The organism is Aeromicrobium sp. WCS2018Hpa-31, assembly GCF_031843905.1.
Lineage (GTDB): Bacteria > Actinomycetota > Actinomycetes > Propionibacteriales > Nocardioidaceae > Aeromicrobium.
In genome coordinates this window covers 1-111,143 of record NZ_JAVTJF010000012.1, presented here as the reverse complement: position 1 = coordinate 111,143, position 111,143 = coordinate 1, and the positions used below count along the sequence as shown (strand labels likewise).

108 protein-coding genes, 1 tRNA gene and 1 pseudogene (1 of these 110 running past the window's edge) are annotated in these 111,143 nt (G+C 72.8%); 43 read left to right on the top strand and 67 right to left on the bottom strand.

The features are described 5' to 3' along the window. Positions 1-1,634 carry the end of a cobaltochelatase subunit CobN gene (cobN, locus tag RQG84_RS15935; protein WP_311210814.1) on the top strand. The gene continues 1,954 nt to the left of window position 1, outside the view, so the window shows 1,634 of its 3,588 coding nt (coding positions 1,955-3,588); the start codon falls outside the window, past its left edge; its stop codon occupies positions 1,632-1,634. Next, positions 1,631-2,362 carry a precorrin-6A synthase (deacetylating) gene (cobF, locus tag RQG84_RS15930; protein WP_311210813.1) on the top strand — a complete coding sequence of 244 codons (732 nt, stop codon included), beginning with the start codon at positions 1,631-1,633 and terminating at the stop codon, positions 2,360-2,362. The genes cobN and cobF overlap by 4 nt, the downstream gene beginning before the upstream one ends. 4 nt (positions 2,363-2,366) lie before the next feature. Here the strand turns inward: cobF and RQG84_RS15925 are convergent, their stop codons facing one another. Next, on the bottom strand, positions 2,367-3,566 hold the full coding sequence (locus RQG84_RS15925) for a DUF222 domain-containing protein (RefSeq protein ID WP_311210812.1): 1,200 nt from the start codon (positions 3,564-3,566) through the stop codon (positions 2,367-2,369). Between the two features lie 41 nt (positions 3,567-3,607). After that, positions 3,608-4,045: an Rrf2 family transcriptional regulator gene (locus RQG84_RS15920; protein WP_311210811.1), complete on the bottom strand. Its 438-nt coding sequence runs from the start codon at positions 4,043-4,045 to the stop codon at positions 3,608-3,610. A gap of 81 nt (positions 4,046-4,126) precedes the next feature. On the opposite strand from RQG84_RS15920, the gene RQG84_RS15915 reads away from it, so the two are divergent. After that, positions 4,127-4,966 carry an NAD(P)H-binding protein gene (locus tag RQG84_RS15915; protein ID WP_311210810.1) on the top strand — a complete coding sequence of 280 codons (840 nt, stop codon included), beginning with the start codon at positions 4,127-4,129 and terminating at the stop codon, positions 4,964-4,966. 61 nt (positions 4,967-5,027) lie between these two features. Here the strand turns inward: RQG84_RS15915 and RQG84_RS15910 are convergent, their stop codons facing one another. Next, positions 5,028-5,609, bottom strand: coding sequence for a M23 family metallopeptidase (locus RQG84_RS15910; protein WP_056551850.1), 582 nt, complete (start codon positions 5,607-5,609; stop codon positions 5,028-5,030). A 133-nt stretch (positions 5,610-5,742) separates the two neighbouring features. Further along, the gene (locus RQG84_RS15905; RefSeq protein WP_311210809.1) at positions 5,743-8,760 is read right to left on the bottom strand and encodes a BTAD domain-containing putative transcriptional regulator; all 3,018 of its coding nucleotides are present in this window, start codon (positions 8,758-8,760) and stop codon (positions 5,743-5,745) included. A 126-nt stretch (positions 8,761-8,886) separates the two neighbouring features. Here RQG84_RS15905 and RQG84_RS15900 point away from each other — a divergent pair, with 126 nt between their 5' ends. Next, positions 8,887-9,465 (top strand): TetR/AcrR family transcriptional regulator, encoded by a 579-nt coding sequence (locus tag RQG84_RS15900; RefSeq protein WP_311210808.1) that lies wholly within the window; start codon positions 8,887-8,889, stop codon positions 9,463-9,465. Positions 9,466-9,556: 91 nt separating this feature from the next. Here RQG84_RS15900 and RQG84_RS15895 read toward each other — a convergent pair whose 3' ends face one another. Next, positions 9,557-10,192, bottom strand: a complete 636-nt coding sequence (locus tag RQG84_RS15895) for a hypothetical protein (RefSeq protein WP_156367904.1) — start codon at positions 10,190-10,192, stop codon at positions 9,557-9,559. Positions 10,193-10,268: 76 nt separating this feature from the next. Here RQG84_RS15895 and RQG84_RS15890 point away from each other — a divergent pair, with 76 nt between their 5' ends. Further along, the gene (locus tag RQG84_RS15890) at positions 10,269-10,943 is read left to right on the top strand and encodes a TetR/AcrR family transcriptional regulator (RefSeq protein WP_311210807.1); all 675 of its coding nucleotides are present in this window, start codon (positions 10,269-10,271) and stop codon (positions 10,941-10,943) included. On the opposite strand, the gene RQG84_RS15885 is transcribed toward RQG84_RS15890, so the two are convergent. The 3 genes from RQG84_RS15885 to RQG84_RS15875 are packed head-to-tail and all read right to left on the bottom strand — an operon-like array spanning position 10,915 to position 13,613. Further along, positions 10,915-11,685, bottom strand: a complete 771-nt coding sequence (locus RQG84_RS15885) for an enoyl-CoA hydratase-related protein (protein WP_311210806.1) — start codon at positions 11,683-11,685, stop codon at positions 10,915-10,917. The two genes, RQG84_RS15890 and RQG84_RS15885, sit on opposite strands and share 29 nt — an antisense overlap. Before the next feature lie 8 nt (positions 11,686-11,693). Beyond that, positions 11,694-12,455, bottom strand: coding sequence for an SDR family NAD(P)-dependent oxidoreductase (locus tag RQG84_RS15880; protein ID WP_311210805.1), 762 nt, complete (start codon positions 12,453-12,455; stop codon positions 11,694-11,696). 18 nt (positions 12,456-12,473) lie between these two features. Further along, a complete protein-coding gene (locus tag RQG84_RS15875; protein WP_311210804.1) occupies positions 12,474-13,613 on the bottom strand; it encodes an acyl-CoA dehydrogenase family protein in 1,140 nt (379 codons plus the stop codon). Between the two features lie 126 nt (positions 13,614-13,739). Between RQG84_RS15875 and RQG84_RS15870 the strand changes: the two genes are divergently transcribed. From RQG84_RS15870 to RQG84_RS15855, 4 genes are read left to right on the top strand one after another with little or no spacing between them, the layout of a single operon-like run. Next, on the top strand, positions 13,740-14,726 hold the full coding sequence (locus tag RQG84_RS15870) for a sensor domain-containing diguanylate cyclase (RefSeq protein ID WP_311210803.1): 987 nt from the start codon (positions 13,740-13,742) through the stop codon (positions 14,724-14,726). Positions 14,727-14,735: 9 nt separating this feature from the next. Continuing rightward, complete coding sequence (locus tag RQG84_RS15865) at positions 14,736-15,446, top strand: lysoplasmalogenase family protein (protein WP_311210802.1); 711 nt, start codon at positions 14,736-14,738, stop codon at positions 15,444-15,446. 1 nt (position 15,447) lies between these two features. Next, on the top strand, positions 15,448-16,248 hold the full coding sequence (locus RQG84_RS15860; RefSeq protein WP_311210801.1) for a lysophospholipid acyltransferase family protein: 801 nt from the start codon (positions 15,448-15,450) through the stop codon (positions 16,246-16,248). A gap of 32 nt (positions 16,249-16,280) precedes the next feature. After that, positions 16,281-17,132, top strand: coding sequence for an alpha/beta hydrolase (locus RQG84_RS15855; RefSeq protein ID WP_311210800.1), 852 nt, complete (start codon positions 16,281-16,283; stop codon positions 17,130-17,132). 7 nt (positions 17,133-17,139) lie between these two features. Here RQG84_RS15855 and RQG84_RS15850 read toward each other — a convergent pair whose 3' ends face one another. Then, positions 17,140-17,955 (bottom strand): exonuclease domain-containing protein, encoded by an 816-nt coding sequence (locus tag RQG84_RS15850; RefSeq protein ID WP_311210799.1) that lies wholly within the window; start codon positions 17,953-17,955, stop codon positions 17,140-17,142. Between the two features lie 581 nt (positions 17,956-18,536). On the opposite strand from RQG84_RS15850, the gene RQG84_RS15845 reads away from it, so the two are divergent. Beyond that, a complete protein-coding gene (locus RQG84_RS15845; RefSeq protein WP_311210798.1) occupies positions 18,537-19,415 on the top strand; it encodes an SDR family oxidoreductase in 879 nt (292 codons plus the stop codon). A 6-nt stretch (positions 19,416-19,421) separates the two neighbouring features. Here the strand turns inward: RQG84_RS15845 and RQG84_RS15840 are convergent, their stop codons facing one another. From RQG84_RS15840 to dacB, 6 genes are all read right to left on the bottom strand, one after another. Then, complete coding sequence (locus RQG84_RS15840) at positions 19,422-20,330, bottom strand: sucrase ferredoxin (RefSeq protein ID WP_311210797.1); 909 nt, start codon at positions 20,328-20,330, stop codon at positions 19,422-19,424. Positions 20,331-20,357: 27 nt separating this feature from the next. Then, complete coding sequence (locus tag RQG84_RS15835; protein ID WP_311210796.1) at positions 20,358-21,581, bottom strand: JmjC domain-containing protein; 1,224 nt, start codon at positions 21,579-21,581, stop codon at positions 20,358-20,360. Between the two features lie 3 nt (positions 21,582-21,584). Then, on the bottom strand, positions 21,585-21,815 hold the full coding sequence (locus RQG84_RS15830) for a hypothetical protein (protein WP_311210795.1): 231 nt from the start codon (positions 21,813-21,815) through the stop codon (positions 21,585-21,587). A 79-nt stretch (positions 21,816-21,894) separates the two neighbouring features. After that, a complete protein-coding gene (locus RQG84_RS15825) occupies positions 21,895-22,557 on the bottom strand; it encodes a hypothetical protein (protein ID WP_311210794.1) in 663 nt (220 codons plus the stop codon). Positions 22,558-22,618: 61 nt separating this feature from the next. Next, a complete protein-coding gene (locus RQG84_RS15820) occupies positions 22,619-23,758 on the bottom strand; it encodes a peptidoglycan-binding domain-containing protein (RefSeq protein ID WP_311210793.1) in 1,140 nt (379 codons plus the stop codon). A gap of 118 nt (positions 23,759-23,876) precedes the next feature. Then, entirely contained in the window at positions 23,877-25,310 is a 1,434-nt protein-coding gene (gene dacB, locus RQG84_RS15815; RefSeq protein WP_311210792.1) for a D-alanyl-D-alanine carboxypeptidase/D-alanyl-D-alanine-endopeptidase, read from the bottom strand. Between the two features lie 99 nt (positions 25,311-25,409). On the opposite strand from dacB, the gene RQG84_RS15810 reads away from it, so the two are divergent. Next, positions 25,410-25,901 (top strand): inorganic diphosphatase, encoded by a 492-nt coding sequence (locus tag RQG84_RS15810; protein ID WP_257729647.1) that lies wholly within the window; start codon positions 25,410-25,412, stop codon positions 25,899-25,901. A gap of 525 nt (positions 25,902-26,426) precedes the next feature. On the opposite strand, the gene RQG84_RS15805 is transcribed toward RQG84_RS15810, so the two are convergent. Then, complete coding sequence (locus tag RQG84_RS15805; protein WP_055961153.1) at positions 26,427-27,041, bottom strand: TetR/AcrR family transcriptional regulator; 615 nt, start codon at positions 27,039-27,041, stop codon at positions 26,427-26,429. A 67-nt stretch (positions 27,042-27,108) separates the two neighbouring features. Here RQG84_RS15805 and RQG84_RS15800 point away from each other — a divergent pair, with 67 nt between their 5' ends. The 5 genes from RQG84_RS15800 (at position 27,109) to RQG84_RS15780 (ending at position 32,917) form a co-directional block, all read left to right on the top strand. Beyond that, on the top strand, positions 27,109-28,575 hold the full coding sequence (locus RQG84_RS15800) for an NAD(P)/FAD-dependent oxidoreductase (protein ID WP_311210791.1): 1,467 nt from the start codon (positions 27,109-27,111) through the stop codon (positions 28,573-28,575). Between the two features lies 1 nt (position 28,576). Continuing rightward, positions 28,577-29,929: a cytochrome P450 gene (locus RQG84_RS15795; protein ID WP_311210790.1), complete on the top strand. Its 1,353-nt coding sequence runs from the start codon at positions 28,577-28,579 to the stop codon at positions 29,927-29,929. Positions 29,930-30,030: 101 nt separating this feature from the next. Next, positions 30,031-31,290, top strand: coding sequence for an NADH:flavin oxidoreductase/NADH oxidase family protein (locus RQG84_RS15790; RefSeq protein ID WP_311210789.1), 1,260 nt, complete (start codon positions 30,031-30,033; stop codon positions 31,288-31,290). Positions 31,291-31,370: 80 nt separating this feature from the next. After that, positions 31,371-32,330: an NADPH:quinone oxidoreductase family protein gene (locus tag RQG84_RS15785; RefSeq protein ID WP_055961164.1), complete on the top strand. Its 960-nt coding sequence runs from the start codon at positions 31,371-31,373 to the stop codon at positions 32,328-32,330. Further along, positions 32,327-32,917 carry a hypothetical protein gene (locus RQG84_RS15780; protein ID WP_311210788.1) on the top strand — a complete coding sequence of 197 codons (591 nt, stop codon included), beginning with the start codon at positions 32,327-32,329 and terminating at the stop codon, positions 32,915-32,917. The genes RQG84_RS15785 and RQG84_RS15780 overlap by 4 nt, the downstream gene beginning before the upstream one ends. Here the strand turns inward: RQG84_RS15780 and RQG84_RS15775 are convergent. The 6 genes from RQG84_RS15775 to RQG84_RS15750 form a co-directional block, all read right to left on the bottom strand. Beyond that, positions 32,914-33,447, bottom strand: a complete 534-nt coding sequence (locus tag RQG84_RS15775; protein ID WP_311210787.1) for a GNAT family N-acetyltransferase — start codon at positions 33,445-33,447, stop codon at positions 32,914-32,916. The two genes, RQG84_RS15780 and RQG84_RS15775, sit on opposite strands and share 4 nt — an antisense overlap. A gap of 1 nt (position 33,448) precedes the next feature. Next, entirely contained in the window at positions 33,449-35,248 is a 1,800-nt protein-coding gene (locus tag RQG84_RS15770) for a penicillin acylase family protein (protein WP_311210786.1), read from the bottom strand. 94 nt (positions 35,249-35,342) lie between these two features. Continuing rightward, on the bottom strand, positions 35,343-37,196 hold the full coding sequence (locus RQG84_RS15765) for an IucA/IucC family protein (protein WP_311210785.1): 1,854 nt from the start codon (positions 37,194-37,196) through the stop codon (positions 35,343-35,345). Continuing rightward, complete coding sequence (locus RQG84_RS15760) at positions 37,193-37,774, bottom strand: GNAT family N-acetyltransferase (RefSeq protein ID WP_311210784.1); 582 nt, start codon at positions 37,772-37,774, stop codon at positions 37,193-37,195. The genes RQG84_RS15765 and RQG84_RS15760 overlap by 4 nt, the downstream gene beginning before the upstream one ends. Positions 37,775-37,785: 11 nt before the next feature. Continuing rightward, positions 37,786-39,150, bottom strand: coding sequence for a SidA/IucD/PvdA family monooxygenase (locus tag RQG84_RS15755; protein ID WP_311210783.1), 1,365 nt, complete (start codon positions 39,148-39,150; stop codon positions 37,786-37,788). Continuing rightward, the gene (locus RQG84_RS15750) at positions 39,147-40,628 is read right to left on the bottom strand and encodes an aspartate aminotransferase family protein (RefSeq protein ID WP_311210782.1); all 1,482 of its coding nucleotides are present in this window, start codon (positions 40,626-40,628) and stop codon (positions 39,147-39,149) included. Before RQG84_RS15750 ends, RQG84_RS15755 begins: the two co-directional genes overlap by 4 nt. Before the next feature lie 105 nt (positions 40,629-40,733). Between RQG84_RS15750 and RQG84_RS15745 the strand changes: the two genes are divergently transcribed. Then, positions 40,734-41,570: an SCO6745 family protein gene (locus RQG84_RS15745; RefSeq protein ID WP_311210781.1), complete on the top strand. Its 837-nt coding sequence runs from the start codon at positions 40,734-40,736 to the stop codon at positions 41,568-41,570. Positions 41,571-41,600: 30 nt separating this feature from the next. Here the strand turns inward: RQG84_RS15745 and RQG84_RS15740 are convergent, their stop codons facing one another. The 4 genes from RQG84_RS15740 to RQG84_RS15725 all read right to left on the bottom strand — a co-directional run bounded on the left by RQG84_RS15740 (position 41,601) and on the right by RQG84_RS15725 (position 45,530). Further along, complete coding sequence (locus tag RQG84_RS15740) at positions 41,601-43,103, bottom strand: MFS transporter (RefSeq protein WP_311210780.1); 1,503 nt, start codon at positions 43,101-43,103, stop codon at positions 41,601-41,603. Beyond that, on the bottom strand, positions 43,100-44,452 hold the full coding sequence (locus RQG84_RS15735; RefSeq protein WP_311210779.1) for a M20/M25/M40 family metallo-hydrolase: 1,353 nt from the start codon (positions 44,450-44,452) through the stop codon (positions 43,100-43,102). Before RQG84_RS15735 ends, RQG84_RS15740 begins: the two co-directional genes overlap by 4 nt. A 52-nt stretch (positions 44,453-44,504) precedes the next feature. Further along, a complete protein-coding gene (gene cobU / locus RQG84_RS15730) occupies positions 44,505-45,056 on the bottom strand; it encodes a bifunctional adenosylcobinamide kinase/adenosylcobinamide-phosphate guanylyltransferase (RefSeq protein WP_311210778.1) in 552 nt (183 codons plus the stop codon). Between the two features lie 96 nt (positions 45,057-45,152). Beyond that, positions 45,153-45,530, bottom strand: a complete 378-nt coding sequence (locus tag RQG84_RS15725; RefSeq protein ID WP_311210777.1) for a hypothetical protein — start codon at positions 45,528-45,530, stop codon at positions 45,153-45,155. Between the two features lie 337 nt (positions 45,531-45,867). Between RQG84_RS15725 and RQG84_RS15720 the strand changes: the two genes are divergently transcribed. The 4 genes from RQG84_RS15720 to RQG84_RS15705 all read left to right on the top strand — a co-directional run bounded on the left by RQG84_RS15720 (position 45,868) and on the right by RQG84_RS15705 (position 50,203). After that, complete coding sequence (locus tag RQG84_RS15720) at positions 45,868-48,060, top strand: carbon starvation CstA family protein (protein ID WP_311210776.1); 2,193 nt, start codon at positions 45,868-45,870, stop codon at positions 48,058-48,060. Further along, positions 48,057-48,242, top strand: a complete 186-nt coding sequence (locus RQG84_RS15715; RefSeq protein WP_311210775.1) for a CstA-like transporter-associated (seleno)protein — start codon at positions 48,057-48,059, stop codon at positions 48,240-48,242. The genes RQG84_RS15720 and RQG84_RS15715 overlap by 4 nt, the downstream gene beginning before the upstream one ends. Positions 48,243-48,318: 76 nt before the next feature. Further along, positions 48,319-49,707, top strand: coding sequence for an APC family permease (locus RQG84_RS15710; protein ID WP_311210774.1), 1,389 nt, complete (start codon positions 48,319-48,321; stop codon positions 49,705-49,707). A gap of 31 nt (positions 49,708-49,738) precedes the next feature. Then, on the top strand, positions 49,739-50,203 hold the full coding sequence (locus RQG84_RS15705; protein ID WP_055961205.1) for a universal stress protein: 465 nt from the start codon (positions 49,739-49,741) through the stop codon (positions 50,201-50,203). A gap of 4 nt (positions 50,204-50,207) precedes the next feature. Here RQG84_RS15705 and RQG84_RS15700 read toward each other — a convergent pair whose 3' ends face one another. The 3 genes from RQG84_RS15700 to RQG84_RS15690 all read right to left on the bottom strand — a co-directional run bounded on the left by RQG84_RS15700 (position 50,208) and on the right by RQG84_RS15690 (position 53,455). Beyond that, on the bottom strand, positions 50,208-50,765 hold the full coding sequence (locus RQG84_RS15700) for an antibiotic biosynthesis monooxygenase (RefSeq protein WP_056579233.1): 558 nt from the start codon (positions 50,763-50,765) through the stop codon (positions 50,208-50,210). A gap of 10 nt (positions 50,766-50,775) precedes the next feature. After that, a complete protein-coding gene (locus tag RQG84_RS15695; RefSeq protein WP_311210773.1) occupies positions 50,776-51,513 on the bottom strand; it encodes a phosphatase PAP2 family protein in 738 nt (245 codons plus the stop codon). 157 nt (positions 51,514-51,670) lie between these two features. Further along, positions 51,671-53,455, bottom strand: coding sequence for a helicase HerA-like domain-containing protein (locus RQG84_RS15690; RefSeq protein ID WP_311210772.1), 1,785 nt, complete (start codon positions 53,453-53,455; stop codon positions 51,671-51,673). Between the two features lie 49 nt (positions 53,456-53,504). Here RQG84_RS15690 and RQG84_RS15685 point away from each other — a divergent pair, with 49 nt between their 5' ends. Both RQG84_RS15685 and RQG84_RS15680 read left to right on the top strand, forming a co-directional pair. After that, positions 53,505-53,807 carry a type II toxin-antitoxin system VapB family antitoxin gene (locus tag RQG84_RS15685; RefSeq protein ID WP_055961218.1) on the top strand — a complete coding sequence of 101 codons (303 nt, stop codon included), beginning with the start codon at positions 53,505-53,507 and terminating at the stop codon, positions 53,805-53,807. Further along, positions 53,804-54,328 (top strand): LytR C-terminal domain-containing protein, encoded by a 525-nt coding sequence (locus RQG84_RS15680; protein ID WP_311210771.1) that lies wholly within the window; start codon positions 53,804-53,806, stop codon positions 54,326-54,328. Before RQG84_RS15685 ends, RQG84_RS15680 begins: the two co-directional genes overlap by 4 nt. A gap of 43 nt (positions 54,329-54,371) precedes the next feature. On the opposite strand, the gene RQG84_RS15675 is transcribed toward RQG84_RS15680, so the two are convergent. After that, entirely contained in the window at positions 54,372-55,862 is a 1,491-nt protein-coding gene (locus tag RQG84_RS15675) for a potassium/proton antiporter (RefSeq protein ID WP_311210770.1), read from the bottom strand. Between the two features lie 94 nt (positions 55,863-55,956). On the opposite strand from RQG84_RS15675, the gene RQG84_RS15670 reads away from it, so the two are divergent. Beyond that, entirely contained in the window at positions 55,957-56,820 is an 864-nt protein-coding gene (locus RQG84_RS15670; RefSeq protein ID WP_311210769.1) for a prolyl oligopeptidase family serine peptidase, read from the top strand. Here RQG84_RS15670 and RQG84_RS15665 read toward each other — a convergent pair. From RQG84_RS15665 to RQG84_RS15650, 4 genes are all read right to left on the bottom strand, one after another. Further along, positions 56,762-57,358, bottom strand: coding sequence for a hypothetical protein (locus tag RQG84_RS15665; protein ID WP_311210768.1), 597 nt, complete (start codon positions 57,356-57,358; stop codon positions 56,762-56,764). The two genes, RQG84_RS15670 and RQG84_RS15665, sit on opposite strands and share 59 nt — an antisense overlap. Positions 57,359-57,641: 283 nt before the next feature. Then, positions 57,642-58,019: a hypothetical protein gene (locus RQG84_RS15660; RefSeq protein ID WP_311210767.1), complete on the bottom strand. Its 378-nt coding sequence runs from the start codon at positions 58,017-58,019 to the stop codon at positions 57,642-57,644. Next, complete coding sequence (gene aroQ / locus RQG84_RS15655; RefSeq protein WP_082480578.1) at positions 58,016-58,471, bottom strand: type II 3-dehydroquinate dehydratase; 456 nt, start codon at positions 58,469-58,471, stop codon at positions 58,016-58,018. Before aroQ ends, RQG84_RS15660 begins: the two co-directional genes overlap by 4 nt. A 28-nt stretch (positions 58,472-58,499) precedes the next feature. Then, complete coding sequence (locus RQG84_RS15650) at positions 58,500-59,807, bottom strand: glycoside hydrolase family 16 protein (RefSeq protein ID WP_311210766.1); 1,308 nt, start codon at positions 59,805-59,807, stop codon at positions 58,500-58,502. Positions 59,808-60,001: 194 nt separating this feature from the next. Here RQG84_RS15650 and RQG84_RS15645 point away from each other — a divergent pair, with 194 nt between their 5' ends. After that, positions 60,002-60,388 (top strand): universal stress protein, encoded by a 387-nt coding sequence (locus RQG84_RS15645; RefSeq protein ID WP_311210765.1) that lies wholly within the window; start codon positions 60,002-60,004, stop codon positions 60,386-60,388. Next, on the top strand, positions 60,355-61,749 hold the full coding sequence (locus tag RQG84_RS15640) for an FAD-linked oxidase C-terminal domain-containing protein (RefSeq protein ID WP_311210764.1): 1,395 nt from the start codon (positions 60,355-60,357) through the stop codon (positions 61,747-61,749). Before RQG84_RS15645 ends, RQG84_RS15640 begins: the two co-directional genes overlap by 34 nt. Positions 61,750-61,785: 36 nt before the next feature. Here the strand turns inward: RQG84_RS15640 and RQG84_RS15635 are convergent, their stop codons facing one another. Then, the gene (locus RQG84_RS15635; RefSeq protein ID WP_311210763.1) at positions 61,786-63,477 is read right to left on the bottom strand and encodes an acyl-CoA dehydrogenase family protein; all 1,692 of its coding nucleotides are present in this window, start codon (positions 63,475-63,477) and stop codon (positions 61,786-61,788) included. 75 nt (positions 63,478-63,552) lie between these two features. On the opposite strand from RQG84_RS15635, the gene RQG84_RS15630 reads away from it, so the two are divergent. Next, positions 63,553-64,317, top strand: a complete 765-nt coding sequence (locus RQG84_RS15630; protein WP_311210762.1) for a PaaX domain-containing protein, C- domain protein — start codon at positions 63,553-63,555, stop codon at positions 64,315-64,317. Here the strand turns inward: RQG84_RS15630 and RQG84_RS15625 are convergent. Continuing rightward, positions 64,281-65,447 (bottom strand): DUF4185 domain-containing protein, encoded by a 1,167-nt coding sequence (locus RQG84_RS15625; RefSeq protein ID WP_311210761.1) that lies wholly within the window; start codon positions 65,445-65,447, stop codon positions 64,281-64,283. The genes RQG84_RS15630 and RQG84_RS15625 overlap by 37 nt on opposite strands. Positions 65,448-65,480: 33 nt before the next feature. On the opposite strand from RQG84_RS15625, the gene RQG84_RS15620 reads away from it, so the two are divergent. Next, positions 65,481-66,473 carry a hypothetical protein gene (locus RQG84_RS15620; RefSeq protein ID WP_311210760.1) on the top strand — a complete coding sequence of 331 codons (993 nt, stop codon included), beginning with the start codon at positions 65,481-65,483 and terminating at the stop codon, positions 66,471-66,473. Between the two features lie 8 nt (positions 66,474-66,481). Here the strand turns inward: RQG84_RS15620 and RQG84_RS15615 are convergent, their stop codons facing one another. The 7 genes from RQG84_RS15615 to RQG84_RS15585 form a co-directional block, all read right to left on the bottom strand. Then, complete coding sequence (locus RQG84_RS15615) at positions 66,482-67,555, bottom strand: hypothetical protein (RefSeq protein WP_311210759.1); 1,074 nt, start codon at positions 67,553-67,555, stop codon at positions 66,482-66,484. Between the two features lie 47 nt (positions 67,556-67,602). Next, on the bottom strand, positions 67,603-68,391 hold the full coding sequence (gene yidC / locus RQG84_RS15610) for a membrane protein insertase YidC (protein WP_311210758.1): 789 nt from the start codon (positions 68,389-68,391) through the stop codon (positions 67,603-67,605). Between the two features lie 51 nt (positions 68,392-68,442). Next, positions 68,443-68,718 carry a hypothetical protein gene (locus RQG84_RS15605; RefSeq protein ID WP_055961264.1) on the bottom strand — a complete coding sequence of 92 codons (276 nt, stop codon included), beginning with the start codon at positions 68,716-68,718 and terminating at the stop codon, positions 68,443-68,445. Positions 68,719-68,826: 108 nt separating this feature from the next. Next, positions 68,827-71,118: a catalase gene (locus RQG84_RS15600; RefSeq protein ID WP_311210757.1), complete on the bottom strand. Its 2,292-nt coding sequence runs from the start codon at positions 71,116-71,118 to the stop codon at positions 68,827-68,829. A gap of 261 nt (positions 71,119-71,379) precedes the next feature. Then, positions 71,380-71,466, bottom strand: a tRNA-Ser gene (locus RQG84_RS15595). A 43-nt stretch (positions 71,467-71,509) separates the two neighbouring features. Next, positions 71,510-72,496, bottom strand: a complete 987-nt coding sequence (locus RQG84_RS15590; protein ID WP_311210756.1) for a permease prefix domain 1-containing protein — start codon at positions 72,494-72,496, stop codon at positions 71,510-71,512. Then, a complete protein-coding gene (locus RQG84_RS15585) occupies positions 72,493-72,834 on the bottom strand; it encodes a helix-turn-helix transcriptional regulator (protein ID WP_311210755.1) in 342 nt (113 codons plus the stop codon). Before RQG84_RS15585 ends, RQG84_RS15590 begins: the two co-directional genes overlap by 4 nt. Before the next feature lie 94 nt (positions 72,835-72,928). Here RQG84_RS15585 and RQG84_RS15580 point away from each other — a divergent pair, with 94 nt between their 5' ends. After that, the gene (locus RQG84_RS15580) at positions 72,929-73,558 is read left to right on the top strand and encodes a nucleoside/nucleotide kinase family protein (protein WP_311210754.1); all 630 of its coding nucleotides are present in this window, start codon (positions 72,929-72,931) and stop codon (positions 73,556-73,558) included. A 4-nt stretch (positions 73,559-73,562) separates the two neighbouring features. Here RQG84_RS15580 and RQG84_RS15575 read toward each other — a convergent pair whose 3' ends face one another. Beyond that, entirely contained in the window at positions 73,563-74,408 is an 846-nt protein-coding gene (locus tag RQG84_RS15575) for a hypothetical protein (RefSeq protein WP_311210753.1), read from the bottom strand. Between the two features lie 16 nt (positions 74,409-74,424). After that, a complete protein-coding gene (locus tag RQG84_RS15570) occupies positions 74,425-75,576 on the bottom strand; it encodes an aminotransferase class I/II-fold pyridoxal phosphate-dependent enzyme (protein ID WP_311210752.1) in 1,152 nt (383 codons plus the stop codon). 182 nt (positions 75,577-75,758) lie between these two features. On the opposite strand from RQG84_RS15570, the gene RQG84_RS15565 reads away from it, so the two are divergent. Both RQG84_RS15565 and RQG84_RS15560 read left to right on the top strand, forming a co-directional pair. Beyond that, positions 75,759-76,841 (top strand): dipeptidase, encoded by a 1,083-nt coding sequence (locus RQG84_RS15565; protein ID WP_311210751.1) that lies wholly within the window; start codon positions 75,759-75,761, stop codon positions 76,839-76,841. Between the two features lie 31 nt (positions 76,842-76,872). Further along, on the top strand, positions 76,873-78,549 hold the full coding sequence (locus tag RQG84_RS15560; RefSeq protein ID WP_311210750.1) for an AMP-binding protein: 1,677 nt from the start codon (positions 76,873-76,875) through the stop codon (positions 78,547-78,549). A gap of 4 nt (positions 78,550-78,553) precedes the next feature. Here the strand turns inward: RQG84_RS15560 and RQG84_RS15555 are convergent, their stop codons facing one another. From RQG84_RS15555 to RQG84_RS15525, 7 genes are all read right to left on the bottom strand, one after another. Beyond that, positions 78,554-79,636 (bottom strand): hypothetical protein, encoded by a 1,083-nt coding sequence (locus RQG84_RS15555; protein ID WP_311210749.1) that lies wholly within the window; start codon positions 79,634-79,636, stop codon positions 78,554-78,556. Between the two features lie 76 nt (positions 79,637-79,712). After that, positions 79,713-80,681 (bottom strand): ABC transporter substrate-binding protein, encoded by a 969-nt coding sequence (locus RQG84_RS15550; RefSeq protein ID WP_311210748.1) that lies wholly within the window; start codon positions 80,679-80,681, stop codon positions 79,713-79,715. A gap of 90 nt (positions 80,682-80,771) precedes the next feature. Beyond that, positions 80,772-81,635: an amidohydrolase family protein gene (locus tag RQG84_RS15545; protein WP_311210840.1), complete on the bottom strand. Its 864-nt coding sequence runs from the start codon at positions 81,633-81,635 to the stop codon at positions 80,772-80,774. 38 nt (positions 81,636-81,673) lie between these two features. Then, the gene (locus RQG84_RS15540) at positions 81,674-82,606 is read right to left on the bottom strand and encodes a 3-hydroxyacyl-CoA dehydrogenase NAD-binding domain-containing protein (RefSeq protein ID WP_311210747.1); all 933 of its coding nucleotides are present in this window, start codon (positions 82,604-82,606) and stop codon (positions 81,674-81,676) included. After that, on the bottom strand, positions 82,603-84,579 hold the full coding sequence (locus RQG84_RS15535; protein ID WP_311210746.1) for an acetoacetate--CoA ligase: 1,977 nt from the start codon (positions 84,577-84,579) through the stop codon (positions 82,603-82,605). The genes RQG84_RS15540 and RQG84_RS15535 overlap by 4 nt, the downstream gene beginning before the upstream one ends. Further along, positions 84,576-85,376, bottom strand: coding sequence for a crotonase/enoyl-CoA hydratase family protein (locus tag RQG84_RS15530; protein WP_311210745.1), 801 nt, complete (start codon positions 85,374-85,376; stop codon positions 84,576-84,578). Before RQG84_RS15530 ends, RQG84_RS15535 begins: the two co-directional genes overlap by 4 nt. Next, a complete protein-coding gene (locus RQG84_RS15525; RefSeq protein WP_311210744.1) occupies positions 85,373-86,944 on the bottom strand; it encodes a long-chain fatty acid--CoA ligase in 1,572 nt (523 codons plus the stop codon). The genes RQG84_RS15530 and RQG84_RS15525 overlap by 4 nt, the downstream gene beginning before the upstream one ends. Before the next feature lie 71 nt (positions 86,945-87,015). Here RQG84_RS15525 and RQG84_RS15520 point away from each other — a divergent pair, with 71 nt between their 5' ends. Then, entirely contained in the window at positions 87,016-87,465 is a 450-nt protein-coding gene (locus tag RQG84_RS15520) for a MarR family winged helix-turn-helix transcriptional regulator (protein WP_311210743.1), read from the top strand. A 34-nt stretch (positions 87,466-87,499) separates the two neighbouring features. On the opposite strand, the gene RQG84_RS15515 is transcribed toward RQG84_RS15520, so the two are convergent. From RQG84_RS15515 to RQG84_RS15485, 7 genes are all read right to left on the bottom strand, one after another. Next, positions 87,500-88,465, bottom strand: a complete 966-nt coding sequence (locus tag RQG84_RS15515; protein ID WP_311210742.1) for an ABC transporter substrate-binding protein — start codon at positions 88,463-88,465, stop codon at positions 87,500-87,502. 52 nt (positions 88,466-88,517) lie between these two features. Then, the gene (locus RQG84_RS15510) at positions 88,518-89,315 is read right to left on the bottom strand and encodes an ABC transporter ATP-binding protein (protein ID WP_311210741.1); all 798 of its coding nucleotides are present in this window, start codon (positions 89,313-89,315) and stop codon (positions 88,518-88,520) included. Between the two features lie 40 nt (positions 89,316-89,355). Then, complete coding sequence (locus RQG84_RS15505; protein ID WP_311210740.1) at positions 89,356-90,132, bottom strand: ABC transporter permease; 777 nt, start codon at positions 90,130-90,132, stop codon at positions 89,356-89,358. Next, positions 90,129-90,950, bottom strand: a complete 822-nt coding sequence (locus RQG84_RS15500; protein WP_311210739.1) for an ABC transporter permease — start codon at positions 90,948-90,950, stop codon at positions 90,129-90,131. The genes RQG84_RS15505 and RQG84_RS15500 overlap by 4 nt, the downstream gene beginning before the upstream one ends. A 158-nt stretch (positions 90,951-91,108) precedes the next feature. Then, positions 91,109-91,351, bottom strand: coding sequence for an IclR family transcriptional regulator C-terminal domain-containing protein (locus RQG84_RS15495; protein ID WP_311210738.1), 243 nt, complete (start codon positions 91,349-91,351; stop codon positions 91,109-91,111). Between the two features lie 141 nt (positions 91,352-91,492). Continuing rightward, positions 91,493-91,927 carry a peptidase inhibitor family I36 protein gene (locus tag RQG84_RS15490; RefSeq protein ID WP_311210737.1) on the bottom strand — a complete coding sequence of 145 codons (435 nt, stop codon included), beginning with the start codon at positions 91,925-91,927 and terminating at the stop codon, positions 91,493-91,495. 310 nt (positions 91,928-92,237) lie between these two features. Continuing rightward, positions 92,238-93,428, bottom strand: a complete 1,191-nt coding sequence (locus RQG84_RS15485) for a 4-hydroxybenzoate 3-monooxygenase (protein ID WP_311210736.1) — start codon at positions 93,426-93,428, stop codon at positions 92,238-92,240. A gap of 135 nt (positions 93,429-93,563) precedes the next feature. Between RQG84_RS15485 and RQG84_RS15480 the strand changes: the two genes are divergently transcribed. Further along, positions 93,564-95,024, top strand: coding sequence for an aldehyde dehydrogenase family protein (locus RQG84_RS15480; RefSeq protein ID WP_311210735.1), 1,461 nt, complete (start codon positions 93,564-93,566; stop codon positions 95,022-95,024). Between the two features lie 97 nt (positions 95,025-95,121). Here RQG84_RS15480 and RQG84_RS15475 read toward each other — a convergent pair whose 3' ends face one another. After that, on the bottom strand, positions 95,122-95,868 hold the full coding sequence (locus tag RQG84_RS15475; RefSeq protein ID WP_311210734.1) for an IclR family transcriptional regulator: 747 nt from the start codon (positions 95,866-95,868) through the stop codon (positions 95,122-95,124). Between the two features lie 88 nt (positions 95,869-95,956). Here RQG84_RS15475 and pcaH point away from each other — a divergent pair, with 88 nt between their 5' ends. The 9 genes from pcaH (at position 95,957) to RQG84_RS15430 (ending at position 103,193) form a co-directional block, all read left to right on the top strand. Further along, entirely contained in the window at positions 95,957-96,763 is an 807-nt protein-coding gene (gene pcaH / locus RQG84_RS15470; protein ID WP_311210733.1) for a protocatechuate 3,4-dioxygenase subunit beta, read from the top strand. Further along, positions 96,760-97,317 (top strand): protocatechuate 3,4-dioxygenase subunit alpha, encoded by a 558-nt coding sequence (gene pcaG, locus RQG84_RS15465; RefSeq protein ID WP_311210732.1) that lies wholly within the window; start codon positions 96,760-96,762, stop codon positions 97,315-97,317. Before pcaH ends, pcaG begins: the two co-directional genes overlap by 4 nt. A 38-nt stretch (positions 97,318-97,355) precedes the next feature. After that, positions 97,356-98,567, top strand: a complete 1,212-nt coding sequence (locus RQG84_RS15460; RefSeq protein WP_311210731.1) for a lyase family protein — start codon at positions 97,356-97,358, stop codon at positions 98,565-98,567. Beyond that, positions 98,564-99,346, top strand: a complete 783-nt coding sequence (locus tag RQG84_RS15455) for an alpha/beta fold hydrolase (protein ID WP_311210730.1) — start codon at positions 98,564-98,566, stop codon at positions 99,344-99,346. The genes RQG84_RS15460 and RQG84_RS15455 overlap by 4 nt, the downstream gene beginning before the upstream one ends. After that, positions 99,343-99,762: a 4-carboxymuconolactone decarboxylase gene (gene pcaC, locus RQG84_RS15450; RefSeq protein WP_311210729.1), complete on the top strand. Its 420-nt coding sequence runs from the start codon at positions 99,343-99,345 to the stop codon at positions 99,760-99,762. Before RQG84_RS15455 ends, pcaC begins: the two co-directional genes overlap by 4 nt. 28 nt (positions 99,763-99,790) lie before the next feature. Then, a complete protein-coding gene (locus tag RQG84_RS15445) occupies positions 99,791-100,582 on the top strand; it encodes an IclR family transcriptional regulator C-terminal domain-containing protein (protein WP_311210728.1) in 792 nt (263 codons plus the stop codon). Between the two features lie 96 nt (positions 100,583-100,678). Beyond that, entirely contained in the window at positions 100,679-101,866 is a 1,188-nt protein-coding gene (locus RQG84_RS15440) for a thiolase family protein (RefSeq protein WP_311210727.1), read from the top strand. After that, positions 101,863-102,561, top strand: coding sequence for a 3-oxoacid CoA-transferase subunit A (locus RQG84_RS15435; RefSeq protein WP_311210726.1), 699 nt, complete (start codon positions 101,863-101,865; stop codon positions 102,559-102,561). The genes RQG84_RS15440 and RQG84_RS15435 overlap by 4 nt, the downstream gene beginning before the upstream one ends. Continuing rightward, positions 102,558-103,193, top strand: a complete 636-nt coding sequence (locus RQG84_RS15430; protein ID WP_311210725.1) for a 3-oxoacid CoA-transferase subunit B — start codon at positions 102,558-102,560, stop codon at positions 103,191-103,193. Before RQG84_RS15435 ends, RQG84_RS15430 begins: the two co-directional genes overlap by 4 nt. Positions 103,194-103,280: 87 nt before the next feature. Here the strand turns inward: RQG84_RS15430 and RQG84_RS15425 are convergent, their stop codons facing one another. The 3 genes from RQG84_RS15425 to RQG84_RS15415 all read right to left on the bottom strand — a co-directional run bounded on the left by RQG84_RS15425 (position 103,281) and on the right by RQG84_RS15415 (position 106,240). After that, positions 103,281-104,270 carry a PDR/VanB family oxidoreductase gene (locus tag RQG84_RS15425; RefSeq protein WP_311210724.1) on the bottom strand — a complete coding sequence of 330 codons (990 nt, stop codon included), beginning with the start codon at positions 104,268-104,270 and terminating at the stop codon, positions 103,281-103,283. A 10-nt stretch (positions 104,271-104,280) separates the two neighbouring features. Next, positions 104,281-105,423 (bottom strand): aromatic ring-hydroxylating dioxygenase subunit alpha, encoded by a 1,143-nt coding sequence (locus tag RQG84_RS15420; RefSeq protein WP_311210723.1) that lies wholly within the window; start codon positions 105,421-105,423, stop codon positions 104,281-104,283. 64 nt (positions 105,424-105,487) lie between these two features. Beyond that, positions 105,488-106,240: an IclR family transcriptional regulator gene (locus tag RQG84_RS15415; protein WP_311210722.1), complete on the bottom strand. Its 753-nt coding sequence runs from the start codon at positions 106,238-106,240 to the stop codon at positions 105,488-105,490. A 114-nt stretch (positions 106,241-106,354) separates the two neighbouring features. On the opposite strand from RQG84_RS15415, the gene RQG84_RS15410 reads away from it, so the two are divergent. Then, positions 106,355-107,575: an alpha/beta hydrolase gene (locus RQG84_RS15410; RefSeq protein ID WP_311210721.1), complete on the top strand. Its 1,221-nt coding sequence runs from the start codon at positions 106,355-106,357 to the stop codon at positions 107,573-107,575. Between the two features lie 696 nt (positions 107,576-108,271). On the opposite strand, the gene RQG84_RS15405 is transcribed toward RQG84_RS15410, so the two are convergent. The 4 genes and pseudogenes from RQG84_RS15405 to RQG84_RS15390 all read right to left on the bottom strand — a co-directional run. Next, complete coding sequence (locus tag RQG84_RS15405; protein WP_055961366.1) at positions 108,272-108,574, bottom strand: DUF2277 domain-containing protein; 303 nt, start codon at positions 108,572-108,574, stop codon at positions 108,272-108,274. A 40-nt stretch (positions 108,575-108,614) separates the two neighbouring features. Beyond that, entirely contained in the window at positions 108,615-109,223 is a 609-nt protein-coding gene (locus tag RQG84_RS15400) for a CE1759 family FMN reductase (protein WP_311210720.1), read from the bottom strand. Next, entirely contained in the window at positions 109,220-110,332 is a 1,113-nt protein-coding gene (locus RQG84_RS15395) for an LLM class flavin-dependent oxidoreductase (RefSeq protein WP_311210839.1), read from the bottom strand. The genes RQG84_RS15400 and RQG84_RS15395 overlap by 4 nt, the downstream gene beginning before the upstream one ends. A gap of 346 nt (positions 110,333-110,678) precedes the next feature. Continuing rightward, positions 110,679-111,143, bottom strand: a pseudogene (locus RQG84_RS15390) (hypothetical protein); the annotation flags it as partial.

Sequence of the window (111,143 nt, the reverse complement as noted above, 5' to 3'; positions counted from 1 at the left end):
GCGAGATCAAGGACGCCCAGATCCGCGACGGCCTGCACGTCCTCGGCCAGGCTCCGGCGGGCGAGGCGCGCGTGAACCTCGTGCTCTCGATCCTGCGCGCGAGCCAGATCTGGGGCGGCGAGACCGGAGCCGTCCCCGGCCTGCGGTCTGCCCTCGGGCTCAAGGAGGGTGAGGACGCCCTGCGCGCCATCGACGAGATCGAGCAGCAGGCGCACGCCCTGGTGCAGGGCATGGAGGAGGCCGGCTGGGACCCCTCCGCCGTCGACGGCCTGCACGACGACCCCGTCGTCCGCGACGTCCTGCACTTCGCCGCCACGCAGGTGGTCCCGCGCCTCGCGCAGACCACCGACGAGCTCGACCACGTGCTGCACGCGCTCGAGGGCGGCTTCATCCCCGCCGGTCCGTCCGGCTCCCCGCTGCGCGGACTCGTCAACGTGCTGCCCACGGGCCGCAACTTCTACACCGTCGACCCCAAGGCCGTCCCGTCGCGACTGGCGTGGGAGACCGGCCGGTCGATGGCCGAGTCGCTCGTGGAGCGGCACCTCGCCGACACCGACGAGTACCCGCGCTCCGTGGGCCTGTCGGTCTGGGGCACGTCGGCCATGCGCACGTCGGGCGACGACATCGCCGAGGTGCTGGCCCTCATCGGCGTCGAGCCCGAGTGGGACCCGGCCTCGCGCCGCGTCAACGGCCTGCGGGTCGTCCCGCTGGAGGAGCTCGGTCGTCCGCGCATCGACGTCACGGTCCGCATCTCCGGCTTCTTCCGCGACGCGTTCCCGCACGTCATCGGCATCCTCGACGACGCCATCCGCCAGGTGGCCGAGCTCGACGAGCCGCTCGAGCAGAACTTCGTGCGTGCCCACGCCCAGGCCGACCTCGCCGAGCACGGCGACGAGCGCCGGGCCACGACGCGCATCTACGGCTCGAAGCCGGGCTCGTACGGTGCCGGGATCCTGCAGGTCATCGAGGCCGGCAACTGGAAGACCGACGACGACCTCGCCGAGGTCTACACGGCGTGGGGCGGCTTCGCCTACGGTCGCGACCTCGACGGCGCCCCGGCGTCGGAGGACATGCGTGCCAACTACCGCCGCATCGCGGTGGCGGCGAAGAACATCGACACCCGCGAGCACGACATCGCCGACTCCGACGACTACTTCCAGTACCACGGCGGCATGATCGCGACGGTCCGCGCGCTGACCGGCGCCGAGCCGAAGGCCTACGTCGGTGACTCGACGTCGCCCGACGCGGTGCGCACGCGCACGCTGCAGGAGGAGACCAACCGGGTGTTCCGTGCCCGCGTGGTGAACCCGCGCTGGATCGGCGCGATGCAGCGCCACGGCTACAAGGGCGCGTTCGAGCTGGCCGCCACGGTGGACTACCTGTTCGGCTTCGACGCCACCGCCGGCGTGGTGCACGACTGGATGTACGAGTCGCTCGCCAAGGAGTACGTCCTCGACGAGACCAACCAGGAGTTCATGCGGAAGTCGAACCCGTGGGCACTGCGCGGCATCGTCGAGCGACTGGGCGAGGCGGCCGAGCGCGGCCTCTGGGCCGAGCCCGACCCGGAGGTCGTCGCCGCGATGCAGCAGGTCTACCTCGACCTCGAGGGAGACCTCGAGGACCGCCACGCGTGAGGCGCCTCAGGTTGGTCGGGATCGGTCTCGGCCACCCCGACCACCTGACCGTCGAGGCGGTCGCGGCGCTGCGGTCGGCGTCGGTCGCGCTGGTGACGGTGAAGCGGGCCGGTGACCCGCTCGCCGCCGCGCGCCGGGAGCTGCTGGCCCACCACGCCCCCGACCTCCGCGTGGTCGAGGTCGTCGATCCACCGCGGGACAGGACAGCCCTCGATTACGAGTCCGCGGTCGGCGACTGGCACGAGGCACGGGCCGAGGCCTGGGAGTCGGCTCTGCTGGCCCATCCCGGCGACGCCGTCCTGCTCGTGTGGGGCGACCCCGCCTTCTACGACTCGACGATCCGCGTGGTCGAACGCGTGCTGGCGCGCGGGAACCTGACGTTCGACTGGGACGTGCTGCCCGGCATCTCCGCGCTGCAGCTGCTCGCCGCCCGGCACCGGATCGTGCTGCACGAGGTCGGGCAGCCGATCCACGTGACCACCGAGCGCCGACTCCGCGAGGCCCTCGAGCAGGGGCAGGACAACGTCGTCGTCTTCCTGACGTCGGGCACGGACCTGACCGGGCTCGATGACTGGACGGTCTGGTGGGGCGCCAACCTCGGATCGCCGTCCGAACGCCTCGTTGACGGCGCCGTCAGGGACGTCGCGGCCGAGATCACCGCGAAGCGTGCCGCAGCGAAGGCCGAGGCCGGCTGGGTGATGGACCTCTTCCTGCTCCGCCGCCTCTGATCCATCAGAGCTGGGCGACGGCTCGCGCGAGGGCGCGTTCGACACCGGCGGTGTCTCCGTGGGGGAGGCCGTGGGTGGCGGGTTCGGCGTCGATGGTGCGGCCGGAGGGCAGGATCCAGCGCAGGGTGCGGTGACCCTTCAAGCGGTGGTGTCGGCGGTGCAGTGCCCAGGTGTTCTCGCCGGTGGTGGGTCCGCGTGGGTGTGGGACGCGGTGGTCGATGTCGCAGTCGCGGGCGGGTCTCATGCAGCCGGGGGTCTGGCAGACGGCGTCGCGGAACGCGATCGCGGCCGCGAGGGTGTCGGGGGCGAAGCGTCCGACGTACTCGTGGGCGAGCGTGTCCTTGGTGATCGGGTCGACCAGGAGCCGGTGCCAGAAGGTGTGGTCGACGTCGAGGTGGTCGAGGATCCACTCGGCCGGGACGGTCCAGGTGCCGTCGTCGGCGACGGCGGGCCCTGGTTCGGCGCCGGCGAGAACGGGCCCGTCGATGACGACGCCGATGTCGGTGCGGGTGCGTGCGGGGGTGGGGTCGTCGGTGGCCAGGAGCAGGTCGACGAAGGTGTCGGCGCGGAACTGACCGCGGGTCCGGTCGTCGCCCTCGGGCCGGGCGGTGCGCCGCAGGCGTGCGTCGATCGCGGCGGCCTGGTGGGACGGCACGAAGGCGTTGACCCAGGCCATGCCGTCGTCGACGTGGGTGATGGTGACGTCACGCTGACGCCGGGCGGCCTCGGCCCGGGCGGCGGCCTGCTCGGCCTCCACACGTGCGACGAACCGCTTCAACCACGCGCGCAGCTCAGCCACGGTATGGGTGCTGGCGTACCGGCCGACGGTGTCGTCGAGGCGCTCGAGCGACTCGGGCAGCTCCAGCACCGCCACGGTGCCGGCGATCTCACGGGCGCGGGCCCAGTCGATGCGACCGGTCATGAACGCGTTCCACGTCTGCGGGACCCCTGACCGGAGCCGGTCGGCCGCGGCGAGGCGGGCGCTGACCTGCGCCTCGGACAGGCCCACGGCCTGCCCGATCTCGAGCGGGATCGCGGACCGCTCCACCAGACGCGTCATCGGGGACTCGATGGCTGCGGTGCGGGTCAGCTCGGCCTCGCGGAACCGCAGCATCGCGGCCAGCTCCGCGGCCTCGGCCCGGCCCCGCTCGCGCGCGAGGACACCCAGTGCCTCGAGCGCTCCCGCGTTGCCGTTCCCGTCCATGTATCGAACATAGACTCGACCTCGGACACTCCTTCGGAGGCTTACCCCTCGACCGGGACGAGGTCGGCGACGGTCGTCTGCGCCAGCGTGGCCTCGGTGGCCCGCGCCACGGCCGCGTCGACGTCGTGCAGGCCGTCCTGGATGCTGCGTCCGACGGGGCACTTCGGGCTCGGCAGGTGGATCGCCAGCACCGGCTCGTCCCCGCGGACGAGGCGCCACACGGTGTCGAGCGTGATCCGCTCGGGCTCCACGAGCAGGCGCCAGCCGCCGCGGGCGCCGGGCGTGGACGCCAGGATGCCGGCCTCCCTCAGGGGGGCGAGCACGCGTCGCACGTGCACGGGCGTCACCTGCGTGCTGGCCGCGAGCTCCGTCGCACCCACGGTGCGGGGATGCGGCGACGACGGCCCCGCCCCGCTTCCGGCGAGGTAGGTGAGGACGTGCACGGCCACGGCGAACTGGGTGCTCTGCGGGCTGGCCATGCCCCCATGATGCCATACCGCCACCAGTGTGGTTATAGTTTATCCTAACAGCAACCAGACTGATGATAGTAAGGAACGATCATGACCACCTACGGCATCACCGGCGCGACCGGACAGCTCGGCTCGCTCGCTGCGGAGCTCCTCCTCCAGCAGGTCGACCCCGCCGACGTCGTCCTCCTCAGCCGCTCCCCCGAGAAGATCGCCGCCGCCGGCGCCGCCACCCGCGCGGCCGACTTCGACAGCCCCGAGGGCCTCGTGGAGGCGTTCACCGGCATCGACGAGCTCCTCCTCGTCTCCACCGACGTCGTCGGCTCCCGACTCGAGGGTCAGCGCGCCGCCGTGGAGGCCGCCGCGAAGGCCGGCGTCCGCCGCGTGCTCTACACGTCCGTGCCCGACCCGAGCGAGGACAACCCCGCGCTCGTGACGCCCGACCACCTCGGCACCGAGCAGGCCCTGCGTGACAGCGGCCTGCGCTGGACCTTCCTGCGCAACAACCTCTACGCCGACATGCAGTCCGACGTGGTGGCGCAGGCCGCGGCGTCGGGCACCTACGTGACCAACACCGGCACGGCCGGGGCGGCCTACGTGACCCGCGCCGACTGCGCGGCCGCGGCGGTGGGCGCCCTCCTGAGCACCGACGTCGACGACACCGCGCTCGACGTCACGGGACCCACGTCGGTGACGGCCGACGACATCGCCGCCCTCGCCGCCGAGCGCCGGGGTGAGCCCGTGGAGGTCGTGCACGTCGACGACGCCGCCTACGTCGCAGGACTGGAGCAGGCCGGACTGCCCACCTTCGTGGCCGAGCTCCTCGCCTCGTTCGGCACCGCCATCCGCGAGGGTCGCCTCGCCGAGGTCACCTCCGCGGTGGAGGACCTCACCGGCCGGCCCGCGACGCCGCTGGCGACCGCGCTGGCCTGAGCGCCCGCACGACGACGTCGGGGCCCGCTGCGGTGCGGGCCCCGACGTCGTGCCACCCCGATCAGCAGGGGCGGGTGAAGCTCGGCCCGGGCGTGGCCGGGTACGTGGCGGCGCGACCACCCATGACCGCCGGCTGCACCGCACCGTTGAGCTTCTGCTCGTAGTGCAGGTGGGACGTGAAGTCCCCGCCGGAGCTGCCCACCTTGCCCACCAGCGTGGTCGCCGTGACGCGCTGACCTTCCGAGACGTTGATGCTGCCCTCCTGCAGGTGCGCGTACAGCGTCGACCAGCCGCCGCCGTGGGAGATCTCGACGTAGTGGCCGTAGCTGGTCGTCAGCCGACGCACCTTCGTCACGGTGCCGGCCGCGCTCGCGACCGCGGGCAGTCCGAGGTCGTCGTTGCCGCCACCACGGTTGAAGTCGATCGCGTACCTCGACGGGCTGTGGCCGTCGCGGGTGTCGGCTCGCCAGGTCTGGCCGCAGCGGAACGGCACCTTGAACGCCGGACGGGCCTGGGCCGACGCCTCGGCCTCCGTCGAGACCGTGGAGGCGGTGGCCGTTCCGGTGGCCAGTGATCCGGCGAGCAGGGCGGCCGAGGCCATCGAGCCGGCCGCAGCGGCCACGAGGGTGCGTCGTGTGTTCATGGGTCCTCCGATGTCGGGGCGCAGCCTCTGCCGCGCCTGCCCCACCAGGCTGTCGAACGGCGCTGCGATCCTGCTCCGCGTCGTTCGCAGCGTCCTCGCAGCGGCGTACGCGACGATCGAGGACGTGGTCGACCTAGGAGGAGCCGGACGGGACCGCACGAGGGGTCGGTCCCGTGGGATCCACCCGTGAACGGTGCAGTCGCGCCGCCGCGCGCGCCTCACGCTCGCGCCGCGACGCCTCCCCGGCGTCGTCGGGTCTGCCCATCAGCTCCAGCAGCACGGCGAGGTCGCGCAGCGACGCAGCGGCGCTGAGCGTGCGTCCGAGGGCGGTGAGCTCCTCGACGCTGGCCACCAGCTCGGACTCGGCCTCCTCGAGCCGGCCGAGCAGGCGCAGCGCGCCGGCGAGCGAGCGGCGCGACCGGGCCGCCAGGAAGGCGTCGCGGGCACGTCGGGCCCAGGCCCGCGCCTCCTGCGCCCGCTCGAACGCCTCCGTCGCCTGGCCGTGGGCGACAGCGACCTCGGCGCGGGCGTCGACGACGTAGCCGTGGACGTGGTCGTCGACCCCGCCGTCGAAGAGCTCCAGCGCCTCGACGATCAGCGCCTCGGCGGCGTCGATCGAGCCGCGCCGCCGGCAGGTGCGCGACAGCTCGAGGGTGGCCTGGCGGAACGCGCCGCGCGCCGCGGTGGGGGCCAGGAGCTCGCGGGCGCGGGTGAAGGCACGCGCTGCGGCGTCGAGCTCGTCGTAGTCGTGGTGGACGGTGCCACGCATGATCTCGACCCAGCCCGCGAGCACCGCGTCGTCGAGGTGGTCCAGCGACTCGTCGGCCCCGGCGAGGTCGGCCTCCGCAAGGTCACGCCGACCCACGGAGAGCGCCGACGACGCCGCCACGACGGCTGCGGCGGTCGCGGGTGCGTGCGCCCCCTGCTCGACGAGCCGCCGACGCGCGGCGTCGGCGAGCGCCCGGGCCGGCTCCGAGGAGGAGGCCCGGGACTGCAGGTGCCACGCGCGGCACAGGTCGAGGTGGGCCGCTCCGAGTCGACGGTCGTCGTCCGTGGCGTCGAGGTGCTTCTCGACCACGTCGAGGGCGTCGAGCCAGTCGCCCTCGGACGGCGACACGTGGTGCGCCGGGGCCGTGATCGCCAGCAGCCTCCACGCGAGGTCGGTCCGCACCGGCGCGAGCGTCCTGGCGAGGGTCCGCGCCGTGGCGTTCTCCGTCGCGAAGAACGCCACGGCCGACTCGCGCTCCTGGAGGGCCGGCGTGCCCCGGCGCGGACCGTCGCCCACGGCCCGACCCGGTGCCGGTGGGACGGGGACGAGCTGGGTCGGATGGTCCCGGTACGGCACCACCGCACGCGCCAGCAGCTGCTCGGCGACGAGTGCCACGTCAGCCACGTCGACATCGTCGTCGTGCGAGCCCACGAGGAACCGGGCCACGACGTCGTGAAGTCGGAACTGGGGGGTCTGGCCGCTGCGGCGCACCGGCTCCACGAGGTGAGCCGCGCAGAGCGCGTCGATCGCGTGCTCCCCTGCCGCGTCGTCGCCGAGCAGCGCGCCAGGGACCCAGGCGCTGAAGGTCGCCACCGGCAGTCGCGCGACCCGTCGGGCCACCTCCTGCACGCTCTCGGGCACGCGCTCCCACACGTCGGAGAGGCTCGTCGCCAGTGCGGCGGCCACGTCGTCGGTGCCCGGTCCCCCGGACGACAGCCGTTCGGCCAGGCGCGAGAGCGCCACGTCCGGACGCTGCCGCGCGCGCCCGGCGGCGAGGCGCAGCGCGAGCGGCATGCCGCCCAGCGTGGAGACGAGCCGGTCGGCGCCGTCGTGGTCCGCACGGACCCGGTCGTCCCCCAGCACCCCGGCCAGGAGCGCCCGGCCGGAGGCGTCGGACAGCGGCCCCACCTGCACGTGGAGGTCCGGCTGCAACCAGGCGAGGTCGTAGCGCGAGCACACGATCGCCATCGACCCCGGCGACGCCGGAAGCAGGAGCGACAGCTCGCTCGACGTCGATCCGGCGTGTGCGTCGACGCCGTCGAGCACCACGAGGACGCGTCGCTCGTCGAGCAGCGACCGGTAGAGGGCGGCACGTTCGGCGGTGCCGCCCGGGACGGCGTCGGGGTGCACCCCGAGCAGGCGCAGGAAGGTGGCAAGGACCGCACCGACCTCGAGCACGGGTGCGCTGCCTGCCTCGAGGTGCAGGGAGCCGTCCGGGAAGTCGTCGCGCAGGCGCTGGCCGACCTCCACCGCCAGCGCGCTCTTGCCCATGCCGGCCAGACCGGTGAGGTGGACGACGAGGGGCACGTCGTCCACCTGGGCGACGGCCCCGACGATGCGGTCGATCTCCTCGTCGCGACCGACGAAGCCGGGCGCCCGCCGCGGCAGGGTGCGCGGAACGTGGGCGACCCGACCGACCTGCGCGGGCACCTGGGGCCCGCGCAGCACCTCGGCGTGCGCCTCCCTGAGGCGCGCCGAGGGCTCGACCCCGAGCTCGCTGTCGAGCCGGTCGTAGGCCTCGCGGTAGACCCCGAGAGCACGCTCCTGCTGCCCCATCGACGCCAGGACGAGCACGTACTGGGCGAGCAACGCCTCGTGGAACGGGTGCCGGGCCGTCAGCGTGGCGAGGTCGGCGACCACCTGGTCCGCGCGGCCCAGCGCGAGCGCGGCGGCGGCGTGCTCCTCCCACAGGGCGAGCCGCTCGGCGTCGAGCCGGGACCGCTCGATCTCGACGGCGGCCGTGGACGGCACGTCCTGCAACGACTCGTCACCCAGGAGCGTCGACGCCTCGCGGAAGGATCGCAGGCAGGTCGGGTCCGCGGCCGCCGCCAGCTCACGGGCGCGGTCCCGCAGCACCGCCAGCCGCTCGACGTCGACCTGCACGTCGGGGACGAGGCGGTACCCGCCCTGCGTGGTCTCGATGACCGGGGCCGGGCACTTGCGTCGGATCCCGGAGATCAACGCCTGCACGCGGTTCGTCGCCGACGCCGGCGGGTCCTCCCCGTACAGCCACGTCAGCAGGGAGGCGGCGGTGGCCGACCTCGTCAGGGCGATGCGTGCCAGGACCGCTCGCTCGAGACCGGACAGCCGGACGGGTTCGTCGCCGACGTGCAGGGCGACGGTCGCGAGCACGGCCACCTCGACCCGACGCCCCCGTGTCACGCTGCCGACAGTAGTGCCTGTCCCGGGACCCGGCAGACCTCGCCCAGGCCCTCGTCCAGTCGGTGGACACGGCACGTCCCAGTACCGACACAGCCCCTGTGGTACTGCTCCGGGTATCCTGGTGCGATGGTCCGTCCGACGAGCGTCGCCGCCCGCGACGACGCACGCCGCGGCGCCCTCCTCGACGAGCTCATCCCGCTGTTCCACGCCGAGGGCTTCCTGGCCTTCAGCCTCGAGGACCTCGCCCGCCGTCTCGGCTGCTCCAAGTCCACGCTCTACGTGGTCGCCGCGAGCAAGGAGCAGATCATCCAGGCGACCGTGCGCGAGTCGTTCCGCCGCTCCACCGAGGCGGTCGAGTGTCGCGTGGCCGCCGAGCCCGACACCGGCCGGCGCATCAGCGTCTACCTCGACGCGATCGCCGAGGAGCTCGCCCCGGCCGGTCCCACCTACTTCGCCGACCTCGACGCCTACGAGCCCGCCCGCGACGTCTATCGCACCAACGTGCGCCTGGCGGCACAGCGGGTCAAGGAGCTCGTCGAGGCCTCGGGCCGGCAGCGCCTCGACCCACGCTTCGTGGGAGCGGTCGCCGGGCTCGTCCTGGAGGCGATCCACCGCGGCGCCGTGGAGGCCGACACGGGCCTCGACGACGCGGCCGCGTTCCACCAGCTGGCGGTGCTGGTCGACTACGCCACCCGCTCCGACTGACCGCCCGTCCCCGCGTCTCGGACACTTCCGGGGCACTTCGACGCCCCGAACCGCCCCGGACGTGTCCGAAACGGGGAGACGAGCCGGGGCGTCAGCGGACGCCGGTGAGGTCCGGGAGCAGGACGGGGCCGGTCTTGCGGTCGAGGTTGGCCGCGTGCTGCTCGATGCGGCCGATGGAGGCGACGAGCTGGTCGACGACGTCCACGAGCGACGCGATGGCCGTCGCCGCCGTGGTGAGCTGCTCGAGCTGGCCCGGGAGCGGCTCGGCCGACGCCGCTAGGGAGTCGAGCGGCTCACCGAGCGCCTCGAGCTTGCCCAGCTGCGTCTCCAGGCCGTCGAGCCGCTCCTGCAGCGCACGGATGTCGGTGCCGACGGCGGCGAGCGGCTCGGCCGCGGCGACGACGCCGTCGGCGGCGGACCCCAGCGAGCGCGCGACACCCAGCAGCTCGGTGAGCTGCTCCCCGACCTCCGGCAGCACCGCCACGGCCTCGAGCACCGGGGGCACCACCTTCTCGACGTTGCCGTCGATGCGCTCCACCTGGTCGAGGGTCGTCGGCGACCGCTCGGCCGACTCGGTGATCTGGGGCAGCGCCGCGCCGGCAGCCGCGAGCCGCGGGAGGTAGGGCAGCAGGACGACCAGGCCGATCGCGATCATCGTCAGCACCGCGATGATCTGCACGGCGATGACGCGGGCGGCCCAGGTGGGCATGGCGGCGAGAGGGGACACGACGACCTCCGGGAGAGTGACTGCTACAGAACGTAACAGTTACACGTCGTCACAGCATCGCGAATAGGGTGTGTCCATGACCACGCCACCCGTCCCGCCCGACGGCCGCGCGAGCCGCTGGGTCGGGCACCGGGAGCGCCGACGCGAGGAGATCACGCAGACGGCGATCGAGGTGCTCGACCGCGAGGGCCCCGACGCCCCGGTGGAGTCCATCGCCCGCGCCTGCGGCGTGACGCGGCAGGTGCTCTACCGCCAGTTCGAGAACCGGCACGACCTCGACGTCGCGATCGCCGACCGCGTGGTGTCGATGCTGCTCGAGCACGTGATCGCCCGCATGACCGCGGACCACGGCATCGAGGCCGGCCTGCGGGGGACGCTCGACGCCTACCTCGACTTCGTCCTCGAGCACCGCCCGCTCTACGACTTCGTCCGCGCGCTCCCGTCGGCTCCCGGGTCCGGCAGCCCGGTCGACCGCATCACCGACGTGGTCGTCACCGTCGTGGCGTCCATCGCCGGGGAGCTTCTCGGTCCCGACGCCCCCGACCGGCTGCCCCTGCGCGACGTCTACGCCACCGGCCTCGTGGGACTCGCCGACGCGGTCGTGTCTCGCTGGCTCGCCGACCCGGGCACGCGCACCCGCGAGGACCTGGTCGACGCCCTCGTCGACGTGCTCCAGCTGTGCATCGAGCCCGTCCTCGGCGGAGCCGCCGCCGGCGGGGTCGTCAGCGGCGGGGCGTCAGGAACCGCGTGATGAGCGCGGCGCTCTCGGGCTCGGCCACCGAGGCCGCGATGGTGCGCGCCTCGACGTCGAGCCGGTCCGACAGCCCGGTGTCGTAGGAGCTGCGCAGCAGACGTCGCGCCCGGCCGAACGCCGCGGCCGGACCGTCGGCCAGACGTCGAGCGAGCGCGTGTGCCTCGTCGGCCACCGCCTCGTCCTCCACGACGCGCGCGACGATGCCCCACTCCTGGGCCTCGTCGGCCGAGAGCCGACGCGGCGTGAGGGTGAGCTCGAGCGCACGCTGGAGCCCGACCACCCGGGGCAGCAGCCACGACTGCCCACCGTCGGGCGTCAGGCCGACCGACGTGTAGGCGGTGACGAAGGACGCCGACCGACCGGCCACGACCAGGTCGCCGCCGAGCACGAGCGACAGGCCCGCGCCCGCCGCAGCGCCGTGCACCCCGACGACCACCGGCTTGTCGAGGCCGTCGAGCAGACGCACCCCCACGTGCAGCGCATCGGCCAGCTCCTGCAGGTACGCCGACCGGTCGGGCGCCGCGTCCATGGCGCCGAGGTCGCCCCCGGCGCAGAACATGCGGCCCCGACCGGTGAGCAGCACGACACGCACGGTGTCGTCGTCGCTCACCTGCTGCAGAGCGCTCGTGAACGCCTCGGTCCACGGCAGGTCGATCGTGTTCGAGGCGTCGGGGCGGTTCAGCTCGACGTGGGCGACGCCGTCGGCGACGCTCAGCAGGACGGGGGCCCCACCGTCCACGGCCCCACTCATCGCGGCGCCATGCGCAGGGAGCCGTCCATGCGGATGGTCTCGCCGTTCAGGTAGTCGTGCTCCACGATCATGCGCACCAGCTGGGCGTACTCCTCGGGACGACCGAGTCGCTGCGGGAAGGGGACGCCCTTGGCCAGCGCCGCGCGGATGTCGTCGCCCACCGAGGCGAGCATGGGGGTGTCGATGATGCCGGGAGCGATGGTGTTGACGCGGATCCCGTACTGCGCGAGGTCGCGCGCGACCGGCAGGGTCATGCCCACGACGCCGCCCTTGCTGGCGGAGTAGGCGGCCTGCCCGATCTGGCCGTCGAAGGCCGCGATCGAGGCGGTGTTCACCACCACGCCGCGCTGGCCGTGCTCGAGGGGCTCGGTGGCGGCCATCGCCTCGGCGGCGACGGCCAGCACGGTGAACGACCCGACGAGGTTGACGTTGATCGTCCGCGCGAACGCGGCGAGGTCGTGGATGCCCTGACCGCCCTTGCCGAGCACGCGCCCGGCGGTGCCGATGCCGGCGCAGTTGACGGCCACGCGCAGCGGACCGTGCTCACCGGCGGCGGCCACGGCGTTGCGCACCTGGCCCTCGTCGGTCACGTCGGCCTCGACGTAGACGACGCCGTCCACGTCGGGCGCCTTCTCGATGGACTGAGCCAGGTCGATCGCGACGACGGCGGCGCCGGCGGCGGCCAGCTCGGCGGCGGTGGCCGCGCCGAGGCCCGAGGCACCGCCGGTGACGACGGCAGACGTTCCGGTGAGCTGCATGGGGGTGTCCTTCTCTCTCTACTTCAGGTGACGGCTGATGACGAGCCGCTGGATCTGGTTGGTTCCTTCGAAGATCTGCATGACCTTGGTCTCGCGCATGTAGCGCTCGACCGGGAAGTCCTTCGTGTAGCCGGCACCGCCGAGCACCTGGACGGCGTCGGTGGTGACCTTCATGGCGTTGTCGGTGGCCACGAGCTTGGCCACCGACGCCGCTCGACCGTAGGGACGGCCGGCGTCCTTGAGGCGGGCGGCGTGCAGGTAGGTGGCACGGGCCGAGTCGACGGCCGCGGCCATGTCGGCCAGCACGAACCCGAGGCCCTGGTGGTCGATGATCGCCTTCCCGAAGGTCTCGCGCTCCTTGGCGTACGCGACGGCGGCGTCGAGCGCGCCCTGGGCCACCCCGACGGCCACGGCGGCGATCCCGAGGCGTCCGGCGTCGAGCCCCGCCAGCGCGATCGCCAGCCCCTGGCCCTCCGCCCCGAGGCGTCGCTCGGCCGGCACGCGCACGCCGTCGAACAGCATGGTGGCGGTGGTGGAGCCCATGAGGCCCATCTTCTGCTCGGGGACGTCGGCCGTGAGGCCCTCGGCGTCGGCCGGGACGAGGAAGCAGGAGATGCCCCTCCCCCCGTCGTCGGAGGTGCGGGCCATGACCTTGTAGAAGTCGGCCCGCCCGCCGTGGGTGGTCCAGGCCTTGGCGCCGCTGATGACGTAGTCGTCCCCCTCGCGCACGGCCTTCGTGCGCATGGCGGCGGGGTCGGAGCCGGCGTGGGCCTCCGACAGGCAGTAGGCACCGAGCAGCTCACCGCCGAGCATGTCGGGCATCCACCGCTGCTTCTGCTCGTCCGTGCCGGCCTCGAACAGCCCGAAGCACGAAAGGGCGTGCACGCTGACGCCGACGCCGACGCTGGCCCAGGCGGAGGCGATCTCCTCGACGACCTGCAGGTAGACCTCGTAGGGCTGCCCTCCTCCGCCGAGCTCCTCGGGGTACGGCAGCCCGAGCAGACCGGCGCGACCGAGGGTGGCGAACACGTCGCGCGGGAACGTGGCGGTGGCTTCCGCCTCGGCCGCGCGCGGTCGCAGCTTGTCGTCGACGAGCTCGCGGGTCAGCGCGACGAGGTCGGCCGACTCCTCGGTCGGCATGAGGCGTTCGACGGGCATGACGGCCTTCCCCTCCATGGTCTGGTCGAGCCGAGCGTACCAGCGTGAGTACCGCCGCTCCCGTTCTGGTACCGGTGTCGTTCCCGTTCGCCCCCGGGACGCCCAGCGACCGGGCAGGATGGAGCGATGACCACGCTCAGCCGCCCCGCCGACGGCACCGACAGCTTCAGCGAGGTCTCCCACCGTGTGGTGACCTACCTGCGCACCCACACGCCGATCAGCGACTGGTCCGTCAACCGTGTGGTCGGCGGCGAGCAGGTGCACCTGCACGTCGAGGGAGACGGACTCATCGCCGTCGGCGACCGACGCGACTGGGCAGACAGCTTCTGCCGCCGGGTGGTCGACCTCGGCGCCGACCCGGTCGTCCCGGACGTGACCACGCACCCCGACTACCGCGACCTGAGGATCGGCGACAGCCGCAGCTACGCCAGCCAGCCGATCCACGCCGCCGACGGTGAGATGTTCGGCATGCTCTGCGGGCTCGGCACCTCACCGCTCGACCGCGCCGACGACGTGGACCTGGACCTGCTGTCGCTCCTCACCGACCTGCTCGGCGCGCACGTGTCCCTGGCGCGTCGGCTCGAGAGCGGCGACCGCGCGCGTCGCTCCGCGGAGGCCCTGGCCCAGACCGATGCGCTCACCGGCCTGGTCAACCGACGCGGCTGGGACGCCCTGCTGGCCGACGCGGCCGTGCGCACGAGCGCGTACGGCGATCTCGCCGCCGTGGTCGTCGCCGACGTCGACGGTCTCAAGGCGGTCAACGATGAGCTCGGCCACACCGAGGGAGACGCCGTCCTGCGACGAGTCGCCGCCGCCCTGACCGCGGCACGACGCGACGGGGAGACCGCAGCCCGGTACGGCGGCGACGAGTTCGCCGTGCTGGTCGAGGACGTGTCCCCACGGTCGCTCGGGGAGATGCTGCGGCGCTATCGCGCGTCCTTCGCGCAGCACGACGTGGAGGTCTCCGTGGGGTGGTCGCTGGTGTACCCCGGCGACGAACCGGCCGACGCCGCGTTCCGGCGGGCCGACGTCTCGATGTACGAGGACAAGCGTTCCCGCCGCGTCGAGAACGGGGTCACCGACGACCCGCGCGACCTCGCCCCCGCGGGGTAGCCTGCGCCGATGAGCCTGCTCGAGAGCGCTCGCGCGCCGTGGCGCGCGGCCACCCCGTTCGTCGCGGCCTTCCTCGGGGTGCTCGTCGTGCACCTCGTGCTGCTGGCCGCCGACGTGACGCCCTGGGACAGCGTCACCAAGTGCCTGCTCGCACCCGTCCTCGTCGCCTGGGTGCTGACGTCCCGCGGGCCGCGCCTGCTCGCCCTGGCGCTGCTGCTCTGCCTCGGGGGTGACCTGCTCCTCGAGCTCGACGACCTGTTCGTCGCCGGGATGGCCTCGTTCGCCGCGGCGCACGTGTGCTTCGTGACGCTCTTCGTGCGCGCCGGGGCCCTGCGGGTGCACCGGCCGTCCGTCGCGCTGGTCGCGCTGTACCTCGTGGCCGGTGTCGTGGTCGTCGCGTGGGCCTGGGGCGGACTCGCCGCCGACCTGCGCCCGGTGATCCCCGTCTACGCCGCGCTGCTCCTGGCCACGGCGGTGACCGCCTCGACGGTCGACCGCCTGGCGGGGATCGGTGGCGGGCTGTTCCTGGTCTCCGACGGCATCATCGCCCTCGGCGAGGCCGGTCGGGTCGATCCCGGGTCGGCCGCGGTGTCGGTGCCGATCATGGCGCTCTACGGCGCGGCGATCCTGCTGCTGGCGGCCGGGGGCCTGCGGACCGGTCACGTCGCGCGCGCCACGGACTGCTTCCCGTCCGAGACCCCGTCCGCGCCGAACCCCTGACGTGGCACGTGGCTCCGGCGGACACCACCGCACCGATCGCACCTACCGGGTCGTGAACCGGCTGGGCGCCGTCGTGCTGCGCCTGTGGGGCGTCCGACTCCGGGGACGCGGCCTGGAGAACCTCCCCGCAGCCGGTCCCGTGGTGCTGGCGAGCAACCACACCGGCTTCCTCGACTTCGTGCTCGTCGGCTGGGCCGCGCGCGAGCGTGGCCGCCTGGTCCGCTTCATGAGCAAGGCCTCGGTGTTCGAGCTGCCGCTGGTCGGCCGGGCCATGCGGGCCATGGGCCACGTCCCGGTGGAGCGCTGGGCCGGGGCGAGCGCCTACCGACGCGCCCGGCGTCTCGTGGCCGACGGCGAGGCGGTGGGGGTGTTCCCGGAGGCCACCATCAGCCGCTCGTTCCGGGTCAAGGCGCTCAAGCCGGGCGCGGCCGGGCTCGCCCTCCACGGGGCACGGGTGACGGGCGCCCCCGTGCCGCTCGTGCCGTGCGTCGTGTGGGGCGGGCACCGCCTGCTCACCGTCGACGGCCGACGCACCCTGCGCCGTGGGGTGGTGGTGGACGTGGTCGTGGGCGAGGCCCTGCTGCCCGTCGAGGGTGAGAGCGTCCACGACCTGACGATGCGCCTGAGGACCGCCCTCGAGGACCTGCTCGACGACGCCGTCGCGCACTACCCCCAGGAGCCGGCCTCGGACGCGGACCGCTGGTGGGTGCACGCCGACCGCGGTGGCACCGCGCCCGACGTCGCCACCGGCGCCGCGCTCGACGCGGCGGCGCTCCAGCGCATCGGCGCCCCGCCCTCCTGACCGGAGGTCCCGCCGTGCGTGAGGATGGGTGCATGACGTTCGACGAGACCGAGCCCGTCCCCGTCCGCGACCTGACGTTCGACGTGCGCACGACCGGCCCCGACTCCGGCGAGCCCGTGGTGCTGCTGCACGGCTTCCCCGCGACGTCCCTGACGTGGTCGGAGGTGGCACCGGTGCTCGCCGAGGCCGGCCTGCGCGTCGTCGCGCCGGACCAGCGGGGCTACTCCCCTCACGCTCGACCCGACGCGGTCGACACCTACACGACCGCGGCGCTCGCCCAGGACGTGGTCGACCTCGCCGACGCACTCGGCCTCGAGACCTTCCACCTCGTCGGCCACGACTGGGGTGCGGCGGTGGCCTGGTACGTCGCCGCCCACCACGGACACCGACTGCGGACCCTCACCGCGTTCTCGGTCCCCCACCTGGCCGCCTACAACGCCGCCCTGCGCGGCGACGAGGAGGCGAAGGACAAGGCCTCCTACATCGGGCTCCTGCGCCAGGAGGGCAAGGCCGAGACCCTCCTGCTGGAGGACGACGCCCGACGTCTGCGGGCGATGTACCAGGGGGCGGTCCCGGACCAGCTCGTCGACGCCTACGTCGCGCAGCTGCAGCAGCCGGGCGCGCTCACCGCGGCGCTGGCCTGGTACCGCGCCATGACGTCCGACCTGGGCGACCTGCCCGACGTCGAGGTGCCCACCACCTACGTGTGGAGCACCGACGACCTGGCGATCGGCCGGTCCGGTGCCGACGCGTGCGGCGAGCACGTGACGGCCGACTACCGCTACACGGTGCTCGAGGGCACGTCGCACTGGATCCCCGAGGAGGAGCCGGCGGCCGCAGCCGCCGCGATCCTCGCCCGGGTCCGCGGCACCGTCGTGCCGTAGGCGCCTGTCAGCCGACGAGCGGCCAGCCTGCGGGATCGTCGAGGTCGCGCCCGGCCTTGCGGGCGTAGGCGTTCCAGTCCTCGGCACGCTCGGCGTACCACGATCGCTGGCTGGCCATGAGCGCGTCGAGGTCGAGGCCGCCCACGTGCGCGTGCCGGGCGGCCAGCTCGACCGCGACCTGCCGCGCGGCGACCGCGTCGCACGTGGCGTCGTGCGCACCGTCGAGCGTGACCCCGTAGTAGGCGGCGACGTCGCCGAGCCGCCGACGTCCGAGACCGCCTCGCTCGACGCCCCAGTCGACGACGTAGGGATCGACGACGAGCAGCCGGTCCCAGTCCGGCTGGGCCAGCCCGTGCCGCACCGCCTCGGCGCGCAGCATGGACAGGTCGTAGCAGGCGTTGAAGACCACGAGACCGACCCGTCGCTCGACGAGCGTCTGCACCCAGTCGAGCACGACCGGAAGCGCCTCGGCGGGCGTGGGCGCGTCGGCCAGCATCGCGTCGGTGATGCCGTGCACCTGCGCCGCCGCCTCGGGCACGGGGACGCCGGGCCGCACGAGCCCGGTGATCTCGAACCCGGGCTCGTCGAGCAGGGCGTAGCTGACGACCCGGTCGCGCAGGGGATCGGTGCCGGTGGTCTCGAGGTCGAGCGAGGCCAGGGGCAGCCGGTGCCACCCGTCGTGGTCGCCGCGCTGCGGAGGCCTGGGCGAGCAGGCGACGCACCACGTGCGCCAGGCCCCGGGCGTGCCGGTGAGGTGCCCGGCCCCGGCGTGCACGTGCTGGGCGCACGCGGAGCAGAAGCCCTCGAACCGGTTGGTCCGCATCGCCCGACCACCTGCCTCTCCGTCGTCCTCGGGGATCACGCTAGGGGTCGAGGCGGACGCTTTCCGGCACCGACGCGCGGCCGGTCGCGTCCCTCCGATTCGGACACTTCCGGGGCGTTGGGACCGGGGCGAGCGCCCCGGAACTGTCCGAGACGCATGGCCTGCGGTTGCGTCGGCGCGGCGGGGATTCCCGACGGTCTCCGAAAGGGCCTCGACGGAGCAGGGGGACCGACCCACCCGAGCCCCCCGGCCCCGCCCCGCGTTTTGACTCCTTCGAGTCGGTTTCCGGCGCACGAACCGACGTCACTGCGTCACAACGCCGGGGCCGCGACGATTCGGGCACATTCGGGGCACTTCGACCCCGAAACGTGCCCCGGAAGTGTCCGAAACGGATGCCGCAGCCCGGGGGCTCGGGCGGGGCGCTGGTCCCGCTCCGGTCGAGGCCCTTTCGGAGGCCGCCGCGACGTCGACCGCAGCCGACGCAGCCGCAGGTCGAGGGCTCGCCATCGTTCGACCAGAACCGTCGCCCCACTCGACACCAACTGGTACGATCGCACTGGTTTTCGTCGAGAGGAACGACCATGGCCCGCACCCGCACCTCCCTGGAGGGCAAGACCGTCGTGATCACCGGTGCCGCCAGCGGCATCGGTCGCGCCACCGCGCTGCGCCTCGCCCCACGGGGCGGGCGCCTGGTGCTCACCGACGTCGCCGCCGACGGGCTCGACGAGACCGTCGCACTCGTGCACGCGGCCGGCGGGTCGGTGCTGCACCACGCGGCGTTCGACATCAGCGACCTCGACGCCGTGAGCGCGCTCGCCGACGAGGTGCACGGTCACGTCGGCGCGGTCGACGTGGTGCTGAACGTCGCCGGCATCTCCACCTGGGGACGCATCGAGGACCTGCGACCCGAGCACTGGCGACGCACCGTCGAGATCGACCTCATGGGTCCCATCCACGTGCTCAGCTCCTTCGTGCCCCGCATGATCGAGGCCGGTCGCGGCGGGCACGTCGCCAACGTCTCGTCCGCGGCGGGCCTGTTCGGACTGCCCCTGCACGCGCCCTACAGCGCCGCCAAGTTCGGCCTGCGGGGGGTGAGCGAGGTCCTTCGCTTCGACCTCGAGCAGCACGGGATCGGCGTGACCCTGGTCTGTCCCGGCGCCGTCCGGACGCCGCTCGTCGGCACCGTCGACATCGTCGGCGTGGACCGCGACGACCCCCGGGTCGCCAAGGCCGTCGGACGGTTCGAGAAGCACGCCGTGTCCCCCGAGGAGGCGGCCGACGCCATGCTCCGCGGCATCGAGAAGGGGCGCTACCTCGTCTTCACGTCGCGCGACATCCAGGTCGGGCACCTGGCGCAGCGCTTCGCGCCGTTCGGCTACACGACCGCCATGCGCCTGCTCAACCGCAAGGCCTCCACGTTGCTGCGTCGCACCCGCGACGAGCCGCTCGTGCCGCGCTGACCCGACTCATTCCGACGCCGCAGGGCTCAGCGCGTCGACGACGAACGCACGGGCCGAGGTCGCTCGGGGCGCCTGGCAGGTGAGCACGGCAGGGTCGCGGTGCACCGCGCGGACGTCGGCGACCACGGCCGACGGCAACGGACCGGAGCAGACGAGTCGGACCCTCCAGCGTCCGTCACCCAGATCGTCCACCTGCGCCGAGTGGACGTCGCGCGGGCCCGCCGGGCCCCACCGCTCGTGCACCGCGACGGCCGCAGCCTGGGCCGCCGGCGGCAGGGCGCTGCTGCCACGCAGGAGCGCGGTCGTGACCTGCCCGGCCAGGTGCTCCTCGACGACGCCGACCGCGGTGTCGGCGTCGAGTCCGCCGTAGAAGGTGCCGTCGGGCACCACCACGACGTTGGCCGCGAACCGGTCGCCACCGACGTGGCTGCACTCCCACACGACGTCGCCGAGCCGCTCGGCCAGCGCCGCGGCCACCGGGCGACCGCGCACCGCGCAGCACGTGTCGTGCCGGCCGTGCGCGCACACCAGCACCGCGCCCTCGTCGCCCCAGCCGGGTCCGCCCGAGTCCTCACGCAGCACCGCGCACGCCTCGAGGAGGTCCGCAGCATCGGTCCACGCGCCCCAGCGGATGCGGCCGTTCTCCACGTCCGCCACGGCCCACGCCCGACGGCCCGACGCCTCGGACCGTCGACCCGGACGACGGATCAGGATCGTGCGCGCGCCCACCTCTCGCGTGGCGGCCACCAGCCGGGCGACGACGTCCGGGTCGAGACCCTCGGACTCGAGCGCGTGGAAGGGCCACGGTCCCTGGTGCTCCACGAGCAGGAACCGACGGACGTGCAGGGCCGTGCCGGTGAGCGGGTCGGACCGCTCACGGGCCCGCGCCGCGCACAGGTCATCGAGGTCGGCCACGAGCCGATCCTCTCGCAGCGCAGCAGGTCACGCGGGCACGACGACGCCGGCCGACACCAGCCGGCGGGCTGCGTCGAGACCCAGCGACCCGGCCGGGACGGCCTGGCCGTCGAGCAGGGCGGCGACCGCCCCGGGGTCGACGGCGGACACGTCGACCGCTCCGGCGCGGCCGGTGAGCGTGGTGCCGTCGAGGCGTGCGCCCAGCTGCTCGCGCAGCCTCAGCGGCGTGGTGTCGTCGAGGCTCTGCGCCGTACGCAGCTGGGCGAGCGGGCCCACCGGCTCAGCGCGCCCGGACGCGTCGTCGCGCGCCCCGAGAGCGGCCGCCAGGGTCTCGACGGGCACGGAGCGCAGTGCCGACAGCAGCCGGTCGCGCACCAGCTCGGCGTGCGCCTCGAGGTCGCCTGCCTCGGCGACGTCGACACCCAGGGGCAGCGACGTGCGCACGTCGGGGTCGTCACCGACCACCGCGAGCGCGGCCGTGACCAGCTCCTCGGCCACGTGGTGGCGATGCCAGGTGTGGACGCCGAAGGTCAGGTGCGTGCTCACGTCGCCCAGCGCGGTGGCGGCGTGCAGCGTTCCGCGCGGCAGGTAGAGCACGTCGCCGGGCTCGAGCACGGCGTCGATGAGCGGCTCGCGCTCCGCCTCGACCCGCACCGCGTCGCGGCGGTCGGTCCAGGGCTGGTCGCGCAGCGGCGCCTCGTGCACCGGGGCGTGGATCCGCCAGTGCTTGGCTCCGGAGATCTGCAGCACGAAGACGTCGTGCACGTCGTAGTGGTCGTCGAACCCGCGGGACTGCGGCGGCGTGACGTAGGCGTTGACCTGGACCGGGTGCCCGAGGTCGGCCACCAGGGCCTGGGAGAACGAGACGACGGCGGGCCACGTGCGGTGCAGCGCCTGCAGCACGAGGGTGGCGCCGTCGGCGAACAGCGACGTGAGGCGGGTGTCGTCGACCTGGTCGGCGATGCCGGCCCCCACGCCACCGCCCGACGTGAACGCGCGGGTGCCCAGCGTCGTGCCGTCCTTGGCCACGCGCAGGAACGGTGTCCGCAGCCCGTGCGTCGACACGAGCTCGTCGACGGCGGACTCGCCGAACAGGTCGTCGAACCGCGCAGGCAGGTCGGCCGCACGGGTGAGCAGCGGCGCCCGGCCCCACGTGTCGGCGGCGAAGGCGACGGGGTCGACGACGAGGCGACGCAGGGCAGGGTGACCGGTCCGCAGACCGGCCACCCCTCCCTGCTCGGTGGTGGTCACGACCTACTGGGCCGAACCGTCGGCGCCACCGTCCTGCACGCCCGGGGTGCCCTCGGCGCCACCGTCGGCGGGACCCTCGGCGCCACCGTCAGCGCCACCGTCCTGGACGCCCGGGGTGCCCTCGGCGCCACCGTCGGCGGGACCCTCGGCGCCACCGTCGGCGCCACCGTCCTGCACGCCCGGGGTGCCCTCGGCGCCACCGTCAGCGGGACCTTCTGGGTTGAGCTCGCTCATGTGTTCCTCCTGGGGTCGACTGTGCGGCGGGTGCCGCGGTTCCCACATTGGCACCGTGGCCGCGGCTCGCAACTCGGCGTCAGGGCTGGTCGGTGCGTCGCCCGGTACCGGTGCCTGTGCCGTCGCGGGAACCGTCGACCGGGCCGCTGTCGCGCTCGTCGAGCCGGCCCTTCAGCGTGCGCACCTGCTTGCGTCGGTGGGTCGCGACGACGCCCGTCACGAGCAGCACCACCACCAGTCCGGCAGCACCCACGGCACCGATCGCCGTCGCGATCCGGAACCCAGGAGCCTCGACGTCCATGATGCGCTCGCCCGCGTGCGCCGCGTTGCCCGTGCCCAGCACGACCGCGAGCGTCAGCCAGTTCGGTACGGCCAGGACGATCGCCACGACCAGCAGGATGCCCCGCCACGTCCAGTTGAAGAACCGACGACGCAGCTGCACGACGATCATCAGGGGGACGATCGTGAAGACGAACCCGTAGAACAGGCCCCACAGGATGCCGCTCGTGAGGTCGCCGTTCACCTGGTCGCCGATGCGCTGGGCCCACCACCGCGGGAAGAACGCCGACGCGACGAGGGCCCCGGCGTACACGACCGCGACGAGCACGAGGGCCCAGACGAGCCGCTTGACCCACCGCTGGGGGTCGACGTCGGACGGGACGTACCGGCGCTCGTCCTTGCCGTGGGTGCGATCGCGCTCGCCGGCGCGCTCGTCTGGCTGACGTCCCTGGTCTTCGCTCATGCCTCGATGATCCCGCGCACCGCCTCGCCGCACCACTCCAACGACGGGGCTGTCGGCCACGTCACGAGGCGAGGGCCGCCCAGTCGCCCTTCGTCCAGGTGCCGGTCTGGGAGCGGCCCATCGCCTTCTGCCGGGCCCGGACCGCCGCGACCGTGAGGGGTCCGTAGTACCCGTTGCGGTCCGCGCGCTTCATGCCGAGCGCGACCTGCAGCACCAGCACGGCCTTCCCGGTGGTCCGTTCGGGCATCGAGGACGTGTAGCGCTCCGCACCGTAGGCCGCGGCCTCGGCGGCCGAGAGTCCCTTGGCCACGTCCGAGGTGACCTTCGCCGGAACGAGCGAGGCCCACGTCGGCTGGTCGATGGTCCCGGTCCAGGGCAGGTCGTGCTTCTTCTGGTACGCCTTCACGGCCTCGCGGGTGGCGGCGTCGAAGGTCCCGGTCTGCTTGACGCCGAGCGCCTTCTGGGCGGTCTTCACGGTGCCCGCGCGGGACCCGAGCGCGATCGTGGCCCACGACGTCCTCTTGACCAGGGGGACGGCCGCGTAGCAGCGGGTGGTGCGCGCCTTCGAGTTCATGACGGCCGGCTGCCCGGCGAAGCGGGAGCACGGCCCGTGGTCGACGGGGTGGACCTTCCCGGTCCAGAAGCTGGTGGTTCCTCGGGCGCCGTTCCAGCTGAACGACACGTGGACGTGGTCGCGGTGGCCCGAGCTCGGGCGCCAGCCCTCCTTGGACCGGTAGACGGCCCAGATCTTCTCGTTGTAGATGACGTACATGATGCCGAGACGCCGGGCGTTGGTGCCGCCGTCCCTCGTCAGCCAGGCGAGGAAGTCGGCGGCGGCCTTCTTCTCCTCGGCGTCCTTCACGTCCACCATCCAGTCCCAGGCCCGCCCGTCGGCGTGCTCGGACACCCCCTCGGAGCAGCCTCGCGCCGTGTTGCCCCTCCCGCCGACGCCGTAGGTCCGCATGACGAGGTCGCGTGTCTTCGCGACACCGGCCGGCGTGCCGGGCTGGCACGCGACCTGCGGCGCGTACGCCGACGGCGGGTCGACGGCCTTGGGCAGCGCGACGGGCGCCTTCAGTCCCTTCGGCTTCGACGGGAGGGGCACGGGCGTCGACGAGGCTGCCGACGACGTGCCACCGACGGCGGTGAGCGTGGCCGCGCACATGAGTGCGGCGGCGCACGCGAGCCCGAGCCTGCGCATGATGATCTCCCTCGCCCGTCGGGCTTCCCCACCCGGCGGACGACCATCGTGCGTCTCATCCGTCACACGTGTCACGGCTTCGCGCGAACTACAGGACTGTTCTTCCGGTGCCGCGGCGTCAGGGCTGGGTCGCGTCGGGACCGCAGGTGCAGGCCGCCAGCGCCGCCGCCACGTCGTCGATCGCAGCCTGCGTGACGAACGGGTTCACGCCCTCGGTGTCGTCGACCATGACGGCGAAGACGATCGGCACCCCCCTGGCGTCGGTGGCGTACCCGGCCAGCGAGTGCACACCGGTGAGCGTGCCGGTCTTCGCGCGCACCAGACCCCGGCCCGCGGAGTCCTCGTCGAAGCGGTCCTCGAGGGTGCCGGTGAGTCCGCCGACCGGCAGGTCGGCGAGCAGCTCCGACGTGGAGGCGCGCGACGCCGCCACGCGCAGCACCCCGGCCAAGGTCTCGGGGGCGATGCGGTTCGACCGCGCCAGACCGCTGCCGTCGTCGAGCCGCAGGCCCTGGACGGGCACACTCGCCTCGGTGAGCGTGGCCGCCACCGCGTCGGTGCCGCCCTCGAAGCTGCCCGGGCCGCCCGCCGCCAGCCCCACGTGGCGCAGGAGGACCTCGGCGGCCTCGTTGTCGCTGCGGACCAGCGTGGCGTCGACGATCTGGGCGACGGTGGCGCTCTGCACGGCGGCGAGCACCCGCTGCGGGTCCGGCGGCGCGTCGGCCCGGTCCGGCTCGCCGTCGACGTCGATGCCCTCGTCCTGCAGGTAGCCGGCGAACCGGTCGGCCGCGGCGCGGGCCGGGTCGCCGGACCGGATCCCGTCGCGCACCCCCCGGTCGGCCCACAGGGCACTCACCGGCGTGACGACCTGCCCGGGCACGTAGGAGTCCTCCCAGCCCGGACTCGCCGACGGACCCGTGAACAGGCCGGCGTCGTAGCCGAGCGACACCTCACCGACGCCGGCGTCGTCGAGTGCCGAGGCGGTGCGCTCGGCCAACGTGCGCAGGTCGGCCCGGTCCACGCGCGTGGGCCGCTCGGGTCGGCTCGACGCCAGGTACGGGTCGCCGCCGCCGACGAGCACGACCTCGTTGCCGTCGAGCACGGTCGACGTGCTGAAGCGCGATCCGGGGTCGAGCAGGGAGAGCGCGGCGTACGCCGTGAGCAGCTTCGTCGTGGAGGCCGGCACGAACGCCTCGTCGGCGTCGCGGGCGAACACCGACGTGCCGTCGAGCCCCACCACGGCGACGCCGAGCCGGTCGCCCAGCTCGGCGCGGCGGGCAGGGTCCTCGAGGAGCGGCTGGACCGCGGCGCGCACGGCGTCGGGGTCGAGGGCGCCGGTCATGACCGGATCGGGCTGGACGCGCTGCGGGGCGGCGTCGAGGGTGAGCGCCTCCGGCGGGGCGACCGCCTCGGGCCCGCACGGGCCGCCGCACACGACGGGGTTGAGCCGACCCGACGTCCAGCCGAGGCCGACTCCGGCGACGAGCACGACGGCGAGGAACAGCCCGCCCAGCGCCCATGGCAGAGCGACCCTGCCTCGATCTCGTCGCGTCACATGGGCCAGACTATGCACGAAGCGCCCATCCCTGCGGTCCCGCCCGACGGCGGTCGCCCGGTGCGCTCAGGCAACCAGCAGCGACGAGAGGCCCGACCCGTGATCTTCGATGTCACCGTGGAAATCCCCAAGGGTGAGCGCAACAAGTACGAGGTCGACCACAAGAGCCACCGCATCCGGCTCGACCGCACGCTGTTCACCGCCACGCAGTACCCCGCCGACTACGGCTTCATCGACGACACCCTCGGCCTCGACGGCGACCCTCTCGACGCCCTGGTGCTGCTGCCGTCGCCCACGTTCCCCGGGTGCGTCATCACGTGCCGCGCCATCGGCATGTTCCGCATGACCGACGAGGCCGGCGGCGACGACAAGGTCCTGTGCGTGCCCGCCACGGACCCGCGCCAGGAGCACCTGCGCGACATCCACCACGTGCCCGAGTTCGACCGCCTCGAGATCGAGCACTTCTTCACGGTCTACAAGGACCTCGAGCCCGGCAAGTCCGTCGAGGGCTCCACCTGGACCGGCCGCGTCGAGGCCGAGGCCGAGGTCAACCGCAGCTTCGAGCGCTTCAAGGACAACGGCGGCTACTGACCTTCCTCCTGCGCGGCCCCGTGGCTGCGCCGGCTGAGGGCCGTCCCGTCCTGCGGCTGCGTCGGCTCGGGTCCGTCTTTACCTGCGGCTGCGTCGGCTGAGGTCGGTCCCGTCCTGCGGCTGCGTCGGCTGAGGTCGTCGTCGTGCCGGTCTCCGAAAGGGCCTCGACCGGAGCAGGCCCAGCGACGTGGGTGGGCTCCCGGGCCGCGTCTCCCGTTTCGGACAGTTCCGGGGCACTCATCGACCCCGAACCGCCCCGCAAGTGTCCGAAACGGCCGTCTTGACGCGTTGAGGTCGATCCGCGCCGTCGAAATCGACCCCAACGCGTCAAAACGCCGGGCGGGGGCCGGGAAGCTCGGCCGAGCCCGACGCGCCCGCTCCGTCGAGGCCCTTCCGGAGACCACGCCCAGACGCACCCGCAGCAGCGCAGCCGCAGGCCACACGTCTCGGACACGTTCGGGGCACTGGAGGGCGTTCGACCGCCCCGCAACTGTCCGAAACGGAGGGACTGAGCCTGGTCGCGCGTCAGGCCGACGTGGAGCCGCGGAGCAGGGCGCGCATGGTCTCGGCGAAGACGTCGACGTCGAGCTCGCCGTCGAGCGAGCGCATGGCGCCCAGACCGATGCCGAGGCTGAGCAGGGCGGTGGCGGCCTTGCGGGCCTCCATGCCGAGAGCGAGTCCGGCGTCGGCCATGACCCGCTCGATGAGGTCGGCGCTGGCGGCCACGAGCATGCGGTGCCGCTTGACCAGCTCGGTGGCGACCCAGGGGCTCTGCCGCGCGACGGCCGCGAACTCCACCTCGAGCGCGGTCCAGCGCGGGTGACCCAGCTTCTCGCGGGCCCACGAGGCGAAGGCGTCGATGCGGCCGTCGAGGTCGGCGTCGACGGTGAAGGCGGCGACGACCCCGGAGATCTGCTCCTCGTGGATCGTGTCGAGCACCGCCATGCAGAGCTCCTCCTTGCCGGAGAAGTTGGAGTACACCGCACCCTTGGAGAAGCCGGCCGCGACCGCCACCTTGTCGAGGGACGTGGCGTTGTAGCCGTCGGCGAGGAACAGCTCGCGGGCGACCTCGACGAGGCGTTCGCGGGTCTGCGCCTGACGTTGCGCCCGCGTGACGGTGCGCTCGCTCTCGACGGTCATCGCTGCCTCCCTCGACGTGTCCCGCAACACCTGGCCACGGGTCTCAGATACCGATAGTATCCGAAACATGATCTCCACGGACATCCTGGTCATCGGCACCGGTTTCAGCGGCATGGGCATGGCCATGAAGCTGCGCGAGGCCGGACGCGACGACTTCGTCGTCATCGAGAAGGCCGACGACGTCGGCGGCACCTGGCGCGACAACACCTACCCCGGCGCCGAGTGCGACATCCAGTCGCACATGTACTCCTTCTCCTACGAGCTCAACCCCGGCTGGAGCCGCGAGTACTCCGGGCAGCAGGAGATCTGGCAGTACATGCGCGGCGTCGCGACGAAGCACGACCTCTACGACGTCATCCACTTCGGCACGGAGGTCACCGGCGCCGAGTGGGACGAGGAGCGCCTGCGCTGGACCGTCAGCACCTCCAAGGAGACCTACGACGCCCGGGTGGTCGTGTCCGGCATCGGCGGCCTGCACATCCCGAACATCCCCGACCTGCCGGGCGCCGAGAGCTTCGCAGGTGCGCGCTTCCACTCCGCGCAGTGGCAGCACGACGTCGACCTGACCGGCAAGAAGGTCGCCGTCATCGGCACCGGCGCCAGCGCCATCCAGTTCATCCCGCAGATCGTCGGCGACGTCGCCCAGCTCGACGTCTACCAGCGCAGCGCCCCCTGGGTCGTCCCGAAGCACAACCACGACATCGAGGGCCGCAAGAAGGCCTTCATCAAGAAGCTGCCCGGCGGCACGCGCGCCTACCGCAACGCCATGTACTGGCTCAACGAGGCGCAGCAGCTGGGCTTCACCGGACCGCTGCAGAACATCACCAGCGTCATGGAGAAGAAGGTCTCGGGCTACATCCGCAAGACGGTCGACGACCCCGCGGTGGCCGAGAAGCTCATCCCCGACTACCGCCTCGGCTGCAAGCGCGTGCTGAAGACCGACAACTACATCCCGGTCTACAACCGCGAGAACGTCGAGCTCGTCACCGACGGCATCGAGGAGATCACCGCCGACGGCATCCGCGCGAAGGACGGCACGTTCCGCGAGGCCGACGTCATCATCTACGGCACCGGCTTCCACGTGACCGACGCGTTCGAGTGGGTGCACGTCACCGGCAAGGGTGGCCGCGACCTGTCGAAGACGTTCAAGGAGAAGGGGATCGAGACCTACCTGGGCATCTCGGTCACCGACTTCCCGAACTTCTTCTTCCTGCTCGGCCCCAACACGGCCCTCGGCCACAACTCGGTCGTGTTCATGATCGAGCAGCAGACGAAGTGGATCCTGTCGATGCTCGACGAGATGGACGAGCGCGGCGCCCAGGCCGTGGAGCCCACGCCGCAGGCGCAGCGCCAGTTCAACGACGCCCTGCAGGAGAAGGTCAGCAAGGGCGTGTGGAGCCAGGGTGGCTGCACCAGCTGGTACCTCGACAGCCAGGGCAAGAACCGCACCATCTGGCCGGGCTTCACCTTCCGCTACTGGTGGGTGACCCGCAAGGTCGAGGCCCAGGACTTCGCGTGGGAGAAGGCGGCCTGACGTGACCGGCGGGGGTGCCGGGTCCCCACGACCGGCCGGGGCGGCGGACCAGCAGAGCTACGACGTCCCTCCGGGGCCGCGCGGGAACCCGCTGCTCATGACCATGCGGTTCATGCGCAAGCGGGGGCCGCTGATCCGCGACGCCCACGCCACGTACGGCGACACGTTCTCGGTGCAGATCCTGCCCGGACCGCGCACCCTCGTGATCCACTCCGACCCCGCCGACGTGAAGGAGATCTTCGCCGCCGACCCGGCGCAGTTCCACGCCGGCGAGGGCAACGCGATCCTCAAGCCGGTGATGGGCGAGCACTCGCTCCTGCTCACCGACGACGCCGAGCACCAGCGCGGCCGCAAGCTGCTGATGCCGGCGTTCACGGGCCCGGCGATGCGCAGCTACCGACCGCTCGTGGAGGGTCTGGCCAAGGAGGCCGTCCAGGGCTGGCACGACGGGCAGCGGCTGGTCACGCTCGACGCGATGAACGCGATCACCCTCGAGGTCATCCTCCAGGTGGTCTTCGGCGTGACCGACGAGGAGCGGCTCTCGGTGCTGCGTCCCAAGGTCACGAGGATCGTCGACATCGATGCCGGCATCCTGCTGTCGTGGATCTTCCCGCGGCTGCGCAGGATCCCGCCGTGGCGCGGCTTCTTCACCAACCTGCGCGAGGTCGACGACCTGCTGTACGCCGAGATCCGGGAGCGTCGCGCCGAGCACGTACGCGACGGGCTGGAGGGCCGCGACGACGTCCTCTCGCGGCTCCTGCTGGCCGGGGAGGGTGACGCCGAGGCCTTGGCCGACGCCGAGCTGCGCGACCAGCTCGTCACGCTGCTGCTGGCCGGCCACGAGACGACGGCGTCGGCGCTGTCGTGGACGCTGCACGAGCTGGGCCAGGACCCGGTGCTGCTGGCCCGGGCCACGCGGGCCGCCGACGAGGGCGACGAGACCTTCCTGGAGGCGTGCCTGAAGGAGGCGATGCGCCTGCACCCGATCATCGACTTCGTGGCGCGGTCCCTCCAGAGCGACCAGGTCGTCGCGGGCCGACGTCTCCCGAGGGGCACCACGGTCACCCCGTCGATCATGCTGTCGCACAGCCGCGAGTCCTCGTTCGCCGACGCCCACGCGTTCCGTCCCGACCGGTTCCTCGACGGCGAGGTCACGGCCGGCACCTGGATCCCCTTCGGCGGTGGCGTGCGGCGCTGCATCGGCGCCGCGTTCTCGCTCATGGAGGGCACGGTGGTGCTGCGCGAGGTGCTGCAGCGCTTCGAGGTGCACACCGAGAAGCCCACCGGGCCGCGCCTGCGCAACATCACGAACGTCCCGGACGACAAGGCGCCCGTCGTGCTCCGCGCGCGATGACACCGTGCTCCGCGCGCGATGACCCGTGCTCCGCGCGCGATGACACCGTCCTGCGCTCCCGCTGACCCGCATCCCTGACAGACCACTGCGTCGGAGGACCCATGTCCACGAACCCTGCCCCCGCGACCGTCGACCGGTCGGTGCTCACCGCGCCGCTCACGCTGCCCAACGGCTCGACCCTGCCCAACCGGCTGGTCAAGGCCGCCCTGAGCGAGGGGCTCGCCCGCCGCGACCACTCGCCGGGCAGCCGGCTGCGTCGCCTCTACGCCCGCTGGGCCCACAGCGGCACGGGGCTCACGATCACCGGCAACGTCATGGTCGACCGTCGCGCGATCGGCGAGCCCGGCAACGTCGTCGTCGAGGACGACCGCGACGCCGCCGACCTCGCCGCGTGGGCGCAGGTCATGAAGTCCGGCGGCAGCGCGGCGTGGGTGCAGCTCAACCACCCCGGCCGCCAGGTCCCGCGCTCGCTGTCCGCGCACCCGGTCGCACCGTCGGACGTCGCGGTGCCCGGCACGGCGGGCGTCTTCGCGGAGCCGCGCGCGCTGACGAACGCCGAGATCGAGGACGTCGTCGCCCGGTTCGCCACCGCTGCCCGCGTCGTCACGCAGGCCGGGTTCGACGGCGTGCAGATCCACGGCGCGCACGGCTACCTCGTCAGCCAGTTCCTCTCACCGCTGTCGAACCGCCGCACCGACGCGTGGGGCGGTACGCCCGAGAAGCGTCGTCGCTTCCTGCTGGAGGTCGTCCGCGCCGTCCGCGCCGCCGTCGGTCCCGACGTCCCGGTCTCGGTCAAGCTCAACTCCGCCGACTTCCAGAAGGGCGGCTTCGACGAGGCCGAGTCGCTCGCCGTCGTCCACGCGCTCGCCGCGGAGGGCATCGACCTGCTCGAGGTCTCCGGCGGCACGTACGCCTCGGCCGCGATGCTCGGCGTCGACCCCAGCCTCAAGGACTCCACCCGACGGCGTGAGGCCTACTTCCTCGCGTTCGCCGAGCAGGTCCGCGCCGAGCTCCCCGACCTCCCTCTCATGGTCACCGGCGGGTTCCGCACCGTCGAGGGCATGGCCGACGCCCTCGGCGACGGCGGCATCGACCTCGTGGGGCTCGGCCGCCCGCTCACCGTGGAGCCCGACGTCCCCGGCCGGCTGCTCGACGGCCGCGCCGACGCGAGCACGGTCCGCCCCCGGCGCAGCGGGATCCGCATGCTCGACAACCTCACCGAGCTCACCTACTACACCGTGCAGATGTGGCGGATGGCCGACGGCAAGGAGCCCGCGCCCGACCGGCACGCACTGCTCAACGTCACCCGGTACCTCGCGACCAACGGCCGCGACAGCATCCGTCTGCGTCGCGGGCACTGAGCCCGAGCGATTCCGGCGCGACGCCACGAACTCTCACTAAGCGCTTGCTTAGCGGTGCTCCACGGCCCTAGTGTCGGGCCATGCGTGCCGTGCAGATCACGACGCTCGACGGGCCTTCGGCCGTCGAGGTCACCGAGCTCCCCGACCCCACCGCCGCCGACGGGCAGGTGCTCGTGCGGGTGCGGGCCGCCGGCGTCTCGTTCCCCGAGGTGCTGCAGACCCGCGGGCTGTACCAGCTCAAGCCGGAGCTGCCGTTCGTGCCGGGCTCGGAGGTCGCGGGCGAGGTCGTCACCGCCCCCGAGGGGTCCGGCTTCTCCCCCGGCGACCGGGTCGCCGGCTTCTGCATGCTCGGCGGGTTCGCCGAGTACGCGGTCACCCAGCCCGACATGACGTTCCACCTTCCCGACGCCGTCTCCTTCGAGCAGGGCGCGTCGGTTCCGCTCAACTACCTCACGGCCTACTTCGCCCTCGTCGAGCGCGGGCGGATCGCACCCGGCGAGCGCGTGCTCGTGCACGGGGCCGCCGGCGGTGTGGGCACGGCCTCCATCCAGGTGGCCAAGGCGTTCGGCGCCGGCCACGTCATCGCCGTCACGTCGACCGCCGAGAAGGGTGCCGTGGCCATCGACGCCGGCGCCGACGAGTTCGTGCTGGCCGACGGCTTCCTCGACGCGGTCAAGGCGTCCGGCAAGGTCGACCTGGTCGTCGACCCGGTGGGCGGCGACCGCTTCACCGACTCCCTGCGCAGCCTGCGCGAGGACGGCCGCCTGCTCGTCATCGGCTTCACCGCGGGCGACATCCCCGAGGTGAAGGTCAACCGGCTGCTGCTCAACAACCTCAGCGTCGTGGGCGTCGGCTGGGGCGCCTACGCGCTCGCCCGCCCCGGGCACGTCGCCCAGGAGTGGGCGGCCATCGCCCCGCACCTGGAGTCCGGTGCGCTCACCCCCCCGATCGGCGCCACGTTCGGCCTCGACGAGGCCGCGCAGGCACTCGCCACCATCGACGAGCGCCGCGCCACCGGCAAGGTCCTGCTCACCCCGTGACGCACTCCGCCCGACGCCGCTGGTTCGCGCTGCTCACCCCGGCGCAGACCACCGGGATCATGCTCGAGGGCCTCGACGTCGTCGGCGGCCCGGTCGTGCCGCTCGAGGAGGCCACCTACGCCGACGCCGACGCGGCACGGGCGGCGTTCGGCCATCCCGAGCCGGTTCCGGGCGCGGGGCGGTTCGTCGACTTCCTCGTGCTCCCGGAGCTGCCTGGGGTCGAGGTGCGCGACGGCGTGCTCACCGCGATGCGCGCGCCGTCGGGCACGGAGTTCTGGCGGCTCGAGGCCGACGGTCGACGTCGGGTCGTCTCGTACTACGACACCCCCGCCTACGGCTGGCGCAACGGCCGCGGCGACGTGCGGCCCGCGCAGCACGTCGGCCTGCGGGCCCGCTACGCGGGTGGAGGTGACTACGTGGCCGCGTTCGAGGACGGTGTCGACGGCGTGCACCTGGTCGCCGTCGGCGAGGACCCGCCGGAGGGCTTCGCCTGGACCAAGGTCGGCGTCTCCCGCCGCACCGTCCCGCTGTCGGACGTCGAGCTCTACGACGCGGCCACCGGGGACCCGTTCGCCCACACGCCCTAGCGGGGACGCGGGAGGAACGCGAGCTGCGCCGTCTTGTGCCCGAGGTCGACCACGGGGCCGACCTCGAAGCCCTCACGGCGGAACCGGGCCACCGACCGCTCGTTGAGCACGTCGGGCTCCACGACGATGCGCCGCACCGACGGGTCCTCGAGCACCACGCCGAGCAGGTACCGGACCAGGTTTCCGGTGAAGCCCGGCCGACGCTCCCCTGGGCCCACGAACAGATGCACCCCCAGGTCGCCCGGTTGCACGTCGTAGGCCTCCCCCACCGGGTCGTGCTCGGGCTCGTAGGTCTGGAAGATCGCGACCGGGACGGTGCCGGCCCGGTGCTCGTGGACCAGGTAGGCGTGGTGCGTCCCGAGGGAGTCGAGGTAGGCGTAGACCTCGCCGACCTCGTCGCGGGTGTGGTCGGTCATGCCCCAGAACCGGGCACGCTCATGCGTCACCCAGCCGTGCAGCAGGTCGAGGTCGCCCACGGGGTCGACCGGTCGGTGCGTGAAGAGGGGCGCGACGGGGGATGTGGAGGTCATGTCAGGGCTCCTCGTGGTCGGGCTGCATCGGCGACGTGGACCCGGCGGCCCACACCTCCAGGTCGTCGGGGACGGTCCACCGGCTGCGGGACCGGTCGGCCAGGCACCACACGAGGCGCGCGACCGGCCCCCTCCACACCCGGTCGTCGACGCCCGGCACCGACGACGTCGACAGGACGCACCCCTCGTCGCCGCCGAGTCGGAGGGCCGGCCCGCCGAGCGGGGTGAAGGTGTGCACGTCGCCCCACGCCGTCGGCGCCGACAGCTGCGGAGCCGCCTCGCGCAGGGCCAGACGCAGGGCTTCCTCCAGGTCCACTCCCGGCACCGGCTCGTCGACGGGCTCCAGCCAACGGTCCAGGGCCAGCGCCACCCGCGGCTCGGGGCGCAGCCAGGGGGCGAACAGCTCGCCGGGCCCGGTCCACGGGTCCGCCGACGGCTCCCGCAGCGGGGCGAGCGCCGGGTGCTCGACGAGTCGACGCACCACGGCCGAGCGCAGCGCGGCGAAGAGTGCGGCGTCCACCGAGTCGGCGTCCATGCGCCGGTCCCACGCGACGATCCGGTCACGCAGCTCGCGCACCTGCTCGGGCTCGCCTGCGAGGTCGAGGCCGGCGAGCCGTCGCTGCCAGTGCTCGGCCGGCAGCAGCAGCGTGTCGGCGTGCAGGGCAGCAGCCTGCTCCACGTCGAGCACGGGCCGCTCGTCGAGCAGCTGCTCGAGCCGGCGTGCACGGTGCGGCGGGGCGAGCTCGTCGGCGAGCGGCGCGCTGTGCTCGCCCTGGCGGTGGTTGGCCGTCACCTGGTGCTCGTCGGCCCCGACCTCGCGGCGGTGCGGCACGACCCATCCGACCCACTCCCCCGAGGCAGCGCGCCAAGGAACCCGGCCGGCCACGCGGTGCAGCACCGCCCCCTCGACGTCGGCCACGAGCACGTCGTTGACCGGCTCCACCCAGTGGTCGAGCGCGGCGTCGACGTCGGCCACCGACCGGGCCCGCAGCAGCGGCAGCAGCGCGGCGAGGCCGAGGTCGTCGACGAGCCAGGGCACGGTGCGCACGGCCACGCCGGAGCCGTCCGGGTGCTCGAGGACCAGCGGCCCGTGGGCCGTCACCGGCACGCCGTCGACGACGTCGCGCGGCTCCTGCGCCGACACGTCGGTGAGCTGCTGGGTGTCGGCCATCGCGTTGGTGATGGCCCACGCGACCGACCCGGTGTGCCCGAAGTGCTGCACGCCCGGCACCCCCGGGAAGGTGAGGCCGACGACGTCGACGTCCTCGTCCGTGGCGACGAGCCGCACCTGCTGGTAGACGCCCGGCACGGTGACGATGCGGTGCGGGTCGGCACCGACGAGCGGCAGGCCGTCGGCCGAGCGCCGCCCACCGACGACCCAGGCGTTGCTGCCCGACAGGGCCGGCACCTCCTGCGCGAGCGTCGCGACGGCATCGGGTCCGAGCACCCGCGCCACGTGCCGACGCCAGAGGTGGTGGCCGAGGCTGCCGAACAGTGCGTGGTGCACGGCCATCACACCGAGCGACGTCCAGTCACGCCAGGCGTCGAGCCCACCCGCGCGGACGCCCGCGGCGTAGGCGTCGACGAACGCCCGCGTCTCGTCGTCGAGCCGCTCGTGGGAGCGCCGGGCCGTCCGCGCCAGCAGCGACCGGGCGCAGAACGCGTCCCAGGGCGTGCCCGTGGTCGACTCCACGTGCGCGAGGTCCTCGAGCAGACGCTCCCGCGACGCCTCGGCGGTCGCCCGACCCTGCGCGAACGCCAGCCCCTCCGTCGACGCCGCCTCCACCCTCAGCACCGTCACGCCACACCCCCGACCCGCGTCCCGAAGGGTTGCCGACGGTTCCCGCCCGAGAGAGCCGTCGACAACCCTTCGGGACGCGGGGTGGGGGCCGGGGTCATCGGCCGTGGAGGGGGTTGGCCAGGCGTCCGACAAGCTGCAGCGACTGCGCCTGGTCGGCGAGGTCGACCATCTCGAGGGTGTTGCGCAGCTGCAGCCGGTTCAGGCACGAGTGCTCGAAGTCGGGCGCCAGCAGGTCGTACCGCGCGTGCTGGGCGGCCAGCTCGGGGTGGTCGGCCTGCAGGTCGCGCAGGCACGCGGCCGCCACGGTCCAGAACTCCTCCCCCGACAGCACCCCGTCGTCGGCGAGGATCGCCGCGAGGAACCTCAGGAAGCCGTCGAGCACGTCGGTGAGCACGGCCAGCGCCTGCTGGCCCTCCGGCACCCGGGCCCGGATCCGCTGCACGGCCTCGGGCAGGGAGTCGAGCGGGTGTGCCTCGGGTCCGTCTCCCGCGAGCAGTGCGACCTCCTCGCCCACGTCCTTCATGACCGCGCGCACGGGCACGTGGTCCCGCAGCACGAGGATCAGGTTCTCGCCGTGCGGCATGAAGGCCAGGTCGTGCGCCCACAGGCAGTGCGCGACCGGCCGCAGGTAGGCGTCGAGGTAGCGGCGCACCCAGTCCGCGGGCGCCAGCCCCGACGCCCGGATCGTCGCTGCGGCCAGGCTCCGCCCCTCGCGGTCGCGGTGCAGGAGCGACGCCATGGTCGCGGCCCGCTCCCCTGACCCGAGCCGCGGCTGCTCGCGCCACAGCGCGGCGAACATCTTCTGGTACGGCCCGCGGCGTGCACCGGCCACGCGCTGGTAGACCCCACCGGTGTAGCCGACGGCGGCCCGCTCGCGCAGCACCGTGAACCCGCACCGACGCAGCTCGGCGTCGTCCTCGATGAGGGCGTGCACCCAGTCGTTGATGGCGGGCGTGCCGCGCATGTAGTGCGGCGACAGCCCCCGCATGAAGCCCATGTTCTGCACCGACAGCGCCGTCTTGACGTACATGCGCGACGGGTCGGACACGTTGAGGAACGTCCGCACCGACTGCTGCGCACGGTAGGCGTCGCGGCTCGTGCCGAGCGGCACCACGTCGCGGCGGGCGACGTCGGCCGCGAAGGTCACGGCCAGCTTGTTCGTCCACTGCCAGGGGTGCGCCGGCACCAGGAGGTAGTCGCGGGGGTCGAGGCCGAGGTCGCGCAGCCGCGTGTCGAAGGCGTCGCGCTGGTCCGCGTCGAGCTCGTCGGCGTAGAGCGCGTCCTCGTCGAGGCCCTCCCCCAGGGCCAGCACGGCGTGCTCGCGGCGGACGCCCAGCCAGACCAGCTGCACGTCACTGCCGGTCTCCGGCGCGAACGCGCGGTAGTCGTCGAGCCCGTACCCGATCCGACCGTTCGTGGCGAGGAAGGCAGGATGCCCCTCGTGCATGGCGGCCTCGACCGTGGCGAGATCCGCGTCGAGCAGGTCCTCGACGGTGTGCGCGTGGTGGGTGTCGGCCCAGCAGGCGGCCGCGAGCGTGGCGCTCAGCTCCTCCAGGTACACCGCCACCAGGTGGTCGGGGATGCCGAGCTCGTCGTGCAGCTCGGCCACCAGCTCGAGCACGTCGACCGGCAGCATCGCCTCGCCCCCCTCGGTGTCGCTGGAGTCGTCGGACCGCAGCACCGACCACGGGTCGACCGACCAGTGCTCCGGCTCGTGCACGTGGGCGTGGAACCGCCACGTCGAGGAGGTGGTGCGCACCTCCCACCAGCCCCCCGCATCGGCCACCGGCTCGGGCGACAGGAGGCGCTCGTGGGTGAGCTCGCCCAGGGCCTTCGCGACGAGCCGACGCTGGGCGCGCTCGAGCGTCACCGGCTCCAGGTGGTCGGCGGTGTCCAGGGCTCGGGGGTCGACGGTGTCCGCCGTCGCCAGCAGGGCGGTGGGGGTCATGCGGCGTCTCCCGTCGGGTCGAAGGATGCTCCGAGCTCGCTCGCCTCGAACTGCTCGCGCGTGCACGCGCTCAGGAGCGCCCGCTTGTCGGGCAGGTCGACCTCGCGCTCGGCCACGAAGCCCGCCCGGGCGTTGAGGTCGTGGATGGCGGTGTTGCGTGCGTCGGGCTCCACGACGACCCGGCGGGTCCCGTCGCCACCGTGGCCAGGGAGGGTGAAGCAGTGCCGCATGACGGCCGCGAAGACGGCCGCCGTGAAGCCGTGCACCGGCGTCTCCGTCGGCGCCACCAGCACGTGCATGCCGAGGTCGCCGGGCTGCGTGTCGTGGTGCCCCACGAGGGGCGAGTGCGCCGGGTCGTAGGTCTCGGCCAGGAAGGCCGGGTGGGCCCGATCCTCCGGACCGACGCGTCCGAGCCAGGCGTCGTGGTGGGGGCTCGCGACGATGTCGGCGTACTCGCGTCGCACGTCGTCGACGCTCGCGCCCTGCATCATCCAGAACACCGACCGCGGGTGGGTCACCCACGCGTGCAGCAGCGGCGCGTGGCGGTCGACGTCGAGCGGCTCGAGCCATGTCCTCATCGACCCGTGCCTCATCGGTCCACCCCCGACAGGGCGCGGTCGGCGGCGGGTGCCCCGAACGTCTGGAAGGCGATGCGCTCCTCCACCGGGTACACCTCCCGCCCCGCCATCGCGTTGACGATCACCGACGACCGGAAGGCCCCCATGCCGAGGTCGGGGGCGACGAAGCCGTGCGTGTGCTCCTCCGCGTTCTGCACGAAGACCCGGTGGTCGGCGTCGATCGTGTAGTCCGAGGCGACGGCGTACCGGCCGCGCTCGTCCCACCTGACGTGGTCGTGCAGCGGTTCCACCAGGTCGGGCAGCCCGGCGCGGTAGCCGGTGGCCAGCACGAGCGACGCGGTGCTCGTGCGGAACGGCACGTCGGTCTCGTCGTGGCGCAGCTCCAGGCCGACCCGACCCGCCTGCGCGTCCCACGACGCCGACGTCAGCGTGGTGCCGGCCAGCAGGTCTGTCGTGACCGGGCCGTCGACGCTCAACCGGTAGAGCGTGTCGTAGATGTCGTCGACGAGGTCGCCGCTGATGCCCTTGTAGAGCGGCTTGTGCTCGCCGACCAGCCGGTCGCGGACCTCCGTCGGCAGCGCCTGGAAGTACGCCGTGTACTCCGGCGACGTCATCTCCAGCGTCAGCTTGGTGTACTCCATCGGGAAGAAGCGCGGCGACCTCGTCACCCACGTGAGGTGGTAGCCGCACCGCCCGGCGTCCTCCAGCAGGTCGCGGTACACCTCGGCGGCGCTCTGCCCGCTGCCGACGACCGTGATCGAGTCGGTGGCCTGGAGCGCCTCCTTGCGCGGCAGGTAGTCGGCGGTGTGGACGACGGTCCCACCGTGCCCACCCTCGAGCAGCGCGCGCGCCGCGTCGGGCACGTGCGGACGCGTGCCCACGCCGAGCACCACGTGGCGGGCCGTCAGCGTGGTGGGGCCGTCGGCCGTCAAGGCGGTCACCGTGAACAGCTCGCCGTCGCGGCGGACCGACTGGACGTGGTGACCCAGGCGCACGGGCAGCCGCTCGGCGGCCCAGCGCAGGTAGCGGTCGTACTCGCGGCGGAGCGGGTAGAAGCTCTCGCGGATGTAGAACGGGTACAGCCGCCCGACCTGCTTGAGGTAGGCCAGGAACGAGTAGGGCGACGTCGGGTCGGCCATGGTCACGAGGTCGGCCATGAACGGCACCTGCAGCGTGGCCTCGGGCAGCATCATGCCCGCGTGCCACGACACGTCGTCGCGGGACTCCAGCACCACGCCCCGCAGGCCGGTGGGCTCGGCGAGGGCGGCCAGTCCGAGGTTGAACGGTCCGGCGCCGACGGCCACGAAGTCGAGGACCTCCTGCCGGCCCCGCCCGGCGGGGGTGCCGGGCCGTGGGCGGCGATCAGGCACAGTCATGCGTCCACCTCCTCGCGGTCGCGCTCGAGCAGGTCCTCACCGGTCGAGCGCACCCGCTCGAGCACGGCCACGACGTCCTCGAGCGTGGCGGCCGGGTTGAGCAGGGTGAGCTTGAGCCACGCCCGCCCGTCGACCTTCGTGCCGGCGACGACCGCGCGACCGTCGCCCCAGAGGGTGCGCCGGATCCGGGGATTGAGGTCGTCGGCGAGGTCGTCGTCGAGGCCGTCGGGCCGGTAGCGGAACACGACGGTGCTCAGCTCGGGCTCGGCCCGCAGCTGCAGGTCGTCCTGCTCGCGGACCCAGTCCGCCGTCGCGTGGGCGAGGTCGATCGCGGTGTCGAAGCCCTGCCCGATCGCGTCGGCGCCCATGACGCGCAGCGTGAGCCAGAGCTTGAGCGCGTCGAACCGGCGGGTGGTCTGCAGGCTCTTGTCGACCTGGTTCGGCAGGTCGGCCGTCCGCGGGTTGAGGTACTCGGCGTGGTAGGTCACGTGCCGCAGGACCCCCGCGTCACGCACCAGGACGGCGCTCGCGCTCACGGGCTGGAAGAACGTCTTGTGGAAGTCGACGGTGACGGAGTCGGCCCGCTCGATGCCGTCGAGCCGGTGCCGTCGTCGCGGCGACGCGAGCAGACCACCCCCGTAGGCGGCGTCGACGTGCATCCACACGCCGTGCTCGGCGCACAGGTCGGCGACGGCACCGAGCGGGTCGATCGCACCCAGGTCGGTGGTCCCCGCCGTGGCCACCACGGCCATGGGGACGAGCCCGCGGGCGAGGCAGTCGTGCAGCGCCCGCTCCAGGGCGACGGGGTCCATCCGATGCCGGGCGTCGACGTCGACGGGCACCACCGCGTCGGCGTCGAGGCCGAGGATCGTGGCCGACTTCTGCACGCTGAAGTGCGCGTCGGCCGAGCAGAACACCCGGAAGCGGGCGAGCGAGTCGGCGTAGGCGAGCCCCGGGTCGACGTGGCCGCGCAGGAAGGTCTCGCCGCGTGCCATGAGCAGCGCCTGGAGGTTCGACTGCGTGCCGCCCGACGTGAACACGCCGTCGGCACTCCCGCCCTCGGCGGGGACGGCGAACCCGATGCGTCCGGCGGTCCAGTCCACCAGCCGGCGCTCGATGAGCGTGCCGCCCGCGCTCTGGTCCCAGGTGTCGAGCGAGGAGTTCACGGCCGAGACGAAGAGCTCGGCCAGCAGCGCCGGGACGACCACGGGGCAGTTCAGGTGAGCGGCGTAGCCGGGGTCGTGGAACCACACGGCATCGTCGAGGTACACGTCGCGGAGCTCGGCGAGCGCGGCGTCGACGTCGACGGGCCGGTCCAGGTCCACGGCGTCGACGGCGCGTGCGACGTCGGTGACCGAGCGACCGCTGAAGGGCGTCCGGACGCTGCCGAGGTGCTCGGTGAGCACGTCGAGCCCGGCGCGCATGGTCGTGGCATAGTGCTCGGCGTTGGCCGGGCTGAACAGGTGGTCGTCCACCATGCTCCTTCCCCCGAAGATCGTGTAGGCAAGCCTTACCTAAGCAAACCCGGACCGTCCCGGCAACCTGCTGGGAGCCACGTCACACCTCACCCCTCGGAGACGCCCGTGCACCCGCTCACCGGTTTCTGGCGCTCGATCGAGGCCCTGCACTCCGTGGTCTACTTCGCGCCCGACGCCCAGTCCCGCTACGAGTCCCTGGGGCTGAAGGGCTACTGGATGGGCTACGCCGCCTCCCGCGCCGGCGCCCTCGGCACCCCCGCTGCCGCGGTGGTCGTGGCCACCTTCCACGGCTTCGCCCCGCGACTCGTCGAGCGGGCCGTCCCCGACGCGTGGCGGATGGCCGACCCGCAGGCGGTGCTGGCCGAGCGGCTCGCGATCGCCCGTGACGCGCTCGGTCCCGCCCTCGCCGGGCACGACGTCGAGCGTCTGGCCGCGCGCCTCGCGCAGGTGGTCGGTCGCGCCGACCTCGCGGGGAAGCCGCTGGCCGCGGCCGAGTCGTCGCTGGCCGTGCCCGACGACGCGGTCGGTGCCCTGTGGCGCCACGCGAGCGTGCTGCGCGAGCTGCGCGGCGACGCCCACGTGTCGGTGCTGGTCACCGCCGGTCTCGGCGGGGCCGCCTCGAACGCCCTGCAGGTGGCGCTCGGCCGGGCTCCGGAGCGTCAGCGCTCGGTCCGGGGCTGGACCGAGGACGAGTGGGCCGAGGCGCTGGAGGACCTGCGCCGTCGTGGCTGGGTCGACGCCGACGGCGCACCCACCGACACCGGCCGGGCCGCCCGCGAGCGACTCGAGGACGCCACGGACCGTGCCGTCGACGCCGCCCTCGACACCGAGGCCACGGCGCACGCGGTGTCGGTGGAGTCCGACCTGGTCGCCGCCGCCCGCGCCGTGGTCGCCGCCGGTGCCATCACCTACCCCAACCCCATCGGCGCCCAGGCGCCCTGACCGGTCCCCGCGTCCTCGACGTGGAGACCGTCAGGCGTCGACGGCCGCGCTGCGGCGGGTGAGGAGCAGCACGGCGGCGGCCGCGAAGGCGCTCACCGAGCACACGGCCCACACGGTCAGGTAGCCCGAGAGGGGCGCGGTGCCGAGCGTCGGGTCGTCGATCGACCCGGTCGACGCCAGGGCGATGGCGAACACCGCCGACGCGATCGCGCCACCCACCGTCTTGGTCGCGTTGGTCATGCCGGTCGCGAAGCCGGTGGCCTCCGGCGGCGCGGCTGCAGCGGCCGCGGCCGGAAGCGCCGCCACGAGCAGCCCGGACCCGACGCCCGCGACGCCCATGTTGGTGAGCGTCTGGGTGGTCGTGTCGTGCAGCGGCAGGAACAGTCCGTACCCGACACCGACGACGGTGCAGCCCGCCACCATCGCCCCGCGCGGGCCGAGCGTGCGCGAGAGCACCGGCAGGAGCAGGGCACCCACCACCATCGTCACGACGTAGACGCCGATGAGCGTGGACACGAAGGCCGCGGACGCACCGAGACCGAAGCCCGCGACGTCGGGATCGGTCCGCGCGAAGGTGGACAGCGGGATCTGCGCGCCCAGCACGGACATGCCGAACAGGAACGCGGTCAGCTGCACCGGCCACTGGGCCGCGCGGACGAACGTGTGCACGTCGATGAGCGGAGCGACCCCGTCCTCGGGTCGGGCGGCCAGCCCTCGCTCGAAGCGGACGAGCACGGAGAGCGCCGCGAACGAGAGCAGGACGAGCGACCACGGGACCAGGGAACCGACGCCCATCAGCCGGATCGCGATGAGCCCGCCCATGAGCAGCCCGAGGGTCACCGTGAGCCACGCGAGCCCGCCGTAGTCGTACCCGCCCGACGCCTGGCCGCGGTCACGCTCGATGCCGAACCACACGATCGCGAGGCACAGCGTCACGGCCACGGCGGGCAGCGACAGCAGCACCGTCATCGACGTCGACTCCACCAGGGCGCCCGACGTGAGCGCACCGACGATCACGCCGGTCTCGAGCGCCGCCACCAGGAAGGCGGCCGACCGACGGGTGAGGCGGTGCTGGTCGGGCGAGCCGGCCGTGCGGCGGTGGATGATCGCCACCTCCACGGGCAGCCACACCACGTACGCACCCTGCAGCGCCCAGCCGACGAGGAACGTGGAGAAGCCGGGCGCGAAGGCCAGGGCCCAGGAGCCGACCGCCGTGACGGCCGTCGACACGAGCAGGACGTTGCGGTGGCCCCACAGGTCGCCCAGCCGCGACAGCAGCGGCACCGCGAGCGCCGACAGCACCAGCTGGGCGGCCTCGAACCAGTTGACGTCGGCGTCGCGGATGCCCAGGTGACGCGCGATGTCGGAGAAGATCGGCGTGTAGAAGCCCTGCAGGATGCCGCTCACGACCTCCACCGCCACGAGGAAGCCGACCACCGCCCATAGGCCGGTGTGCAGCTGACGTCCGTGGTCCGGCGCCCCCGCCGGGGTGCTCTGCCGCCCACGGCCCGGCACCCCCGCCGGGGTGCTCACAGCGACCTCAGCAGCGCGACGTACCAGTCGACGCCCTCGAGCCAGGCGGCCACGTGCACGTGCTCGTCGAAGGAGTGGATGGAGGCGCGCTGCTCCTTGCTCATCCGCAGCGGGGCGAACCGGTAGACGCGCGGGCAGATGTCGCAGAAGAAGCGGCTGTCGGTGCCGGCCATCATCACGTAGGGGGTCACGATCGCGTCGGGGAAGACGTCGGCGATCGTGCGCTCCAGCAGCGCGAACGCGCCCAGGGCCTCGGGCTCGGTCGTGGGCGAGAGCGGACTCGGCTCGTTCGCCTCGACGACGTCGACCGCGACCTGCTGGTCCCCGACGGCGTCCCGGACGTGGTCAAGCGCCGACGCCACGCTCTCCCCCGGCATGATCCGCAGGTTCACCTCGGCCCGCGCCCGGGCGGCGATGACGTTGTGGGCGGGCGCACCGGACAGCGTGGTGGCCACCATGGTCGTCCGCACCATCGCGGCGGTCTCGGGCCCGGCCGCGACGAGCGCACGACCGAGCACCCCGGGCGGGGTCCGGGTGGCGCCGGTCAGGAGCGCACGCAGCGGCAGCGGCAGGTGGCCGGCCAGCCGACGCAGCAGGTCGATGGTCGGGCCGGGGACGTTGACCGGGAACTGCTTCTGGTCGAGCCGCCAGAGTGCGCGTCCGAGGCGGGCGGTCGGGCCCCTGGGCGCGGGCGTGGACGAGTGGCCCCCGCGACCCGTGACGGTGAGCGAGAGCGTGGTGGTGCCCTTCTCCGTGGCGCCGACGACGGCGACCGGCGCACCCACGCCGGGAAAGGCCTGGCCCGCCACGGCACCGCCCTCGTCGAGGACGAACCACGGCTCGACGCCGCGTCGCCGCAGCTCGTCGACCGCCGCGGGGGCCGACGGCCCGGACACCTCCTCGTCGGCACCGAAGGACAGCCACACGTCCTGCGCCGGCGTGAGGCCATCGGCGAGCAGGCGCTCGACGGCGGTGCAGATGGCCACCAGCTGGCCCTTGTCGTCGAGGGTGCCGCGGCCCCAGACCGCAGGTCCCTCGGGGGTGTCGACGACGTCGGCGGCGAAGGCGGGGTGCGTCCAGGGGTCGTCGGGCGTCACCGGCACCACGTCCTGGTGGGCCATGAGCACGACAGGACGGTCCGAGGACGCCCCGGCCCACCGCCACAGCAGCGCGCGCGGTGCGGCCTCGCCCAGGTCGACCCGCTCCAGCCGCTCGTGCAGCAGCGGGAAGTGCTCGGCGAGGAGCGCGTGCAGCTGCTCGAAGGGGGCCGGGTCGGTCAGGGCCGGGTCGCGCTCGGCGACGGTGGGCACGCGGATCGTCGCGCGCAGGACCTCCACGTCAGGATGCACTCCCCGACGCTAGCCCGCGGCCGGGGTCACCCGCCCCGCGAGCAGGACGGCGTCAGAGGGTGATGACCCGGCCTGCGACGACGAGCAGCACCTCGTCGCACTCGGCGGCGAAGCGCTGGTTCACGACACCGAGCAGGTCGCGGAAGATCCGGCCGGACCGGTGCTCGGGCACCACGCCGAGCCCCACCTCGTTCGTCACGAGCACCACCGTGCGCTGCGTCCGGGCGAGGGCCTCGACCGCGGCGTCGACGCGGTCGAGCAGCACCTGCTCCCACTCCTCGCGGATGGCGTCCCAGCCGTCGAGCTCGTCGATCTGGCTCGTGAGCCAGGTGCCGAGGCAGTCGATGAGCACCGCTGCGTCGGAGTCCGACCCGTCGGAGTCGGCGTCCTCGATCGCGGCGACGAGGTCGGCGGTCTCGATCGTGGCCCAGTGCGACGGGCGCCGTTCCTGGTGCCGGGCCACCCGCTGAGCCCACTCGGGGTCCTCGTCGGGGTCGGCCGCCGGCCCGGGTGCGACGTAGACGACGCGCTCGTGGGCGACCACCAGCGACTCCGCGTGGAAGGACTTGCCCGACCGCACCCCACCCGTGACCAAGACCTTCATGGCGCGACGATACCGCTCACGGGCGGTCCGACGGCAGGCCCGGACGCATCCGGCCCACGGCACCCGCGAGGGTGCCGTGGGCCGGGCGACGCGACGTCAGCCGCAGCGCGGCGGCAGGACGCTGCCCGTGGTGTACACGGCGCTGTAGCTGGCCCAGCCGGCCTTGCCGGTCGTCGTGTTGCGGGCGTAGACCCAGTTCACGCCGTTGCTGTTGACGCGGCTGCAGTGGACGTCGATGCCCTGGCCGCGGTAGCTGCGTCCGACGATCGTGCAGTCGTTGTAGCCGGCGGTGCGCAGGGCCGTGCCGTCGCCCCAGCTGAACGTCCCCGTGCTGATCAGGTCCGGGTGCACGTCCCACTTCGGGGCGGTGCAGTTGCTGGCGACGGCCGCCGAGGCGGTGGTCGCCGGGGCCACGCCGGCGAGCAGACCTACGGCTACCGCGGACGCCCCGGCGAGTGCGAGTGACTTCTTCATCGTTCGTCATCCCTTCATGGGACGCACCTGTGGAACGTCCCCCCGATGAGTCCCTCAGACCCGTCTGGTGTGAGGTGGCTCACAGCGGACGCTAGTGCCGCGATCGCCCGGTGTCGACGGCTGGGACCGATCGTCACGATCTGTTCACCATCCCGTCCCCACCCTCCGCGACGGCCGCCCTGGGCGGCGCGAGGTCGGCGAGGTGGAGACGCTCACCGACGGGCGGGTACCGCTCGGCGCGGCACCGACGTCACCACTGGCGTGAGCGGCACCACCCGTGGTCCGATGGGTCGGCGCGGTGGTCCTGCGCGCCGTCACGCGTCCTGAGGGGGAACCCATGAGCACCCGAGCTCCGTCCGCACCGAGCCCCGCCGACACCGGCGGCAGCCGGGTCCGCACGATCGTCGTCTGGTCGGCCGTCGCCCTCGTGGGAGCGGTCTGCTGGGCCGTCCTCGCGCTCTCGCGCGGCGAGGACGTGTCGGCCCTGTGGATCCTGTTCGCCGCCCTGTCGTCCTACGCCATCGCCTACCGCTTCTACTCCCGCTTCATCGCGAAGAAGGTGCTCGAGGTCGACGACACGCGCGCCACGCCGGCGGAGCGCCTCGACAACGGCGTCGACTACGAGGTCACCGACCGACGCGTGCTGTTCGGCCACCACTTCGCGGCCATCGCCGGCGCCGGGCCGCTCGTCGGGCCCGTGCTCGCCGCACAGATGGGCTACCTGCCCGGCACGATCTGGATCATCGTCGGCGTGATCCTGGCCGGCGCCGTCCAGGACATGGTCGTCCTGTTCCTCTCGATGCGGCGCGACGGCAAGAGCCTCGGCCAGATGGTGCGCGAGGAGATCGGTGTGATCGGCGGGACGGCCGCGCTGATCGCCGTCTTCGCGATCATGATCATCATCCTCGCGGTGCTCGCCCTGGTGGTCGTCAACGCGCTCGCCGAGTCGCCGTGGGGCGTGTTCTCCATCGGCCTGACCATCCCGATCGCCCTGTTCATGGGCTTCTACCTGCGCTACATCCGGCCCGGGCGCGTCCTCGAGGTCACGGTCATCGGTGTCGTCCTGCTCCTGCTCGCGATCATCGGCGGCGGCTGGATCGACCAGACCGGCCTGGCGGACACGCTGACCCTGAGCAAGGAGAGCCTCGTCGTCGCGCTGGTCGTGTACGGCTTCGTCGCCTCGATCCTGCCGGTGTGGATGCTCCTGACGCCCCGCGACTACCTGTCGACGTTCATGAAGATCGGCGTCATCGTCCTGCTGGCCGTCGGCCTCGTCATCGCCGCACCCACCCTGCAGGCCGACGCGATCACGAGCTTCGCCACCGACGGCGACGGCCCGGTGTTCGCGGGCAAGGTGTTCCCGTTCGTGTTCATCACGATCGCCTGCGGCGCACTGTCGGGCTTCCACGCACTGATCGCCTCCGGCACGACGCCGAAGATGATCCAGAAGGAGAGCCACGTCCGGATGATCGGCTACGGCGGCATGCTGATGGAGTCGTTCGTCGCCATCAGCGCGCTCATCGCCGCGGTCGTCATCGACCAGGGCTTCTACTACGCCATGAACGCCCCCGCCGGCGCGACCGGCGGCACGCCCGAGGGGGCCGCGGCGTTCGTCAGCCAGCTCGGCTTCACGCTCTCCCCGGGCGACCTCACCGCGGCCGCGGCCTCGATCGAGGAGTCGACCATCATCTCGCGCACCGGCGGCGCCCCGACCCTCGCCTTCGGTCTCTCGCAGATCTTCTCCGACGCGTTCGGCGGCGGGCTCCGGGCGTTCTGGTACCACTTCGCGATCATGTTCGAGGCGCTGTTCATCCTCACCGCGGTCGACGCCGGCACCCGCGTGGGTCGGTTCATGCTGCAGGACACGATCGGCAACGTGTGGACCCGCTTCGGCGACGTCTCCTGGCGTCCCGCCGCCTGGGCGGCCAGCGCGGTCACGGTGGGCGCCTGGGGCTACTTCCTCTGGATCGGCATCAGCGACCCCCTCGGTGGCATCAACCAGCTGTTCCCGCTGTTCGGCATCGCCAACCAGCTGCTCGCCGCGATCGCGCTCACGCTGTGCGTCACGCTGTTCATCAAGCACGGCAAGGTGAAGTACGCCTGGGTCCCGGGCATCCCGCTCGCCTGGGACCTGATCGTGACGATGACGGCCAGCTGGCAGAAGGTGTTCAGCGACAACCCCGCCATCGGCTACTTCGCCCAGGCCGACCGCTACCGCACCGCACGCGACTCCGGCGAGGTGCTGGCCCCGGCCGCCGACGCGAGCCAGATGGACCAGATCATCCGCAACTCCACGACCAACGGCGTCATCCAGGCCACCTTCGCCCTGCTGGTGATCGTGATCGTGGCCAACGCGGTGGTCATCTGGGTACGGGCGATCAAGGCCGGGTCGCTGCCCACGACGGAGGTGCCGCACACGCCGTCGCAGATCGTCGCCCCGGCCGACTTCATCGCCACCCGCGAGGAGACGGAGGCCGTGGCCGCGTGGGAGAAGGAGCGCGACCCCTCCCGCGTGGGAGGCCGACGATGAGCCGCCTGGGCGAGCGGCTCGCGGGCCTGCGCCGCCTCGTCCGCGAGTTCACCGGCGAGGCGGCGTGGGACGACTACCTCGACGCCTGCGCGCGCGACGGGGTCGAGCCCACCACCCGCCGGGCGTTCGAGCGGCACCGTGCCGACCAGGTGGAGCACGCACCCATGGCGCGCTGCTGCTGATCCGGCCTCGGCTGGGGTTGCGGACCCGCACAGGTGGGGCCACGATCATCGGAACACGCGATGCGGGAGGGGCGTCATGTCCGAGCGGACCGACACCACGCCGGGGGGCCAGCAGGAGGAGCTCAAGCGCTCCATCTCCGGTCGCCTGCTGTTCTTCTACGTGCTGGGCGACGTGCTCGGCTCCGGCATCTACGCGCTCATCGGCGTCATGGCGTTCACCGTCGGTGGCGCGTTCTGGCTGTCGTTCGTCATCGGCGTCACCGTCGCGCTGCTCACGGGGTTCGCGTACGCCGAGCTGATCACCAAGTACCCGCAGGCCGCGGGCGCCGCGCTCTACACGCACAAGGCGTTCGGCAACCGGTTCCTGACCTTCATGGTCACCTTCTGCCTGCTGGCCGCCACGATCGCCGCCGCCGGCACCCTCGCCCGCGTGTTCGGCGGGACCTACTTCACGTCGTTCGTCGAGGGCGTGCCGGTCACGCTCGTGGCCATCCTGTTCATCGTCGCGCTGTCGCTGCTGAACTTCCGGGGCATCACCGAGTCCGTCTGGACGAACATGATCATGACGATCATCGAGACCACGGGCCTGCTCATCATCCTGGCCGTCGGTGCCGTCGTGGTGGCCGAGGGCGACGCGAACCTCGAGCAGCCGTTCCAGCTCAACGACGGCAACCCCGCCGTCGTCGTGCTCAGCGGCGTCGCGCTGGCGTTCTTCGCCATGACCGGCTTCGAGAACGCCGCGAACATCGCCGAGGAGACGCAGGACCCGACCAGGAACTTCCCGAAGGCCCTCCTCGGCGGCATGACGCTCGCGGGCGTGCTCTACATGGTCATCGCGTTCATCGCCTCGATGGTGGCGCCGATCGACGAGCTGGCCGCCAACGAGGGACGTGACGGCAGCCTCCTGACGGTCGTCCAGGCCGGACCCATCCCGGTGCCGGAGATGGTGTTCTCCGCCATCGCCCTCGTGGCGGTCACCAACACGACGCTCGTCTCGCTGGTCGCGCAGTCGCGCATCGTGTACGGCATGGCCCGTCAGGGCATCGTGCCGCGCGTCTTCGCCCGCACCCACGCCACCCGTCGCACGCCGTGGGTCTCGATCATCTTCACGGCGGGCCTCGTGTGCCTGCTGCTCGCCAGTGCCGACGTGGACCGGCTGGCCGAGGTGACCGTCGTGTTCCTCATCATCGTCTACGGCATGGTGTGCCTCGCGGCGATCAAGCTCCGCGGGACGGCGGTCGACCACGACCACTACTCCGCGCCGGCGCTCATCCTGTACACGGGCGTCGTGGCCAACGTCGCCATCTTGATCTACACCGTGCGCGACGATCCCGCGACGTTGCGCTGGTGCGGGGCGATCCTCGCGATCGGTGTCGCCGTGTACTTCCTCAACGCCTTCGCCATGAAGGCCGATCCGCACTCGTCGGACCCCGAACCCCTCGACCCCAGCGACCTCGCCGGATAGTCTCCCCGCACCGACCCACTCAGGAGTAGCCATGCACGTGCTCGTCGCCACCGACGGCTCGAAGCAGTCCCTCGAGTCCGCCAAGTACCTGCGCAACCTCGTCGACCACGAGGCCGTCACGAAGGTCAGCGTGGTCGCGGTCGTCAGCCCGCTCGCGGCCGTCCCGTTCGCCACCGAGGGCAGCAAGGACGGCGGCGGTGTCGAGATGTCGTTCCGCCGCGAGGCCGAGCAGGCCACCCTCAAGGTCGCCGAGGCGCTCGACGGCTGGGGCCCGACGGTCACCACCCACGTCTACAGCGGCTCCCCGGCCAACGAGATCATCAAGGCCGCCAAGCGCTTCGACTCCGGCCTGATCGTGCTGGCCAGCCAGAGCACCCGAACCCAGGCCGTGCTCATGGGCTCGGTGTCGCACAAGGTGCTCAACCAGGCCACCTGCCCGGTGCTGGTGCACCGTCCCGGACCCAAGCCCGCCCGACGCACCAAGAAGAAGGCGTAGCGCCTCAGGTCCGGTGCAGCCAGGGCGCCAGCAGTCGAGTGATCCACGGCAGCAGCACGTAGGTCATGAGCGGAGTCATGACGCACACGGTGAGCAGCACGCGCCACGGCAGCCACAGGTCCGGCACGAGGTGCGCGCCCAGCGCGTTGGCCGCCAGGCTCAGCGGGAAGAAGACCAGGAAGATGGAGACCATCTGCTTCCAGCGCGGTGGTGCCGACACGGGCGGGCGCAGGTCCTCCACGTCGACCCCTGACGGCTCGTCGAACCAGCCCTCGATGCCGGTGCGCTTCTCCAGGCGCGACTCGTCGACGATGCCCTGGGCGCTGTCGAGCCACCAGCGACGCTGGCTCGACGACATCCACACCTCCAGGTCGTCGGCGCTGGCGAAGCGGAACAGCATGTGCCACTCGCTCGACGTGGGCGCCGGCCGCACCCAGCCCGAGCCCAGGAACCCGTCGAAGCGCTCGGCCAGCTCCGAGCCGGCGCGCAGCCAGGCGAGCATCTGGTCCTCGTGCGCCGGGTCGACGTGGCGCGTGACGGACACGGTGACGGGGACGCTCATGCACCCCAGCCTAGGAAGTCGGTGACTCCACGCGTTCGCCGACCGCCCCACGCCGGAGCGCCACGATCTCGACGACGACCCAGGCCGCGGCGACGACCGCCCAGCCGGCCACGACGTCGAGCACCCAGTGGTTGCCGGTGCCGACCACCACGAACGCCGTGACGAGGGCGTAGACCACGCCGGCGACCCGCCAGGCTCGGTGCACCCCGGCGTGCGCGACCACGATCGCCACCCACAGCGCCCAGCCCGCGTGCAGCGACGGGAACGCGGCGAGCTGGTTGGTGATGTCGCCCAACCCCTTGGGGGCCGAGGCGTCGCCGCCCCACCACCCGGCCTGGGAGTGCAGCGCGAGCACGTCGGAGTAGCCCTCGACGAACCGCGGCGGCGCCATCGGCATGGCGAGGTAGCACGCCAGGCCGGCCAGCGAGGCCACGACCAGGGCCGTCCGGGCGCGCGGATAGAGAGCGGGGCGGCGCACGAACAGCCAGACGAGCACGGCCGCCGTGACCAGGTAGTGCGTCGTGGCGTACCAGTAGCTCGAGGCCACGGCGAGCAGGTCGTGCTGCGCGAGCCAGCCGTTGAGCACGCGCTCGAGGTCGAGGTGCCACGTCTGCTCGAGCCCCAGCAGGGCGCGCGCCCGGTCGAGCGCCTCGGCGCGGTCGTTCGACGCCAGCAGCCGCGAGGCGCTGTAGCCCACGTAGAGCACGGCCAGCAGCGAGACCTCGAGCACCACGAAGCGTCGCGTCACCCGCGATCCACGGGCGAGTCGCGTCCTGTTCACCGCTCCAGCATGGCGCGACCGTCCACGATCGCACCTCGGGGACGACCCCCGCCCACCACCGACACCGACCCCGGGAGGTCTCAGGGTCCGTCGGGGTCGAGGCCGCAGGAACGGCGCAGGGCGGTCAGCGGCGGCGGCCGAAGATCCGCTTGCCGATCTCGCGTGCGATCACGCGGGACGCCTCGTCGAGGGCGGACTGACCGGGCTCGGACCGCCTCGAGCGGGTCGTGCGCCGGGACCGCGTTGCACGACCTCCCGACTCCCGTGCGATGCGGTCGGCCTCGCGCGCGACCCGCTCCGCCTCCTTCGACGCCTGCTCCGCCCGGGCGTCGGCCTCGCTCTGCGCCGCGGTGGCGGCGCGGGCCGCGTCGATGGACTCCGACGCGGACGGTGGGTCGACGGGCGTGCCGTAGCGGGCCATGAGCGAGGAGGCCTGCACCGCGGCAGCCACGTCGGCGGCCGGGGCCGGGTCCATCGAGCCCTGCGGTGCCCGCATCCTGGTCCACGCCACCGGCGTGGGTGCCCCCTTCTCGTTCATGACCGTGACGATGGCCTCGCCGATGGCGAGCTGGGTGAGCACCTCCTCCAGGTCGTACGTCGACGTCGGGTAGGTCGACACGGTGGAGCGCAGGGCCTTGGCGTCGTCGGGGGTGTGCGCCCGCAGCTGGTGCTGGATGCGCGAGCCGAGCTGGGCGAGCACGTCGGACGGGACGTCCTTCGGGGTCTGGGTCACGAACACCACGCCGACGCCCTTGGACCGGATCAGCCGCACGGTCTGCGTGACCTGGTCGAGGAAGTCCTTCGAGGCGTCCTTGAACAGCAGGTGGGCCTCGTCGAAGAAGAACACCAGGCGCGGCTTGTCGGCGTCGCCGACCTCGGGCAGTGTCTCGAACAGCGTGCTCAGCAGGTACAGCAGGAAGGTCGAGAACAGGGCCGGCTTGTCCTGGACCGACGGGACCTCGAGCAGCGAGACGATCCCCCTGCCGTCGGGTGCGGTGCGCAGGAAGTCGGCCACGTCGATCTCGGGTCGACCGAAGAACACGTCGGCGCCCTGGTCGGAGAAGGCGATGAGCTCACGGAGGATCACGCCGGCGGTGGAGGCCGAGAGCCCACCCAGCTCCTTGAGCTCCGGCTTGCCGTCGCCGGTGAGCCACGTGAGCACCGACCGGAGGTCGCCGAGGTCGACGAGGGCGTGCCCCTTGTTCCTGGCGTAGTGGAAGACGAGCGCGAGGGACGACTCCTGCGTGGCGTTCAGGCCCAGCACCTTGGACAGCAGCAGCGGCCCGAACGAGTCGATGCTCGCGCGGATCGGCACCCCCGTGCCGAGGCCGCCGAGGGTGAAGAACTCGGTGGCCGACGCGGTCGGCTGCCAGGTCTGGCCGATGCTCTCGCACCGTGCGGTCAGCTTCTCGTTCGGCGTGCCCGGGACGGCGATGCCCGAGAGGTCGCCCTTGATGTCGGCGGCGAACACCGGCACGCCCTGGGCGGCCACCTGCTCGGCGAGCACCTGGAGGGTCTTGGTCTTGCCGGTGCCGGTGGCTCCGGCGACCAGGCCGTGCCGGTTGAGCATGCCGAGCGGGATCCGCACCTGGGCGCCGGGCACCGCGACGTCGGCCTCCACGAGGGCGCCGATCTCCAGCACCGAGCCCTCGAAGGCGTAGCCGCTGCGCACCAGCTCCGCGTGCTCGCTCAGGTCGCCGGCGGCGGCCGTCGCGGTCTGGGCCGGCGCGGTCTGGGCCGGCTCGGTCTGGGCCCGCTGCTGCTCCTGCTCCGCGGCGGCGCGAGCGAGCTCGTCGGCGCGGCGCCTGGCCTCCGCGGCTGCGGTCTCGGCGGCGGCTGCGGCCTGCGCGGCCTCCTCGGCGGCCTGCTGCGCCGACTTCGGGGCTCCGACCTCGTCCGGGCTGCTCATGCCGGTCAGGCTACCGCTCGGCGACGGCACACCTGTCTACACTGACGAGGTGATCTTCCGGAGGGTGAACGACGGGCGGCCGTACCCCGACCACGGCCTGTCGCAGCGTGAGTGGGCCGACGTCTCGCCCAGCCAGGTCCGGCTCGCCGACCTCACCACCACCAAGACGCAGCTCGACCTCGAGAACCTGCTCGACGAGGACTCCACCTACTTCGGCGACCTGTTCGCGCACGTCGTGGCCTGGAAGGGCGAGCTGTTCCTCGAGGACGGCCTGCACCGCGCGGTCCGCGCAGCGCTCCAGCAGCGCGCCATGCTCCACGCCCGCGTCTACACCCTGAGCGGGTCCCGATGAACGCCCGCAGCAGTGCCGCCGGACCGCTCGTGCTGCTCGGCAGCGTCGTGGTGCTCGTCGCCGGGCTCTTCGTGGGCTTCCGCCTGCTGACCGCGTCGGCCGAGACGATCGACGCCGGACCCACGTGCGAGACGCGCGTGGTCGCGGCCGACGACGAGGTCACGAGCAACCTGATCACCGTCGACGTCTACAACGCCAGCTCCCGCGCGGGCCTGGCCAACCGGGTCAGCATCAACCTCCAGCGTCGTGGGTTCCTGGCCGGCCAGATCGGCAACTCCACGAGCAAGGTCGACGCCGACGTCGCCGTGGTGCTCACCACCGACCGCGACGACCCGCGGGTCCGGCTGGTGGCCGCGCAGTTCGGCTCCAAGGTCCAGTACGCCGAGCCCGACATCGAGGTCGACGGCGACTCCGTGACGGTGATCGTCGGCGACGACTTCAAGAAGCTCGGCAAGGACGTGCGCACGACGAAGAACGACCGCCGATTCACGGTCTGCCTGCCCACCGTCCCAGCCGTCTGACCCAGCCGTCTGACCCAGCCGTCGTACCTGCCGCCCGAGCCGGTCAGGGTTCCTCGCGGTCCCAGCCCGCGAGCCGACCGTGGCGCCCGACGGCGAGCAGCCGCTGCTCCGTGGCCTCGCGCACGTCACGCGTGGCCACGACCAGCAGGTCGTCGCCCCGGACCAGGCGGGTGGTGCGGTGCGGCACGAACGGCTCACCGTCGCGGACGACGAGCGAGACCGACGCGCCCTGCGGCAGCCGCAGCTCGCCCACCTCGACGCCGGCGAGCCGTGACTTCCTCGGGACGTGCACCTGCAGAAGGTCCGCCGAGATCCGTTCGAGCGGTGCCGCCTCCACCTCGACGTCGCGCACCTCGTCGTGGAGCACCCCGCACCAGCGGGCCAGCCGCGACAGGGGTGCGGCCTGGACGAGCGTGTAGACCACGACGGCCACGAACACGATGTCGAACAGGTCGCGCGAGCCGGGCACGTCGGCGGCGAGCGGGATGGTGGCCAGGATGATCGGCACCGCACCACGCAGGCCGGCCCACCCCACGAACAGCTGCTCGCGCCAGCCCACGCGGAACCAGACCGCACAGCTGGCGACCGAGAGCGGCCGGGCGACGAAGGTGAGCACGGCACCGACGACCAGCCCGGTCCAGATGTGCCACAGGGTGAACTCCGAGGGGCTCGCGAGCAGGCCGAGCATGACGAACAGCCCGATCTGGGCGAGCCAGCCGACGCCCTCCACGAAGGAGCGGGTCGCCACGCGGTGCGGCAGCTCGGTGTTGCCGAGCACGAGGGCACACAGGTAGACCGCCGCGAAGCCGCTGGCGTGGCCCAGCACCGCGAGCCCGTACGCCAGGACGGTGAACGCGAGCACGATGAGCGGGTAGAGGCCCGACGCGGGCAGCGCCATGCTGCGCAGCAGCCGGCCCGCGCCGAAGCCGACGATCAGGCCGACGATGCCGCCGACGACGATCTCGAACACGATCAGTCCCGCGAACGACGCGATGCCCCCGTCGGCGATCTGGCCTGCACTGATCGCGGTGACGAGCACGACGATGGGAGCGTCGTTGAGGCCGGACTCCGCCTCCAGCACCCCCTTCACGCGCGGGGTGAGCGGCACGGCTCGCAGCACCGAGAAGACCGCGGCCGCATCGGTGGGGGTGAGGACGGCGGCGAGGAGCACCGCGATCTCCCAGCGCAGGTCGAGCACGTAGTGGGCCGCCAGGGCGACCACCAGCACGCTGACCACGGAGCCGAGCGTGGCCAGCAGCAGGCCCAGGCCGATCGAGGGGCGCACGTGCTCCCAGCGGGTGGTGAGACCACCCTCGGCGAGGATCAGGACGAGGGCGCCGAAGCCCATGGCGAGGGCCAGGTCGGCGTCGTCGAACTGCACGCCGAGACCTTCCTCGCCGATGAGCAGGCCGATGCCCAGGTAGACCAGGAGCGAGGGGAGCCCAGCGGTGACCGAGACCCGCACGGCGAGGATCGCGGCGATGAGGACGGCCGACCCGACGAGCAGGAACGCGTCGAGGTCGTGGATGTCCATCTCCGGGCCTCCCGCGCTCGCCGAGTGCTGATCCTATCGGCCGCCGATCGCCCGTTGACCTGCAGGGACGAGCCGCGTGCGGTGGGATGGGCGGATGCGTCGACGTCGGTTCCTGTCCCTCGGCTCCGCGGTCGTCGGATCGACGGTGCTGGGCGGAGGCGTGCTCGCGGCCTGCTCGTCCGGAGGCGGCCCCAGCGGTGGGGACGGCGGTGCGACGATGGGCTCCGTGGAGCGCATCACCTACGGCACCGACCCCGCGCAGTTCGCGGAGCTGACCCGGTCGACCGGCGAGTCACGAGGCGTCGTCGTCGTGATCCACGGCGGCTTCTGGCGGGCGGAGTACGACCTGTCCCTCGGACGTCCGCTCGCCGCGTCGCTCGCGGCGCAGGGGTGGACGGCGTGGAACCTGGAGTACCGACGGATCGGGAGCGGGAAGGGTTCCGGCGGTGGCTGGCCGCAGACGCCCGACGACGTGAGCGCCGGCATCGACGCTCTGGCCGACGTCGAGGACCTCGACCTCAGCCGCGTGGTCACCCTCGGGCACTCGGCCGGCGGGCACCTCGCGGTCTGGGCCGCCGGACGTCAGCGCCTCGACCGCTGGCGCGACGCGCGCGTGCCGGTGACGGCGGCCGTCTCGCAGGCGGGGGTGCTCGACCTCGTGGGAGCCGTCCGTGAGGACCTGGGAGCCGGAGCGGTCGAGGCCTTCCTGGGCGCACCGGTCGCCGACGTCCCCGACGCCGACCCTCTGCAGCAGGTCCCCCTCGACGTGCCGGTGTGGTGCGTACACGGTCGCGCCGACACGAACGTGCCGTACTCGCAGTCGCGCACCTACGTCGACGCGGCGCGGGCCGCCGGTGCCGACGCGAACCTCGCGCCGGTCGACGGCGACCACTTCGTCGTCATCGACCCGCAGAGCGAGGCGTGGGCGTCGACGCTGACCGTGCTCGAGGGGCTGTAGCGACCACGAGCCACGTCCAGCCCGCGGCGAGCAGCACCATGGAGAGCACGCCCCACGGACGGTAGACGTGCTCCTGCCAGAACATGACCGACCCGACGAGCACCAGCACGGCACCCGGCAGCGCCCGCACCAACCCGGCCCGGCTGGCCACGCCGACGGCCAGCGCGGTGGCGGCGATGTAGGCGTAGGACCCGATGGTCCCCAGGTCGCCCGCCACCGGGAACACGATGCCCAGTCCGCCGGCCTCCGCCTCCTTGATGGCACCGCCGGCGATGCCGGCGAGCACGTCGAGGCTCGTGTAGAAGCAGGCGTAGACGTAGGCGAGCACGCCCACGACCACCCCGACCACGCGGTCGTGGGTACGCGCCACGAGCCACGGTCCGAGGGCGAGCAGCGGGAAGACCGGCAGCAGGACGGTGTGCATCATCTGCCAGTGCCCGGCGTCCTCGACGGTGAGCACGGCCGGGTGGGTCAGCCCCAAGACCGCCGTGAACAACGGCGGCACGGCCACGGCGACGATCATCAGGTAGCGGCTCATCCGCCCACGGTAGGCAGGTTCGGCCCCTCCCGCCGGACGAGCACGCCGGACCTGCGGCTGCGCCGCCTCCACTCGGGCCGGGCCTGGGGCTGCGCTGCCTCCACTCCGTGCGGGCTCGGTCCCCGAGAGGCCTCGACGGAGCAGGGGCGCCCGGTGCGGCCGAGCACGCCGGCCATCGGTGGATCCTCAACCTCAGGAAGGCTTCTGCGGTTGACGATCCACCGATGTACCCCCGAGCGGTGACCTCGGGCGCAGCGCAGCCCCGGCGCGGGAGCGAGGCCGGTCAGGACTGGTCGTCGACCCAGCCGTGGGTGCGGGAGTGCAGCTCCTCACAGACCGCCCGGTAGAAGCGCTCGACCTCGGGGCCGGAGAAGTCCGTGGCCCCGGAGAAGGTGTCGGAGCGGGCCTGGAACCACAGCGCCGCACGCAGCGGCGCGATGCCCAGGGAGCCGTCGAGGTCCTCCCCGCGCTCCACCGCGTCGAAGGCGGGCCGGTACGCGGTCTGCACGATCGTCGCGGTCGAGGAGGACAGGAAGAACGCCGCGTCGAAGGTCTGGGCGAACGCGTGCAGCGCCGACCAGTCCGCGTCGGGGCCGGGCACCCGCACCCGCCGCGAGACCGCCAGCTGCTTCTTGTGCGGGACGTTGCGCGGGCCGCTCACCGGGACTCCAGCTGCGCCACGAGCTCACGCACGGCGCGGGCGTAGCCGTCGACCCCTTCGCCCACCACGGTCAGGGCGGCGACGTCGGTCAGGTACGAGAAGTGGCGGAACTCCTCGCGGGCGTGCACGTCGGACACGTGCACCTCGGCGAACGGGAGCGCCACTCCGGTGAGCGCGTCACGCAGCGCCACCGACGTGTGCGTCAGGCCCCCGGGGTTGATGACGATGCCGGCGCAGGTGCCCCGCGCGTCGTGCACGGCGTCGATGAGCACGCCCTCGTGGTTGCTCTGCAGCGCGCTCACCGCGTACCCGAGCTCGTCGGCCGTGCGCTCCACGAGCGCGACGACGTCGGCGAGCGTGGCGCTGCCGTAGACCTCGGGCTCGCGGGTGCCGAGCAGGTTGAGGTTGGGACCGTTGACCAGGAGCAGGCGGCGCGCAGACACGTCGTTCACGTGGTCACGCTATCGGGCCCTGCTCACCTCACTGCCAGACCCGCACGTGGTCGACCTCCATCGTCGCGGGGAGCTGCGTGTCCGACGTGGGCGCGTTGGCTCCCGAGCCCAGCATCTGGGTGAGGTTGATCGTGTAGTCCTGGTCGAAGGGCTGGCCCTGGAGGAGCTGGCCCACGAGCGTGATCTTGTGGTCGAGGCAGACCGTGCCGTCGTACTCGACCCGGATCCGGTCGCGGTCCCACTCCAGCGAGTAGGTGTGCCACTGGGTGGGGTCCTGGACCATGCAGTAGTAGTTCGTGTAGCCGGGCGACGTCGTGGCGTAGTGCATGGTCGGGATGAGCCGGTCCGGGTACTGCGAGTAGAACTCGGCGATGTCCATCTCGCCCGAGCCGGCGACGTCCCAGTACTTCATCGTCTCCGGGAAGAGCCAGAGCGCGCTCTGCACACCGGGCTTCGTGGTGGTGGGCATCTTGGCCCGGATCTCGACGCGCCCGCGGTCGAGCGTGTACCGGCCCCAGGTGGTGACCGAGCCCGACGTGTAGCGGGTGGTCACGGTCTTGCCCTCGGCGGTGCACGTGACCGGCTCGTCCTCCATCCGCGTGGTCAGGCGCAGGCTGCCGTCCGCGACGCTCAGGTTCTCCGGGCGGTCGACCCAGCAGTCGCCGTAGGTCAGGCCGGTGGCCTCGCTCGTGGCGACGAGCCACTTGCTGCTGTCGAGGGCGTCGCCGTCGAAGTCGTCGCTGAAGGTGCAGCTCCAGGCCGAGCCGTCGGTCTTGAGCCGCGTGGGGCCGCAAGCATCGGCGGACGCGTCGGACCCGGTGGTCGGGACAGGCGTCGGCGTCGGCGTGGGGGTCGGCGTGGGGGTCGGCGTTGGCGTCGGCGTGGGGGTCGGTGTCGGCGTGGGGGTCGGCGTCGGCGAGGCGGAAGGCTTCGGCGCGGGCTTGGCCTTCGCAGCGGCCACGGCGCGCGACCGCGCGAGCGAGGTGGCCGCGGCACTGGCGCTGGCGGTGGCCCGCTTCCTGGCCACGGCCCGTGCCCGCGAGAGTGCCCGCGACCGGGCCACGGACGTGGCCTTCTTCTTGCTCGTGCTGGTCGCCTTGGCGGCCGCGACCCCGCGGGCCGTTCGTCGGATCGTCGCCGTGCCCCGGTACCCGTCGTGGACGGCCGACCGGGTGACGGTCGAGGTGGCGGTGGCGCTCTTCTTCGCCGTCACCGTGTACCGACGGGCCGCGTCGGCACTCGGTGCCACGAGCGTGGACATCAACAAGGCGCCGACGACGACCAGGACGACACGCGTCGCCCCGCCCGCGCAGCGCCGCCTGACGGCGGTCTGCATGGTGTTCTCCCTCTGTTGCGGACCATCGCCCAACGCTCTGCGCGTCACTCGTGCCCTATGGCGGCCTCCCAACCACCACATGCGGACGTTGTCCCGGTTTCAACCGGGACTTTAGTCCTTTTCGGGTCCATCTCGCATCCCGATCGCGGAAGACGTTCGACCGGTACCGTGGAGGCAGCGCGAAGGAGGAGCGAATGACCACGATCGTCGTCGGATACGTCGCCACACCCGAGGGTGAGGCCGCCTGGAGCTGGGGTGTCGAGCACGCTGCCGCCGTGGGCGCGAAGGTGGTGGTGATCGCCTCGGACACGCCCCACCCCGACGTCACGCCCGAGTCGGTCGTCGAGCAGCTCGAGTCGCGCCTGGCCGACGCCGGCGTCGAGCACGAGGTGGTGCACTTCGTGGGCTCCAGCGGTGCCGCGGACTCGATCCTCGACAACGCCCGCCGCCACGACGCCTCGCTCGTCGTGATCGGGCAGCGACGCCGCTCCCCCGTGGGCAAGCTCGTGCTCGGCTCCACGTCGCAGCGGATCCTCCTCGAGGCCGAGTGCCCCGTCGTGGCGGTCAAGGCACCACGCTGACCTCCGCGCTCGGCCGCCTGCCCACCGAGGTGGTGCAGACCGACCCCGACGTCGTGGCCGGATTCGCGCACGACGAGGCCCAGCTGGTCGAGCGCGCGACGCCGGTGGCGGTGCTGTCGCCGCGCACGACCAGCGAGGTCGCGGCCTGCGTGGTCGCGGCCGACGAGGCAGGCCTGGCGGTCGTCACCCGCGGGGCCGGCACCGGACTGGCCGGCGGTGCCAACGCTCCCGGCGGGTCGGTGGTCCTCAGCACCCGTCGGCTCGACCGGATCGTCTCGATCGACGTCGAGGAGCGCGTCGCGGTGGTGCAGCCCGGCGTGATCACCGCCGACCTGCGCACGGCCGTGGCCAAGGTCGGGCTGTTCTACCCGCCCGACCCGGGCAGCGTCGCGATCTCCACCATCGGCGGCAACGTGGCCACGAACGCCGGCGGCATGTGCTGCGTGAAGTACGGGGTGACCGGCGACTACGTGCTCGGCCTGGAGGCGGTCCTCGCCGACGGACGCGTCATGCGCACCGGGCGACGCACCGTGAAGGGGGTCGCCGGCTACGACCTGACCAGCCTGCTCGTCGGCTCCGAGGGCACGCTGGGCGTGATCACCGAGGTCACGCTCCGCCTGCGACCCGCTCCCCCGCCGCCCTCGACCGTCGTCGCGACCTTCGCCGACCTGCAGGACGCGGGTCGGGCGGTCGAACGGCTCGTCGCCGAGGCCGTCGACCTCCCGCTGCTCGAGATCCTCGACGCCACCACGCTCGCCGCCGTCGACGCGCACACGCACATGGGCATCGACGCCGCCGCGATGCTGCTGGTGCAGACCGACCTGCCCGGGGCGGAGACCACCGTGGAGGCCGTGCGCCGCATCTGCGACGCGGCCGGCGCGGTCGACGTGGCACTCACCACGGACGCGGCCGAGGGCGCGCAGCTGCTCGAGGCCAGACGCCAGGCGCTCCCCGCCCTCGAGCGCCTGGGCGACTGGCTGCTCGACGACGTGTGCGTCCCGCGGCGGGCCGTCGTCGACCTGGTCACCGGCATCCAGCGGGTCGCCGCGGACGAGGGCCTCACGATCGGGGTGTTCGGGCACGCCGGCGACGGCAACATGCACCCCACGATCATCTTCGACCGCCGCGACCCGGCCGACGTGGCGGCGGCGCACCGCGCCTTCGACGCGATCACCGCCCTGGCCCTCGAGCTGGGTGGGACGGTCACCGGCGAGCACGGCGTGGGCCGGCTCAAGGCCGGCTGGCTCACGCGCGAGCTCGACCCCGTCGCCCTCGACGTGCACCACGCCGTGAAGGCCGCGTTCGACCCCGCCGGGCGACTCAACCCCGGCAACGTCCTGTCACCCCGCCCCGAGGGCTGAGCCCCACCTACCGCCGCACGGTCGACGTGGGGAGGCTCAGGAGGCGTCGGGGAGCGCGCGCTCGAGGATCGCGGCCGTGTCGACCCCGACGTCGAGCGTCCCGAAGGCCAGCCCGCCCTGCCCGCCGAGGCGCGACGAGCAGAAGGCGTCGGCCACGGCCGGCGTGGAGTGCCGCACGAGCAGCGAGCCCTGGAGGGCCAGGGCCATCTGCTCCACGAGTCGACGTGCGCGGAACTCGATGCTCGCGAGGTCGGCCGTGGCCGCGGCGAGGTCGGCACCGAGCCGGTCCACCGCGGCGTCGAGGTGGCGGTTGGCTCCTCTGCCGAGGCCGATCTCGTGCATGAGCACGTCGGCCACGACCGGCTCCCGGCCGAGCGCACGGAGGACGTCGAGGGCGTTCACGTTGCCCGAGCCCTCCCAGATGGAGTTGAGCGGGGCCTCGCGGTAGAGCCGCGGCATGCCCGACTCCTCGACGTACCCGTTGCCCCCGAGGCACTCCATGGCCTCCGCCGTGAAGGCAGGACCGCGCTTGGTGATCCAGTACTTGCCGAGGGCGGTGCCGATGCGCCGGAACGCCTGCTCCTGCTCGTCGCCCCGCAGCGCCCGGTCGGTGGCACCCGCCAGCCGCATGGTCAGCGACGTCGCGGCCTCCGACTCGACGGCGAGGTCGGCCAGGACGTTGCGCATGAGGGGCTGGTCGACGAGCAGCGCGCCGAACGCGGAGCGGTGCGAGACGTGGTGCCCGGCCTCCACCAGTGCCTTGCGCATGAGGGTGCTGGTGCCGGCCGCGCAGTCCAGACGGGTGCAGCCGACCATGTCGATGATGGTGCGGACACCACGCCCCTCGTCGCCCACGAGCCAGGCGACGGTGCCGTCGAACTCCGGCTCCGACGACGCGTTGGACCGGTTGCCCAGCTTGTCCTTGAGTCGGACGATGTGGAACGGGTTGCGCGTGCCGTCGGGCAGGATCCGCGGCACCAGGAAGCAGGACAGGCCGCCGGGCGACTGCGCGAGCACGAGGAAGACGTCGCACATCGGGGCCGACGTGAACCACTTGGCGCCGTGCAGCGTGAAGACACCCGGCTCGCCGGTGGGTCGGGCGACCGTGGAGTTGGTGCGCACGTCGGACCCGCCCTGGCGCTCCGTCATGCCCATGCCGGCGAGCAGGCCGCGCTTCGTCGCGGGGGCCCGCAGCCCTGGGTCGTAGATGCGCGACGTGAGCAGCGGCTCGTAAGCGGCGGCGAGCTCGGGCTGGTGGCGCAGCGCCGGCACGACCGCGTACGTCATGGTCACGGGGCAGCCGTGCCCCGCCTCCGTGTGACCCCACACGAGCCCCCGGGCCGTGCGGGCCGCGTGGGCGCCGGGCCGGTCGTCGACCCAGGCCGCGCCGCCCATCCCCTCGGCGATCGAGGTGCGCATGAGGTGGTGCCAGGCCGGGTGGAACTCGACCTCGTCCACACGGTTCCCGTAGCGGTCAACGGTGCGCAGCTCCGGGTCGAACCGGTTGGCGTCCTCGGCCCACTGCTGGGCCTCGACCCCGCCCGCCAGCTGCCCGACGCGCCGGACGTCGGCCTCGTTCCAGCCGGCTCCCTCGCGGTGCAGGGCCTCCAGGAGTGCGACGTCGGCGGAGGCGTCGTAGGGCGCGAGGGGCGGGGCCTGGTTGGCGTCCTGCGCACCGGTCGGAGCAGTAGCGTGGCCGTCGGCGGCGGGGTACGGCGTGGTGGTCATGCACCAAGCATTGCATCATCGCTACAGTTGTCAAGAGAGTGCAATGTCCAGCCGCGCGGCCGAGGAGGGAGTCCGATGGAGGTCCGCCCCCTCAGCGCGCGGTCGGTCGTGCTCAGCCTGCTGCTCGCCGTGCACCCTCCCGAGCTGACGGCCGCCCAGCTCGTCGCCCTCGGCGGGGTCTTCGACGTCCCCGAGTCGACGGTGCGGGCGGCACTCACCCGACTGGTGGCGGCCGGCGACCTCGAGCGCACCGACGGGGTGCACCGGATCGGCGAACGGCTCCGGGAGCGCCAACGGTTCCAGGACGCCGCGCTCGACCCGCCGTACCGGTCGTGGGACGGCACCTGGGAGACCGTGGTCGTGGTGGCCGCCGGCCGCGCGGCCAGCGACCGCGCGGCGTTCCGCCTGGAGATGGAGCAGCTGCGGCTGGCGGAGCTGCGCGAGGGCGTGTGGACGCGCCCGGCGAACCTGGACCGCCCCCTGCCCGACTGGCCGTCGGACCTGGCGGTCGTCGCGGCCTCGCACCCGTCCGACGTCCGCGGTCTCGTCGGCCGGCTGTGGGACCTCGACTCCTGGACGCGCACCGGCGACGCGCTGCTCGCGGCGCTCGCCGAGGACCTCTCGCCCGCCGACCGGCTCGCCGTCGCCGCCGCGCTGGTGCGGCACCTGCGGACCGACCCCGCCCTGCCCCCGTCGCTGCGACCGGAGACCTGGAACGGTCCGGCCATGGCGACCGCCTACGCCGCGTACCAGGCGGAGCTGGCAGCGGTGCTGGACCCGGTCCGCGAACCTCCCGCCTCGCGTCAGGGCAGCGGAACCCGCAGGAACCGCGGCCGGTAGAGGAACGGGTCCTCGGCCACGACCGCGGGATCGGTGTCGTTCTGGCTGTAGGAGACGACCACGCTGCCTTCCTCGGGCAGCAGGTCCGGGTGCGCCAGCGGCATGTAGCGCAGCCGCCCCTTCGACGACGACGGGATCGACGCCAGCGGCGGCCCCGCCGTGAAGGGACCGGTCGGCGAGGGCGCGGACCAGATCACCAGGTCGGTGCCGAGGAACTCGTCGCGCTTGCTCACGGCGTACCACCGACCGGCGCGCTCGAACACGCTCAACGTCTGCGACACGCCACCTTGCGCGGGGATCAGCACCGCGGCGTCCTCGGCTCTGCGGCTCCACGACTCGCCGTCCCAGTAGCGCCACCGACCGATGTCGAGGATGTCGTCGGGACGCACCCTTGCCACCCGTAGGTCGAAGCCGAACACCAGCCGCTCGCCCGGGTTCGCGGTGCCGTAGAGGTAGACCCAGCCGTCGTGGACCGTCGCGGCAGCACCCCACGTGGGCCGCTCGGTGCCGGACCGGTCCGCGCCGACGTCGCGGACCGACAGCAGCTGCGGGGTGCGGCCCCGAGGCACGATGAACAGCGCGATCGCGGGGCCCAGGTTGTCGAACGCGAGCTCACCGTCAGGCGCGGCGGCACCCTCGACCCGTTGCGCGCTCACGCCGACCAGGTCGTAGCCGGTGCGCTCGACCTTGGCGACCGACATCGGCCAGTACCCCACGCCGTCGGCACGGTCCGGGATCAGCGCACCCTTGTCGGGCGGCAGCACCACCTGGGCGCACTCGTCGCCGAAGACCAGCATGGAGTTGCGCACGAAGCGTTGGCCGTCGAAGTCGGCCGAGCGGAGGGTGTCACCGAAGACCCACAGACGCCGGCCGTCCTGCAGCGTGACGTCCGCGCCGACGTCGGCGCCCTCGAACTCTCCGCGCCCCCGCACCTTCGTGACCAGGTCGTTGAGGTCCGCGACCGAGCGGATCGGCTCGATCGGCAGGCACCGGGTCTGGTCGGCCGCGCCCACGCGCGCCGGCTCCTCGACGTCGGGGGCGGCGAGCGAGGCGAGGGCCAGCATGGCCACCAGGGCGGGAACCGTGACGGCGAGGACCCGTACGCGCCACGGGGCACGCGGCAGGACCATGCCGTCACGATCTCACGTCGGTAGGGTCCAGCCATGTCCGGACGACGCTGGGTGCCGCTCGTCCTCGTCGTGGTGACCCAGGTGGTCGGCCTGCTCCTCGTCTCGACCCTCGTGGTCGGCGACGACCCCCACGAGGCGCCGGTGACGATCGTCGCGCCGGCCGTCGTGGGGCAGGCCCTCGCCGCCCGCGCCGACGCCGCAGGCACCCTGGACGCGTCCGCGACGCAGGACCGCCGCGAGGGTGTGGACCGGCTGGAGTCGGGAGCCGCGACGGCCGTGGTGGTCGTCGACCTGGCGACCGAGCGCGACCTCGTGCTGGTCCCTGGGTCGCAGGATCCTCAGCTGACCGCTGCCGTGGTGGCGCACGTGCGAGCCCTCTCCGCGTCCCTGGGACGAACGCTCGACGTCGAGGAGGTGCCACCGAGGGCCTCCGTGCTCGATCGACGCGTGGTCGACCTCGCCCCGCTGGTGGCCGTGGCGGCGGGGATGCTCGGCGTCGCGGCCCTCGCCTGGTGGCGCGGACCGCAGGCACACACCACGCAGGACGGGATCCGTCGGGCCGCGGCCTCGGTGGTGCTCAGCGCCGCGGTCGGGCTCGCCCTCGCCATCGCCGCGGCCACGACCACGTCCGGCCCTTGGCGCGGATGGTGGCTGGTGCTGGGCGCCACGACGCTGGCAGCCTGCGCGGTGACGCAGGCCCTGCTCAGCGTGCTCGACGTCTGGGGCCTGGCCCTGGCGGTCGCCGTGCTGCTCCTGACCGCGCTGCCCGCACTGGCCGGGACCGACCCGTGGCAGCAACCGGTCGCCTGGCGCTCGGTGACGTCGTGGCTGCCGCACGCGGCCGGCCTCGACGCTGCCCGCGCCGTGGCCTTCCGCCAGGGATCGGGGGTCGCGACGTCGCTCGGCGTGCTCGTCGCCTGGGTGGCGGCCTCCTTCGCCACGTCGGCCCTGGCTCGGCGGGAGCGTCGGCGGGACGAGGAGTCGTCCACGTCAGCCGGCCACGTCGAGCAGCGCCGGACGTCGTAGGCGCACCGTCACACCGTTGCGACCAGCTGCCTGAGGGCGGTGACCACGGCCCCGGCCGCGAGCACCTCGGTGACCCCGGCCCGCACCCGCTCCGTCACGGACTCGGCCAGCATCTCGACGGCGGCGTCGGCGCGGTCGCGCACGTCCTGGGACGGCGGACCGTCCTCGTCCTTCCCCTCGCGCAGCATCACGGCGACCGCCTCCATGGCCTCGGCCGCGGGCTGCCGCAGACGCGGACCGAGCGCGACGTCCTCACGACCGGCGTGCTCGGTCATCGCCAGCAGGCCGGCGAGGTCGTCGACCACCAGCGAGAGACGTTCGAGCGCCCGTGCGTGCTCGACCTGGCGATCGGCCCACTCCTGCCACCGACGGGCGCGCCAGTTCACCCGACGCACCTGGGTGGCCTGGGTGACGAGCCGTCCCATGGCCTGCGCGCGCGGACGGATGTCGTGGTGCCGAGCGAGCCACTGCTCGCGGTCCAGCGGCGGGTCGCTGCGCAGTGCGTCGGCGAGGTCGTCGAGCTGCGCGGCGAGCGCCTCGCGGGCGACGGTGATCTGGCGGTCCCCCGGCACCAGCGGCATCGGCGGCAGGGCTGCGTTCACCGCGACCCCGACGGCCGCGCCCAGCCCGGTGAGCAGCACGTAGCCGATGAGGTAGTCGACCAGGCCGCTGCTGCCGATGATGAGCACGAACAGGGCTGCGATCGGCACCCAGTCGCCCATCTCGCCGAAGCGCCACCACCCTGCCGCGAGCGTGCCGAGGAGCACGACGACGGCCAGGCCCGGCACCGTCGGCACGACGGCGGCGGCCGCGACGGCGAGCGCCGCCCCGAGGAGGATGGCCACCACCCCCTGCACGGACGCCTTGACGGAGTCGGCCACCGTCGCCGAGACGGCGATGACCGCGCCCAGCGGGGCGTAGTACGGGTACTCATCGGCAGCACCGCCGAGGGGCTGGACCACGAGCCACGCCAGCACGGCGGCCACCGCCGCCTTGGCCGCCCGGGGCAGGCGGGGGTGCCGGGCGATGCCGTCGCGGACCTGCGCGGTCAGTCGGCTTCGTACAGCGGGAGAGCTGCTCATGACACGGGTGTTCCCCGCCGCCGGCCCGCGATGCGTCCGGGGCCCGGTCACTGTCCGTGCCGCTGGGCGGCCCGCGTCCCCGGGGTCGGGAACCAGCGCCAGACGACGAACGACTGGCCGAGCGTCCACACCTGGCTGAAGACCCAGTAGACGAGGAGCCCCACCGGCACGAAGGCGCCCGCCGCCAGCAGCCCGACGGAGGACAGCGTGGGCATCAGACGCGTGGCCTGCTGCACCGCCTCCGGCATGCCGTCCGTCGTCGTGTTGGGCATGACGAAGAAGTGCTGCGTCGCGAACGACACGGCCGCGGCCACGACCGCGAGGGTCAGCACCACGGCGAGGTGCGAGCCGTCCTGGCCGAGCACGCCGCTGTCGACCAGGCCCGCGCCGAGCAGCTGGGCGCGGTCGAACAGCTCCACCTGGCCGGCGTCCATCGACCCGACGGCCGAGCCGGCGGCGACGTCGGAGATCAGGTGGTACAGCGCGAACCAGACGGGCAGCTGCACCAGCACGGGCAGGCACCCGAGCCGCGAGACCCCGTGCTCGGCTGACAGGGCGCGCCTCTCCTCCATCATGGCGCGCACGCTGTCGGGGTCGGTGCGTCCCTTGTAGCGCTGGGCGATCTCCTGCAGGTGGGGCCTGGCGACCGCCATGCGCCGCGCGTTGCGCACCTGGTGGACCGTGAGCGGCAGCAGCAACCCCCGCACCACCACCACGATCGCGGCGATGCTGAGGCACCAGCCGACGGCACCACCGGGGTCGGCCCCGAGGTTCTCGGCGAGGGCATGGGCGGTGGACATGAGGGTGGACAGGACGTGCTTCAACGGGTCGAGCATGGACATCTCCTGGTCTGAGGATCGGATCGGGCGCGTCGCCCGAAGGCGACCTCAGACCAGACCGGGAGCGCGCGGACGCACCGGCTGACGCACCGGGTCCGCGATGCGCGACGAGAGCACGGGCACCAGGGCCGCGACCTCGCCGCGGACCACCCCGACCCCACCGGCGCGGTGAGCCACGACCACGCGCGAGCTCGCGGCGACGAGCAGGGCCGCAGCGATCGCGACCGCGACGCCCACCGTGGTGGTGGACTCGCCGGTCGCGGTGAGGCAGAGGACGAACGCGAGCAGCCCGGCAACCCGGCTCAGCATCGCGGTCTCTCGCACGCCGTCAGCATAGTGCCCGGCGCGGAGCGAGCCACGGATCCGCGCCCACGGGGCTGCCGGCCCGGACCGACGAGACCCGGTCGGTCTCGTCGGTCCTCACCGCGACCCTCAGCCCTCCGGGAAGCGCTCCCAGACCCGGTGGGCGCCGAGCATCGTCGTCACCTGCTCCAGGACGTCCGCCGGGGTGTCGCCGACGTAGACGCCGGCGGGCGCGGCGGGCAGGCCGCTCGCCTCGAGCGCGGCGACGGCGTCGCCCCACCCGCCCAACGCCTTCCCGTGGCGGTGCGCCTCGGACACGAGGAGGGCGACGCGAGGGTCGAGGGTGCCGGCGCTGGGTGCGGCGGCCTTCGCGTCGGCCGACGGGTCGGCGTCCTTGGCCGCCTGCGGCGCGCCGGCGAGCAGGATGGTGTCGAGCTCGATCGATCGGACGGTCAGGAAGGTCCGCTGCACCGCGACGGGATCGCCCTCACCGTCGTCCAGCATCCCGCCGCGGGAGGCGATGACCAGCGGCACCATGCCACCGGCGAAGACCGCGTCGCGCACCTCGCGCACGCCGCTCAGGTCCTCGAGGTCGTCGGGCACGACGATCCCGATCAACCGACCGTCCGTCGGCCAGGTCCCGCCGACCTGCGAGAGCGCCGGGCTCGGCACCTCCTCGGTCAGCGGGAGGGTCGCCTCCGGAGCGGGCAGTCCGAGGCCGTCGGCGACCAGCTCGCACAGGTGGCTGTCGATGTTGGCCAGCGCGAGCAGCTGGCGCTCCTTGATCGCCTGCTCGTAGCACTTGCCCAGCTCGAACGTGTACGCCTGTGCGACGTGGTTCTGCTCCACCGGGGTGAGGCTGAGGTAGAACAGCCGAGCCTGGCTGAAGTGGTCGTCGTAGGTGGCCGGGGCCTCGCGCACCTTGGCCGACGCCTTCACGGGCTGGGGCACGTCGATGAACGCGCTCATGTCCTCCCCGGCGAGGAACGGGCAGCCGCCGTCGAGCGAGTTGGGCTTGTAGGGCGCGACGCCGGTGTGGGCGGCGTCCTGGTGGTAGCCGTCGCGCAGCATGTCGTTGACCGGGGCGTGCGGCCGGTTGATCGGGATCTGGTCGAAGTTCGGACCGCCCAGGCGGGTCAGCTGCGTGTCGAGGTAGGAGAAGAGTCGACCCTGGAACAGCGGGTCGTCGGTGGCGTCGATGCCCGGCACGAAGTGGCCCGCGTGGTACGCCACCTGCTCGGTCTCGGCGAAGTAGTTGCCGGGGTTGGCGTTGAGCGTCATCGTGCCGATGACCTGCACGGGGGCGAGCTCCTCGGGCACGAGCTTCGTCGAGTCGAGGAGGTCGATCCCCTCGAACATCTGGTCCGGGGTGTCGGGGAAGACCTGCACGCCGAGGTCCCACTCGGGGTGGGCGCCGGACTCGATGGCGTCCGCGAGGTCGCGACGGTGGAAGTCGGGATCGACCCCGGCCGCGATCTGCGCCTCCTCCCACGTCAGGGAGTGGACGCCCAGGCGCGGCTTCCAGTGGAACTTGACCAGCGTCGTCTCGTCCGCCGCGTTGACCAGGCGGAAGGTGTGGACGCCGAAGCCCTCCATCATCCGGTACGACCGGGGGATGCCGCGGTCGGACATGTTCCAGATCGCGTGGTGCTGGGCCTCGGTGTGCAGCGAGACGAAGTCCCAGAAGGTGTCGTGTGCGCTCTGCGCCTGCGGGATCTCGATGTCGGGGTGCGGCTTGCCGGCGTGGATGACGTCCGGGAACTTGATGGCGTCCTGGATGAAGAACACCGGGATGTTGTTGCCGACGAGGTCGAAGTTGCCCTCCTCGGTGTAGAACTTCACGGCGAACCCACGGGTGTCACGCACCGAGTCGGCCGAGCCGCGCGAGCCCAGGACGGTCGAGAACCGGGTGAACACCGGCGTCGTCGCACCCTCCGCGAGGAACGCTGCGCGGGTCAGCCTGGACGCGGTGCCGTTCGACCGGAAGACGCCGTGGGCGGCCGCGCCGCGGGCGTGCACGACGCGCTCGGGGATCCGCTCGTGGTCGAAGTGCATGATCTTCTCGCGCAGGTGGTGATCCTGCAGCAGCACAGGTCCGCGAGCACCCGCCTTGAGGGAGTGGTCGGTCTCCCGCAGGGGCACACCGGTGGCCGTGGTCAGGGTCGGGCCCTGCTGGGCGGCCGACTTCTTGCTGTCGCGCGACGGCGCGCCGGTCGGCGAGTGCGGGATCGGACCGTGCTGGGACGGCTTCGGCGGCAGCGGGTCGTGCGGCTCGGTCGGTTCCTCGACCGTCGGCGTCCCACTCCCGGGCGTACCGGGGAGCACGGGTGCGGCACCGGCGACGGTGGACTTCACCTCGTCGACGACCTCTTCGGCGATGTCTCGTGCCTTGCCGGCGAGTCCGGCCTTCTTGTCCGTCATGGTGCCCTCCCGTTGCGCTGCGGTGTGCAGGTGCGCTCGACGTACCCGTGGCCGGGCGGAGGCAAACTCGACGGGGCCGCCCGTGGTGGACGGAAGCAGGGCCGGGGACGACGAAGGCCCCGAGCACAGAACGCTCGGGGCCCTTCGTCATCGGCGGTGGCGGTGGGAGCCGTCGCTCCTTCGTCGCTCCTCCCAAATCCCCAGCACTCGGGGACGACGAAGGGCCCCGAGCACAGAACGCTCGGGGCCCTTCGTCATCGGCGGTGGCGGTGGGATTTGAACCCACGGTGGGTTTGACCCCACACATCATTTCGAGTGATGCACCTTCGGCCGCTCGGACACGCCACCGCGGGGTACCTTACCGGACCGTCACGCGCCGACCGCAGCGAGGTCAGCGGGCGATCGGGGCCGTGCCGGCGGTCAGCGGGGTCGCCTTGTGGGCCTTCCACGCGGCGTCGCCGACCTCGGCGACGATGGTCAGGAGCGAACCCACCACGATGCCGAGGTTCACGTACTCGAGCACCTGCGAGCTCATGCCCACGGCGTCGACGAAGGCGGCGTTGAGCAGCGACTCGTCCCACGCCAGCCAGGCGACCGGCAGGGCGAACGCGGCGGACACGACGGCCATCGCAGCCACGAGCGGCCACGTCCAGCGGCCGACCCGGTACCGCCACACCTCGAGCGCGATGTTCAGCACGAGCACCCCGATGAGGAACGGCAGCCAGCCGGACCACAGGTCGGGGTCGAGCACCGCGACGTCGTCGCCGTCAGGCCCCTGAACCCAGCTGCGGAAGTTCTGGCCGATCAGCACCATGATGAAGAAGGCGATGAACACGATCGACGCCACCGTGTCGACCAGGGAGACGTCGCGCTCCTGCGGCGCCTCGGGCAGGGAGTCGACGGTCCAGCCCGGCAGGCCGGGGTCGACGTCGACCCGCTCGAGGATCGCGAACACGAGGGTGGTCCAGAAGGCCACGTGCAGTGCCGTCTCGATCCCGGCCGCGATGCCGTCGCCGATCGCGGACGCCGCGTCGGGTTCGGTGATCAGGCTGACCGCCGCCACCACGACCGCGACCGTCGCCGGGATCCAGGCCAGCAGCCTGAGCAGCAGCCGCCAGTAGGTGAGGAAGTAGCGGGGGCCGATCAGGTGCAGCGGCCGGTCGGCGTACTGCGCGGCGAGCAGGCCCGGGTCGCCGAGCTCGGTGAGCACACCACGCTCCGCGTCGGCCTCGGGCTCGCCGGCGTCCGTGCGCGCCTCGACCATGTCGGCGATCGAGGCACGCAGCTCGCGGCCGATGTCGTCGCGTCGGTCCTCGGGCACCGAGCGCAGCACGGCGTGCACGTAGCGGTCGGTCAGGGTGGTCGTCTGGGTGGTCATGGCAGATGCCCTTCCGTGAGGGACTCGATGGAGGTGCGTACGGCGTCGAGGTCGGCCAGCAGCGCGGCGAGCAGCTGCTCGCCGTCGCGGCTCGTCCGGTAGACCTTGCGGGGCCGGGACTCGGTGGTGTCCCACTCGCTCGCCAGCAGGCCCTGGTCCTCGAGGCGCCGCAGCAGCGGGTAGAGCGTGTTGGCGTCGACGCTGAAGCCGGCGTCGGCGAGCGTCTGCAGCAGGCCGTAGCCGTAGCCGGGCTCGCGCAGGGCGGCGAGGCTGGCCACCACGACGGTGCCGCGGCGCAGCTCCTGCAGGTGGGTGCGGAGGTGGTCGTCCCAGGTCATGCCGTCACATTACTGTGTGGCACACAGTATGTCTAGATCACACATCATCGTGCTTCGGACGGCTGCCGGTGAGCGATGCGGGAGAATGCCGGACGTGGACCTCGACGACCTTGCCGCGCGCGTCACCCGCGTGGCCGACGCCGCTGCGGGACGCCGCGTGCTGCTCGGCGTCGTCGGCGCCCCGGGCAGCGGCAAGTCCACGCTCGCCAAGCGGCTGGCCAACCGGCTCACCGCCGACGGCTTGCCGGCCGTGCGCGTGCCGATGGACGGCTTCCACCTCGCCGACGTCGCCCTCGCCGAACGCCGCCTGCTCGACCGCAAGGGAGCTCCGGAGACCTTCGACGCGCACGGCTACTTGAACCTGCTCCGACGCCTGCGCGCCGAGACCGGCAACGACGTGCTGGCCCCCGGCTTCGAGCGGGACCTCGAGCAGCCGATCGCCGCCTCGATCACCGTGGCACCGTCGCACCGTGTCGTCGTGACCGAGGGCAACTACCTGCTCGACGACGCCGACCCGTGGCCCGACGTGCGCGCCGAGCTGGACGAGGTCTGGTTCGTCGACCTCGACGACGGTCGTCGTCGGTCGCGCCTCGTGGACCGCCACGTCAAGCACGGCAAGACCCGCGAGGCGGCACAGGCGTGGGTCGACGAGGTGGACGAGCCCAACGCGCGGCGGGTGCTGGCCCGGAGCGGGACCGCCGACCTCGTGGTCCCGTCGCCCTGACCGCTCAGCCGGGTGCGGTCCGACCAGGGAGCCCCGCCACGGTCGCCGCCCACTCGAGCGACGGACTCGTCCCGAGCGCGTGGCGTTGCGCGGGCCGGGTGGCGTGGTCGATCAGCAGGCGGCGCAGCACGTCGGTGCGGTCGCCCAGGTAGGCGGACGGGATCGGGATGGCACGGCCGCTGCGGTCCGTGGTGTCCACGCACCACCACTCCCCTCGTCGCACTCGTTCGAGGCCGGGTGTCCGCTCGAGGCCGAGCGGGCCGACGATCTCGAGCGACTCCCACGACACCCGCGTGGACGCCGGCCCCCACACGTGCTCGACGCCCTCGGCCGTCAGGAACAGCCCACCCGCCTGCACCCCGCGCCGCGCCATCCAGAGGTTCGGCACGAGCAGGAGGACCACGAACCCCGCGCCCAGGAGCGTCCAGGCACTGCTGTCCCCGAGCACCCAGGCCACGCCCTCGCCGACCACCACGATCGAGAACGCCGCGACGACGGCCCACGGTCGCGCGAGGGCCCACCCCGGCCGGAGCCACGCGGTGGCGGGACGTCCGGAGGGAGCCGTGGCGAGCACCGGCCCGGCGTCGGCGTGCGGCGCACGGACCCACCGCCCCACGGCGTCGACGACCACCACCCAGCCGCTCCAGCACGCGAGGCCGAAGACCAGCGAGAGCAGCGGGCGTCCCATCGCCACGGTGACCGCCCAGACGACGGTGAAGAGCGACGAGAACAGCGTCGTGCCCATTATCACCAGCACCGCCCGCCAGGTGCGCCCGGCGTCGAGGGCACGGCGGACGATGCCTGGCCCGTTGCGCGCACCCCAGGCGGCCGGTGCGACGAACTGCGCCATCGGACGAGCCCCGCCCTCAGTCGAGCACGGCGCTGAGCCGCTCGACGGCCTCACGCAGCACGTCTGGCGGGGTCGCGTAGGTCAGCCTCGCGCGCCCGTCGCCGACGCCGGACGAGCCGCCGAACGCGAGTCCCGGTGCCAGTGCGACGCGGGCCGACGCGAGCAGCGTGGCGGCGGGATCGGCGCCCAGGTCGTACGCGCGGAGGTCGAGCCAAGCCGTGTAGGTGCCGGGGCCGGCGAGGAGGCCGGCGCGCGGGAGGTGCTCCGCCGCGAGGTCGCCGAGCAGCGCCCGGTTCTCCGCGATGTCGGCGCGGAGGGCGTCGAGCCAGGGTCGGCCGTCGGTGAGCGCCGCGACGTGGGCGATGGTGCCGAGGTGGCTCGGACCGTGGCTCACGATCTCCGGCACCGAGGCGATCTCGTCGGCGGTGGCCGCACCACCGGCCACCACGGCCGCCTTGGCGCCCGCGAGGTTGAACGCCTTCGACGCCGACAGCACGGCGTACGCGTCGTCGGTGCCGTCGACGGACAGGTAGGGCACGAAGGCGTCGTCGTCGGTGGAGACCGCGGCCAGGGGCGCGTGGATCTCGTCGACGACCACCCGGACCCGGTGCTCGTGCGCCAGTCGGGCGACCGCGCCCAGCTCCTCGGCGGTGTGCACGACGGCAGTGGGGTTGTGCGGGCTGCACATCAGGTAGGTGGCGCCGGGGTTCCCTGCGAAGGCGGAAGCCAGCGCGCCGAGGTCCAGGCGCCCGTCGTCGCCGAGCGGCACCTCCACCAGCGGTCGGCCCACGTGGCCGACCGCGTCGAAGAACGGCTGGTAGACCGGCGGGTTCACGATGACCGGCACGTCGGCGGCGCCGGTGAGCCGCAGGACCTCCTCGATGCCGACCATCACGTCGGCGACGGCGAGCGTGCGTGCCGGGTCGAGCCCGGTCCAGCCCCAGCGGTCGGCGGCGAAGTCGGCGAGGGCCTCCGCGTACACGCGCGGCTGCGGGTAGCCGGTGTCGCCGCGGGTCACGGCGTCGGTCAGCGCACGCGCCACGGGCTCGGCGAGCGGCACGTCCATCTCGGCCACGAACATCGGGATGACGTCGGGGTCGTGCATCGTCCACTTGATGCTCGTGCGACGGCGCAGGTCGGCCAGGGTCAGCTCGTGCAGCGGGTGCATGCGGCCAGCCTGCCACCTGGTGACGGGTGGGGTGGTCTCGATACGCGGTCCCGAGCTCCTTCGTCGCCGGGACCGCTACTCGACCACCGAGGGCCCGACGCCTCGCTGATCGAGTAGCGCGACCCGCGACGGAGGAGTGGGTCGTGCGTATCGAGACCATCGCTGATGCCTACGGTGGGGGCATGGAGACGTTCGGGGACCTGCTGACCGAGGCGGCGGCGCGGGAGGCCGTCGCGGCCGCGCCACTGATCGACGGGCACGACGACCTCGCGTGGGAGATGCGCGAGAGCGCCGGCTACTCCGTCGACGGGCTCGACGTGGACCGCGCTGCTGCGGGCGAGGACCCGGCGTTCCAGACCGACCTGGTCCGGCTGCGTCGCTCAGGGGTCGGCGGCCAGTTCTGGTCCGTCTACGCGCCCTGCTCGCAGCGCGGGGCCGACGCCGTCACGTACACGCTCGAGCAGGTCGACTGGGTGCACCGGCTCGTCGCGCGCTACCCCGACCGGCTCGCGCTCTGCCGCACCGGCGACGACGTGCGCGACGCGTGGGCCTCGGACCGACTGGCGTCCCTGCTCGGCGCCGAGGGCGGCCACAGCATCGACGGCTCGCTCGCCGTGCTGCGGCAGCTCGCGAGCCTCGGCGTCCGCTACATGACCCTCACCCACAACGAGAACACCCCGTGGGCCGACTCCGCCACCGACGAGCCCGAGCACGGTGGCCTGACCGACTTCGGCCGCGACGTGGTGCGCGAGATGAACGCGCTCGGCATGCTCGTCGACCTGTCCCACGTGGCGGCCACGACGATGCACGACGCCCTCGACGTCACCACCGCGCCGGTGATCTTCAGCCACTCCTCGTGCCGGGCCGTCACCGACCACCCGCGCAACGTCCCCGACGACGTCCTCGAACGGCTCCCCGGCAACGGCGGCGTCCTCATGGTCACCTACGTGCCGCCGTTCGTGAACGCCGACTTCGGCGCCTGGTTCGCCCACCGGGAGGTCGACCCCACCGGCGCCGGCCCCATGCCGCGGGTCACCGTCGACGACGTCGTCGCGCACGTGGAGCACGCCCGCGAGGTCGTCGGCGTCGACCACCTGGGACTCGGCGGCGACTACGACGGGTTCGAGCTCTTCCCCGAGGCGATGGGGGACGTGACCGGTCACGCGATCCTGCTCGACGCGCTCGCTCGGCGCGGGTGGTCGGCCGACGACCTCGCCCGCCTCACCGGGAAGAACGTGCTGCGGGTGCTCGACGCGACGTCCTGAGTCGTCCCATCGAGCGCGTGGCAGACTCGACGTGAGCCAGGACACACCCGGCTCGGACGGCACGTCGGCCGGCACGTGGGGGGACACGATGGACCAGCAGCTCAGCCAGACCGCAGGCAGCGCCGAGGTGCCGCTGCTGGAGACCACGATCGGCGCCGACCTCGCCGCCACCGTCGCGCGGGTGCCCGACACCGAGGCACTCGTCGAGTGCGCCACCGGCCGACGCTGGACCTACCGCGAGCTGGCCGCCGACGTCGAGGTGGTGGCCCGCGGCCTCGCGTCGCTCGGCATCGAGAAGGGTGACCGCGTCGGCATCTGGGCACCGAACTGTGCGGAGTGGACCCTGGTGCAGTACGCCACGGCCCGGCTCGGCGTGGTGCTCGTGAACGTCAACCCCGCCTACCGCGCGCACGAGCTGGGCTACGTCGTCGGCCAGTCGGGCATGCGCGCGATCGTGGCCGTCCCCGAGCTCAAGGGCAGCTCGTTCGCCGACATGATCGACGAGGTCCGTCCCGACCACCCGACGCTCACCGACGTGCTGCTGATCGGCACCTCCAGCTGGCAGGGCCTGCTCGACGCCGGCCGCGCGAGCGACCTCGACGTCGACGCCATCGAGGCCACCCTCGAGGCGACCGACCCGATCAACATCCAGTACACGTCGGGCACCACCGGCTTCCCCAAGGGCGCCACGCTCTCGCACCGCAACATCCTCAACAACGGCTTCGCCGTGGGCGAGCTGCTGCACTACACGTCCGACGACCGCATCGCCATCCCCGTGCCCTTCTACCACTGCTTCGGCATGGTGATGGGCAACCTGGCGGCCACCTCGCACGGCGCGACGATGGTGGTCGCGGCGCCCATGTTCGACCCCGCCGCCACCCTGCGCGCGGCCGCCGAGGAGCGGTGCACGTCGCTCTACGGCGTGCCCACGATGTTCATCGCGATGCTCGCCGACCCGTCCTTCGACGACCACGACCTGTCGGCCCTGCGCACCGGCATCATGGCCGGCTCGCCGTGCCCCGTGGAGGTCATGAAGCAGGTCATCGAGCGGATGGGAGCCGGGGAGGTCTCGATCTGCTACGGCATGACCGAGACGTCGCCGGTCTCCACGCAGACCCGCACCGACGACAGCGTCGAACGACGCGTGAGTACCGTCGGTCGGGTCCACCCGAACCTCGAGACGAAGGTGGTCGACCCGACCACGGGCGAGGTCGTGCCACGCGGCACGGCCGGCGAGCTCTGCACGCGCGGGTACTCGGTGATGATCGGCTACTGGCAGGAGCCGGAGAAGACGGCCGAGGCCATCGACGCCGACGGCTGGATGCACACCGGTGACCTCGCTGTCATGGACGACGACGGCTACCTGAGCATCACCGGACGCATCAAGGACATGGTGATCCGTGGCGGCGAGAACATCTACCCGCGCGAGATCGAGGAGTTCCTGATCACGCATCCCGACGTCCTCGACGCCCAGGTCGTGGGCGTGCCCGACGCGAGGTACGGCGAGGAGCTCATGGCGTGGCTGCGCATGCGCGACGGCGCCGAGCCGCTCACCGTCGAGGCCGTCCGGGACTTCTGCACCGGATGCCTCGCGCACTACAAGGTGCCGCGCTACGTGCACGTGGTCGAGGAGTTCCCGATGACCGTCACCGGCAAGGTGCGCAAGGTGCAGATGCGCGAGGACGCCCGCGCGCTGCTGGGCCTCTGACCCGTCAATCCTGCGACGTCGGCCGCACCCAGGTGTCGGCGTCGATGCCGTAGACCCAGCGACGGCCGGGCCACTCCGTGAGCGACCACAGCTGCCCACGCTGCGGCCACCACGTGATGTCCTCGGGCCCGGTGGGCAGCACGCCGCGGCGCCGCGTGAGGGCACCGGGCCGCCCGATCCACAGGTCGCCCGGGTTGTCCTCGCCCGCGCTCGCGGTGATCACCCACGTGCCGTCGACCAGGACGGCACCCTGCATGCGTGGCGCGACCGCGTCGTGCACCTCGATCGGCACGGCTGGCTCGGTCTCGCCCGAGCGCAGCAGGTGGGTGTCGCGGTCGAGCTCGTAGCGGACCATGCGATGGCTGCCGCCCTTGCGCCCGTACTCGCCGGCGACGAGGTGGTCGACGTCGCCCCGGCGGTCGAGCGACATGAACGAGTAGGTCATCGGTCGGACACCGGCGTCGGTGTCGGCGGCGTAGTGGGTCCGCTGGGGCAGCACGTACCGGTAGCCGCGGGTGCGCCACCGGTTGCGCACGCGGATCACGTCGTCGAGGGCGAAGACGCGGACGCCTCCGGAGCTGCCCGCCACGAACAGGTGGTCGCCGTACCAGACGATGCCCCCGGCGTGGACCCGCACGGGACGCAGCAGGTGCAGGCCGAGCACCCGACGCGGTGCCACGAGCAGCACGTGCCGGTAGCGGGGCGCTGCGTCGTCGGCGTGGTCGATGACGGAGATGCGCGAGCCCAGCGTCAACCAGCCGAGGACGCCGTGCGCGTACCAGCTGACGACGACGACCGGGCGACCCTCGAAGGTGCCCGACTGCGGGTCGGGGCCGTAGGCGTCGGCCGACGTCGTGATGCCTTGCGGCCACCACCGCTGCGACGTCGCGTCGCGCTCCTCCCACTGCATGCCGCCGACCGCGGCCTCCCCCGGGACCTCGGCGCGGCTGCCCCGACGGTCGAGGTCGGCCAGGACGCCGCGGAGTCCGACGCGCCGGAACCGTCCGAAGAAGCGCTCGGAGAGACGCCGCGACGGCGGTGCCGGCACGAGCCGGTACGGGACCTGCTGGGGAGGATCGAGGGCCACGTCCCCACCGTAGGTGTCGGTGGCGACGTGGCCCTCGGGTGGCTCCGCGGTGGCGGGTCCGGGCGACGGTCGGGCCCTACGACTTGGGCAGAAGTCCGTCGACGTCGGCCGGCTTCTTGATCCAGCCCTCGTCGAGCATCAGCTCGCCGACCCGGGTGAGCTGGTCCTTTCGCAGGTCGGTGCCGAAGGCCTCCATGCCGGCGTTCTCGAGCGCCGCGGCAGGGATCTCGGTGACGCGCGTGGCGGCCTCCTTGACCTCGTCGGGGTGCTCGTCGGCGTACTCGAGCGTCTTGGCCAGCGCCGCCTCCATCGAGGCGACGAGCTCGGGGTCGGACTTCGCGAGCTGCTCCGACGTGAAGATGTACTGCGTCGGCAGGCCGGGGACCGCGGTCTGGCTGGTGTAGCCCACGAGCGTGGAGCCGTCCGCGACGAGGCCACCGAGGAAGGGCTCGGGGACCCACACCGCGTCGACGTTGCCGGCCGCGAGCGCGGCGGGCATGTCCGGGAAGGCCAGCTCCACGAACTCGACGTCGTCGGGGTCGCCGCCGTCCTGGCGCACGGCCTCGCGGATCGTCAGGTCGCCCATCGACTGCAGCGTGTTGATGGCGACGGTCTTGCCCGCCAGGTCGCCGGGCGACTCGATGCCCGAGTCGGCGGCGGAGACGACACCGTTGATGCCGTCCTCCGGGGGCTCGAGGTCGGAGGACCAGTGACTGACGACCTGCAGGCCGAGGCCCTTGTCGCGAGCGGTGAGCAGCGAGACGGGGTTGCTGGACGCGAACTGGGGGTCGCCGGACATGACGCCGGGGACGAGTGCGGCACCACCCTGCGCGAGGTCGACCTCGAGCTCGATGCCCTCGTCCTCGAAGAAGCCCTGGTCGATGCCGACCTGGAGGGCGCCGGTCGGGGCGATCGGCAGCATGCCGATGGACACCTTCTGCAGCTCACCGTCCGCGGTGTCGTCGTCTGACCCGCCGCCGCACGCGGACAGGACGAGGGTGGCAGCAGCGAGCGCCGCTGCCATCGGGACGAGTCGTGACCTCATGGTGGAACCTCTCGATCAGGGGGGTGGTGTGCTCTGCCTCACACCGATTAGACAAGAATCCTGTCTATCAGGTTCCTTGTCAAGTGACCGTCACAACCGAAGCAGCCGCGCCGCGTTCTCCTTCAGCACGAGCGGGCGCACCTCGGGCTTGAGGTCGAGCTCGTCGAAGTCGGCCATCCAGCGGTCCGGGGTGATCACCGGGAAGTCCGAGCCGAAGAGCGCCTTGTGCTTGAGCAGCGTGCCCACCTGGCGCACCAGCTGCGGCGGGAAGTACTTCGGGCGCCAGCCCGACAGGTCCACGAACACGTTCGCCTTGTGCGTCGCGATAGAGATGCTGCTGTCGACCCACGGCACCGAGGGGTGCGCCAGGATGATGCTGAGCTGCGGGAAGTCCGCCGCCACGTCGTCGACCAGCATCGGGTCGGAGTAGCGCAGCTTGATGCCCCGCCCTCCCGGCAGGCCCGCGCCGATCCCGGTCTGGCCGGTGTGGAACAGCGCCACCATGCCGGCGTCCTGCAGCACCTCGTACAGCGGGTACCACCGCTCGTCGTCCGGCCGGAACCCCTGCAGGCTCGGGTGGAACTTGAAGCCGCGCACGCCGTGGTCGCCGATCAGCCGCCTCGCCCGCTCGACCGCCTCGGGACCACGTCGGGGGTCGACCGATCCGAACGGGATCAGCACGTCGTTGTTCCGGGCCGCCCCCTCGGCGATCTCCTCGCTCGAGAGCGGCGGGTGCCCCATCTCGTGCTCGGCGTCGACCGTGAAGACCACCGCCGCCATCTGCCGCTCGCGGTAGTGGTCGGCGATCTGGTCGATCGTCGGGGTGCGCAGCGCATCGGCCTTGAAGTACTTCGCCGAGGCGTCCATCAGCTCGTCGTCGAGCGAGAAGTGGCCGTGGCCGTCGGACTCGACGTGGGTGTGGACGTCGATGGCCACGAGGGACTCGACGTCGATCGCGGACTCGTACACGGGGACCTCCGGGAGGGGTGGGTTCAGGGCAGGTGGTGCGCGGCGGCCTTGGCGGACAGCAGCGCGATGAGCAGGGCGTCCCGGTCCGCCGCCATGGCAGCCTGGTCGACCCCGGCCAGCTCGTCGTCGACCCCGGCCGCGAGGGTCTCGAGGAGCTCGGGGGTCAGGGGTGCGCGACCGAGGTCGTCCATGAGGGCCTCGGTGGGCGGACCGAGGTGGGCCAGCACGTGGCGGAGCCCGCCGTCACCCCCGGAGAGGTGCTGGTTGACGAGCGGGCCGAGCAGCGCCCAGCGCAGCCCTGGGCCGTGGGCGATCGCGGCGTCGACGTCGGCCACCGTCGCCACCCCGCGGTCGACGAGGGAGTAGGCCTCGCGCCACAGAGCCGCCTGCAGCCGGTTGGCCAGGTGCCCCGGGACCTCCCGGCGCACGTGGATCGGTCGCTTGCCGACCTCGGCGTAGAAGGTCATGGCCCGCTCGACCACCTCCGGCGAGGTGACCTCGCCGCCCACGACCTCCACCAGCGGGACGAGGTGCACGGGGTTGAACGGGTGACCGACGAGGAACCGTTCCGGGTGCTCCGGAGCCAGGGCTGCGATGCGACTGGGCAGCATGGTCGACGTGCTGCTGGCGACCGGGACGTCGGACCGGGCGACCTCGTCGATCTCGCGGTAGAGGGCGCCGCGGACCTGCTCGTCCTCCGGCCCGCTCTCCTGCACGAAGCGCGCGCCGTCGACCGCCTCGGCCGGCGACGACGAGACGGTCACGAGGTCCTGCCAGCGGCCGGGGTCGTGACCGAGCGCCTCCAGCGCGGGTCGCGCCTGCTCGACGTCGCGCTCCAGCAGCGACCAGGTGTCCGGCGACGGGTCGCTGACCCGCACCGGCACCCCGCGGGAGACGAGCTGCGCCACCCAGGCACGCCCGATCACGCCCGCTCCCACGACGGCGACGTGGTTCATCGGCTCGCCTCCGCCAGCCGCAGGAACGGCTCCCACACGCTCGGATCGGCCACGGTGTCCTGGGCGACGACCGCCTCCAGGGCCGCGCCCTGCAGGAGCCGCTTGACCGGGACCTCGAGCTTCTTGCCGGTGCGGTTGGTCGGCACCGCCGGCACGGCGACCACACGGTCGGGCACGTGGCGCGGCGAGAGCGACGTGCGAAGGGCTCGACCGATGCCTGCGACCAGGGCGTCGTCGAGGTCGCGACCACCGGCGAGGACCACGAAGACGACGAGCTCGCCGTTGCCGCCCGTCGCGTCCTCCAGGTGCACGACGAGCGCGTCGTCGACCTCGGCCATCGAGCCGAGCACGTCGTAGAACTCCGACGTGCCCAGCCGGACCCCGCCGCGATTGAGCGTCGCGTCGGAGCGGCCGGCCACGACGCACGTGCCGAAGGCCGAGAACCGCACCCAGTCACCGTGCCGCCAGATGCCCGGGTACGTCTCGAAGTAGGTCTCGCGGTAGCGGGAGCCGTCGGCGTCACCCCACAGGCCGACCGGCATCGACGGCATCGGCCGGGTGATCACCAGCTCCCCCAGCTCGCCCACCACCGCCCGTCCCTCCGCGTCGAAGGCGTAGGCCGCCACGCCGAGGCAGGGACCCGAGATCTCGCCCGCCACGACCGGCTGCAGAGGACTTCCCTGCACGATGCCGCCGCAGACGTCGGTCCCACCGCTGCCCACGTTGAGGAGCACGTGCGAGCCGAGCGCCTCACGGATCCAGTGGTAGCCCTCGGCAGGCAGGGGACTGCCCGCCGCACCGACCTGCCGCAGGGCCGAGAGGTCGTGCCGGCGAGCGGGGTCGAGGCCGGCCCGTCGCGACGCCATGATGAATGCCGGGCTCAGGCCCGCCATCGTGGCTCCGGTCTCGGCGGCGAGACGCCACTGCAGGTCCAGGTCCGGGTGCATGGGGTTGCCGTCGACCAGCACGATCGAGGACTCCACGAGGAGGGCGGAGACGAGGGAGTTCCACACCATCCAGGTGGTCGTGGAGAACCACATCAACCGGTCGCCGGGCCCGAGGTCCCAGCTCAGGGCGTGGTTCTTGAGGTGCTCCATCAGCAGGCCGCCGTGGCTGTGGACGATCGCCTTCGGCTTGCCCGTGGTCCCGGAGGAGAACAGCACGCAGAGGGGGTGGTCGAAGGGCACGGCCTCGTAGGCGGGCTCGGCGGGCTCGGCCAGCAAGTCCGCCCAGGCCACCGTGTCCGGCACCTCGCCGCCGGCGTAGGGCACGTGCACGACGTGACGCACGGTCGGCATGGCCGCGCGCACCTCGGCCACCTCGGCCCTCCGGTCCACGAGCTTGTCGCCGTAGCGGTACCCGTCGACGACGAGCAGCACCACGGGATCGACCTGGCCGAGCCGGTCGACGACGCTGCGCGGTCCGAGCTCAGGAGCGCACGAGGCCCACACGGCTCCGAGGCTGGCGGTCGCCAGGTAGGCCACGACCGTCTCGGGGACGTTGGGCAGGTAGGCCGCCACACGGTCGCCGCGTGCCACCCCCAGGCGCTGCAGGCCCGCCCGGGCACGGGCCACCGCGTCACGCAGCTCGGCCCACGTCAGGTCGATGCGTTCGCGGGTCTGGCCCACGGCCACCACGGCCACCGCGTCGGGGTCGACCTCGCGCAGGTCGAGGGCGTGCCGTGCGTAGCTGAGTCGTGCTCCCGGGAACCACGTGGCACCGGGCATCGCGTCGTCGGCCAGCGCGGGACCCGGCTCGGTGTCGGACTCGACGCCGAAGACGTGCCACACGGAGGACCAGAACCCCTCGAGGTCGTCGACGGACCAGCGCCACAGGTCGTCGTAGTCCTCGACCGTGACGGCGTGGTGCTGCTCGACCCACCCCACGAAGGCACCGATGCGCGTCGACGTGCGCCAGTCCGGCGCCGGCTCCCACACCACCTCCGGGGCGGACCCGGTCGGCTCGGCGCTCACGCGTCGTTCCCGCGGACCCGTGCGCCCCGCCCGTCGAGGAACTCGCGCATCAACGTCTTGGCCTCGTCGCTGCCGCCGGCCACGGCGGCCATGAGCGACTCGATGAAGTAGCCCTGGTCGGGGTCGGCCTCGCCGATGCGCGGCAGGGCGTGCAGCACGGCGTAGGTGGTGACCGGCGAGATCCCGGCCATCGTCTCGGCGAGCTCGAGCGCCTTCTTGGTGCCCTCGCCGGCCGGCACGAGGTACTGGCTGAGGCCGACCCGGTGCCCCTCCTCCGCGTCGTACACGCGTCCGGTGAGCATCATGTCCGTCATCCGGTGCACACCGACGAGGCGCGGGACCCGCACCGAGGCTCCTCCGCCGACGAACAGTCCGCGCTGGCCCTCGGGCAGGGCGAAGTACGCCGACGGCTCGGCCACGCGCACGTGGCACGCGCTGGCCAGCTCGAGCCCGCCGCCGATCACGGCCCCCCGCAGGACCGCCACCACGGGGATCCGGCCGCGCTCGATCCGCTCGAACGCCCGGTGCCACATGCGGGAGTGGTGCAGGCCCTCCACCGTGCTGCGCTCGGCGAGCTCGGCCAGGTCGAGCCCGGCGCAGAAGTGGTCGCCGTCGGCGTCGAGCACGGCGGCCCGGGCCCAGGCCGGCGGATCGGCGAACAGACGCTCGAAGCCGAGCACCGTCGCGTCGTCCAGGGCGTTGCGCTTGTGGGCCCGGGACAGCCTGACGACGAGCACGTCGCCGTGCCGCTCGACGTGCAGGGACGCGGGGAGGTCGGGCAGGTCGAGCGGGTTCATGCGGTCTCTCCAGGGTTGACTCGGCCCCGCAGGTCGGTGCGGAGCACCTTGCCCGAGGCGTTGCGAGGCAGTGCGTCGACGAAGACGAACTGCGCGGGGGTCTTGTACCGGGCGAGGCGGCCGTCCAGGCGCGCCCGCAGGTCGTCCTCGGTGAGGGTGGAGCCGGGAGCGCGCTCGACGAAGGCCACACCGACCTCGCCCCACCGGTCGTCGGGCCGCGCCACCACGGCCGCCGACCGGACGCCCTCGAGAGCCACGAGTGCGGCCTCGACCTCGGCGGGATAGATGTTCTCGCCGCCGGAGATGACGATGTCCTTCACGCGGTCCACGACGTAGGCCCAGCCGTCGGGGTCGGCCCGCAGGACGTCGCCGGACCGGAACCAGCTGCCGTCGACGACGGTCTCGGCGCTGGCCTCGGGGCGCTCCCAGTAGCCGTCGAAGAGGTGCGGACCACGCACCAGCAGCTCACCCTGCTCGGTGCCGACAGGACGGACGGACCCGTCCTCGCCGAGGACGGCCACGTCGGTGAAGAAGTGCGGGACCCCGACCGACACCGGACGGTCCTCGCCCCCGCGGTTCGGCGCCATGTAGACGCCGGGCGCGGCCTCGGTCATGCCGTACCCCTGCTGCAGCACGACCCCACGCTCCTGCCACGCCCGGCTGATGTGCTCGGTGGCGGGCGAGCCGCCGTAGTTCACGTACCGCAGGGAGGACAGGTCGGCGTCCGCCCAGTCGGGGTGCTCGACCATCATCTGCAGCATCGTGGGCACGACGGCCATGCCGGTGATCCGGCGCTCCGCGATCGTGCGCAGCACCGTGCCGGCGTCGAATCCGTCGAGCATCTCGATGGTGCCGCCCTTGAAGAGGGTCGCGAGCGTGGACTGCCCGAAGCCCACCGCATGGAACAGCGGGGCGAAGCACAGGATGCGGTCGGTGCTGACGAAGTCGATGTGGCCCAGCTGGTTGAAGGTGTTCCACGTCAGGCTGCCGTGCGTGAGCACGGCGGCCTTGGGGTGCCCGGTGGTGCCGGAGGTGTAGAGCAGCAGCGCGGGGTCCTCGAGCACGACGTCGACGACGTCGGTGAACGGCGCGGCCTGTGCCACCTCCTGCTCGAGGTCGTCGGCCGCCACCGGCGCGGAGCCGAACGACAGGACGCGCTCGACCGGTGTCTCCTGGGCCAGCGCGGCCACGACCAGGTCGTCCACACCGTGCCCGACCACCAGGGTGCGGGCGCCGCAGTCGCGCAGCAGCGACGACACCTCGGCCGGTGCGAGCCGGAAGTTCAGCGGTGCGAAGACCGCCCCCAGCAGTCCGGCGGCGAAGAACGTCTCGAAGGCGCGGGTGTCGTTGGTCCCGAGGTAGGCGACCCGGTCCCCACGCCCGACGCCGCCTCGCCCGTCCGCACCCTCGCGCAGGACGGTGGCGAGGCGCGCCGACCGCTCGGCGAGGTCGGCGTAGGCGCGCGTGGTGTCACCCTGCACCAGGGCCGCGGACGTCGGGCTGATGCGCGCCCGTCGGGCCGGCCAGGTGCCCACGCCCAGGTTGCCGCGGCGTTCGAACAGCCCCATCTGCCACTCCTCACGATCGACCGTCAGATTGACAGGTTTCCTGATGGTTTGCAAGAGGCTAACCTCTCCCCATGCCGAAGCCCCACGACGCCGCGGTCGACCAGGCGCCGCCGTCCCTGCTCTACGCCGTCAAGCAGGTGGAGCTGGCCGTGCGCTCCCACCTGGACGACCTGCTGCGCCCGGCCGGGATCACCGCGCTGCAGTACACGGCGCTGACGGTGCTCCAGCGAGGCCAGGAGGTCACCGCCGCCCAGCTCGCCCGCAACTCCTTCGTGACCACGCAGTCGATGGCCGACCTGGTCGCAGCGCTCGAGCGCCGAGGCCTCATCTCGCGCGAGCGCGACGAGAAGGACCGGCGCCGCGTCACGCTCTCGCTCACCGCGCAGGGCGAGCAGCTCCTGGCCGACCAGGCCGGTCCCGTCGCGGCGCTGGAGGCACGCATGGTCGGGGCGCTCAGCGCGGCCCAGGTCGAGGACTTCCGCGCAGCCCTGAACGCCAGTCGCGCCGCCCTCTCGACCTGAGTCGAGGAGCGGCGCGACGGTCGATCACCGGACCTCAGGAGCCGAACAGCGCCCGCAGGTCGGGCGCCTCGTCGAAGAGGCCGTCCTTCTGGCCGAGATCGGCCAGACCCTTCGCCGAGGCCTCGCTCACCTCGGAGGCGAACAGCGGGAACGTCAGGTCGGCCAGCAGCGCCTCGTCGATCTCGGTGTAGGTCGTCGGGATCGCCCGCAGCTTCTCCTCGTCGGACGAGGCCAGCTCCTGCGAGGCGACCATGGCGCGGGTGAACTTCTCGATCAGCTCCGGCTCCTGCTTGGCGGTCTGCTCGGAGGTGAAGAACACCGCGACCTCCAGGTTCTCGACCGCCTCCGCGTAGGGCCAGGCGACCGGTCGCGCGCCGGCCTTCTGCGTGATGGACAGGAACGGCTCCACGACGAACACCGCGTCGACGTTGCCCGCCTCGAGGGCCGCCGGCATGTCGGGGAAGGCCATCTCGACGAACTCGACGGCGTCCTCGTCGCCGCCGTCCTTGCGGACGGTCTCGCGGATCACGGTGTCGGAGATGTTGTTCAGGGTGTTGATGGCGACGGTGGCTCCGGCCAGGTCGGCCGCGGACTCGATGTCGCTGTCCTCGTTGACGACGACGGCGGCGAAGTCCTTGCCCGGCTCGCCGGTCGAGGCCGACGCGGGCGCGATGATCTGCACGGGCAGACCCTTGCTGCGCGCGATGAGCAGCGAGGTGACGTTGCTGAAGCCGATCGGGGTGTCGCCCTGCAGGACCGCGGGGATGATCGCAGCACCGCCCTGGGCGTTCTCGACCGACAGCTCCAGGCCCTCATCCTCGAACAGGCCCTCCTGGATGCCCAGGTGGAGCGCGGCGACGTCGAGGATCGGCAGCGCGCCGACCTTCACCTCCTGCGGTCCGTCACCGGAGTCGTCGGAGCCTCCCCCTCCGCAGGCGGCGAGCAGGGTCGTGAGGGCGGTGGCCGCCGCGACGGCGGCGAACAGGCGACGAGTCTTCATGGGTGTCCTTCTGTACGGGTGGGGTCGTGCTCGGGGGATGGGACGCCGGGGTTCAGCGGACGCCGCGCTTGGCCTCCTGGATGCGGCCGTACACGTGGGCGCGCAGCTCGGCGAAGCGCGGCAGCGCACGGGTGCCCAGCTGGTCGCGCTCGGCGGGCAGGTCGACGGCCACGTCCTCGAGGACGATCGTGGGCCGGTTGGAGAGCACCAGCACGCGCTGGCCCAGGTAGACGGCCTCGTCGATGTCGTGGGTGACGAACAGGACCGTGACGCCGAGCCGGACCCAGAGCTCGCGGACCAGGTCCTCGAGGTCGGCGCGGGTCTGCGCGTCCACGGCCGCGAACGGCTCGTCCATGAGCAGCACCTGCGGCTCGTAGGCGACGGCGCGGGCGATGGCCACGCGCTGCTGCATGCCGCCGGAGAGCTGCCACGGGTAGGCGTCGTGGGAGTCGGAGAGGTGCACGGCGTCGAGTGCCTCGTCGACGAGCCGCCGACGCTCCGCACCCTTGATCTTCTTCTCCTTGAGCGGGAGCTCGACGTTCTGGCGCACCGTCATCCAGGGGAAGAGGCTGCGTCCGTACTCCTGGAAGACCACGGCCATGCCCCGCGGCGGGCCTGTGACGGCCGTGCCCTCGAGCCGGACCTCACCTTCGGTGGTCTCGAGCAGGCCGGCGATGCACCGCAGCAGGGTGGTCTTGCCGGCACCGGACGGTCCGACGACGCAGACCAGCTCGCCGGGCTCGACCCGGAAGTCGAGGTCGGCGATCGCCTCGACGCGACCCTGCTTGCTGACGTAGGTCTTCTTGACGTGGTCGACGGCCAGCATCGGCTGGGTGGACTCGCTGGTCATGGTGGGTCCCTCCGTACGGGGGGTGGGGGTGATGGTCATGTCAGCCCTTCCGCTGAGCGGCACGCAGGCCGAGGTACCAGGACAGGACGCGTCGTTCGACGAGCCGGAAGATCGTGGCGAGGACGACGCCGATGAGGCCGAGCAGGATGATGCCCGTCCACATCTCGGGGATCGCGAAGCTGCGCTGGAACTGCACCGTGGTGAAGCCCAGGCCGTTGCTCGCGGCGAACATCTCGCTGATGACCATGAGGATGATGCCGACCGACAGCGCCTGGCGGGCCCCGGCCATGATCTGCGGGCTGGCGGCCCGCAGCGTGAGGGTGCGGACCCGCGTGGCGGTGCCGAGCCCGTAGGTGCGGGCGGTGTCGGACAGCACCTCGTCGACGCCGCGCACGCCCTCGACGGTGTTGAGCAGGATCGGCCAAACGCAGCCGAAGGCGATCACCGAGACCTTCATGCCGTCGCCGATGCCGGCGAACAGCATGATGACCGGCACGAGCACCGGCGGCGGGATCGCGCGCAGGAATTCCAGCACCGGCTCGGCGGTCTCCCGCAGGACGCGTGACGACCCGACCGCCAGGCCGACGGCGATGCCGATGACCAGCGCGATGCCGTACCCGACGAGCAGGCGCACGATGCTCGGGACGACGTCGGCACCGAACCGGCCCTCGAACCAGGTCTCGGGGAACACGTCGACGATCGTCGACAGCGGCGGCCAGAAGAAGCTGGTGCTGTTGGCGGTGGCGAACCACCATCCCGCGATCAGCAGGACGGGCAGGGTCACCGCGTACAGGACCCGCTGGACGGTCGTGGTCATGGGTTCTCCCTCCGCACCGACGGGTGCCAGCGCAGGACGCGCTTCTCGGCCGTCCGGGCCACGGTGTTCATGGCCACGCCCAGCAGCCCGGTCACGATGACGAGGGCGTACATCGACTCCACGGCACCGGACGACTGCGCGACACCGATCTCGCGGCCCAGACCTGGCGAGCCGATGATCAGCTCGCCGGTGATCTCCAGGATCAGCGCGACGGAGGCGGCCAGACGGAAGCCGGTCATGATGAACGGCAGCGCGGTCGGCCAGATGACGGTCCGCACCTGGGTCAGGCGGCTGAAGCCGTAGGACCGGGCGGTCTCGTGCGCCACCGGGTCGACGTCCTGCACGCCGTAGAGCACCTGCAGCAGCACCTGCCAGAAGGAGGCGTAGACGACGAGCAGCAGCGTGGAGCGCATGTCGGTGCCGAACATGAGGACCGCGAGCGGGATGAGGGCGACCGACGGGATGGGCCGCAGGAACTCGATCGTCGAGGACGTGGCGTCACGCAGCCAGCCCACGCTGCCGATGACCACGCCGAGCACCACGCCGGCGACCACCGCGATGGCGAGGCCGATGGCCCAGCCACGGATGGTCGAGACCAGGGCCGACCAGAAGTCGCCCGACCCCAGCTGGGAGCCGAGGGCCTGTGTCATCGCGCTGAACGGTGGCAGGTAGGCCTGGTTGACCAGACCCGTCCGGGGCAGCAGCTCCAGCAGCATGAGGAACAGGGCGAGGCCCAACGCTCCCCGCGCCGCGGCGCTGCCCTGCCACGACCGACGACCCGTGGGGGCCGTCGCCGTGGCGATGGTGGTGGCTGACATGGAGTGACCTCGAGTGTTCGCTCTACGAACGCTTGTACGCTCTGTGACCACCGACACTATGCCACGGGTCACACTCGTGCCAAGGGGCTTTCACTCAGTGAACGACATGGTTCGAGCGGGCGGACCGCTGCACGGGCCTGCTCGGGGCGACCGTCGCACTAGCCTCGCGTGAGCGCTGTGCCCAGGGCCGCAGCCGCCTCCCGGACGGCCAGGCACCATGCCGCCACGCGCTCGTCGTCCGCGCGCCCGCTCGGCGCGGAGACGGTCACGGCCACGGGCACGCGCCCGGTCACGACCGCGGCGGCGCCCACCGCGTAGACCCCGTCCACGCTCTCCTCACGGTTCTCGGCACGACCGACGCGGGTCAGGCTCCGTCTGGTCGCCGAGCGGGTCGTCTCCAAGGACGGTCTGCCTCCGGAGAACCTGCCGCAGGGCCGCCCCGACGGCTGCGGTCTCGACCGTAGGAGCCGCCGCCGGTCGGGGGCCCACTACGGCGGTCCACGTCGTGCCAGGTGGCCCGGGACGAGCCTGTTGGCAAGCGCTCAGATCCGGTGGCCGATGTAGCGCTTGCAGGTGATGTTGACGTTGGGGTTGGCGTCGCCGAACTTGCCGGTCGGCCCCTTGATGACGCTGGAGATCTCGTCCTCGAGGTTGCTCCAGCCGTTGTTCCCGAGGTTGCCGTCCTTGCTGCGTGGTCGCACGCAGTACAGCTGGTCCCCGGAGCCCGAGGCATCGCTGCGGTCGGTGTAGAAGAACCACCAGCGGTCGGTGTTGTTCACGTAGCTGGACATGTCGTCGCCGAAGTTGCCGCCCGGCCCCGGGTCGCACCCTGGGCAGGAGTCGTTGTGGAGGTTGACGTCGTCTCCCGTTCGGGCCTCGAGCTGACCCTTGTAGGCGTCGTGCTGCCACATGTTGAGCTTGCCGCTGTAGCCGATCGCGCTCGCGGGCGACGTGACCACGACGCTGGTAGCGAGCACGGCGGCCGCGGTTCCGATGAGCCATGACGATGAACGCACAGGACCTACCCCCTTGGTTGAGCCCGCCACGCCCTGACCTGGATCGGGACGGTGACTCTGGTGCACGAGCCGATGGGAGGTTACCGCCACCCAGCAGTCCATGACCAGACCCGCCGCGGGCGATCCGGGGGCTGGGCTCGAGGTAGGTCGGGCTCGTCCCGCCGCGGTGGTGGTCCTCCCGCGCTCGAGCGGGATGCCCGAGGCGTGGGCCGGCCCCGTGGCTCCCGCGCCGAACGCACGAGACCCGCGGCCGGAGTGGTTGGGCGCGGGCTCAGAATCCGATGGGAAGCCCCGCGTAGTTCTCGGCCAGACCGGCGCGGCCGGCCTCGCTCGAGGCCACCCAGCGCAGCTGTGACAGCTGCAGCTGCGTGTCGAACGCGTCGCCGGCGGTGTGGAGCATCGTCGTCATCCACCACGAGAAGTGGGTGCAGCGCCAGACCCGGCGCAGGGCGGCGTCGGAGTACTCGTCGGCGAGACGCGTGTCCCGCTTGCGGACCAGGTCGACGAGGGCGGGTGCCAGCAGGCCGACGTCGGCCACGGCGAGGTTGAGGCCCTTGGCCCCCGTCGGCGGCACGATGTGCGCGGAGTCGCCGGCCAGGAACAGCGAGCCGTGGCGCATCGGCGTCTGCACGTAGCTGCGCATCGGCAGCACGCTCTTCTCCGTGATCGGGCCTGGCGTGAGCTCCCACCCGTCGTGGCCGTGGCCCAGCCGCTCGGCCAGCGCCGTCCAGATGCGGTCGTCGCTCCACTCCTGCACGGGCGTGTCGTTGGGCACCTGCAGGTAGAGCCGGCTGACGGTCGCCGACCGCATCGAGTGCATCGCGAAGCCGTCGGGGTGCCAGGCGTAGATGAGCTCGTCGGTCGACGGCGCGACGTCGGCGAGGATCCCGAGCCAGGAGTACGGGTAGACCCGCTCCCAGGTCGTGCGGACACCCTCGGGCACGGCGGCCCGACTCGGTCCGAACGACCCGTCGCACCCCGCGACCACGCGGCCCTGCACCCGCACGGTGCGACCCTCGTGGACGAGCTCGACGAAGGGCGCGTCGGACTCCAGGTCGTGCAGCGTCACGTCGCCGCACTCGTAGAGGACCTGCTGCCCGGCCGCCTCACGTGCCGCCACGAGGTCCTTCTGCACCTCGGTCTGGCCGTAGACCCACACGCTGCGGCCGACCAGGTCCACGAAGTCGACGTGGTGCTTCTCGCCGGGCCAGGCCAGGTAGATGCCCCGGTGCTCGTCGCCCTCGCGCTCGAGACGGTCGGCCAACCCGTGCTGCCTCAGGAGGTCGACCGTCGAGTGCTCGAGGATGCCGGCCCGGATGCGCGCCGCGACGTACTCGGCGGACCGGGTCTCCACCACCACCGACTCGACGCCGTCGGCGGCGAGGAGGTGGGAGAGAAGCATGCCGGCGGGCCCTGCGCCGATGATGACGACGTCGGTGCGGATCAGGTCGGGTGAGGTCATGGGGACCAGTGGAGCGGTCCGCGCCGGAGGTGGGAAATGCATCCTTCCGCTGGACGGAAGCGACCTCGCGGGTGACGGCCGTCACCCCGCTAGCGTCGGCAGCACCCCCGCTCCCCCACCCGCAGGAGACATCGCATGACGCTCATCGACCCGCAGGCCTTCCACGGCAGGATCCACCTCGACGGCCAGTGGGTCGCCGGCGGCGGTGCCGACATCGACGTCGTCGAGCCCGCCACGGGCGCCTCGCTCGGCACCATCGGTGGCGCCTCACCCGCCGACGTCACCCGGGCCACCGCGTCGGCCGTCGTCGCCCAGCGCGCGTGGGCCGCTCTCTCCCACCCCGAGCGCGCGGCCGTGCTGCACCGCGCCGCCGACCTCTGGGACGCCCACGCCGAGGAGATCATCGGCTGGAACAGCCGCGAGGTCGGGGCGATCGGCCCCATGGCCGGGTTCGCCGTGCACGTGGCCGCGGCCGAGTGCCGCGAGGCCGGGTCGCTGCCCTCCCACCCCCTCGGCGAGGTGCTGGCCAGCGAGAAGCCCCGCCTGTCCTTCGCCCAGCGGATGCCCGTGGGCGTCGTCGGCGTCATCTCACCCTTCAACGTGCCGATCATCCTGGGCATCCGCGCCGTGGCACCCGCCCTCGCGCTGGGCAACGCCGTGCTCCTCAAGCCGGACCCGCGCACGGCCGTGACGGGTGGCGTCGCGATGGTGCGCATCTTCGAGGAGGCCGGCCTGCCGCCGGGCCTGCTGCAGCTGCTGCCCGGCGGCGCCGACGTCGGCGAGGCCATGGTCACCGAGCCCGACGTCCGGGTCATCGCGTTCACCGGGTCCACCGGTGCCGGACGCATCGTCGGCGAGCTGGCCGGCAGGCACCTCAAGCGCGCCCACCTGGAGCTGGGTGGCAACTCCGCCTACGTCGTGCTGGAGGACGCCGACGTCGATGCCGCCGTGAACATGGCCACCTGGGGCTCGTTCCTGCACCAGGGCCAGATCTGCATGACGATCGGTCGTCACCTGGTGCACGAGAGCCTGTACGAGGAGTACGTCGAGAAGCTCGCCGCCAAGGCCGACTCGATGGTGGTCGGCGACCCGACCGGGCAGGTCCACCTCGGCCCGGTCATCGACGAGGGCCAGCGCGACAAGATCCTCGACCTCGTGAACCGCAGCGTCGAGATGGGTGCGCAGCTGCGCGCGGGCGGCACCGCCGACGGTCTCTTCGTGCGGCCCACGGTCCTGGCCGGTCCGCCGCTGGACGCGCCCGCCTACAGCGAGGAGGTCTTCGGTCCCGTCGCCTCGGTGGTGTCGTTCGCCGACGACGACGAGGCGGTGAAGCTGGCCGGTGACTCCGACTACGGCCTCTCGCTCGGCATCGTGACGGCCCAGCCGCTGCGCGCCCTCGCCCTGGCCGAGCGCATTCCGTCGGGCATCGTCCACATCAACGACCAGACGGTCGACGACGAGGCCAACAGCCCCTTCGGCGGCGTCGGCGCCTCCGGCACGGGCTCGCGCCACGGCGGGGCGCGCGCGAACCTCGAGGCCTTCACCGAGACCCGCTGGATCACGATGCAGGCCGAGCCCGCGCAGTACCCGCTCTAGTCGATAGTGCGCTGATCGACCTGCGCGGTCCGCACAGTCATCACCAGAGACCGCCCTGGCGATAACGTTATCGCCGCCATCGCTCCCGACGGTGACCTCAGCCCAGGGAGCGGCCGATGCCCTGCGCTGCGACCTGCAGCGCCGCGACCATGCGGGAGCGGTCCCGCTTGAGCGAGCCGACGACCACCCCGATCGAGGCCACGACCTCGTCGCGCTGCCACACCGGGACCGCCACGGAGCACGCGCCGAGCGTCATCTCCTCGGTCGTGGTGGCGTACCCGTCGCGCACGACCCGTTGCAGCTGCTGCTGGAGCAGGCCCGGCTGGGTGATCGTGTAGCGCGTCAGGCGACGCGGTGACCGGAGCACCTTGGCCTGGACGTCGGGCGGCGCGTGCGCCAGCAGCACCTTGCCCACGCCGGTGCAGTGCAGCGGCAGGGTCGACCCGATCTGGCTGACGACCGGGACGGACGCTCGGCCCGACATGCGCTCCAGGTACAGCACCTCGTCGCCGTCGCGCACCGCCAGGTGCACCGTGGCGCGGGTCGCCGCGTGGATGTCGTGCAGGAACGGCTCGGCGACCCGACGCAGCCCCGCCTCGACCGGCGCGAGCAGCCCGACGTCCCACAGCCGTCGACCCACCACGTACTCCCCTGACGGCACACGAGCCAGCGCCTGACCGGCCACCAGCTCGGCCACGAGGCGGTGGGCCGTCGGCACGGGCACGTCGGCCCGGCGCGCCAGCTCGGTGAGGGTCAGGGCGCGATGGTGCTCGTCGAACGCGCCCAGCAGGGCCAGCACCCGCGACGTCACCGAGGCGCCGGGAGACGACGTGTTGCCGGCCATCGAGATCCCCTCCGCGTGCCGCCAGACTTCCGCTGGCCGAAAGTCAAGTGTTCCACACCGCGGGCCACGCGCCCTAGCGTCCGGCACCATGGCCCCGATCGACACCAACCCCGACGGCGCCGCGGTGACGCAGCGCGACATGGACGCCGAGATGGCCGCGATCAGCGCGGACTACGAGCGCGGCGACCGCGAGGAGACGCAGCCTCGGCTGGACTACGCGCCGTACCGCAGCAGCCTCCTGCGGCACCCCACGAAGGACCTGCACCACGCCGACCCGGAGTCCGTCGAGCTGTGGTCGCCGTGCTTCGGACCCCGCGACGTGCACGCTCTCGAGTCCGACCTGACGATCCAGCACGGCGGCGAGCCGATCGGGGAGCGGATGGTCGTGACCGGTCGGGTGGTCGACGGCGACGGTCGGCCCGTGCGCCACCAGCTCGTGGAGGTCTGGCAGGCCAACGCGGGTGGTCGCTACATCCACAAGCGCGACCAGCACCCCGCGCCCGTCGACCCGAACTTCACCGGCGTGGGTCGCTGCCTCACCGACGACGACGGCACCTACCGGTTCACGACCATCAAGCCGGGCCCGTACCCGTGGAAGAACCACCGCAACGCGTGGCGGCCCGCCCACATCCACTTCTCGCTGTTCGGCACCGACTTCACCCAGCGGCTCGTGACGCAGATGTACTTCCCGGGCGACCCGCTCTTCGCGCTCGACCCGATCTACCAGTCGATCGTCGACCCGAGGGAGCGCGAGCGACTCGTGGCCAGCTACGACCACGACGTCACCACCCACGAGTGGGCCACGGGCTACCGCTGGGACATCGTCCTGACCGGCAGCCACCGCACGCCGCTGGAGTCCGACACCGAGCCCGAGACCGGAGACGACGCCTCATGACGCACCTGCCCGCCACGCCCGGCCAGACCGTGGGCCCGTTCTTCGGGTACGCACTCCCCTTCGAGAAGGACAGCGAGCTGGTGCCGCCCGGCCGCGCCGACGCCATCCGTCTGCACGGCACCGTGACCGACGGGGCCGGGAACCCCGTCCCCGACGCCATCCTGGAGCTCTGGCAGGCCGACGCCGACGGCACCGTGGCGCAGCGGCCGGGCTCGCTGCGACGGGACGGCTGGACGTTCACCGGCTGGGGACGGTCCTCGACCGACGACGCGGGAGGGTACGGCTTCACGACCCTGCGGCCCGCACCCACCGAGGACGGTCAGGCTCCGTTCTTCCTGCTGACGATCTTCGCCCGCGGGCTGATGAACCGGCTCTTCACCCGCGCCTACCTGCCCGACGACGCCACCGCCCTCGCGGGCGACCGGCTGCTGTCGTCGGTCGATCCGTCGCGGCGGAGCACGCTGGTGGCCGCGCCCGACGCGGTCGGCTACCGCTTCGACGTCCGGCTGCAGGGCGAGGGCGAGACGGTCTTCCTGACCTATCCGGGACACTGAGCGCATGAGCGCGCACACGAGCGTCACGGGGTGGCTGCATGAGTGACCTGTTCTGGCCCGGCGCGGAGCGCGCCGACGGCCTGCTCGACGACGACGCCCTCCTCGCCGCGATGGTGGCGGTCGAGCAGGCGTGGCTCGACGCGCTCACCGGCTCCGGTGTCGCCCCGGCGAGCGGTGACGTCTCGCTGGCGACCCTCGTCGGGTCGGCCGACGTCGAGGCGTTGTCGCGCGGGGCCGAGGCAGGCGGCAACCCGGTCATCGGCCTGGTCGCCCTGCTGCGTGAGCGCGCGGACGAGCCGGTCGCGACGTGGGTGCACCGAGGGCTCACGAGCCAGGACGTGCTCGACACGGCGATCGTGCTCTGCGTGCGCGACGCGCTGGCCCGAGTCGACCTCGACCTCCGCGCCCAGCTGGAGCAGCTGGCCGACCTCGCCGAGCGGCACCGCGACGACCCCATGGTCGGCCGCACCCTGACCCAGCACGCCGTCCCGCTGACGGTCGGGGTCAAGATCGCGACCTGGCTGACGGTCCTGGCCGACGCGTGGGACGAGGTGGACTCCGCCCGCGGCCGCCTGGCCGTCCAGGTCGGCGGAGCGGCGGGCACCCTCGCAGCGCCCGTGGAGCTCTCCGGCTCGACCGCCGGTGCCCTCGACCTGGTGCGACGCTGCGCCGCCGCGCTCGACCTGCCCGCGACGACGCCGTGGCACACGTCCCGCTCGCTCGTCACGCGTGTGGGCGACGCGCTCACCACCTGCACCGACGCGTGGGGCCGCATCGGCGCCGACGTCGCCACGCTGTCGCGCCCGGAGATCGGCGAGCTCGCCGAGGGTGCCGGCGGCGGGTCCTCGACCATGCCGCACAAGAGCAACCCCGTCCTGTCCGTGCTCCTGCGTCGCGCCGCGCTGACCGCGCCGGCCCTCGCCTCGACCCTGCACCTCGCCGCCGCCACGAACGTCGACGAACGACCCGACGGCGCCTGGCACGCCGAGTGGTCCACGCTCCAGCTCCTCGGCCGACGGACGGTGGTGGCAGCCGGGCAGGCCACCGACCTCCTGCGGGGCCTGCACCTCGACACCGACCGCATGGCCGCCCACCTCGGCGCGGCCGAGGGAGTCGACGCCGAGCAGCGCTCGATGACGGCGCTCACCGGTCGTCGCCCCGTCGCGAGCGCCTACACCGGCGCCGCCGGCGAGCTCACCGACGCCGCGATCGACCGGGCCCGTTCGATCGCACGAGGGGACGACGCATGACGCTCCGGCTGACCGGCGTGCCGCTCGCGGGCGCGGTCGACGCTCCCGTCCTGCTGGTGGGTCCGTCCCTCGGCACGTCCGCCACCACCCTGTGGGGCGCCGCAGCCACCCTGCTGCACGAGCACCACCGCGTGGTCGGCTGGGAGCTGCCCGGACACGGCCACGGGACGCCCGTCGGCGAGCCGTTCTCGATGGCCGACCTGGCCTCCGGCGTCCTCGCGCTCGCCGACGAGCTCTCCCCCGACCGACCGGTCGGCTACGCCGGCGACTCCGTCGGCGGATGCGTGGGGCTGCAGCTCGCCCTCGACGCGCCGCACCGGCTCGCGTCGCTGACCGTCCTGTGCTCCGGCGCCGTCGTCGGGACCCCCGAGAGCTGGCACGAGCGAGCTGCGACGGTGCGCGCCTCCGGGACCGGCGCCGTGGTGGCGGGGTCGGCGCAGCGCTGGTTCGCCCCCGGCTTCCTCGAGCGCGAGCCCGCCGTCGGCTCGGCCCTGCTGCACGCGCTGCAGGACGCCGATGCCTCCTCCTACGCCCGCGTCTGCGAGGCGCTGGCCGCCTTCGACGTGACCGACCGCCTCGACGAGATCGCCGTGCCGGTGCTGGCCGTGGCCGGCCGACTCGACCAGCCCACCCCGCCGGAGAGCCTGGCCGCGGTCGCCGACGGCGTGCAGCAGGGCCGCTTCGAGGTCCTCGAGGACGTCGCGCACCTCGCCCCGGCCGAGGCACCCGTCGAGGTGGCCCGGCTCCTGACCGACCACGCAGGAGGACACCGTCCATGAACGACAGCCCCCACCAGACCGGCACCGACTCCCCCACCACCCGCGAGGTGCACGACGCCGGCATGGCGGTGCGCCGCGAGGTGCTGGGCGACGCCCACGTGGACCGTGCGGTCGCCGGCACCACGCCGTTCACCGCCGACTTCCAGGAGCTCATCACGCAGTACGCCTGGGGCAGCGTCTGGACCCGCCCGGGACTGGACCGCCGCAGCCGCTCGCTCATCACCCTCACCGCCCTCGTGGCGCGCGGGCACCACGAGGAGCTGGCCATGCACGTGCGGGCGGCCAAGCGAAACGGGCTGACCGACGAGGAGATCGCCGAGGTCTTCCTGCAGGCGGCGATCTACTGCGGCGTCCCCGACGCCAACACGGCCTTCCGGATCGCCCAGGGCGTGCTGGCCGAGGACGAGCCGTCCTGAGCCGGCGCCGCTCACTACGCTGACCTCCATGAGCCTCACACCCGGAACGCCCGGCCCCGGGGACCAGTTCGTGCAGTCGCTGGCGCGCGGGCTCGAGGTGATCGTCGCCTTCGACGCCGACCACCCGGAGATGACGCTGGCGCAGGTGGCCCAGCGCACCGGGTACAGCCGGGCCACGGCCCGACGGTTCCTGCACACCCTCGTCGAGCTCGGCTACATGCGCACCGACGGCAAGTCCTTCGCCCTCACGCCGCAGGTGCTCGGGCTCGGCACGGCCTACCTGAGCGGGCTCGGCCTGCCGCAGATCGCCCAGCCGCACCTGGAGGCGCTGTCCGCACAGGTCGGGGAGTCGACGTCGGTCGCGGTGCTCGACGGCACCGACATCGTCTACGTGGCCCGCGTGGCCACCCGCCGCATCATGAGCGTCGGCATCGCGGTGGGCACGCGGTTCCCGGCCTACGCGACGTCGATGGGTCGCGTGCTGCTCGCCGCCCTCGACGACGCGACGCTCGACGCGGTCCTCGAGCGCACCGACCTCAGGCCGCTGACACCCCGCACGATCCACGAGCCGGCGGAGCTGCGGCGCGAGCTGGAGCGTGTGCGCACTCAGGGCTGGGCGCTGGTGGACCAGGAGCTCGAGCGCGGCCTCACCTCGATGGCCGCCCCCATCCTCGACGGCCGGGGCACCGCCGTCGCCGCGCTCAACGTCTCGGCGGCCACGATGGACGACACCCCGCAGATCGACCGCGCGCGCGACCCGCTGCTGGAGTCCGCCCGAGCCATCGGGGCCGACCTGGCCGCGCAGCAGGCCACGGGCTGAGGGTCCGGCCGAGGGTTGTGGGGCGCGTCACGGCGGTCTAGACTCATGACGTTCGTTGGACGAACGTCCGTTCGCTGAGCGAACGAAAGGAGCACGATGACCGCCGCGTACCTCTACGCCGCCGCCCGCACGCCCTTCGGGCGCTTCAACGGCGCACTCGCCGGTGTCCGGCCCGACGACCTGGCCGCCGCGGCGCTGGCCGGGGTGCTCGACGCGGTCCCCGGCCTCGACCGCGACCGCATCGGCGACGTCGTGTGGGGCAACGCCAACGGCGCCGGCGAGGACAACCGCAACGTCGGTCGCATGGCGGTGCTGCTGGCCGGGCTGCCGGTCACCGTGCCCGCCACCACCGTCAACCGCCTGTGCGGCTCGAGCCTCGACGCCGCCATGATCGCCTCGCGCACCGTCGAGTCCGGCGACGCCGACGTCGTCGTGGCCGGCGGCGTCGAGTCCATGACCCGGGCTCCCTGGGTCCTGCCCAAGCCGTCGCGCGCCTTCCCGGCCGGCAACGTCGAGGCCGTCTCGACGACCCTGGGCTGGCGGCTGGTCAACGAGCGCATGCCCGCCGAGTGGACCGTCTCCCTGGGTGAGTGCAACGAGCAGCTGGCCGACGCGCTGGGCATCTCCCGCGAGCGGCAGGACGCGTTCGCCGCTCGCTCCCACGCCCTGGCCGACGCCGCCTGGACCGACGGGTTCTACGCCGACCTGGTGGTGCCCGTCCCCGGGATCGACCTCGACCGCGACGAGGGCATCCGGCCCGGCACCACGGCCGAGAAGCTCGCCGGGCTCAAGCCCGCGTTCCGGCCCGACGGCACCATCAGCGCCGGCAACGCCTCACCGCTCAACGACGGCGCCGCCGCCCTCGTGATCGGCTCGGACCGGGCCGACCTGGGCGAGCCGCTCGCCCGCATCGCCGGTCGGGGCGCCACCGCCCTGGAGCCCCAGCGCTTCGGCTTCGCCCCCGTGGCCGCCGCCGAGATGGCCCTGGACCGGGCCGGCATCACCTGGGACGACGTCGGTGCCGTCGAGCTGAACGAGGCGTTCGCCGTGCAGTCGCTGGCGTGCGTCGACGCCTGGAAGATCGACCCCGACATCGTCAACACCAAGGGCGGTGCGATCGCGATCGGCCACCCGCTCGGGGCGTCGGGCGCCCGTGTCCTCGGCACCCTCGCGCACGTGCTGCGCGAGCGCGACGAGCGCTGGGGTGTCGCCGCCATCTGCATCGGCGTCGGCCAGGGCCTGGCCGTGGTGCTCGAGAACCCACACGCGAGGGGAGCCTCATGAGCCGCACCTCGTTCCACACCGACGCCGTCGACGCCGTGTCGGCGATCGCCGACGGCGACACCGTGCTGGTGGGCGGGTTCGGCATGGCCGGCATGCCCGTGACCCTGATCGACGCACTGATCGAGGCCGGGCCGACCGATCTCACGATCGTGAGCAACAACGCCGGCAACGGCGACACCGGACTCGCCGCCCTGCTCGCCGCCAAGCGGGTGCGCAAGGTCGTCTGCTCCTTCCCCCGCCAGCACGACTCGTGGGTGTTCGACGGCCTCTACCGGGCCGGCGAGATCGAGCTGGAGGTCGTGCCGCAGGGCAACCTGGCCGAGCGCATGCGCGCGGCCGGCGCCGGCATCGGGGCGTTCTTCTCCCCCACCGGCGTGGGCACGCTCCTGGCCGAGGGCAAGGAGACGCGGACGATCGACGGGCGCGAGTACGTGCTCGAGCTGCCGATCCGCGGCGACGTGGCGCTGATCGGCGCCCACCTCGCCGACCGGGCGGGCAACCTCGTCTACCGCAGGACGGCCCGCAACTTCGGTCCCGTCATGGCCACGGCGGCCGCCACCACGATCGTCGAGGTCTCGGCCGTCGTCGAGGCCGGTGCGCTCGACCCCGAGTCCGTGGTGACACCGGGCATCTACGTCGACCGCGTCCTCGACCTCTCCGCCGCGACCGCGTCGGCGACCGGGGTGCCCGCATGAGCGCGCCGCTGGACAAGAACGAGCTGGCCGCCCGCATCGCCCGTGACATCCCCTCCGGCTCGTACGTGAACCTCGGGATCGGCCAGCCGACCCTGGTGGCCGACCACCTCGACGTCGAGTCCGGCGTGGTCCTGCACACCGAGAACGGCATGCTCGGCATGGGCCCGGCCGCTCGCGGCGACGAGGTCGACCCCGACCTCACCAACGCCGGCAAGATCGCCGTGACCGAGACGGCCGGCTGCTCCTACTTCCACCAGGCCGACTCGTTCGCCATGATGCGCGGCGGGCACCTCGACGTGTGCGTGCTCGGCGCGTTCCAGGTCAGTGCCGAGGGCGACCTCGCCAACTGGCACACCGGCGCTCCCGACGCCATCCCCGCCGTCGGCGGGGCCATGGACCTGGCCATCGGGGCCAAGGACGTGCTGGTGATGATGACGCTGTTCGCGAAGGACGGCACCAGCAAGCTCGTGCCGTCGTGCACCTACCCGCTCACCGGCGTGGGCTGCGTCAGCCGTGTCTACACCGACCACGCGGTCTTCGACCTGCGGTCCGACGGCGTGCACGTGGTCGACACGTTCGGCTGCACGGTCGACGAGCTGCGCGAGCGCCTGGACGTCCCGCTCCTGACGTGACACCGAGCCGCGGTCACGTCGTGCTGCCCGACCGGGGGCGAGGCAGCGCGACGTGACCGCTCGTGGCTCAGATGCGAGGGCGAGGGCTCAGAGGGTGAGGGTGAGCCGCCCCGTGCCGCCGTCGGCCGGTCCGGCCACGCGCGAGACGCAGATGCACAGCGTCGCGTCGGTGGACTTCTCGTCGTCGCTGAGGAAGACGTCGCGGTGGTCGACCCGCCCCTGGAGCGCGCCGATGCGCACCTCGCAGAGCCCGCACTCGCCCTTGCGGCAGTCGTACATCATGTCGGCGCCGGCGGCGGCGAGGGACTCGAGCAGGCTCGAGTCGGGCTCGACGACCGTGCGCAGGCCCAGCTCGGGGATCTCGACCTCGAACGCCTCCGGCTCGAACCAGCCGCTGCTGCCGAACGTCTCGTAGCGCAGGTCGGCCACCGGTCGGCCGTGAGCGAGCCACGAGCGTCGCACCGCGTCCATGAGCCGGATGGGACCGCACATGTAGACCTCGGTGCGCCCCTGCTCGGGCAGCCCGGCCACGAGTGCCTCCACGTCGAGTGCGGATCCCTCGTCGTCGGCGTGCACCTCGAGCCGGTCGCCGTGCAGGGCGGCCAGCTCGTCCAGGTACGCCATCTGCGCGCGGCTGCGTCCCACGTACACGAACCGGTAGTCCTGACCGAGACGGTGCAGCACCCGCCCCATCTCGATGACGGCCGTGATGCCGACACCGCCGGCCAGCAGCACGTACCGGTGCGCACCGGGACGCAGCTCGAAGTTCTGCAGCGGCTGGGTGCAGGCCAGCTCGTCGCCCTCGACGAGCCCGTGCATGAACACCGAACCACCTCGCGACGCCTGGGCCCGCATGACCGAGACGGTCAGCAGGGACCCGTCGGCGTTGGACTCCACGACCGAGTACGACCGCACGTCCTCACCCTTGGGGGTGCGGACCCGCACGTCCACGTGGGTGCCCGGAGCCGCCTTGCGGCTGGGCGGGCGCTGCAGCGTGATGCGCTGGATGCGGTCGGTCGCCGGCGAGGTCGACACCACGCGGGCCGGGGCGAAGACCGGACGGGGGTCCGAGCTCATCGGTCCCTCCTCACCGTTCCGTGGAGCCGGAGCCCACGAGCTCGTCGGCGGTGGGTCGACCGGGCTCCAGGCCCGCCTTCTCGGCCTCGAGCATGCGGTCCAGGATGCGTCGGACCCACATGCCGCCGGAGTCGATGTTGAGGCTGTAGAACTCGTGGTCCGGGTTGGCGTCGATGTTGGCCTGCTGCGCCTGCAGCATGACCTCGTCCTCGCCGAAGACGCCGTGCACGCCGTTGCGCAGCTGCGTGGTGATCGTCTGGCTCTCCAGGCGGTAGTTGCGCATGAACGCCCAGAAGTAGTGCGACGAGCGGTCGGTCTCGGGCGTGATCGTGTTCATGACGTAGCCGTTGACCCCCTGGCTGCGGTCGCCCTGGTCGGCGCCCGTGCCCGCCTTCGCCACGCCCACGTCGATGCAGATCGTCGACGGTGCGTAGTAGTGGATGATCTGCCAGCGGTCGACCAGCCCCTCGAAGTCGGGGAACTTGTCGCGCATGTTCTTGCGCCAGAACGGCGGCGGCTCGACGTCGTGCATCCAGCGCGTCACGGTGACGCTGCCGTCCTCCTCGAGCTTCGTGTGGAAGCCGGACTCGCTCAGCTCGGCCTGGCCCAGGCTCGCGCCGTGCACGAACTCCTCGTGGGTGAGGTCCATCAGGTTGTCGAGGATGAGCTGGTAGTTGCAGGCCGCGTGGATGGTCTCGCCGTCGCCCGCCCACTCCGGGTCGGTCATCTGGCTCATGTCGGGGATCAGGTCGGGGTCGGCCAGGGTCATGTCGCCCGGCCAGATCCACACGTAGCGGTACCGCTCCTCCACCGGGAACGACGGCACCATCGCCGAGGGGTTCACGGTGCGCTGCGCGGGCATCTGGGTGCAACGGCCGGCGGAGTTGTAGCGCAGCCCGTGGTACGGGCACTGGATCTCGTCGCCGCCGACGAGCTTGCCCATCGACAGGGGTGCGAGGCGGTGCCAGCAGGCGTCGGCGAGCGCGACGGGGCGTCCGTCCGCGGTGCGGTAGAGCACCACCGGCTTGCCGGCCACGGTGCGCGACATCGGCTCCTTGCTGGTGACCTCGTGGTCCCAGGCGATGGCGTACCAGGCGTTCAGCGGGTGCGGGAAGATCTTGGCGGTGACGGTCTCGGGCGTCTCGAGCGACATGGCGGGCTCCTTCGGTCGGCACCCTCAGTCTCGTCGCGACCCTGTGACCCGGACCACGCCGTTTTCAGTGACTGGAAGACCCGATGGCGCCGAGGGCGCGGGAGATGCCCTGCGCCGCGGTGAGCACGTAGGGCGCCAGCTCGCGGGGGCGGGCGGAGGTGGCCTCGACGACGATCGAGACGGCCGCCACCACCTCACCGCGCCCGTCACGGACCGCGGCGGCCACCGACGTCGCGTCCTCGGTGACGGCGCGCTGCGAGACCGCGTAGCCCCGGCGTCGGACCTCGGCCAGCTCGCGGCGCAGGGCGTCGGGGTCGGTGAGGGTGCCGGAGGCGTAGCGGGGCAGGTCGCCGGCGAGCACCCGTTCCTGCACCTCCGTCGGCGCGTGGGCGAGCAGCGCCTGACCGACGCCCGTGGCGTGCAGGTGGAAGCGGCCCCCGACCCGGGTGAGCACGGGGACGGCGAGGCTGCCGGCGATCCGCTCGACGAAGACCAGCTCCACGTCGTCACGGACGGCCAGCTGCACGTTCTGGCGCGTGACCAGGTACAGGTCCTCCATGAAGGGCAGCGCGGCCTCGCGCAGACCGGGCGCGCGAGGAGCCAGTGACCCGACCTCCCACAGCCGCAGGCCGATCCGAAAGCGACCGGCGGCGTCGCGCTCGAGCGCACCCCACTCGACCAGCTCGGCCGCGCGACGGTGCGCGGTCGGCAGGGTGACCCCGGCCCGTCGGGCCATCTCGCTGAGCGTGAGCTCACGGTGGCGCGCGTCGAACGCCCCCAGGATGGCGAGCACCTTGTCGGTCACGCTGGAGCTCATCGGGACACGGTATCGCCGTCGCCACGCGTGGCAGGCCCGCGGCGCCGTCCGGGTCGCGGGCGTCGTCACCCGCCGGTACCGTCGGCGGCCGGAAGCCGACAGCGAGGAGACGACGTGCAGCAGGACCACTCGCGGGTCGGGGCGGTGGTGCGCGGCGTGGGCCGCGTCATCGTCGCGCTGCTCCTGACGGTGGTGGCCCTCGGCCAGCTGGTGGCGTGGACGTCGCCTGCGTGGTGGGTCCCGGCACTGCAGTACTGGCCGGTGCAGTACGTGATCCTGGCCTGCGGCGTGGTGCGTGACGCGCTCGGCGTGTGGAACGTCGTGCTGACCGTCGCCCTGGTGGCACTGGTGCTTCGCGGTTCCCGGCGGCGCGGCCGCGGCCTGCTGCGACCCGCGCCCGTCCTGGCTGCGGTCGTGGCGGCGTCGTCGCTCGGCCTGTGGTCGTACCAGGTGGTCGACGCCAGGCAGGCGGGCGCGGACGTCGGGGTCTTCGCTCCTGTCGTCCCGTTCCTGAAGGGGACGGTCGCCCCCGATCGCAGCGTCACCGTCGGCACGGTCGACGGCACGGACCTCGACGCCGACCTCTACCTCCCCGACGAGGCCGACGACGGCGACGGCGTCCCGGTGGTGGTCTACGTGCACGGAGGCGGCTTCACGGGTGGCGCCCCGGCACCCAGCCCGTACTACCCGCCGCTGCTCGAGCAGGGCTATGCGGTGCTCGACGTCAGCTATCGCCTGGCCAGCCCCGAACGTCAGACGTGGGACACCGCCGTCGCCGACGTCGGCTGTGCGCTCACGTGGGTCACCACCGAGGGTCCCGGCGTCGGCCTGGACCCCGAGCGGGTGGGCACCATGGGCGACTCCGCCGGGGGGCAGCTGGCGATCAACGCCGCCAACCTCGGCGCCCTCGACGAGCTCGACCCGTCGTGCCGGACCCGCGGCGAGCTCCCGGAGGTCTCCGCGGTCGTCGCCGGCTACCCCGCGGTGGACGGCTCGGCCGCCTACGACCAGTCCGGCCTCGGCCGCGCCTACGGCGACCAGTACGTCGGCGGCCCGCCCGAGGAGTTCCCCGAGCGCTACGAGCTCACCGACTCCGTGAACCATCTCGGCCGCGGCAACCCGCCGCTGCTGATCTACCAGGGCAGCGCGGACCACCTGATCCTGCCGGGACCGGTGCGTGACTTCGCCCGTGCCTCACGACAGGCCGGGACGACCACGCGCTACGTCGAGCTGCCCGGCCAGGAGCACACGACCGGCGGCGGCCTCGGCACCCTGTCGTTCGGCGACCTCGTCGGCCGCGACCTGACGGCGCAGTGGTTCGTCGAGCACCTCTGAGGGAGTCGGGCCTCACGAGTGTCGCGCCCTGCCCGCTGCTGGGCTTCGTCGGGCTGCGCCGGCGCGGCTCCCCGTGGGCGCGGGGCTGCGTCGGCGCGGGTGGGCGTGGGGCTCGGTCTCCGAGAGGGCCTCGACCGGGCGACTCCCAGCGCGTCGGCCGGGCCTGCGGGCCTCCGTCGCGCCGCCCCGAGCGGTGGATCCTCCACCGAAAAGAGCGGTCAGGCCCGGAACAGCGGTGCGGATCCCACCGTCTCGGCGCTGAGACGGTGGAATCCACACCGCGCGGCTCGCTGAACGGTGGAGACGTCACCGCCCGAGCCGTCATCGGTGGATCCTCAACCGCAGCAACCCTTCTGGCGTTGAGGATCCACCACCCCACCGCGTCCGGACCCCCCCCATCGGTGGATCCTCAACCGCAGCGCCGCTCCTGAGGTTGAGGATCCACCGATGGGGGCGCGGCCGGTGGGCTCGATCGCGCCGACGCCCCCTGCCCCGTCGAGGCCTTTCGGAGAGCACCTCGACGACGAGCTGCGGCAGCGCAGCCCCACCCCGAACCCGAGCCACAGCAGCGCAGCCCCACCCCGAACCCGAGCCACAGCAGCGCAGCCCCACCCCAGGCCCGACCGTCAGCAGCGCAGCCTCGCCACCGAGCGCCTAGCGCCTAGCGCCGAGCGCCGAGTGCCCGTGCGACGCGCCCTACGCCGACTCGACCGCCGTGCGGATCCGCACCTCGCGCTCCATGCGCTTCTCGTGCCGCGCCCGTCCCTTGAGCGCCTCGGCCTCACGGCTCTTCGGTGGCGCCTTGGTCACGAGGCCGTCGAGGAGCGTGCGCGTGGCGGCCGCGATCTCGTCGATGGCCTGCTCGAACGCCTCGGCGTTCGCCTGCGAGGGTCTCGTCGACCCGCTCACCTTGCGCACGAACTGCAGGGCGGCCTCGCGCACCTCGTCGTCGGTGGTCGGCGGCTCGAAGTTGTGGAGCACGCGGATGTTGCGGCACATCCTCCGACGGTAGCCCCGGTGGGCGGGACGCGGAAGGTCCTCAGGCGCCGCGGCTCGGATCGGAGATGCTCAGCATGGTCTCGCTGAACAGGTCGATCTCGTCGTCACGCGTGCGTCCGGTACCCGCACCGCCCAGCAGCGACATCAGCTCGCCGACGGCGCGGTCGACGCGCGACGTGAGCGCACCCTCGCCCTCGGCGCTCCAGTCGTGCGGCGACGCGAACACGCCGGTCGGCACGGGCACGGCCTGCAGGTAGGCCATGAGCGGCCGCATCGCGTGCTCGACGGCCAGCGAGTGGCGCGCGGTGCCGCCGGTGGCGCCGAGGAGCACCGGCTTGCCGATCAGCTGGTCGGGCTCGAGCACGTCGGCGAACGACTTGAACAGGCCGCTGTAGGACGCCTGGAAGATCGGGGTGACGAACCCGAGGGCGTCGGCTGCGCCCACCTGGTCGATCACGTGCTGCAGACGCGGCGACGCGAACCCGGTGAGCGTCGCGTCGACGACGTCGTGGGCCAGCGGTCGCAGCTCGACGACCTCGACGGACGCGCCCGGCTCGGCTCGACGGACGCCCGCGGCCATCTGGTCGGCGAGCAGCCGTGTGGTCGACGGCGAGCCTAGCCCGGCGGAGACGATGACGACGCGGGTCATGCGTGGGCTCCCGCGTCGAGGTCCCGCTCGGCCTCCGCCGTGTCCCGCGCGGCCACGCGCGACGCGTGGGTGGGCGCGTCGGGGACGCCGGCCGGACGTCGCGCCTCGAACTCCGCCCGCAGGGTGGGCAGCACCTCGCCGATCATGTCGATCTGGTGCAGCACCTCCTTCAGCGGCAGACCGGCGTGGTCGACGAGGAACAGCTGGCGCTGGTAGTCACCGAAGTAGTCGGCGAACGTCAGCGTCTTCTCGATGAACTCCTGCGGACTGCCGACGGTGAGCGGCGTCTGCGCGGTGAAGTCCTCCAGGCTCGGGCCGTGGCCGTAGACCGGCGCCTTGTCGAAGTAGGGGCGGAACTCACGCATCGCGTCCTGGCTGTTCTTGCGCATGAACACCTGGCCGCCGAGCCCGACGATCGCCTGCTCGGGCTCGCCGTGGCCGTAGTGGGCGAAGCGCTGCCGGTAGAAGTTGATCAGCCGGATGTAGTGCTCCTTGGGCCAGAAGATGTTGTTGGCGAAGTAGCCGTCGCCGTAGTACGCGGCCAGCTCGGCCACCTCGGGCGTGCGGATGGACGCGTGCCAGACCATCGGCGGCACGCCGTCGAGCGGGCGGGGCGTGGCCGTGAAGCCGCGCAACGGCGTGCGGAACTGGCCCTCCCAGTCCACGACGTCCTCGTCCCACAGCCGTCGCAGCAGCTGGTAGTTCTCGACCGTCAGCTCCACCGCGCGCGTCGGGTCCTGCCCGAACCAGGAGTAGACGGGGGCGGAGTTGCCGCGCCCTAGCATGAGGTCGACGCGCCCGTCGGACAGGTGCTGCAGGACCGCGTAGTCCTCGGCCAGCTTGACCGGGTCGTTCGTGGTGATCTGCGCGATGGCCGTGGAGAAGACGATCCGCTCGGTCTGCGCGGCCATGTAGGCCATGAGCGTCGTCGGCGAGGTGGTGACGAACGGCGGGTTGTGCTGCTGCCCGCTCGCGAAGACGTCGAGCCCGACCTCCTCGGTCTTCCTCGCGATCTCCACCAGCGCCTTGAGGCGCGCGTTCTCGGTGGGCCTCGTGCCGTCGGTCGGGTCCTGCGTGACGTCACCGACGGTGAAGATGCCGAACTGCATGCTGCTCATGGGAGCCTCCTTGCCTCGATACTCCCATCAACTAGTTCAACCTTCAACTTGTTCCCGGTCACGTCGTCCCTGAGATTCCCAGGTCGACCTGGGAATCCTTCGCGACGCACGGGAACCTCATCGAAGCACGGAGACCTCTCCGTGCACCGCTGAGAAGACCATGCGACGCCGCGGCGACCCACGAGGGGTTCGGAACCTCCCACGACAAGCGGAGAACTCATCCGTGCACGGAATGCTCCCCGTGCACGGATGAGAAGACCCGGCGTGGCCGGAGATTCCCAGGTCGACCTGGGAATCTCCGGCACACGGCGGCGGCGGTGGCGCCACCCAGCGCGGGTCAGGCGGGCGCGGGGGCCTCGACCACGGGCGGCTCGGGCGCCTCGGGCGCCTCGGCGCAGTCCTCGGCGATCTGCTTCTGCGTCGCGAGGGCGGCCTTCGCGGTGGTCCAGGCCGCCTTGAGCGTCGCGCGGTCGGCCTTGACCTGGCGCTGGAGCGTCGCGAAGGACGCCCGCTGCGCGCGTGCGGCCTCCTTGGCCTCCACCCGCGCCGTCGCCCGCGCCGCCTTCGCTGCATCACGCAGCGCGGGGTCCTTCGCGGCAGCCGCCGTCAGACGGCCGGCCTTCCTAGCCGCCGCACGCGCCTCGGCGGTCTCGTCGGCCTTGACCTTCTTGACGAGGGCCTTCATGGCGGTCCGCGTGTGGGTGACGTAGGCCTTCTGCGCTGCGCGCGCGTCGGCCTCGGCCTTCGTGAGAGCGGCCTGGACGACGGCCGGGTCGCAGCTCGGAGCTGCGTCGTGGGGGGG

What these genes read in the sequence shown, in the direction of transcription:
- RQG84_RS15530 (WP_311210745.1), bottom strand. Translation starts at nt 85,376, where the DNA reads ATGAACCCGCTCGACCTGCCCGACCTCCCCGCGTCCCTGCACGTCGAG.
- RQG84_RS15420 (WP_311210723.1), bottom strand. Translation starts at nt 105,423, where the DNA reads ATGTCGCTCGAGACGCCCGAGACCGTCACCGCCAAGATCTTCCCGCAC.
- RQG84_RS15720 (WP_311210776.1), top strand. Translation starts at nt 45,868, where the DNA reads ATGAGCACCCGAGCTCCGTCCGCACCGAGCCCCGCCGACACCGGCGGC.
- RQG84_RS15830 (WP_311210795.1), bottom strand. Translation starts at nt 21,815, where the DNA reads ATGAGCGAGCTCAACCCAGAAGGTCCCGCTGACGGTGGCGCCGAGGGC.
- RQG84_RS15680 (WP_311210771.1), top strand. Translation starts at nt 53,804, where the DNA reads ATGAACGCCCGCAGCAGTGCCGCCGGACCGCTCGTGCTGCTCGGCAGC.
- RQG84_RS15920 (WP_311210811.1), bottom strand. Translation starts at nt 4,045, where the DNA reads ATGGCCAGCCCGCAGAGCACCCAGTTCGCCGTGGCCGTGCACGTCCTC.
- pcaH (WP_311210733.1), top strand. Translation starts at nt 95,957, where the DNA reads ATGGCCCCGATCGACACCAACCCCGACGGCGCCGCGGTGACGCAGCGC.
- RQG84_RS15900 (WP_311210808.1), top strand. Translation starts at nt 8,887, where the DNA reads ATGGTCCGTCCGACGAGCGTCGCCGCCCGCGACGACGCACGCCGCGGC.
- RQG84_RS15625 (WP_311210761.1), bottom strand. Translation starts at nt 65,447, where the DNA reads ATGGTCCTGCCGCGTGCCCCGTGGCGCGTACGGGTCCTCGCCGTCACG.
- RQG84_RS15875 (WP_311210804.1), bottom strand. Translation starts at nt 13,613, where the DNA reads ATGCCCGTCGAACGCCTCATGCCGACCGAGGAGTCGGCCGACCTCGTC.
- RQG84_RS15585 (WP_311210755.1), bottom strand. Translation starts at nt 72,834, where the DNA reads ATGACCTGGGACGACCACCTCCGCACCCACCTGCAGGAGCTGCGCCGC.
- RQG84_RS15880 (WP_311210805.1), bottom strand. Translation starts at nt 12,455, where the DNA reads ATGCAGCTCACCGGAACGTCTGCCGTCGTCACCGGCGGTGCCTCGGGC.
- RQG84_RS15485 (WP_311210736.1), bottom strand. Translation starts at nt 93,428, where the DNA reads ATGACCTCACCCGACCTGATCCGCACCGACGTCGTCATCATCGGCGCA.
- RQG84_RS15430 (WP_311210725.1), top strand. Translation starts at nt 102,558, where the DNA reads ATGAGCGCGCCGCTGGACAAGAACGAGCTGGCCGCCCGCATCGCCCGT.
- RQG84_RS15445 (WP_311210728.1), top strand. Translation starts at nt 99,791, where the DNA reads ATGAGCCTCACACCCGGAACGCCCGGCCCCGGGGACCAGTTCGTGCAG.
- RQG84_RS15515 (WP_311210742.1), bottom strand. Translation starts at nt 88,465, where the DNA reads ATGAAGACTCGTCGCCTGTTCGCCGCCGTCGCGGCGGCCACCGCCCTC.
- RQG84_RS15650 (WP_311210766.1), bottom strand. Translation starts at nt 59,807, where the DNA reads ATGCAGACCGCCGTCAGGCGGCGCTGCGCGGGCGGGGCGACGCGTGTC.
- cobU (WP_311210778.1), bottom strand. Translation starts at nt 45,056, where the DNA reads ATGAAGGTCTTGGTCACGGGTGGGGTGCGGTCGGGCAAGTCCTTCCAC.
- RQG84_RS15620 (WP_311210760.1), top strand. Translation starts at nt 65,481, where the DNA reads ATGTCCGGACGACGCTGGGTGCCGCTCGTCCTCGTCGTGGTGACCCAG.
- RQG84_RS15575 (WP_311210753.1), bottom strand. Translation starts at nt 74,408, where the DNA reads ATGGCGCAGTTCGTCGCACCGGCCGCCTGGGGTGCGCGCAACGGGCCA.
- RQG84_RS15475 (WP_311210734.1), bottom strand. Translation starts at nt 95,868, where the DNA reads ATGGCCGGCAACACGTCGTCTCCCGGCGCCTCGGTGACGTCGCGGGTG.
- RQG84_RS15460 (WP_311210731.1), top strand. Translation starts at nt 97,356, where the DNA reads ATGAGTGACCTGTTCTGGCCCGGCGCGGAGCGCGCCGACGGCCTGCTC.
- RQG84_RS15500 (WP_311210739.1), bottom strand. Translation starts at nt 90,950, where the DNA reads ATGTCAGCCACCACCATCGCCACGGCGACGGCCCCCACGGGTCGTCGG.
- RQG84_RS15665 (WP_311210768.1), bottom strand. Translation starts at nt 57,358, where the DNA reads ATGAGCCGCTACCTGATGATCGTCGCCGTGGCCGTGCCGCCGTTGTTC.
- RQG84_RS15760 (WP_311210784.1), bottom strand. Translation starts at nt 37,774, where the DNA reads ATGAGGACATGGCTCGAGCCGCTCGACGTCGACCGCCACGCGCCGCTG.
- pcaG (WP_311210732.1), top strand. Translation starts at nt 96,760, where the DNA reads ATGACGCACCTGCCCGCCACGCCCGGCCAGACCGTGGGCCCGTTCTTC.
- RQG84_RS15805 (WP_055961153.1), bottom strand. Translation starts at nt 27,041, where the DNA reads ATGACCGTCGAGAGCGAGCGCACCGTCACGCGGGCGCAACGTCAGGCG.
- RQG84_RS15725 (WP_311210777.1), bottom strand. Translation starts at nt 45,530, where the DNA reads ATGAAGAAGTCACTCGCACTCGCCGGGGCGTCCGCGGTAGCCGTAGGT.
- RQG84_RS15710 (WP_311210774.1), top strand. Translation starts at nt 48,319, where the DNA reads ATGTCCGAGCGGACCGACACCACGCCGGGGGGCCAGCAGGAGGAGCTC.
- RQG84_RS15435 (WP_311210726.1), top strand. Translation starts at nt 101,863, where the DNA reads ATGAGCCGCACCTCGTTCCACACCGACGCCGTCGACGCCGTGTCGGCG.
- RQG84_RS15870 (WP_311210803.1), top strand. Translation starts at nt 13,740, where the DNA reads ATGACCACGCTCAGCCGCCCCGCCGACGGCACCGACAGCTTCAGCGAG.
- RQG84_RS15525 (WP_311210744.1), bottom strand. Translation starts at nt 86,944, where the DNA reads ATGGGGCTGTTCGAACGCCGCGGCAACCTGGGCGTGGGCACCTGGCCG.
- RQG84_RS15405 (WP_055961366.1), bottom strand. Translation starts at nt 108,574, where the DNA reads ATGTGCCGCAACATCCGCGTGCTCCACAACTTCGAGCCGCCGACCACC.
- RQG84_RS15690 (WP_311210772.1), bottom strand. Translation starts at nt 53,455, where the DNA reads ATGAGCAGCCCGGACGAGGTCGGAGCCCCGAAGTCGGCGCAGCAGGCC.
- RQG84_RS15785 (WP_055961164.1), top strand. Translation starts at nt 31,371, where the DNA reads ATGCGTGCCGTGCAGATCACGACGCTCGACGGGCCTTCGGCCGTCGAG.
- RQG84_RS15845 (WP_311210798.1), top strand. Translation starts at nt 18,537, where the DNA reads ATGGCCCGCACCCGCACCTCCCTGGAGGGCAAGACCGTCGTGATCACC.
- RQG84_RS15505 (WP_311210740.1), bottom strand. Translation starts at nt 90,132, where the DNA reads ATGACCACGACCGTCCAGCGGGTCCTGTACGCGGTGACCCTGCCCGTC.
- RQG84_RS15635 (WP_311210763.1), bottom strand. Translation starts at nt 63,477, where the DNA reads ATGACCACCACGCCGTACCCCGCCGCCGACGGCCACGCTACTGCTCCG.
- yidC (WP_311210758.1), bottom strand. Translation starts at nt 68,391, where the DNA reads ATGCTCGACCCGTTGAAGCACGTCCTGTCCACCCTCATGTCCACCGCC.
- RQG84_RS15415 (WP_311210722.1), bottom strand. Translation starts at nt 106,240, where the DNA reads ATGAGCTCCAGCGTGACCGACAAGGTGCTCGCCATCCTGGGGGCGTTC.
- RQG84_RS15400 (WP_311210720.1), bottom strand. Translation starts at nt 109,223, where the DNA reads ATGACCCGCGTCGTCATCGTCTCCGCCGGGCTAGGCTCGCCGTCGACC.
- RQG84_RS15425 (WP_311210724.1), bottom strand. Translation starts at nt 104,270, where the DNA reads ATGAGCTCGGACCCCCGTCCGGTCTTCGCCCCGGCCCGCGTGGTGTCG.
- RQG84_RS15755 (WP_311210783.1), bottom strand. Translation starts at nt 39,150, where the DNA reads ATGACTGTGCCTGATCGCCGCCCACGGCCCGGCACCCCCGCCGGGCGG.
- RQG84_RS15915 (WP_311210810.1), top strand. Translation starts at nt 4,127, where the DNA reads ATGACCACCTACGGCATCACCGGCGCGACCGGACAGCTCGGCTCGCTC.
- RQG84_RS15800 (WP_311210791.1), top strand. Translation starts at nt 27,109, where the DNA reads ATGATCTCCACGGACATCCTGGTCATCGGCACCGGTTTCAGCGGCATG.
- RQG84_RS15550 (WP_311210748.1), bottom strand. Translation starts at nt 80,681, where the DNA reads ATGAGGTCACGACTCGTCCCGATGGCAGCGGCGCTCGCTGCTGCCACC.
- RQG84_RS15825 (WP_311210794.1), bottom strand. Translation starts at nt 22,557, where the DNA reads ATGAGCGAAGACCAGGGACGTCAGCCAGACGAGCGCGCCGGCGAGCGC.
- RQG84_RS15480 (WP_311210735.1), top strand. Translation starts at nt 93,564, where the DNA reads ATGACGCTCATCGACCCGCAGGCCTTCCACGGCAGGATCCACCTCGAC.
- RQG84_RS15590 (WP_311210756.1), bottom strand. Translation starts at nt 72,496, where the DNA reads ATGACCACCCAGACGACCACCCTGACCGACCGCTACGTGCACGCCGTG.
- RQG84_RS15570 (WP_311210752.1), bottom strand. Translation starts at nt 75,576, where the DNA reads ATGCACCCGCTGCACGAGCTGACCCTGGCCGACCTGCGCCGTCGCACG.
- RQG84_RS15395 (WP_311210839.1), bottom strand. Translation starts at nt 110,332, where the DNA reads ATGCAGTTCGGCATCTTCACCGTCGGTGACGTCACGCAGGACCCGACC.
- RQG84_RS15775 (WP_311210787.1), bottom strand. Translation starts at nt 33,447, where the DNA reads ATGACCTCCACATCCCCCGTCGCGCCCCTCTTCACGCACCGACCGGTC.
- RQG84_RS15540 (WP_311210747.1), bottom strand. Translation starts at nt 82,606, where the DNA reads ATGAACCACGTCGCCGTCGTGGGAGCGGGCGTGATCGGGCGTGCCTGG.
- RQG84_RS15910 (WP_056551850.1), bottom strand. Translation starts at nt 5,609, where the DNA reads ATGAACACACGACGCACCCTCGTGGCCGCTGCGGCCGGCTCGATGGCC.
- RQG84_RS15925 (WP_311210812.1), bottom strand. Translation starts at nt 3,566, where the DNA reads ATGGACGGGAACGGCAACGCGGGAGCGCTCGAGGCACTGGGTGTCCTC.
- RQG84_RS15520 (WP_311210743.1), top strand. Translation starts at nt 87,016, where the DNA reads ATGCCGAAGCCCCACGACGCCGCGGTCGACCAGGCGCCGCCGTCCCTG.
- RQG84_RS15765 (WP_311210785.1), bottom strand. Translation starts at nt 37,196, where the DNA reads ATGACCCCCACCGCCCTGCTGGCGACGGCGGACACCGTCGACCCCCGA.
- RQG84_RS15850 (WP_311210799.1), bottom strand. Translation starts at nt 17,955, where the DNA reads ATGCGGACCAACCGGTTCGAGGGCTTCTGCTCCGCGTGCGCCCAGCAC.
- RQG84_RS15750 (WP_311210782.1), bottom strand. Translation starts at nt 40,628, where the DNA reads ATGGTGGACGACCACCTGTTCAGCCCGGCCAACGCCGAGCACTATGCC.
- RQG84_RS15705 (WP_055961205.1), top strand. Translation starts at nt 49,739, where the DNA reads ATGCACGTGCTCGTCGCCACCGACGGCTCGAAGCAGTCCCTCGAGTCC.
- RQG84_RS15700 (WP_056579233.1), bottom strand. Translation starts at nt 50,765, where the DNA reads ATGAGCGTCCCCGTCACCGTGTCCGTCACGCGCCACGTCGACCCGGCG.
- RQG84_RS15645 (WP_311210765.1), top strand. Translation starts at nt 60,002, where the DNA reads ATGACCACGATCGTCGTCGGATACGTCGCCACACCCGAGGGTGAGGCC.
- RQG84_RS15855 (WP_311210800.1), top strand. Translation starts at nt 16,281, where the DNA reads ATGACGTTCGACGAGACCGAGCCCGTCCCCGTCCGCGACCTGACGTTC.
- RQG84_RS15600 (WP_311210757.1), bottom strand. Translation starts at nt 71,118, where the DNA reads ATGACGGACAAGAAGGCCGGACTCGCCGGCAAGGCACGAGACATCGCC.
- RQG84_RS15715 (WP_311210775.1), top strand. Translation starts at nt 48,057, where the DNA reads ATGAGCCGCCTGGGCGAGCGGCTCGCGGGCCTGCGCCGCCTCGTCCGC.
- RQG84_RS15865 (WP_311210802.1), top strand. Translation starts at nt 14,736, where the DNA reads ATGAGCCTGCTCGAGAGCGCTCGCGCGCCGTGGCGCGCGGCCACCCCG.
- RQG84_RS15630 (WP_311210762.1), top strand. Translation starts at nt 63,553, where the DNA reads ATGGAGGTCCGCCCCCTCAGCGCGCGGTCGGTCGTGCTCAGCCTGCTG.
- RQG84_RS15675 (WP_311210770.1), bottom strand. Translation starts at nt 55,862, where the DNA reads ATGGACATCCACGACCTCGACGCGTTCCTGCTCGTCGGGTCGGCCGTC.
- pcaC (WP_311210729.1), top strand. Translation starts at nt 99,343, where the DNA reads ATGAACGACAGCCCCCACCAGACCGGCACCGACTCCCCCACCACCCGC.
- RQG84_RS15510 (WP_311210741.1), bottom strand. Translation starts at nt 89,315, where the DNA reads ATGACCAGCGAGTCCACCCAGCCGATGCTGGCCGTCGACCACGTCAAG.
- RQG84_RS15565 (WP_311210751.1), top strand. Translation starts at nt 75,759, where the DNA reads ATGGAGACGTTCGGGGACCTGCTGACCGAGGCGGCGGCGCGGGAGGCC.
- RQG84_RS15790 (WP_311210789.1), top strand. Translation starts at nt 30,031, where the DNA reads ATGTCCACGAACCCTGCCCCCGCGACCGTCGACCGGTCGGTGCTCACC.
- RQG84_RS15890 (WP_311210807.1), top strand. Translation starts at nt 10,269, where the DNA reads ATGACCACGCCACCCGTCCCGCCCGACGGCCGCGCGAGCCGCTGGGTC.
- RQG84_RS15455 (WP_311210730.1), top strand. Translation starts at nt 98,564, where the DNA reads ATGACGCTCCGGCTGACCGGCGTGCCGCTCGCGGGCGCGGTCGACGCT.
- RQG84_RS15615 (WP_311210759.1), bottom strand. Translation starts at nt 67,555, where the DNA reads ATGAGCAGCTCTCCCGCTGTACGAAGCCGACTGACCGCGCAGGTCCGC.
- RQG84_RS15440 (WP_311210727.1), top strand. Translation starts at nt 100,679, where the DNA reads ATGACCGCCGCGTACCTCTACGCCGCCGCCCGCACGCCCTTCGGGCGC.
- RQG84_RS15820 (WP_311210793.1), bottom strand. Translation starts at nt 23,758, where the DNA reads ATGCGCAGGCTCGGGCTCGCGTGCGCCGCCGCACTCATGTGCGCGGCC.
- RQG84_RS15670 (WP_311210769.1), top strand. Translation starts at nt 55,957, where the DNA reads ATGCGTCGACGTCGGTTCCTGTCCCTCGGCTCCGCGGTCGTCGGATCG.